Origin of the sequence: Sphingobacterium lactis (genome assembly GCF_011046555.1) — a bacterium.
GTDB lineage: Bacteria > Bacteroidota > Bacteroidia > Sphingobacteriales > Sphingobacteriaceae > Sphingobacterium > Sphingobacterium lactis.
Map to the genome: position 1 here is coordinate 3,804,453 of NZ_CP049246.1, position 115,343 is coordinate 3,919,795.

Sequence of the window (115,343 nt, forward strand, 5' to 3'; positions counted from 1 at the left end):
TTTCAAGCTATGGAATACTTCGGCACCCCAACGCAATGCTTCCGAGAAGGATTCAGCACCTACAGGCATGATCATGAATTCCTGGAAAGCGATCGGTGCATCCGAGTGTGCTCCACCATTGACGATGTTCATCATCGGCAAAGGCAATGTATTCGCATTAACACCACCGATATAACGGTACAATGGCTGACGGCTCTCCTGTGCTGCTGCTTTAGCTACCGCTAAAGATACACCCAAGATCGCGTTGGCACCCAACTTACCCTTGTTCTCGGAACCATCCAGATCAATCATCAATTTGTCGATTGCGTTCTGTTCAAAAACATCAACACCTTCCAATGCTTTCGCAATCTTGGTGTTCACATTTTCAACAGCCTTCAAAACACCCTTACCCAAGTATTTTTTCTTGTCTCCGTCGCGTAATTCTACAGCTTCGTGAGCACCCGTGGAAGCTCCTGAAGGAACAGCAGCACGGCCAACAAAGCCATTCTGTGTTGTTACATCAACTTCTATCGTAGGATTTCCGCGCGAATCCAATATCTGGCGCGCATGTACGTCAATAATCAAGCTCATTTTTATGTGGTTTATTTAAATGTCTTACTTAGTGTATTAAAGACACTAATATAATAAATATTCTTATCTAATCAAAAATATGAAAAAAACTATGTTATCGAACCCTTGACCATTGAATTTTTATTAAAAGCTGGAATAATCGATTTTATCCGGGTCTGCAGATGCCCTCCCTACCCTATTAACACAAAAAAGGCGACCAACATTGGTCGCCTTCTCTATTCCCAAGTGCTTACGCAGCTTGCTTGGACTAGCTTATTTTTTCCTATTAACCTTTTACCATGGCGATGAAGTCATCGAATAGGTAACGGGAGTCGTGCGGGCCAGGTGAAGATTCCGGGTGGTATTGTACCGAAAATGCTTTCTTACCCTTAACGCGGATACCTTCAATCGAGTTATCGTTCAGGTTGACATGGGTAATTTCCACTTTATCTGAATTTTCGATATCCTCAGCGACCACACCAAATCCATGGTTCTGGGAAGTAATCTCGCATTTATTGGCGATTATATTTTTTACCGGATGGTTGATACCGCGGTGTCCGTTGTGCATCTTTTTGGTTCTGATATCGTTTGCTAGGGCCAAGATCTGGTGGCCTAGACAGATACCGAACATCGGCTTGTCAGCAGCAAGGATTTCCTTTACGGTCTGGATGGCATAGTCCATTGCCGCCGGGTCGCCAGGACCATTGGAAATGAAGAATCCATCTGGATTCCATTCTTGCATTTCCGCAAATGTTGTTTTTGCTGGGAATACTTTAGCGTAGACCTGTCTGGCATCGAAATTACGCAAGATGTTCTTTTTGATTCCCAAATCAAGAACCGCAATGCGCGTAGGCGCACCTTCTTCGCCGTAGTAGTAAGGCTCTGTTGTGGAAACTTTTGAGGAAAGCTCCAGACCCGCCATGGAAGGAACCTTTGCCAATTCAGCTTTCAAGGATTCAGCATCCAAGTTCTCGGAGGAAATAATGGCATTCATCGCTCCCTTATCGCGGATATGGCGCACCAACGAACGTGTATCGATATCAGAGATACCAACTAAGTTCTCTTCTTCAAAATAGTTCTGGATGGACTGATCGGCCATCTTACGTGAATAATTAATGTTATAGTTCTTACAAACCAAACCTGCAATCTGGATCTTCCGGGATTCCTCATCCTCTTGGTCGATACCATAGTTACCAATATGGGCATTGGTCGTCACCATGATCTGCGCATAGTACGATGGATCGGTAAAGATCTCCTGATAACCGGTCGTACCTGTATTGAAACAGATCTCACCTGTTGTCGTACCGATCTTCCCTGCGGCTTTACCGTGGAAAACAGTGCCATCCTCAAGGACTAAAATTGCTGGCAATTTGCTGTAGTTGGTCATTCTTATATCAAGTTAAAACGTATGCAATGTCGTGCGATCAAAACCTGGACTACCGAACATAAAAAAAGCCCAAACGGGCTAACTTATCAATTAACATTGACTTGAAGTAGTAACTACTTTTTGTGATGCTATTGGGTAAAAGGTCTCTTTCATTTTATTGGGAGACAAAGGTACAAATAAAAATAATTCACTTAATAAAGTTTTTTAAATATTTACCACAGGGTCGCTCCAAAGAAATCCATCCGATGCATTTTGATCAAGGCAACAACCTGAATCACAATAGAGCATTGGACCTAAAAAAGAAAATTCCGATAGTGAACTATCGGAATTTTCCTTGTGCCTTACTGATAAAGCGGTTTATTTCGTAAGCTTGAAAATATCGTTTCCGAAGACAAAGATCATGAGTGCTACGATAATAAAGAAGCCTACCATCTGCGCACGCTCCAGGAATTTATCGCTCAATGGTTTCCCTTGGATCATTTCCACCAATAGGAAGATCACATGTCCACCGTCCAATGCTGGAATAGGCAGGATGTTCATGAACGCAAGGGCCATGGACAGCATACCCACCAGGTTCCAGAAACGGAACCAATCCACTTCCGTACCGAACATTTCGGCAATACCGATCGGACCGGACAAAGCTTTATCCGCACGTACCTCGCCTTTAAAGATCTTACCGAATCCCTTGATATTATCGGTGATTACACCGAAGGCGCGACCAGCACCGATAGGTAGGGATTCCATAAAACCGTATTGCTTCTGCACGAAAGGAATGTTCGCAAAACCGATCATGGAAGAGCTATCCGCGGGCGCTTTCAGCGCTACTGTATTTCCATTTCGGATAACATCCAATGTAATCTCTTTATTCTTGCTCGCTTCTACCTCAGCTTTAAAATCATCTAATTTCTGTACCGCTTTTCCATTGATGGATACAATGCTATCACCAACCGCTAAGCCCATCTTCTCTGCACGTGAATTCTTTTCAATCAGCGTGACAGGAAGCATCTTGAACATCGGTTGCACCAATTCGTTTCTTTTGTGGTCGGATACATCGTTCAGGATGTCCTTCGGCAATCGGATATCCAAGGTTTGTCCTGCACGTTCCACGGTAAGCACTGCATCGCCCATCAACACCTCAGAGGTCATCAGATCCTGGTAGAACAGATTTGCTTTCTTTCCGTTCACGGCAAGGATCTTATCGCCTTCCTGAATACCAACCTTTGTGCCGATGATACCCGGCTTCACGCCATACAGTTGGGTATTGTCCACATCTGAGCTTCCGTATTTGAAAGTCAGCATCCAGAACACCAGGATACCCACGATCACATTGACGATAATACCACCCAACATCACGATTAAGCGCTGCCAAGCTGGTTTAGAACGGAATTCCCAAGGCTGTGGCTCGCCTTTCATCTGTTCGGTATCCATCGACTCATCGATCATACCGGCGATCTTCACATAACCACCCAAAGGCAACCATCCGATACCGTATTCACATCCTTTGTAGTTGAACTTGAAAAGCTTAACGCCCCAAGCATCAAAGAAAAGGTAAAATTTTTCAACTTTGATTCCGAACGCGCGGGCCGCAAGGAAGTGACCCAGTTCGTGCAAGATGATTAATAAAGACAAGCCCAAAAGTACCTGTCCAACCATAATGACTATTCCCATCTATTTCTCTTTTATATTATTTGCTAATTATTTAACTATTCTGTCTATTAAACTCCGTGCCACTCTTCTACTTTCTTGGTCATAATGAAGATAATCCGGTAGGGAGAGGTTATTTTTAAATTCCAACTGACACAATGTCTCTTCGATAACGTCGCTCATCGCCAAAAAACCAACCTGATCATTCAGGAAGGCTTCCACCACCACTTCGTTTGCGGCATTTAACACACAGGGGCTGTTTCCACCAGCTTCCAGGGCTTGATAAGCCAACTTCAGGTTGCGGAACACCTCCATATCGGGTTTTTCAAAGGTCAGGGTTGGGTACTCCATGAAATCCAATCGCTTGAAATCATTCACAAAACGTCCGGGATAGCTTAAGGCATACTGAATCGGGAGTTTCATATCTGGAACGCCCATTTGCGCCTTGACGGACCCATCCTGGAACTGCACCATGGAATGCACCACGGATTGGGGATGGATGACCACGTCCACCTGCTTGGCATCCAGATCGAACAGCCATTTGGCCTCGATAACCTCCAGTCCCTTATTCATCAGGGTTGCGGAATCGATCGTAATTTTGGCGCCCATATTCCAATTGGGATGCTTGAGGGCCTGTGCTTTTCCTACGTTTTCCAGGTCATGACGGCCTTTTCCACGAAATGGACCACCCGAAGCGGTCAGGATAATCTTTTCAATAGGGTTTTGCTCCTCACCTACCAGGCATTGGAAGATGGCCGAATGCTCGGAATCTACAGGCAAGAGGCGCACCTGATGCTTTTCGATCAATTGGGTTATCAATTCACCGGCCACGACCAAGGTCTCTTTATTGGCCAGGGCAATGTCCTTACCGGTCTCGATGGCGGCAATGGTCGGGCGTAATCCAACGGATCCCACAACAGCGGTTAGGGCGATATCGATATCATCGCGCCGCATGCTCTCTACCAATGCATCATCGCCGTAGAGCACTTCGATGGATTTTCCCGAAAGGGCTTCCTTGACCTGACGATAGGCTTGCTCATCGGACAGAATGACGACTGCCGGCTCAAACTGCAGTGCCTGCTGGATCAGTAGTTGTGCATTCTTTCCTGCCGAAAGAACCGTAACCTTGAATTTCTCTGGAAATAGGGCAACGACCTCCAGCGCCTGTGTACCTACGCTGCCGGTCGAACCTAATATCGCTAATCTCTTAATACTCAAAATAATGATATGTTATAGAATATTGTCCATGACTGATGGATCTGCCCCACCCTTGTATGCTTTCATCATATCGATGTAGACAATGGACATCACCACGCCCACCAATGGGATCACAACAAACGAATTGATCAGGCTCAGGATCCTCGATACCAAGGAATAGCCCAGATATTCGGTCCCGACCTGTAGGATATGTGCCAATGCGACAATAAAGATAATAGTTAGTAATCTGAATACATTGCCCTTTGTCATCGCCAAACTGAATCGGTAGGACTTTAGGGTATTGAACCCATTTTCGATAATGAAAAAGGGAAAGAATGACGTACGGATCAGGATGAACAACATAATCACGCCGGTCAAAAAAGGATGGATTTCCGATTGAACGGTCACCATGTCAAATCCCAGGTACAGTAACGGGAACAACAGGACGTACATCAACAGATACACCACGAAAGCGATCAGGCTGTACAACAAGAGCCCCAGAACATAGAAGATAAACTGGGAAAGACTTGGCAGATAGCCCAGAAACCCGAGGTGTTTCTTTTCTTCCTTGGCCAGGTGCACGGCTTTCTTGAGCAGCACCAGCTGCAAGCTGAAATAGATCGTCACAAAGACCAGGAGCAACAGCACCTTAATGAAAAAATTGGTGGAGTCCAGGTACAGTGCCAGGAAGGAAGACAGGTTAGAGGTAATGAAAAGTAAAAAACACAGACCGGCCAGTGATACATAATTGCGCATCAAAATATCTATTGCTCTTAAAACAACGTCGTTAGCCTTGAATGTAATGTCCTTTAGAAAATCTAGCATGTCTAAACAATAATTGCAAAGATGATATTTTTTTTAGGTAGAAGCAATTTTTCGAACGCCCTATTTGCAACAAAAAAGGGCTAAGATTAATTATCGTAGCCCTTTTCTGCACTTTTTATTTCATGTTCTCCGGAATCGGTTTCTCCAATAGGTATTGGTAGTAGAAACGCGAGCGTTCCTTGAAGTCATACGCTTGCTTGGATCTGTTGAATCCGTGTCTGCTTCCCGGGTAGATCATCAGCTCGAAAGGCACGCTGCGCTCCGTCAGGGCATCCACCAATTGAATGGCATTCTGCATATGAACGTTGTCGTCCAAATCACCATGCATGATACGCAATCTTCCCTTGTACTGGTCTACATACGGAAGGATCGAACCATTCTTGTACCCTTCCGGGTTATCCTGTGGGGTATCCATCCAACGCTCCGTATAATGGGTGTCATACAGTTCCCAGCTGGTCACCGGCGCCCCTGCAATTCCGAAATCGAAATAGTCAGCTCCTTTGGTCAATGCCAAACAAGTCATGTATCCACCGTAACTGTGTCCAGTGATCAATAATTTATCCTTCGCCACGAAAGGTTTTGCCTTTAGCCATTTGGCGATGGTGATGTAATCGACAAGTTCCCAGTTTCCAAGGTTTCTGTGCATCCATGCAACACCTTGCTTACCGAAGTGTCCGGAAGCGCGGTGGTCACACTCGATCTGGATCACACCTTCCTGCGACCAGAACTCACCCGATGTACCTTTCCAGGTATTGCGAACCGTACCTGCATCTGGACCACCATAGATACTCATGATGACCGGGTATTGCTTAGTCTCATCGAAATCCGTCGGATAGGTAATGATTGCTGGCAGGTTGAATTTGCCATCCTCCGATGGAATGGTGATGTATTCGCGTTTTGCCACTTTATAGCTCGCAAAATCTGCGGATTTGCTATCGGCCAATTCTTTCACCACTTTACCCTTGTTATCCAGCAACGCTACTTTATTTGGTGTATGGATATTGGAATAGTTGGTCAGGAAATACTTGCCGTCTGGAGAAACCATCACGTTGTGGGTATAATCTCCAAATGTCAAGCGCTGAAAGTTCTTACCGTTGAAATCCACACGGTACAGGTCGCGAGTTGCGGAATTTTCTTTCCGTGCCGTAAAATAAAGCACCTTTCCTTTTTCGTCAATATGGGCAATGGATGTCACTTGCCAATCACCTGATGTGATCGGATTGATCAATTTCCCATCCAACGTGTATAGGTAGTAATGTGCCCAACCCGTCTTGTCAGATTTTAAGATATAATGCTTGTTGTCTGCCAAGTAGGTGATCCGCTCATCATGATCTAGATTGATCCATGTTGGCTGTTCTTCGTTATAGATATCTTTTTTCTGTCCGTTCTCCGGATTGACCGCATAGAATTTTAGGTTCGTCTGATCGCGGTTCATCCATTGCACCATAATGGATTTGCTATCGAAACTCCAGTACGGTTGACCAAAATATTGATCGTCCTTTTCGTTGAAGTCCGCCCAAACCACCGGTGAACCCGCTGCTTTCACAAATCCAACTTTTACTTCCGGATTCGGGTCACCAGCTTTTGGATACCGTGTTTCTTCCAAGTAGCCGTGCTGACCTTTGGAAACATAGATCGGGAACATAGGCACCTTGGTATCATCGAAGCGCATGAAAGCGATCTGCTTGCTGTCCGGGGACCACCAGAACGCTCTGTAGTTTGTCGGGCGACCTAAGATTTCCTCATAGTACACCCAAGATGACCAACCGTTATAGATCACATCGGTTCCGTCATTCGTGTAACGGATCTCTTTGCCTGTTTCCACCTCCAGTCCATAAAGATCGCTCTTTCTGGTAAAGGCTACATATTTTCCATCTGGAGAGAGCGTAGGATTTTGCTCATCTACTTCCGGCGAATTCGTTAATTTCTTTGCTTCCCCTGCTGGGTATTGTATAAATACATCCTTATCCTTTACAAAAACTTTGGTAGACGTGTTTGTGGGGTAGGTATAACTTTCTTTTTTTCCGGTTTTCACATTGACCTTGAACAACTGATTGTTGTCGCGTTGGATGTAGTGATTGGCATCCGCCCATCCTTCAAAACGACTGATGCTCTTGGTCAGGGAGGGACTGCTCCCCCAGGCTTGGTCAAAGGTAAGCTTCTTGGTTTGCGCCTCCACGGTTGCTGACGATGTAATCAGTAAAGCAACACAAGCAGCAGATAAAAATCTATTCATTTGCAATTTGTTTGTATTTTTTGGTTTCCGAAAATAGTAAAATATACACCTATTGGCTAAAGTTGCATGTAACATCTTTAACAATAAATATACTTTCCTATCAATTTTGGTTAATAATAGCTTGATGTTAGCCCAAAAATGGCGTTCAAGACCATGTATAAGAAAGCCACTAATTGCTTAGTGGCCCTTCAATAATGTATTTTAAACTAAATTAAAAAGAGTAATTGTCTTTTTGCACTAGCTCGCCGTTGTTCTCATAACCTTCGTCCTGATTCGGCTCATATCTTTTCTCTATAACCTCTTGGTTAGATTTGATGTATTCTACTACATCTTGCAAACCTTCCGCGAATTTCTCGAAGTCTTCTTTATAAAGGAAAATTTTATGCTTTATAAATTGTCCATCTTCAAACCGCTTCTTACTTTCCGTTATCGTCACGTAGTAGTCGTTGGAGCGGGTGGCTTTTACATCAAAAAAATAAGTACGTTTGCCCGCCCTCACCTTTTTTGAAAATACCTCTTCACGCTCTTTGTTATCAAAATCTCCCATTAGATTAATATAAAATTTAAGTTTAACCCTCTATTTTCAGTCATAAATATATAATAATTAATTTCAATCATCCAAATTTTATTTAAAAATTATTGTTATAATAATTAAATTATAAAGCGATATGACGGGTATTTAATTGCAGGACCCACGGGTATTTACCGAGGAATTTCAGTAGTTCACCGAAAAAAATACCCCGAAGACCTATTTGCTCTGTCGCGATGCTTATATTCGCTATACTTTTGAGGTAACGAAATCAAAAGCTAAAGAACTATGAACAATCAAACAACGAAACAAGACTTTCAGAAACCACCTCGGAAGAACAATTCCGCAAACCTAGTTGGTTTCATCATCGTGTTCCTCGGGGTCGCTATCCTCTTCAAGAACCTCAATATGGGCTCTATCTTCCCATCGTGGATCTTCGGTTGGGAAACCATCCTGATCATCATCGGTTTGGTGATCGGTATCAACTCCAAGTTTGAAAAGAAAGCATCCATTATCTTGATCCTGATCGGATCGGTGTTCCTATTAAAGAATGAGCTCGGCCTCAGCATCGGAAAATTCATTATCCCTGCCGGCGCGATCATCCTGGGGTTATACCTGATAAACCGCAACCGCAATACCCCACAATTGCCCCCTACGCCACCGCAAGATGACGAATACGATTGGGACAAGCGTGTAACAACGGACCTGCAGTCTGAGAACCCAGGAACAACCACTTCTTCGACAAATGACCCCTATGCTCAAGCTACACAAGCTGAGCATAGGATTTACAACAAAAAGTTTCAACCGGATTTTGAAAACTACCTGAAAGTGGACAACTTCTTCTCGGACACCAAAAAAGTGATGCTGAGCAAGAACTTTCTGGGTGGAAACATCACATCGGTATTCGGAAGCACATCGCTGAACTTTCTGCAGGCAGAATTGAAGCAACCCGTGGTCATCGATACCTTCCAATTGTTTGGCAGCACCAAGATTATAGTTCCGACAAACTGGCGCGTATATTCGAACGTATCTTCTATCTTTGGGGAAGTGGATGACCGACGCCCAATGATCGAGATCGAAACGGACGACAACAAGAAGATCTATATCACAGGAACCTCCATCTTTGGCGGTCTGACCATTAAAAACAGTTAATACGAGGCATGAGCAAACCCATCACCGAACAATCAAAACGATATGTGATCCATGCCTCTTCATGGATTATTTGCGTTTTATACCTGCTGATCATTTACCTGCTCTTGCGCTGGTCCAATATCGCCAAGGTTCCTGCAGCCTACGATGCTGTAATCGGTGCATTGACCATGACGGGAATTTCTTACCTCACCTATAGCACCCTGCAGTTCTACCTGCCCAATAACCGGAATTACTGGAAGCTTTTTTCCATGGCCGCTATTTTCTCGGCCATCTCGGTGACCATCACCCGATTTTTCATTCTTCAGTTCGTCCCTGACGAGAACCTCGTCTATCTGGACTTTAGCTTACCTTTTCGTTTCGTGATCAATTTCTTGATCATCACCTGTGTCATGACCGTCAATGTCTTCTGGAATATCCAGGAAGAATTGAATATCAATAAAAAGAGAAAGGATGAAAGCGAGCGCATGGTGCGCGATGCAGAACTCTACAATTTGAGGCAACAGTTGCAGCCGCACTTTCTCTTCAACAGCTTGAACTCCATCATTGCCCTGATCGGCAGCCAACCCAAGGAAGCCCGGAACATGACGTTCCAGCTGTCCGACTTCCTGCGCGGCACCATGCGCAAGGACGAAAAGCAATTCACGACCGTACAGGAGGAAATCAACCACCTCAGCCTTTACCTGGACATTGAAAAGGTCCGATTCGGTCATCGGCTGAGTACGTCCTTCACTTATGAGGAGGAAGTTCTTTCCGCCAGCATCCCCGTGATGATCCTGCAGCCCTTGGTGGAAAATGCCATCAAATTTGGACTGTACAATGTCACCGATGAGGTCCTGATAACGATTAATATCTTCAAAGAAAACAATATTTTGACCATCCAGATCAGCAACCCTTTTGAATCGGATCAACCGGAACAGAAAAAGGGAACCGGATTTGGCCTTTCGAGCATCCAACGCCGGATGTACCTGCTATTCGGCAGAACCGACCTGCTGCATACCGAGCGTGTCGAAAACACCTTTATTTCAACACTTAGAATCCCACAATTATGATCAAGACCATACTAATCGACGATGAACCCTTAGCACGGAGCATGGTGCTGGAATACCTACAAGACCACGCGGACATTCAGGTCGTAGCGGAATGCAATGATGGCTTCGAAGGCGTGAAAGCCATTCAGCAGCACCAACCCGACTTGGTATTCCTGGATATCCAAATGCCGAAACTTACGGGATTCGAGATGCTCGAACTACTGGATAAACAACCGCACATTATCTTTACGACAGCATTCGATGAATTCGCCTTAAAGGCTTTCGAGAAGAATGCTATCGACTACCTCTTGAAACCGATCCGTCCGGACCGCTTTGAACAGGCTATCGAGAAATTCAAGACGGCATTCCAATCGAAGGAAGCACCAAAGATCGACACCCAAAAACTGCAGGAATCCATGGAGGAAGAATCCCTGGAGCGGATTGTCGTGAAAACCGGAAACCAGATCAAGATCATCCCCGTTCAGCAGATCCTTTTCCTGGAGGCTTATGATGATTATGTCAAGATCCATACCCCGGATGGCCTATTCCTGAAGAACAAAACCATGAGCTCCTTTGAGAAGCAACTGGACCCGAAACAATATGTTCGGGTACACCGATCCTTTATCGTGAAAGTCGATCAGCTGCAAAAGATCGAGCCGATGGAAAAAGACAGTTACATTGCTACCCTCCTGACCGGCGAGAAAGTCAATATCAGCAAGTCGGGATATGCCCGCTTAAAGCAGGTAATCGGGTTATAAAGGAATTGCCTGTCCTTTTATCCTTAATAGGAATGAGGGACAGGCTCACCGCAAAAGCCTCAGCAAACTCCGTTGCGAACGTATGCAGTGGCAATTCCTTTCTGTATTCAAACAGCTGGTCAACCTCTCCTGTTAAATGCTTATTTTCCTAACCATTTACAAATTAAACTATTTGTTTTGTAGTTTTGAAGTATGAGAATTAATGGATTCTACCTATTCACCATCCTCGGCATCCTTATTGGATCCGGACTGCATGCGCAGACAAAGGATGAGAACAACAACCGGGCGGTATACAATCGAATTGAATATTTCTACAATGCGAATCAGTTGGATTCGATCTATAATCTAGCAAGCGATTCTTTCAAAGAGGAAATCAGTGCCGACAAGTTACTGGCCACCCTGAAAAGTGTGCAGACGCTTGGGAAGATTAAGAACGCCGAAAAGGTAGCATACAGCAATGGTGCTGTCAGGTACAGACTGGATCTTGAATCTGCAACCTTTGCGTTGAAACTTGCCGTCGATTCAAACATGCAATTCTATGGGTTTCTCATCGAGCCTTTTACTGATGAGATCAAGAAACCGGAAAATAAAACGGATGTTATTTCCAACGTGGAAGCAAAAAACCCCTTGGATCTGTTCGTAGATTCCATTGCACGCAGCTATGCCAAAGATGGCAGCGCACAGTCCTTGGCTGTTGCTGTCATCCACAAGAGCAAGATCAACACATTTTTCTACGGAGAGACCGATAAGGGTAACAACACCCTTCCAGATGCCAACACCCTGTATGAAATCGGGTCGATCACCAAGACATTTACGGCAAGCCTCTTGGCGGATATGGTCAACAAGGGACTGATCGGTTTGGACGATCCCATTACGAAAGTACTCCCCGACTCGTTGGCCCAGAACGCCGACCTACAACAAATAACTTTCAAGATGCTGGCCAACCATTCGTCTGGTTTACCACGTCTGCCGGATAATGTGGATAAAAACCCCAAGTTTACACAGGCAGATCCGTATGCAGCATACGATAGGAAAGCATTATTTTCCTATCTGAAAAACTTCAAGGCCACTAAGGAACCGGGCACGGAATACGAATACAGCAACCTGGGTTTCGGATTGTTGGGCGAGCTCCTGAGCATTGTCGGCAAGAAACCTTATTATCAATTGGTGAAGGAAAACATCCTGACACCTTTGGAAATGGTGAGCACGTTTGATAAGATCAACCCGAAAGCAAAAAATCTGGCCATACCCCATGACAGCAACGGCACATCCGTTCCGTTTTGGAACTTTCAGGCCATGTCCGGAGGAGGATCCTTAAAATCCTCACTGAATGATTTACTGCGTTACACCATTGCACAGCTTACCTATCCCGAAACTGAAATTCAAAAGGCCATGCACCTCACGAAACAGTTCACACTGTTCGTACCACCAAATTCCGACATCGGCTTGGGTTGGCACATGCGCATGATGGATGGCGTCATTGCATACGAACATACCGGAGCGACTGCCGGTTCCAATGCTTTTGTGGGCTTTGTCCCTGATGAAAAATCCGTGGTGATCATCCTCAGCAACTCCACTACGAAAATGGATAAAATGGGAAACGAGTTACTGCAGAAAGTCTTGCAGACGAAATAAAAAATGGGGAGCTTTTCTACTGAAAATGCTCCCCACGTGTTAAAGAGTAGTTCTGTTGTTGGCTGCCCAAGAGGATAACATCCACCGGCAACCTAAAACGGTCAAACCATCTTCACCCTTTTGGCATCCTGCGAAGCCAAATAACAGTAAATAATATTCCTGCCAATGCTTCCTCTACGATCGCCAATTGGGAATATACGGGTTTATTATGTGTGCTTACTCTTGGGAAGGCAGACCTAAACCTCCGCAATCAGGTCAACTTCCAATTTATAGTTCCAGGGCAGTTCTGTCACCGGCACCACGGTCCTCACCGGCTTATGCTTTCCGATGAAATCAGCGAATAGGGCATTGAACTGCGGGCTGTATTTAATATCGCTCAGGTATGCTGTCACTTTGACCACCTTCGAGAAGCTGCAGCTTGCAGCAGTTAATACCTGTTCGAGATTCTGGAAGAGAATGTTGAACTGCGTTTCGAAATCATCTTCATGGTGGTGACTTCCCTCTGCCGAGATGGGCAGCTGTCCGGACACGAACAGGAAATGATTGGATATGATTGCTGTACTGTAATGTCCCTGAGGTTTTGGCAGTCGACCTGCATTCATGATTCTCATATTAAACGCTTATTTTCTTAATCCTTCCACAAATTAAACTGATGCTTAATTCCCAAAATAGAACATAATTAGCCCATGATTTTCGGAAGGTGTTTTGGAATGTACCCGGTCATCTGTCTGAAATAGCGTGTGAAATGACTTTGGTCGCTGAAACCGCAGAGAAAAGCGATCTCAGTAAGCGAATACTTGTTTTCCTGCATCAATTCAATGGCGCGAATCATGCGGATTTTTCGCTGATAAATCATGACGGTACTTCCGACATATTTTGCGAAATTCTTTGAAATTGTTACACGATGCACGGAACACATCTCCGCCAATTGCTCCAGGGAAATTGGTTTGTTCCAATTTGTTAATATATGATTCTTAACAATCTCCACCCAAGCAGGGTGTTTGGTGAGTAACGGCTCTTCAATGGGTTCATGTTCAAAAGTCAGCAGTAGGGATTCTACGGCTGCGAATGAGGCTTCATCTCGATAACTTAATTCTTTATAAATATTTATCATATAATAATTGTGTTTCATGTGCAATTCGTCAGACTGCCGGGATGATGTGCCTTCACGAAAGTGAGGGACGGGCTCCCCAGAAACATGGCGCCCGCCAAGGCGAGCATCGATTACCAATTTTAGACAATAGCAGCCCAAAAATGGCCCCTGAAACATCCGTAATTCAACAAACCGTTTTTTTAATCCGGCTTACTAATCCTGAATAAATGTTTCAAATAACGGTCTAACGAGTGTAAATGTACACAATTATTTAAATTTTAACTATTATATTATTCTATTAAGATAATTATAGAACAAATAGGAAATTAGAATTTTCACAAAAACCCACGAATTAATTCGCTTTCTGTAGGTATTGGGCTATATTTTCAACCTTGCCTTCGCCATCAAATTGTTTAATTAATTGTAGCGAATCGGCTCTAAAAACCGCCGTAGAGGGAAAGTTTTTTGGGTTAAACATTAATATAAATTCTCCTTCCGGGTCATAAAGGAACTTTACCCGCTTATCTTTCGCTAATTGCGGGGCAAACATATTGACAAACCCATCGACCAGCGGTTTTTCTTGCATAGAAATAAAATAAAAATCAACTTCAGCTGCAAAAGTATCTAGCATCTTGGCGATCCCTTGTCCCAGTTCTTGGCAATGACCACATCCCGGATCATAAAATATGAGTACCTGTTGGTGGGATCGGTCCAGGGAATCGCGCGTAAAGGGAAGGCCCGTATCCTTATCATAGAACTTGCTGAACGCTGGCATCTCCATGCCTTCCTGCGCCCATGTCCTGCCATGCATCAGCACCAACACCAGGAATATGTATGCGATTTTTCTCATTATTTCTCGATTCATGAGGTGAAACATACTTAAATCTACCAAAAAAATGCGTCAAATACGGTGCAAACCGCCCCCGCTTTACAAAAAAACAGCTATATTTGGAGATTATTAAGGTATTAATTTATAATCTATTAAAACACTGTGAAAAAGCGTATTGCTATCTTTGCTTCAGGTTCTGGTTCGAATGCCCAAAAAATCATGGAGCATTTCAAATACTCAGACAGTGCTGAAGTCGCCCTCGTCCTCAGCAATAACCCCGAAGCATTTGTCCTCCAGCGGGCGGACAATTTCGAGATCCCTACGCATGTTTTCGACAAGCATGACTTCTATCAGACCGACGAGGTGGTCGAGCTGTTAAAACGCTTGGAAATTGACATGGTCGTCCTGGCAGGATTCCTATGGCTCGTTCCAGCGAATCTATTGAAAGCTTTCCCGAACAAGATCATCAATATCCATCCTGCCCTTTTGCCAAAATTTGGTGGCAAGGGTATGTATGGCGACCGCGTACATAAGGCAGTCCTGGAAGCCGGAGAGGAAGAACATGGCATTACCATTCACTTCGTGAACGAGAATTTTGATGAGGGAGAAATCATCCAACAAGCCAAGTTCCGCATTGAACCTGGAGATACCTTGGAAATCATCAAGTTCAACGGACAGCAACTGGAACACCTCCACTACCCAAAGGTGATCGAAAACCTGATCAAGAAATACAATTAATAGCATACTGCTTCAAAAAGAAAGCCCGTCAATTGATGATTGACGGGCTTTTATATGCTTTGGGTATTAACCCTACTCCTTTGGCTTATTGAAATAATTGCGGAACAAACTCGACCAGATATTGTCTCCAGTTGGACCAGGTATGGCCACCTTCCGATTCGTGATAGGTATATTTCAACCCAACAGCATCCAGGCGCTTGCGGAAATCCACTCCGGTCTGGTAAAGGAAATCCGTCTTGCCCATCCCTATCCAATACAATTTCAAACCATTGGCCTGCTGTTTTTTCAGATTGGCATCAAACTGATCGTAAACCTCACGCTTCACTTTATCATTGATACGGAAGGCTGCGGAGAATAGGCCAACATAGTCAAAGGTATCTGGGTTGAATGCAGAGATAAACAAGCTGTGGGAACCGCCCATGGAAAGTCCTGCTATTGCGCGATCGGCTTTCCCCTTTTTGACACGGTAATTCTTTTCGACAAACTGGACAATCTCCATGAAACTGGATTCCATATCGCCAGTCCCCACATCCGGGGTATAGAATTCGATGGGGTACTCTCCTTTTTCAGATGATCCCGGTGCGGCAACATTACTGGTATGTCCATTCGGCATCACGACGATCATGGGCTTTGCCTGCCCGGCGGCGATCAGGTTATCCATAATCTGCGCAACACGCCCCAATGTAGGCCATGCGTCCTCATCTCCACCCATTCCATGCAGTAAATAAAGTACGGGCAACTTCTCCTTGGAACTTTCATAACCCGGCGGGGTATACACGGTCATCCGGCGCTCAGCTTTATTCAAGGCCGAAGGATACCACTGCTTGATCATCGTGCCATGGGGAACCGATTGTGTTTTGTAGAGCTCCGCAACCCCGCCGTTGCCGATGAAATAATTGAACACATTGTTCACATCGCGCACCTGATAGACATTGCTGGGATCATTGATCCGGACGCCATCCACCGTATAGGTATATTGGTACAGGTCGCTACCGAGCTGCTGCTTATCCAATCGCCAGACCCCATCTTGCATTTTCTGCATGGCGATTCCAAGATCGGGCTTCTCCATCCAATTTCCATTCACGTAGACGACCTGTGCCTCAGGCGCATACAGCTGAAACTCGATGATATTGTCCTTGGAAACCTGTGGAGAGGTGATCTTGGGGCGTTCCTTTCCAATGTTCTCTTGCGCCAGCAGGATTGCAGGCACATGCAGTGCAGCGAGGATCAGGAGTAGGGATAGATTCTTCATACAATAGGTTTTACGTTTAAGGAAAGACAATATACTAATAATTGATATAAATCGAAATGAATCCATCCATAATATTATGACATTTTACCTCAAAATCCATTTTTAAGTGTTATCTTTGCGGCTCCAAACAAAACACAATGAATCATCCTGTTAAGATAAAAAATGCATTGGTTTCCGTTTACTACAAGGACAACCTAGCACCTCTAATCGAACTTCTAAACAAATATGGTGTAACCTTCTACTCCACTGGTGGCACGGAAGCCTTTATCCGTGATTTGGGAATCGGCGTGGAACGTGTTGAAGACCTGACGGGTTATCCATCCATCTTGGGTGGCCGCGTGAAGACCCTTCACCCAAATGTATTCGGTGGCATCCTTTCCCGTCGTCCATTGGAAGATGACAAGAAGCAATTGGAGCAGTACGAAATCCCGGAAATTGACCTGGTGATCGTCGATCTTTATCCATTTGAAGAAACGGTGGCATCCGGAGCTGCTGAGCAAGATATCATCGAAAAGATCGATATCGGAGGAATCTCCCTGATCCGTGCCGCTGCAAAGAACTTCAATGACGTGGTGATTATCTCCTCAAAAAATGATTACAAGGAACTGGAAGAAATCTTGGCTGCGCAAGAGGGAACAACAACGTTGGAACAACGTAAATCCTTCGCTAAGCGTGCGTTCAATACTTCTTCCCATTACGATACAGCAATTTTCAATTACTTTAACCAGGAAGAGCCTTTGTCGGTTTTCAAACAGTCCGAGCAAGCAGCACAGGTGTTGCGCTATGGCGAAAACCCACACCAAAAAGGAGTATTCTATGGAAACCTGGATGCGATGTTTGACAAGTTGAACGGTAAGGAACTATCCTACAACAACTTGGTCGATGTGGATGCGGCAGTAGCCATTATCGATGAATTCGAAGAACCTACATTCGCAATCCTGAAGCATACCAACGCCTGTGGTGTAGCATCCCGTCCGACCATTAAAGCGGCGTGGGAAGCAGCCTTGGCTTGCGATCCGGTTTCAGCATTCGGTGGTGTATTGATCACCAACGGTGAAGTGGACCAGGATACTGCAAACGAGATCAACAACCTATTCTTTGAGGTATTGATTGCACCTTCGTATACCGAAGAAGCATTAGCAATTTTAACAGCTAAGAAAAACAGAATTATCCTTCGTCGCAAGGACGTGCAACTTCCGACACAGCAGTTCAAGACGTTATTGAACGGGGTGATCATGCAGGACAAGGACAGCACCGTTGAAGGTCCTGATGCCATGACATCTGTAACGGACGTGAAACCTACGGCAGAGCAATTGAAGGATCTATACTTCGCCAATAAAATTGTTAAGCATACCAAATCGAATACCATTGTCTTTGCAAAAGACGGCACGTTGATCGCTTCCGGTGTGGGACAGACTTCACGTGTGGATGCCCTTAAACAAGCGATTGAAAAGGCGCAGTCTTTCGGATTCGAGATCAAAGGCAGTGTGATGGCATCCGATGCGTTCTTCCCATTCCCTGATTGTGTAGAGATCGCAGGAAATGCTGGCGTAACGGCAGTATTGCAACCCGGCGGTTCCATCAAGGACCAGTTGTCCATTGATATGGCGAACGAAAAGGGTGTCGCTATGGTGACCACCGGTGTTCGTCACTTTAAACACTAATGTTCATCAACATAAAAATACAGAGCCTGTCCATTTCGGACAGGCTTTTTTTATACATGTACCGCTGGATTGCGGTAAAATTATCGTCAAACTGCTGATTACCGTGCATGGAACACAATAATTAGTCATTGGAACTGTTTTTGTATTAGTAGGGTATAAATCAGAAACTATGGTAAAACTTGTGTTGGGCAATTGCCTATTGTTGCTATTATTAATGAGCTGCCAAAATGCAGAGACGAATAAAAACATGAACCAGGGGAATGCTGTATCTGATAGCAATATCATTGCACCGGATAGCAACCTCCGTCAACAGACTGATGGAGATACCCTCCAACGTATCCGCAGCAATTTCGAACGGGTAAATGCGATTACCGATTGGGACCGCATCGATTCGGCATATATCCACGAATCTACGGAAGGTGGACAGGCCAAGTATTACATCAAAAACGATAAGTTGGAGCTGATCAAAGTTAAGAATTATGGCGAAGGTGGCTATACGTTTCAGGATTACTATCCACTGAATAATGAGCTGTCTTTTGTGTACGAGGAAGTATTCCAGTACAACACCCATATCATAGATCCGAAGTTTGATATGGATAAAACCAAGAAGTCGGGCGAAGTCCGTTATTATTTCAAAGATGGGAAGTTATTCAAGGCCATTGCTACGGACAAGGAGATGGAAGCCTATATCAAGGACAGCGATGAAATGGAAAATGCGCTTTCCAGCATTTACAACAAGCTGATCAAGATCAAAGAAAACGGTTACAATCCAAAAGGTATTTCTGAATAAGGCCGCTGGGCAAACCGCGATAAAACTGTGTTCTGCGTACTGATGCTGTCCACAAGAACGGGCGCCAGCAACAGGAAGTGGAATTGGTTTTTGAAAGCTTCGAAATGGAATCCCCATCTGGAGGAAAAACTTTCGTAATAGTCGGTATGTTTGTTTATTTTTGCAGCACGATGTCAGATTTAAAATACAACCAACGAGGTGTATCCGCTGGAAAAGAGGATGTACACAACGCGATCAAAAACATTGATAAGGGCTTGTTCCCAAAAGCTTTCTGTAAGATCATTCCGGACATTTTAGGAGCGGATGAGGACTGGTGCAACATCATGCATGCCGACGGTGCGGGAACGAAATCATCCCTAGCGTATGTCTATTGGAAAGAAACTGGTGATGCATCTGTATGGCGTGGGATTGCACAGGATGCAATCATCATGAACCTGGATGATTTATTGTGCGTGGGTGCCACGGACAACATTATCCTTTCCTCCACGATCGGCAGAAACAAGAATGTCATTCCTGGAGAGGTGATCGCTGAGATCATCAACGGAACGGAAGAGATCCTTGCTGAACTTCGCGAATTGGGAATCGGCATCTATTCAACTGGTGGAGAGACTGCAGATGTGGGCGACCTGGTGCGCACCATCATTGTGGACAGCACGGTCACCTGCCGGATGAAACGTGAGGATGTGATCTCCAACCACAAGATCCAAGCAGGCAATGTGATCGTCGGTATGGCATCGTACGGTCAAGCTACATACGAAAAAGAATACAACGGTGGCATGGGCTCCAATGGATTAACCTCCGCCCGTCACGATGTGTTCAGTAAATATATCGCAGAGAAATACCCGGAAAGTTTTGACCCCGCAGTACCATACGAATTGGTATTTGCTGGAGGGAAAGCACTGACTGATAAGATTACGGTGGAAACAGGTGAAGAAATCACGGCAGGCAAATTGGTACTTTCCGCGACACGCACCTACGCCCCTGTCATCAAACAGATCTTGGACAAATACCGCCAGCAAATCGACGGCATGGTTCATTGTTCGGGAGGTGCGCAGACGAAAGTCCTGCACTTTGTGGATAATGTGCATGTAATCAAGGACAACCTCTTCCCTATTCCTGCTCTTTTCGAGCTCATCCAGAAAGAATCCAACACGGATTGGCAGGAAATGTACAAGGTTTTCAATATGGGGCACCGCATGGAACTGTATGTTCCCGAAGCTATCGCTGCGGACATCATTGCCATCTCGGAATCCTTTGGCATCCCGGCACAGATCATCGGTCGTGTAGAAGCTGCTGACAAGAAAAAAGTTACTGTACGCTCCACATATGGAGAGTTTACTTACGAATAAAAAATCCCTTTGATGGTAAAAGGTAAAAAGACCATTGGTAGAACAGAAGTGATCGACCTGCCGGAACTAGGCCTGTACAACATACATGCGAAGACCGACACAGGTGCGGAAACTTCTGTCCTGCATTGTGAGGATATGGAAATTATCAAGAAGGATGGGCACATGTACATCGTGGCCTACATCCGCCCCGAGGAGCATAAAGCGAAAACCCTCCGCTTTACCTTCCCCGTACATCGGGAAAGGACCGTAAAGAGCTCCTTCGGGCAATCTGAAATCCGTTATATCTTTTTGACAAAGATTCGCATGTTCAACGAGCTATATGACATCAAACTGTCGTTCAGAAATCGTTCTTCCATGTCCTATCCGATGTTATTGGGACGAAATTTTATAACAGGAAAGTTCCTCGTCGATGTTTCCAAGAAAAACCTGGCGACGAACCTCCTATAAAAACCATTAGAAACGTTATCTGTTTAACAAATAAAGAACTGTGAAAGTAGCCGTATTATCGACGAATAAGTCATTATATTCCACACGCCGCCTTGTCGAGGCCGCCATTGCCCGAGGTCATGAATGTGAAGTGATCGACCATGGCAAATGTTATGTTGGAATTCAGCAAGGTAGGCCATCCATCCATTATAAAGGTCAGGATATTGCAGGTGTAGACGCCATAATCCCGAGGATCGGATCCTCAGTGACGTTCTATGGTTCTGCCATTGTCCGTCAATTTGAGGTGATGGGTGTCATCTCTGCCAATCAGAGCCAAGCGATCACCCGAAGTCGGGATAAGCTGCGCTGTATGCAGATCCTTTCCGGCGCCGGCTTGGGATTACCCATTACTGGATTCGCCCGTACGGCATCGGATGTCGACGACCTGATCAGCATGGTAGGTGGAGCACCTTTGGTGATCAAACTGTTGGAAGGAACACAGGGAATCGGTGTTGTCTTGGCGGAAACCAAAAAGGCAGCATCCTCCGTTATCGAAGCGTTCTACGGCCTAGGCAATAATATTTTGATCCAGGAATACATCAAGGAAGCAAAAGGAACGGATATCCGTGCATTCGTGGTAGACGGCAAAGTTGTCGGCGCAATGAAGCGTACGGCGAAGGAAGGTGAATTCCGCTCGAATCTGCACCGTGGCGGTACGGCCGAGGTCGTGAAATTGACCCGTGCAGAAAGAGAAACCGCTGTAGCAGCAGCGCGTGCCATGGGACTTACCGTTGCCGGTGTGGACATGCTACCATCCGCACGCGGACCGTTGATCCTGGAAGTCAATTCTTCCCCTGGTCTCGAAGGTATCGAACAGGCTACCGGCAAGGATATCGCCGGTGAAATCATTAAATACCTCGAAAGACAGTACGAAGCCAAGCAATTGGCGAAACCAAGTACGATAAAAAGAAAGATCAAAAAGGAAAGTAATCTGTAAGGAGATGTGAGATTGGAGATGTGAGATTTGAGATATTAAAGCGGCTATAGGCCGCTTTTTTGGTTATAGGAATTTGGGGAATGTGGGCTTTGGTAGGAAAGATTCCTTATAACTAAAAAGAAGATGTCAGTGGTACCTTAGTTGGATTAGATGGGTACAATCGTAAAAATATTGGGATTATACGAAAAAAGGAGGTTTTACGACCTCCTTTTCTTATTGATTTCTTTATTGAATGACTTATTGAATTGCCTGACTGACTTCAATGGGCAGATCCGACTCTAAGACCGTAGCTCCATCGGCAAATACCGCTCTATATTTTTCGGCGCGGTCCTGCGCTGTGGGCAGTTTGTCGTAGGTCGGTGCGGTGGAAATCATGCACAGCACTCCTTTTTCCTTAAAGAAGGTGTACATATCTTGATTGGCCGCTTTGATTTCTGGACCTATATAGACAATCATGCGGTCGTAAGGCAATCCTGATTCTTTAAACGTCTCCAAATCCTTCGCAGTTTTGATGTGCATCGATAAGTATTGTTTTGGATTTTTATCCAGATAGAATCTAGCCTGGTCCACATTATGCACCGTAACCCATACCCACGCATAGGCATTATGCTTCCGGATTATTTCAGAAGTCATCTCCATGGGAAGATCCTTTTTATCCAGGTTGAGAATGGTCTTTCCCTTGGCCCATTTGATCATTTCCTCCAACGTGTTGATCTTATATTTCGTTACGTTTCCAGCATGGTCCTTCAGGTGTAATTTTTGCAACTCCTTCCAGGTTAAATCTGCTACTTTCCCATTTCCCGTTGTCGTTCTGTCCAATGTTGCGTCATGGACCATGACTGCAACGCCATCTTTCGTCAAACGCGGGTCAACCTCGAAAATAGCTGGTGTGGCCTTCAGTACAGCTTCCATCGCTGCAATTGAATTCTCCGGCAGGTTATTTTCCTGGGTTCCCCGATGCCCCGAGATAATCTTCTTCCCAGGTGCATATTGAAAGTAGGCATACATCTCCTCAACTGTTTTGAAGTTGAGCGTATGCAATCGCTGGGCTGCAGCCTCTTGGAAAGAAACCAATGCACAGAAAAGACAAAGGGTTAGGATAGATTTTTTCATAGTTCGTTTAGATGCCTAAAATTAGGCATTCAGTTTTAACAAATTAAAACCTTTATGTTTATCTAATGTTACCAAGGTAAGGGCGGAATTTTCCTGCACCAGGCGTCTGTAGTTCTTCAATGGCATACCTAATTGTTTGGCCATAAAAAATCGATTGATGCCGTTGTGGCCAACAACCAAGATGGTCTGCCCGTCAAACTTCTCCAACAGCTCGGTATAGAAACTGTCCAGGCGCGCAATGATCTCATCGCCCCGTTCGCCAGTATTACCTGCACGAAACTGTGTAGGATCGGCTAACCAATTCGTCCATGAATCCGGATCTTCAGCAATAAAGTCTTCAGAACGTTTCCCCTCCCATTGACCGAAATCAACTTCTATCAAACGGTCATCGGTCTGTACCTTGGTAGGGGTTCCCGATGCAATCTCTGCCGTAGTGCGTGCGCGCAGCAATGGCGAACAGAAAATCTGATCGAAATCATAATCCTTTAACAGGTTGTTCATGCGTCTGGCCTGCTCGATCCCCTTATCCGTTAATGGGATGTCCGTTCGTCCGCAATATTTATTTCCCTCGGCATTGTACGCCGTTTCCCCATGCCGCAATAGGCAAATTGTTATCATGCGATGTAGTTTAGGTTTTTCAATTTCAATTTAAAATTTTCATACTGGGAGGCGTAAGCTTCTTGTAATTCCCCATCGGGCTGCACTACTTTTTCAATCTGTGTCATGGCTTCTGCAGCCTCGATCAAACTGGAATAATAGGTATTGGATGCCGCCATAATAGCAGCACCAAATGCACCACTTGCTTCCTTGCATTTATAGATTGGCACCTGCAGCACCGACGCACGGATCTTCAGCCAAACATCGGAATTACTGCCGCCCCCTGCGGAATAAACAGCTTCCAGCTCTTCGCCGGAGAGTTCATGAATAATTTCATAGGCGAGCTTTTCGATAAATGCGACTCCCTCCATATTCGCTGCATATAATTTTTCACGCGTCAGATCCGAAGGTGCGAAACCTCGAGCCTGAGGCGCCATGATAGGATAGCGTTCTCCTTCTTGCACTAGTGGCCACGCCAATTCGCCGGTTGGGATCAACCCTTCGGCAGCTTGATTTAAAGCGTCCAGCCCATCAGCGAATCCAATGGAAATCCAATCTGCACCTGTATTGCTTGCCCCACCGGGCATCCAATATCCTTCCGGGTGGCGATGGCTATACAACCGTCCCAATGGATCCACTACGTTCTTCCGGGTGACCCCTTTGATGACCAAGGTTGTGCCGATCGTCGTGTTCCAGGTCCCTGGCTTCACCGCACCGGACGCCATCTGTGTCGCACAGCCATCGGTCATCCCCACTACCACGTCCAATTGCGGAATCCCCCAGGTGTCCGCGAGTACAGGATCCAGTTTACCGACCACGGTTCCCGATGGAACTACATCCTGCAGATGCGATCTGTCAATGCCGATTTCCGAGCTGATATAGTCTGGCCATGCCAATTGCTCCAAGTCATACCCCGATTTCAGTACATTGGTGTAATCCGTCGTGCGGTAATTTCCAGATAGCTTGCCCACCAAGTAATCCGATGCATGGATCCAAAGGGCGATATCCTTTGCTTTCTCTGGATAGGTTTCCTGGAACCAGCTCATCTTACTGATGCCACTGGACGCGTTGAATCCAGTATAACCATCTTTCACATGGCGACCAGCAATTTCCTTACAGCGCTTTCCCTGTTCCGCAGAACGGGCGTCGCTGTACATGATCGCCGCATGCAACGGCTTATTGTATGCATCTAAAGGAATTACCGTCCCGGATGTTGACGTCACGGAAATCGCCTTTATTTTCTTTTTATCTATATCGGAAGGAAGTTGCTGAATGAGTTGTTGCATCATTTCGGCACAGGCTTCCCACCAGATTTCCGGCGACTGCTCCTCCCGGAAAGTATCATCAAGTTTAAATTTTCTGTCGTCCGCAGCAATCAGGGTACCCTGTTGATCCACCAGCACCACCCTTGCCCCTTGCGTACCGACATCCAGTCCGAAAAAGTAGTTTCTCATTATTGACCGACTTGTTTAAAGGTTTTACGGGCATTCCGCCATTCCTGATACAATTTCTCGAATTCCTCATGATCCTGCGGGAAGATTTCTTCCAACAGTGCTGGAGTGGCATTCGACACCCCCAACGCATCATTACAGAGAAACACGCCCCCCAAAACCGATGCTTGACGGAAGGTATCACGGATCTTGATGCTCTTACCGAAGAGATTGGCTATAAACTGTCGTAATTTCCGGCTTTCCACTCCACCGCCGCATGCCCAGATATAGCTTTCGCTATGTGGAGATACATCGCAGAGAAATTTGTAGTTCTCGTAAATACTGCACGCAATATCCCACAGGATGGCAAAAACAAAGCTGCCCCGTGTCAATTGATGGGATACCGGCGCATTGAAAATAAAGCCGCCTTTGGTTAACGGCTCCTCCTCATCGGCAATCAATGAACCCAGCGAAGCAACACATTGCGAATAGGTGGCGTCCTCCAACTCCCTTTCGATGACATCATACCCTTCGTTGGGGTAAAATATTTCTTTCAGGCGCTGGTAGTTCAATCCTGTTACGCCGGCATTGGCTTCCAAGATGAAATTATCGGCATCGATATGCCTACTTGTCCAGGTGCGTTGCTCCGCATCTTTTTCATACGAACTGACAATCTTAATAATCGGTGTGGTCGTTCCTGATACAATGACCACGTCATTTGCCGACGGCTCCATACTGCGGATCGCCAATTGTGTATCGCCACCACCGACCACAACCACCGCCTCAGGATTGATACCTAAGGTATTGGCAACAGCAACTTGTATTGGACCAAGGATCGTTCCGGCATCCTTTAGGGGCGGCAGGATTTCTTCATCAATGGCAAATTGTGCCAACAGATCCTTGGACCATTGCTTGGTCTCCACATCGTACAAAAGAGTTTCGGAGGCTTGAGAATGCTCATAGCCGGCAATTCCGGAGAATTGAAACTGTATCCAATCGGAGATGCTCATAACAGATGCAATGTCCGCAAACAGTTCCGGATAAACCTCCCGAACGCCCACCAGTTTGAACGCCGAGAATAGGGACGTTGGGTATCTTCCGGAAAGGTTGTAAACCAAATCCTTATCCTGCAGATCCACTTCCCATTTACGGCCGCGATGGTCGATATTTGGCATACCCAACAGGGATTTTCCAGCCTGATCCACCACAACAATCCCTTCGCGCTGACTGGTTGCCGTGATGGCATTGACCTGTACCTCACCAGCTTCTGCTAAAGCAGCAGTAGAGAGCTTCAGGATCTGTTGCCATAAATCCTCTGGATTGAAGAAAATGGAATCTTCAAAATTTGGATCGGTTTCATAATGGACGTTTTCCCTTTTGATGCTCAATAATTCTCCATCAACGGTCGATACCGCAACACGGGCATTTCCCGTACCGATATCAACGATCAAATAGGCTTGTTTCTGTGCCATATTAACTAATAGTCGTGTTTTTCAAAACCGCTTTGTTCACCAGTTGCTTAATGGTATGATTGCCATTATGGAAGAACTCACGGAGGTTGTTGTTCATGATAAATGCATGGTGGTCTTCCACCTCATGGGTTGCACCTGCGATATGCGGTGTCGCCAATACCTGCTTGTTCGTGATCATCTTGTAATCGATCTCATCCGGTGGTTCATTGTAGAACACATCCAGAACTGCTCCACGGATCTTTCCGTTTTCGATGATATCCAAGAGGTCCTCGCGGTTGACAACCGTCGCGCGCGCTGTATTTACAAAAATAGCATCCTTATGGAGAAGCGACAGGTATTTTTTATCAATCATTCCTTTCGTTTCCTTGGTTACCGGCAAGTGGATACCCACGACATCACAGCTGGCAAACAATTCCTCCAATTCCACCTTTTTAAAATCCGTGTTCGGATCGGTATAATACGGATCAAAGTAATAGATCTCACATGGGAAATTGACCAACATACGGGCAATATGTTGCCCTACGGCACCAAAGCCAACCATACCCACCTTTTTGCCTGCCAGTTCATTTCCCTTGAACTGCAAATAGGAGGTGTGGGCCCCTTCGCCCCAATTTTTCCCTTCCAACCAGTTGATTCCCGGTATGGTATTGCGCATAAGGGTAATTACATTGGCGATAAACATTTCCGCCACTGCCTGCGCATTGCGCGCTGGTGTATTGAATACGGGAATACCCAATTCCGTAGCGACCTCCAAGTCGATATTGGATGGCGTTCCGCGACAGATGCCCACAAACTTCAGGTGTGGGTTTTTGCGAAGGACTTCCTCCGTAATTTCATCGTGTTCCGAAATCAAGGCATCCACTTCAGTCTCCTTCAGCAGGGCATCCAATTCTTCCGGATTATAGGCACGTCCATGTGGTTTCCATGAACGGTAAACAACTTCATCAAAAAGGCCTTTCAGCTCGTTCAACGCTTTTTCATTCTCATAAGGCGCGGTTAATAATACTTTCATACTGACTTGAATTTTTTCCTTTAAACTATTTTACAATTGATAGATCGGGTTCCTGTTCCGTTTCCCGTGCAGGAATCCCAATGAATTTGGTGAGCACGGCACTGCACAGGTACAGTCCTGCCAGCACCCACACAACACCCTCGCTGCCGATGGCCCCGATGAGCAAACCGACCAAGGCCGGGCCCACGAAAACCGGCAATCCGGCGCCAAGGTTTAAGATGGCCATGGCCGCCCCCTTGTCTTCCTTGACCAAAGAGGGCACCAAGGCGGAAAGCGGTACATAGCCCGCCAATAGCCCTCCCCAAGCTATACCTGCGGCCATGACTGCCCAATAGGATCCGTCCGACCACTGCGGTGCATAATAGAACAGCAGGGTTGCGATCGCGCAGCCTACACCCCCGAACCACATAATGGTTCGTTGCCAGCCCAACCGATCGCCGACAAAACCGAATATGAGGTTAAATGCGATGTTACTCGTGAAAATGGTCCCCCAGATCTGCAGCCACGACTTTGTATCGAAGCCATATTCTGCCATATAGATCGGCAGGAATACCGGAAAGGCAAATTGGGCCGTGGTATTGATCACGCGGATAATCCCCCCAATAAGCACCTTCGGCTCTTTTTGAACGATGGTAAGGCCATTGAGGAGTTCCTTCGATTTCGAACCTTGGGAGGCCTTGGTCTCAAATTTATCCCGGTTCAGGACCAGGGCGAAGAAAGCACCCACCAGCACCCAGATAATCGAAGACCACAGGGTATTCTCATAACCGATCCGTTCCAGAGCCCAACTGGAATAATAGGCACCCAAAACATTCAGCCCTCCCGTGAATACGAACCAGAACCAACCCACTGCACGACCCAACATGTGTTGAGGCGTCCGGTAGTTGATCCAAACCATAAAGGAATAGGCGAATAATGGATAACCGAACCCACGAATGGCATAGAACAGCAGCATTGCTTGATAATCCAGCTTGGCCATTCCCATGGATACAAAACCGATGGTTCCGATCAGGTACAATATCAATCCCATGAACATGGATTTCCGAGGACCATAGCTTTCTGCAAGGACACCGGAGAACCATGAGGATATGGCAATGGTAATACCGTAAACCGTAAAAAGACTTGCCGATTGTTCGATACTCATGCCATGTTCCAGCAGGTAGGGACTGAGCCAGCCCTGCTCCACGCCATCCCCCATCATGAAGATCAAGATACCCAGGTATCCCCATTTTAAATTGTTAGGGATCCCTAACCTATCGGTCGTTGTTTGCTGTGTCATTGCGTTTAATTAAGTTTATAATTGATTGTATTTTGAAATTATTATCAAATAAAAATAACAAAATAAAACATTATTAAACTTCATATGGCTAAAAAAAAGAACAAGATTAGCGTTGTTCTTTTTTTAGCATTATTTGACCGCACGCTAGGTGCAGTCCAGAAATTAGGTAGTTCGATAAGCTAAGTTTGTACGTACGAAATAATGATCGCTTGGAAGTTTTCCTCTGTAGCTATCCTTAATTATCTGGGAGGACAGGGCTTCCCAAGGCCCTTTCATAAAGATAAAATCAATCTTTTTTGATTTCTTCTTGCGTTCCGGGTCTTCACCTTTAAAGCCATGTGTCGTTCCTTCAGGTTTTTGCCCGGGGTATACCGCCGCATAACTGTCGACCCATCCAGCTTGAATAATATCCTGGTAAACCTTGGAATCGATTCCAACATTGAAGTCTCCGGTCAGCAGCTGTGGAAAATCCACTTGGTATTGCGCGGCCTCCTCGAGCACCACCCGGATCTGCCCTTCTTTTGCTTCATTGCTGACATGGTCCAGATGTAGGTTCGTCAAGCGCAATTCCCGTTTCGCTACTTTATCGTATAAACGTACATAGGAGGCATTCCTGGCACGCGCAGATCCCCAAGAAAGGCTACCTGCCTTTAACGGCGTTTCTGATAGCCAATATGCGCCGGCTGTCCGTAACTCAAAACGCTTTTTCGAAAAAAAGATCGGATTCTTGGCAATACCGTGATACCCTTCCTTGAATGCGTCCATCTCGGGACCGTCAAATCCAAAGGCCATGTAATCGGACAATTGCTCCTTCAGGTCCATGAACTGGCCCCGCAGCACCTCCTGAAATCCAATGATGTCCGCCTGTTGTTTCTTGATGACTGATAGGCAGGCCTCACGACGGTCCGCCCAGCCCAATCCCTTTGCAGCATCTTCTGGAAGATCCACCCGGATATTGCAGGTCAGAACTACCAATTGGCTTCTGTCCTTAACGGCATGGCCTGCATGGGCCTCCCATGTTCCCAATAAGGGCAATGCGGCCACCAATCCCAGATTTTTCAGGAATGTCCGACGGGGATTATGCTCGATTTTTTTCATGTCCCTCAACTGTAATTAAACGGTCGCTTCCAAGCCTTCTCCCAAATAGGCTCCTGCTTGAAGCAAATCTGCACGCAATTCTTCCACATTAACCTCACTCGGTGTTACACCCTTGCGAACGGCCAGCTTAGCCGCACGACCTGCCGCTTCACCCATCGCCATACATGGCGCCATAACACGGATCGCGGACATGGCCTCATGTGTTGTGGAGATGGAACGCCCAGCAACAAGGAGGTTCTTCACGGTTTTAGGCACCAAGGAACGGTATGGAATATCGTAACTATCACCACACCAGGTTAAGGTACAGCCTCCACCTTTAGGGTGGTGAATATCAAGTGGATAACTTGCTACAGCCACGGCATCGTCAAATCGACGGCAGCCCAGAATATCATCCGCAGTCATCACATAATTGCCTACGATTCGGCGAGTCTCCCGGATACCTAAGAAAGGTGCCATTTTCGTGAAATGGGAATGCTCAAAACCAGGGACATATTCCTGTAGATAGCGTTGGATTTCCTCTACCTGCCTGCGGCCTTCAATCTCACCAAAGGTTAAGCTTTCCGGATTGGTTCCATCCACGCCATTGATCCGGGACATGTTCACCCATACTTCACCCTCACGCAGACCGGTGATCAGGATCGTCCGCTCTACCGGTAGGTCATAGCCTGCTGCACGTGCTTTTTCCATGACGCTGCGCAAGCCTACCACGATAAATTGATGATTCTGCCCAAAATATTCCGCAGGTATAAAATCCGTCAGGTAGGTACGCGGCTCCTCCGCGATGGACATCCGCAATTTATCGGTATCCACGCCCGCCATACAGAACATCAAGGTCGGTGGCTGTGCACCTCCATCTTCATTGCCCTGTTCGCATTCCACACCAGCGCGGTAAGCAACATCGGCATCACCGGTACAGTCGATCACTGTTTTGGCCAAGATGACCTCACGCCCGGATTTGCTCTCGATAATCACTCCCTTCAGTTCATCTCCTTCCATCACCACACCTGCAGAGAACACATATAACAGTACCTTAACCCCTGCTTCTTCCAGAACCTTCAAGCCGACATTCTTAACGGCTTCCGGCTCCACAAGCGTTAAGCTCATGTGCAACGGACAGGGACGGTGCTCGGAAGCAGCATCCACTGCCTTCAAACGGTCGATAAACTGCTGCGGCAAGCCCTTGATGATCTGGTTACCTTTCTGGCCCAGGAAACCCAGTACCGGTAAACCAATGGTCATATTCCCGCCCACAAAACTGCGGTTATCGATCAATGCGACCTGTAATCCGTCCGATGCTGCAGCTTGTGCCGCAATAATCCCCGCCGGACCACCTCCAACAACAAGAACATCCACTTCCATACGTACCGGAGTCTCTCTTGCAGGCTCCTTAACGGTTTTAACTTGTGCCATATCTAATACTGCTTTAAACTATTTTTATCTATTAATTTTCTTCTATTGAAACTGCCTTGGGCTTTTCCTTTCGCACCATGGTCCACAAGATGAGCACCGCAATGGGATGCATAAAGGCCATGGCAATAAAAATGGTGCCTGCGCCAAGGGATCCCATCATCTGTCCCACAAAATAATTGAACAGGACGGCGCCCAACGCTCCGAAACCTCCTGCGATTCCCAGTACTGAAGCAACGTTCTGTACGGGAAAAGCCTCCGCGATAACCACCGAAATGGTAAACAGCCAGCTCAGGCAAGCCACGGCTACCAGGGCGAAAATGGCGATCGTCAGGTACGGATTGGTAACATAGGTCGTCAGGCAGCACAATGGCGCCAATACCGCAATGGCCGAAAGCATAATCTTGCGGGAAAGCAAGGGCTCTTTACCATTGCGCACCATTTTATCTGACCAGGCAGAAGTAGCGATGGCACCCAAATCAGCCACTAGAAACGGAATCCATCCGAACATACCGATCTGTGCCAATGTCAATCCGCTTTCTTCCTGCAGGTATCCCGGCAACCAGAACAGACAGAAATACCACACCGGGTCACTGACGAAACGGATCAGTAGGATTCCCCATAGGGATTTTGTACTCCACAGCTGGGACCAGGTAAAGGCCGGTTCATTCTCTTTGATTTCTCCCGCAGCAATGGCTTCCTCCCGTATTTCACGAGGAGGTTCCACATAAACCAAAAACCACATGAGGGCGATGATCAAACCCACTACCCCAGCAACGATGAAAACGGTATGAAAATTATACTGCATGGCTAACCAAGCGACCAAAGGCGGTGCAATAATGGCCCCAATGGAACTTCCCGCTACGCAGAGGCTATTCGCTGTTGCGCGCAGTTTGCCCGAGAACCAAACGGTGATCACTTTCAGCTGAGCCGGGAAATTGGTAGGTTCCGCAGCACCCAACATCCCCCTGAAAAAAAGAAAGGAGCCGAATGTGCGGGAAAGACCGCCTCCCAAACAGGCAACAGACCAACCCAAAATCCCTACTAGCATTACCTTGCGCTCACCGTAGCGATCCACCAACCAACCCGAAACAGGATACATTAAGGCATAGAATACCGTGAACACATTGATTACGAGCGCATATCCATCATCTCCCAGATCAAACTCATCCTTTAACATCGGCTTCAGGATGGACACAATCTGCCTATCGTAGTAATTGAATACGATCGCTAGAAAGATGACCACAATGATTAACCATCGTCTTTTTTGTGCAGGAATGGGCAATGTGAATGTTGACATAAGGTAGATTGGCTATGATTTCGTAATTGCTACGGAGTCAAATGTAAAAATAAAAGAATAGAAAAAAAACATTTTTAAATAAAAAAAAAGAATATCCCCAAACCGAAAAAGTCAATTATCTTTGTTTTGTATTAACTTATTAAATTGAATTATGATGAATATTACTGACAGGCACGAATTCATCCTAAAGAGCGTAAAAGAGAAAGGCAAAATTACGATCGACTGGCTCTGCGAGACCATGAAAGTATCGAGCGTAACCATCCGTAAAGACCTCAAAGTTCTGGAGGACAAGAACCTGCTTTTCCGCATCAAGGGCGGTGCCTCAAGCAGCAACCCCTACGCCATCGATCGACCGATCTTGGTGAAAGAATCCATCAATAGCGAAGAGAAACAACGCATTGCACAGGCAGCACTGAAACTGATCAAGGACAACGATTCCATTATGATCGGCTCGGGCACCACGGTATTCACCCTGGCCAAGAACATCGAGAGCAGCACAGCATTAACGGTGATCACACCTGCCTTGAAAGTCGGCCTTGAACTTAGCGGAAAGCCGAATATCGAGGTTTTACAGCTTGGCGGCCTCATCCGGAACAACTCATCTTCGGTGGCCGGACAATACGCCATCCGCATCCTGGAGGAGATCAGCTGCGGCATTTTATTCCTTGGCGCCGATGGCATCGACCTGGAATTCGGGATCTCCATCAGCAACCTGCCGGAAGCAACCCTGAACCAAAAGATGATCGAAACTTCCCAAAAGATCGCTATCCTGGCAGATAGCAGCAAATTTGGCAAGCGCGGACTCGGCAAGATCTGCGAACTCATCGACGTGAACTACATCATCACCGACAGCCGTGTCTCCCCAAACATCGTGAAATCCATCGAGGATCTGGGCATCAAAATGATCGTCGCCTAGACCTTTTCCTACCCTATTTTTGAAAAAAGATTTTTGAACCTTGGTGTTTAAAAATCTTTTTTTTATTTTCGAAACGCTTTTAAAGCGAATAACCTTTTGTTGTTTTTATCAAAAATCTAAATTTTTAAGCCTATTTTAGCGCCTGTTAACAATATCAAAACAGTGCGTTAACAATTACTTAACATTATAAATCTAATTTCGAAACAATTTTTAAGGTAATTAAAGAAAGTTTAAGACGCATCTTGAAAAACAAAACCTATTTAATATTAATACACATCATCTAATGAAAAAACAATTACACCTTATTTTTTTGTTATGTGTCCTTCCGTTCGGGATGTTATGGGCACAGCAGAAAAATATCTCGGGGAAAGTGACCACGGAGGACGGCGTGCCGATCCCTGGTGTCACGATCAGCATCAAGGGCCACCTGAACGCCCTCACGCAAACGGATGGCGAAGGTACCTACAGTGTCGAGGCCAATACGGGGGACATCCTACTCTTCGCGAGCATGGGCTATGCCAATGCCGAGCGAACCGTTGGCGACCAAAACACCATGAATGTGATGCTCCAGGACGACCAGACGAACCTCGACGAGGTTGTCGTTGTCGGTTATGGAACACAAAAAAAGGTGAACCTAACAGGAGCAGTTTCCACGGTGAGCGCCGAACAGCTCGAAAAGAGACCCGTGGTCTCCACGTCAAATGCCCTGCAGGGGATTGCACCCGGTGTAACGGTAACTTCGCAATCGGGAGCTCCCGGAGGTGACGCCGGACAGATCCGTATCCGTGGGATCAACTCCTTCGGCGGTTCGGATTCCCAGCCTTTGGTCATGATCGATGGGGTAGCCGGATCCATGGACAATGTCGATGCAAACCTGATCGAATCCATTTCCATCCTGAAGGATGCAGCCTCGGCAGCAATCTATGGCTCCAGAGCAGCAAACGGTGTCATCTTGATCACGACAAAGCGCGGTAAGGACCAATTCGGTGTAACCTATAGAGGATATACTGGTTGGCAGGAAGCGACCTTTATTCCTGAGGTAACCGATGGAAATACCTTCATGAAGGTGTTCAATGACGCCAACATGAACGATAATGGCTCCGTTATCTACAGTGAAAAAGATTTTGAAGACTTCAATAGATTATACGCGGAAAACCCGGACAATTTCGATTGGCAGAAAGCTATTCTGAATGGCTCCGGCTTTACGCACAACCATTTTATATCCATGAATGCCGGAGCGGGCAAAATCCGCGTTGCTCCTTCCTTGGGCTATGTATCGCAGGACGGATTGATCAACAATACCGGATTCAAGCGCTATACATTCCGCAACAACATGGATATCAACCCGAGTGATAAACTGAACATCCGTTTTGACCTCTCGGCCATCAACACCAATCGGTTACAGATTGCCAATGAAGGGACCGTATGGAATTACCTTGGCCGTATGCCGACCAATATCCCTATCCGTGTTGCGAATGGTCTTTGGTCTGAAGGTTGGGTAAAGAACAACCCTGTCGCCTTCATCGAGGACGGTGGAAATAGAAAAGTCAACAACCTGGAACTGATCGGAAACCTATCCATCAACTACAAACCATTCGATTGGCTATCCATTTCCGGTATGGCAGCACCACGCTACCGCACGCGCAACATCCATGACTTCTCCAAGGCGGTCATGACCTATTACGAAGATGGCAATGAAGCCGGCACAGCCGCTCCTTCCACAGAGCTGACGGAATCGGCCTACCGTTATTTCAATGGCAGTTACCTTTTCCAGACCACGGCACAGAAGTCTTTCAATGACCACAACCTGACGCTAATGGTCGGTGCTTCCCGCGAAACATACGACGAAAAATACCTGATGGGCTACCGTCGCGATTTCACGTACGATACGTATGAAGTCCTGAATGCCGGTGCCAATACAGAAACAAAAGACAATGCAGGCAACCAATTCCAGTGGTTATTGGTGTCGACATTTGGCCGTTTCAACTACGATTACAAAGGACGCTACCTTTTGGAGGCCAACTTACGCTACGATGGAAGCTCGCGCTTCAGCAAAGCCAACCGTTGGGCAGCATTCCCTTCCTTCTCTGCCGGATGGCGTATCTCCGAAGAGCCTTTCATGGAAAACCTTCGGTCACAGATCAACCAATTGAAGATCCGCGGATCATGGGGTAAATTGGGGAACCAGAATATCGGAACCACCTACCAGCCGTATATTGAGACCCTGGAATTGGACGGTATCTCCCTTGGTGGTGTCGTGAACCAGATGATCGGCCTGAACACCATGGCCAATCCAAACCTGTTGTGGGAAGAAACCACCATGTCCGGTTTGGGATTGGATGCAACACTTTTCAATCACTTTACCTTTACCTTCGATTGGTACAAGAAACATACGGACGGGATTCTATTGAAACTATATATCCCAGAACTACATGGTAAGGCAAAGCCATTCCAGAATGCGGCCAAAGTACAGAACCAAGGTTGGGAAGCCAGCTTACGGTACGACAACCAATTTGGCGACCTGAAATTAGGCATCGGCGCGAACATTTCCGATGTCAGGAACAAGATCCTTGACATGAACGGCATGGTCGATGGAACGCTTCTGAGACAACAGGAAGGTTATGCCATCAATTCCATATTCGGTTACCAATCCGATGGCCTATACCAATCCCAAGAGGAAATCGACAATGGCCCAACCCAGTTCGGTAATCTGAAGCCGGGCGACATCCGTTACAAGGATATTGCAGGTGATTTTGACGAAGCTGGCAATGCCATTCCTGACGGAAGGATTACCGATGCTGATAAAGTGATCATCGGCAGCACCATGCCACGCTACACGTATGGGTTCAACCTGGACCTTGGCTATAAAGGCGTTCGTTTGAGCGCATTCCTACAGGGTGTAGCAAAGGCTGATGGTTACCTGAACTCACACTATGTAATCCCAGCGGTAAGCTCATCGGCCATCAAGCCATGGCAATTGGATTACTGGACAGAGGAGAACCGGGATGCATCCCTTCCTCGGGTATCCATTACCTCCACGAACAACACCCAGAACTCCGACTTCTGGATGCGCAGTGCAGCGTACCTGCGTCTGAAGAACCTGCAATTGGGCTATGAAATCCCAAAAAGCTGGTTAGGCAACAGCAAGATCGGTGGAATATTCATCTATGCGAACGGACAGAACCTATTCACGAAGACCAATTTCTACGAGGGTTATGATCCGGAGATCAACTACAATGCGGGCGCAAATGACGGCGTAAGTTTAGGTGCCGGAAACTTCTACCCGCAGGTAAAAGTGTACACGTTTGGATTGGACTTTAAATTTTAACAACAATGATCAAGAAGACAAAATCTATCATAGGAATCAGCCTATTGTGCTCGGCACTGATGGCCTCATGCGATCTGGAGCGGTTACCGTTGGACGGTCCATCCTCCGAGACTTTCCCGAGCAATGAAAAAGAAGCTGAAATGGGGCTGTTGGCGGCCTATAAATCGCTGACCCTGCTGGATGCTTCCAGCACACCATTCTGGCACGTCACGGACAACGTAACGGACATTGGCTACGCCAGACCGGGCAACAACTATACCTCGCCCATCACGAGCTCCATCACGACCGACAATGCCCTGGCGACAAAACCTTGGGCGGCATATTTCAAAACCATTGGCCATGTGCACGATGTCCTGGATAGATTGCCGGACCTGAAAGCCTCCCTTTCGGACAGTGATTACAAAAAGATCGACGCCGAGCTACGCTTTATCCGTGCCTATGCATATTCACAACTGATCGAGTTTTATGGCGATGTGCCTCTTTTGAAACAATCCTTAAAACTGACGGATGAGTTGCCATCGCGCACGCCAAAAGCTGAAGTCGAGAAGTTTATCCTGGACGAACTCACGGCCATTGCGGACAACCTGCCCCAATCGCAGACCAATGTGAAGTTCTCCAGAGCATCCAGCATTGCCGCCTATATGCTAAAGGCACGCGTAGCGCTATACAGCAAGCAATACAACGTTGCGGCGGAAGCTGCAAAGAAAGCGCTGGACCTGTCCAATGGCGTACATGAACTCACGGCATTCGATAGCAGTGTGCAATTTGCCGGAAAGTCCCACGCGGAGGGCGAACCTGAGGTGGCGAATATTTTCGGCCACAAAGGATATGAAAGCAGCAAAGAATGGATCTGGACGGTTGAATACAACATGAACATCAAGGGAAATACCCACAACCAAGGCTACTACATGGCTTCCCGTTTGGGTAAAGGTGTTTGTTACTGGGGACCTACGCAGAACTTTATCGACTCCTTCCAGGATAGCGAAGGGAATTTCATCACGGAATCCAATGTGTATGACCCTTCGAAACCATTTGAGAATAGGGATCCACGATTGGATATGTATACGGTGCGTCCCAACTCTCGCTTCATGGGGTATCAGTTCGAACCAAACCCTTCCTTTTCCAAAGTGAACAATTATTGGCCAGTGATCAATGGAACGGCGACCAAACCAAGTACGTTGACCAATGCCGATGCAACAAATGCCTACCGTTCCTTCAGCGGTTACCTGTGGCGCAAGCACACGGATCTCGCCGAATTCAACACCACATCGGTTAGTGGATTCTCGGACCTGAACGTAGGTATCTTCCGTTACGCTGAACTTTTGTTGGTGTATGCCGAGGCCAAGATCGAAGGCAACAGCATCGATGCATCTGTTTTCGACGCGATCAACCAGATCCGCAAACGTGCCGGCATGCCGAACCTACCGGCTGGCTTGAACCAAGCACAATTGCGCCGGGCCCTGCGCTACGAGCGCAAGGTGGAACTCGCCAACGACGGTCTGCGCTGGTATGACCTGCGCCGATGGGGAATCGCCAACCAGGTTATGAACGGCCACCTGTACCTGAACAGAGCAGCAAATGCCTTTGGCAACGATTACCTGACGCGCATCGATGAAAATGCCAATCCGGTCTATGCCCACACGGCAGCTAAGAAATATTTCGGCACCCAGGAGGTCATCTATTCACCGAACAAGGATGAATTCTGGCCAATTTCCATTCAGGAAATGGATGCCAATGACAACCTCGAACAGAACCCAGGTTATTAATTCGCTTACAATTCATACCCATTTTAATTTCGCAAACGTGACCACCTTCGGTCACGTTTGTTTTAAAAGCCAACTGATGATCAGATTTCCAAAATGGATGGCAGCGACACTCCTACTCGTGCTATCCCTCCCAAAACTTTACGCACAGGATAAACAATCCTTCCAACAACCTACCCTTAGCGACTCCACATCGTGGACATTGGTGCTGTTGCCCGATATCCAGAACTATGTGAAATTCCAACGTAACCAGCCTATTCTCGATGTGATGATGAACTGGATCGTCCAGCACAGGGATCGCCTCAACATTGAGATGGTGATGTGTACCGGCGACCTTGTCGAGCATGACGATATCATTAATCCCGATCCGAAGAAAATGGACCAAACGGGAAAGCAACAGTGGGAAGCCGCGGCCCGTGCCTTTGCCAAATTGGATGGAAAGATTCCTTACATCACCGCGACTGGAAACCACGATTACAACATCTTTAGTTACACCCACAAACCAAAGACGACCCATTTCCCGCAATATTTCTATCCCGATAAGAACAGTGAAAATCAGAAGATTCTTCGCGAGGTGACGGAGAATGTGTATGGCAACCCTAGCTTGGAGAATGCCGCCTACCAATGGAAATCCCCACACGGTAAGCCTTTCCTATTCCTCTCGCTGGAATTTGCCCCTCGGGATACCGTCCTGCGTTGGGCGAACAAGATCGTGAATCAGCAAAAATATGCCGACCACAGCGTCGTTCTGCTGACTCATGCCTACCTGAACTACAAGAATGAACACATAGCGACCGCCAAATACGACCTTCAGGATGCGCACTACGGCACGGCGGTATTCGACCGCCTGGTTCGGCCGGCCAAGAATATCGAAATGGTATTCTCGGGCCACATCGGCGCACCAAATGACGTACGCAAGCATTTGGGGTTCCGCATCGATAACAACAGTGCCGGTAAGCGCGTAAGCCAGATGACGTTCAATGCGCAGGCGCTTGGCGGCGGGACCTACGGCAGTGGTGGCGACGGCTGGATCCGCATCCTGGAATTCCTCCCCGACGGAAAGACGGTAAAAGTCCGGACATTCTCCCCATTCTTTGCCCTTTCCAGCAGCACCCAGCACCTTGCCTGGCGAACGGAAGATTATGATGAATTTACCATCACCCTCAATTGATCGTTTTTTATTGAAATGTAAAGGGGAACCCAGTGGGTTCCCCTCTCTACTTTAGGTATAGGTAGATTACTCAGCTTCTATCTGTGGCCCGTACAGTAAAGCACCCGTGAAGGGCAATAAACCTGCTTTGTTTGCTATACGGTAAAAATGTCGAATCGGCTTAACATAGGTAAACGCAGCTTTATTTCCTCCTGCGTTTTTGATTCAATAGTTAAATATAGCTAATTCTATACAAGAAATGCAAATGCTAAAAAGAATTAGCTAATAATTCTGTTAAAAAAGACGGGATATTGTTATTAAGTAACGAATTAATTGAGGGGTTGATTTGTAGAATTGCAATTGTTGGGAATTTACATTGACAAGCGATTCAGCTAGCGTGTTTTAAAATAGTTATACCCCTGACGGGGTTATTTGGGTTACTCAATCCTGAGCTAAAATAGTTACACCCCTCCGGTGTTGGATGGCGTATTAAATTTCCAATATAAATAATTTTTGGGTGCCTACGGCATGTTTTTAGGCACAAGTCCGCCACCCCACAGCCCACTACAAAAGACGTGCGCCAGCGTGCGTTTTACTGCGTTTAAGTGAGATAGGGGGAGAAAAGGGAAGCGCTTCGCGCTTCCCTTTTCTCCCCCTATCTCACCCCCTTTCTAAGGCAAAACCCGCTGGCGCAAGAGTTGCGCGGTTGGCTTGCGATCTCTTGTGCCTTTGAATAAATAACCGGCATGCAACCCCGCTAGGGGTGTTCTAAAATTGTTTCACCCCTAAAGGGGTTATTTGGGTTACTCAATCCTGAGCTAAAATAGTTGCACCCCTCCGGGGTTGCATGGCGTATTAAAACAATAACGCAGACACAAGTCCGCCAGCACCCCCACCACCCCAAAAACAAAAGCCATCCTTTTGGGATGGCTTTTAAAGTACCTAACAAATTGACAGCGGGTTAAACTTTATTTTACTGCGTCTACAACTGCTTTGAAAGCATCTGGATTGTTTAAAGCTAAGTCAGCTAATACCTTACGGTTTAGGCCGATGTTTTTAGCGTTTAATTTACCGATCAATTGGGAATAAGAGATTCCGTGTTGACGTGCTCCAGCGTTGATACGTTGAATCCATAAAGCTCTGAACTCGCGTTTTTTGGTTTTACGGTCGCGGTAAGCGTACTGTAAACCTTTTTCTACTGTATTTTTAGCAATAGTATAAACTTTGCTACGGGATCCATAATAGCCTTTGGCTAATTTAAGGATTCTTTTTCTTCTTCTTCTCGAAGCTACTGCGTTAACCGAACGTGGCATAATTATTAAAATTTAATTTGGTAAGAGGCGTTGCGTATCTCAGCAAACTTACGACCTGTTACCCGGTCAAAAAATGTGTTATTAAAAAATAAAAACTTATTTACCGATAGCAAGCATACGTTTTACGTTGCCCATATCAGCGTCATTAACATAACTAGTTGTAGTTAAGTTACGTTTTTGTTTTGTCGTTTTCTTTGTCAAGATGTGGCTTTTGAAAGCGTTTTTTCTTGCAATTTTACCTGTTCCAGTCAATTTAAAGCGTTTTTTCGCGCTGGAATTGGTTTTAACTTTTGGCATAATACTTATATTTTATATCAATCTGTTAGATACTGTTTTACTTTTTCGCGGCAACCTTCGGCGCTAGGGTCAAGAACATACGCTTACCTTCCAATTTAGGTAGCAATTCCACTTTCCCGTAGTCTTCCAACGCCTGTGCAAAACGAAGCAACAAGATTTCCCCTTGCTCCTTGAATACGATTGCACGGCCTTTGAAATGCACGTAGGCACGAACTTTCTCACCGCTTTCCAAGAAACGCATCGCATGTTTCAATTTGAACTCGAAGTCATGCTCACTGGTATTCGGTCCGAAACGGATCTCCTTAATAACAGTTTGTTTCGCGTTTGCTTTGATTTCTTTTTGTTTCTTTTTCTGTTCGTAAACGAATTTACTGTAGTCGATAATCTTACAAACAGGAGGCGTAGCATTAGGAGAGATTTCAACCAAATCCAACTCCAAATCGTCAGCCATTGCTAGGGCTTGCCGCGTGGGGTAGATTCCTGTTTCAACGTTATCTCCAACCAAACGTACTTCTGGAACACGGATGTGCTCATTGATACGGTGTTCTGGTTCTTTCTTTCTAATCGGGCCTCTATTGCCGAAAGTGTTACTTTTTGCCAAATGTTTCCTTAATTAAATTAAACAGTTATTTCTTTTATTAATAAATCTTTAAACTCATCCGGACTGATGGACCCTAAGTCCACGCCGCCGTGTTTACGAACCGAGATTGTTCCGCTTTCCATCTCCTTCTCCCCTACAATCACCATGTAAGGCATTTTCTTGACTTCAGCATCGCGGATCTTACGGCCGACTTTCTCGTCACGTAAGTCAATCAGACCGCGAATATCGGAATTATTTAGCGATTCTAAAACTTTTTGAGCATATTCTTCATATTTTTCTGACACTGGCAAGACGATAAACTGCTCAGGAGCAAGCCATAACGGAAACTGACCGCCACAGTGCTCAATCAGAACTGCAACGAAACGCTCCAGTGATCCGAACGGTGCGCGGTGGATCATCACCGGACGATGTTTCTGGTTATCACTGCCTGTGTATTCCAGCTCAAAACGCTCAGGAAGGTTGTAATCCACTTGGATGGTACCCAACTGCCACTTCCGGCCCAATGCATCCTTCACCATAAAATCAAGTTTCGGACCATAGAATGCCGCTTCACCCAACTCAACAACGGTCGGTAGACCCTTTTCCGCTGCCGATTCGATGATCGCTGCCTCGGCCAATGCCCAGTTCTCATCCGAACCGATATATTTCGACTTGTTCTCCGGATCACGTAACGAAACCTGCGCCGTGAAATTATCAAAACCCAATGCCTTGAATACATAAAGTACCAAGTCGATCACTTTCTTGAACTCGTCCTTCACTTGGTCTGGACGACAGAACAAGTGCGCATCATCCTGCGTAAACCCACGTACACGTGTTAAACCATGCAACTCACCAGATTGTTCATAGCGGTATACCGTTCCGAATTCTGCAAAGCGAACCGGAAGGTCCTTATAGGAACGCGGCTTCACCTTATAGATTTCACAGTGATGCGGACAGTTCATCGGTTTCAACAAGAATTCCTCCCCATCCACCGGTGTTTTGATCGGCTGGAAAGAATCCGCACCGTATTTCTCGTAGTGTCCGGACGTAATGTACAGTTGCTTATGCCCGATATGTGGCGTCACTACTGGCTCGTAGCCTGCTTTGATCTGCGCACGTTGCAGGAAGTCCTGCAATTTCTGACGAAGAGCCGTACCTTTCGGCAACCATAACGGCAGCCCCATCCCTACCTTTTCGGAAAAGGCAAACAGCTCCAGCTCCTTACCCAATTTACGGTGGTCACGCTTCTTCGCTTCCTCGATGAACTTCAGGTATTCTGTCAGTTCGGAGGCTTTCGGGAAAGTCACGCCGTAGATACGGGTCAATTGCTTACGGGTTTCATCCCCGCGCCAATACGCACCAGCCACGTTGGTCAACTTAACCGCCTTGATAAAACTGGTGTTCGGAATATGTGGTCCGCGACACAAATCGGTGAAATTCCCTTGGGTGTAGAAGGTAATCTTACCATCTTCCAAGTCCTTGATCAAGTCCAATTTGTACTCGTCGCCCTTATCTTCAAAATATGCCAGCGCATCCGCTTTTGAAACCGCCTTGCGTTCAAAAACTTCCTTTTGCTTGGCCAATTCGATCATCTTGTCCTCGATCTGCTTGAAATCATCGGACGAGAATTCACGGTCGCCGAAATCTACATCGTAGTAGAATCCGGTTTCAATTGCTGGACCGATACCAAATTTGATACCCGGATACAGCGCCTCCAAAGCTTCGGCCAGCAAGTGGGCCGAGGAATGCCAGAAGGTATTCTTTCCTTTGTCGTCATTCCAGGTCAACAGTTTTACGGAAGCATCCGTCTCGATCGCGCGTGCGGAATCCCAAACTTCACCGTTCACTTCGGCTGCCAATACATTTCTGGCTAACCCTTCGGAAATCGACTGGGCAATCTGCATGGCAGTTGTCCCTTTTTCATACTGACGTACAGAACCGTCAGGGAGTGTAATGTTAATCATTTACAACATGATTTTTTGTTTGTCTAAAAATCGCAGCTTTTTGCAACATGTACAATTACATTGCGTATCAAAAACCACCTTAATTAATTCGATTACAAAATTAGCGAATTATTTATGCTTTACCTAACGAAAGGCGTTGGAAAAAACAGCAAATCCAGCAGATTAGCGCTAATTTTCACCACCCTTGCAAGCTTAGGTTTCCATGGCCATGAACACACCCTTGCTGAACGGTTCATTTCCTGAAATTCAGTTGACATACACATCTCCCATTTTTTTCGTAATTTTGCAGCTCAAATTACTTCACATGTCAAATCAAGTTCCAGCGGACGGCACATTCCTTCCATTAATGGAGGAGTTTTACACGATACAGGGCGAGGGATACCACACGGGCAAGGCGGCTTATTTCATCCGCTTGGGAGGCTGCGATGTGGGCTGCCATTGGTGTGACGTCAAGGAAAGCTGGGATGCCGCACTGCACCCACTGACCGCAGCGGAAGTCATTGTGGATAATGCCAAGAAACACCCCGCAAAAACGGTCGTGATCACAGGTGGAGAACCTCTACTCTACAACCTGACTTACCTGACGCAAAAGCTGAAGGAAGCCGGGATCAAAATTTTCCTGGAAACATCAGGCGCCTATCCCCTAACCGGGTATTGGGATTGGATCTGTCTATCGCCGAAAAAATTCAAGGGCCCTCGTGAAGATGTGTTGAGCGCCGCGGGTGAGCTGAAGGTGATTGTTTTCAACAAAAGTGATTTCCAATGGGCAGAGGAACATGCGAAATTCGTGAATGCGAACTGCAAACTGTACCTGCAACCGGAATGGTCCAAAGCAGCGGAGATGACACCGTTGATCATTGACTATGTCAAGGACAACCCGAAATGGGAAATTTCCCTGCAGACACATAAATACCTGAATATTCCCTAAGAACAGGTTTCCCGAAAGATTGGAAAGCCGGTTGGGCAAGGTAATTTTCTGTTAGATTGCACCCACATACATTGGTTTCCGTTTTTTTTCCTATATTTAATTCAGCATCAACCCTTTAACCGCTGACACTATGGAATTTCCATATTCGTAAAGCAACTCCTTATTCTTGCTATTTTTCGCAATTGGACCACGCTGTCGTGATATGATTTTTTCAATGTGCGATGATCCATGCTATTTTTTCCGTAATGCCTCATTTTTTGGAAAGTGCCTTGTGGGGTACCTGGACCTTGTTCGACATGCAAGCGTACTGTGGCCGTAGTTTAACCGTGGTGCAGACGTGCTATAGGCACGCTCTCACCACGCTCTCAGTACGCTCTCACCTCGGACGCATGTCAGACAAGGTCTAGATAGAAATAAGGTAAATTCGCAGAGAAAATTTAATCAACACACTGATTTAAAACATGTTGCGCGCGATTTTAACAATTTGATAAAATTGGGCTATAAACGTTTATTGTGCAGTTTAGGTAGGGGAATTGCTGTGACATGAAGTGCGCAAGAAACACGCCCCGGATTATCGGAACGGCGAGGCTATCTGTACGCAAATTGTGCGGAACATTTCGTTCGAAGAAGAGAATCTACTACATGTAGGAATCTCTCCTGCTTTCATCATCACTGAAATGGGAACAATGCGCTTTCCGTACGTGCTTCAGTCATAATTTTCTTGGCTTTTTCCACCAATTCCGGGTGTTTGTCGGCAATATTATGTTGCTCGTTGATATCGGTTGGCAGATGGTAGATGGCAATTGGTGCATCGGGGTTGTCCTTTGCTTTCAGGCGAATGGCTTTGTAATCCCCCATGCGGATACCCTGCTTGCCACCCTGTTCATGGAATTCCCAATAGAGATAATCATGGTTGCGCTGGTTTTCCTTTCCTTTTAGGGCTGGTAGAAAGCTGATGCCATCGGTCTTATCCAGCTTTTTCGCTCCGGCAATCTCCAACAGGGTCGGTGCGATATCCCAAAATGCGGACACATGCCTGGACTTGCTGCCCGCCTCGATAGACGCTGGCCATTGCACCAACATCGGCACGCGAACCCCGCCTTCGTAGACATCACGTTTATTTCCACGAAAAGGTCCCGAACTCTTAAAAAAGTCCGGATCCGCTCCACCTTCCAGGTGGGAGCCATTGTCACTGGTAAAGATAACCACGGTATTTTCGAGTACCCCCTCCTCCTCCAAGGCGTCCAGGATCTGGCCGACATGGATGTCCAATAGGGTCATCATGGCAGCAAAGGTCGCTCTCGGTTGCCGCTGCGAGGTATAACCCGGGCCGGCATTCGGGCCGTAATCACTACCCTTGAACGGTTTTTCCGGAAACTTACCCGCGAACATGGCCAACTCCTCGCCGGCAGGGACGATCAATTCGGCATGTGGCAGTACGGTGGGCACAAAAAGAAAATAGGGACCATCTTTATACGTATGGATGAAGGTTAGGGTTTTGGCCTGAATGGAGTCAGGGACATAGACCACCCGATTCGTCAGATCGTTCCCTTGCATAGGGATGCGTTTGTCATTATCCCAGAGATGGGTCGGGTAATACCGGTGGGACTGCCGTTGACAGTTATAGCCGTAGAATTCATCGAATCCCTTGTTCAGTGGGTCACCGGTGGTGCCCACCATGCCGAGTCCCCATTTCCCAAAGGCTCCCGTGCGATAACCTGCTTGCTGCAGCAATTGAGCAAAGGTCTGCACATCCGCCGCAAGCGGCTCCTGCCCTTCCGGTTGGATTTCCTTATTCCCGCGGATATAGGTATGGCCTGTATGTTGTCCTTGCAGCAGGGCTGCCCTGGATGGCGCACAAACGGGCGCCCCGGCGTAGAAATCCGTGAACAACATACCTTTCGCCGCTATGCGATCGATATTCGGCGTGCTGAATTTCTCCTGACCATAGGCACTAAGATCTCCATAGCCGAGATCATCCGCCAAGATTAAGATGATATTTGGCTTTTTGCTCTGGCCGAATGCATACACAGCCAGCAACAGCAGGCCAAATACAAAGCTTAATCTTTTCATACATTATAATTTTACGATATTCCCAGTCTTTACGGATTCGTCACAGGCAATGGCGATCTGTAAACTGTTCACAGCATCCTGCATGGATTTGGAAAGGTCCAGATCTTCTTGGATGGCCTGCATAAAGAAAGTCTGTTCGCGGTTGCACAGTTCCTGATGATCCGGTTCGTCGGCCAGGTCAATCCATTCATCCGCACGGGTAAAGTTATTCTCCCCATCGATATCCGCATAATGAACCTTTAACGATTCGGTCTTCGTATGCGCTTCAACAGAATCGGAATTACCGGCCTTAGCTGCTTCTTTTGCCACGATGGATACACAACCTTTCGGACCAATGACATCCTTCACAAAGAATGCCGTATCACTGATCATCGGTCCCCAGCCTGCTTCATACCAGCCCACACTGCCATCGTCAAAACGGATCTGCAGCTGCCCGTAGTTGTAGTTATCGCTGGGAATATCATCCGTCAGCCGCGCGCCGATGGCCGAAACCGTTATGGGCTTCGCGTCCGTCATCTGGCACATCACATCAATATAATGCACGCCACAGTCCACAATGGGGCTCAAACTCTTCATTAAATTGCGGTGCACATTCCACATGTACCCCTGCGATTGCTGGTTCAGGTTCATGCGCATCACCAAGGGATATCCCATGGTCTTGGCGACTTCTATAAAGCGGATCCAGGAAGGGTGATGGCGCAGGATATACCCCACCACAAGCTTCTTCCCTGCTTTATTTGCGGCCTCCACGACTTTCTGAGCACCAAGCACCGTATCCGCCAATGGTTTTTCAATGAAAACATGCGCACCGGCTTCGAACGCTTGGATGGCATATGCTTCATGGGTATCAGGGTAGGTGGAAATACAAACCGCATCGGGCTGGGTTGTTAACAAAGCGGTCTCGTAGTCGTCAAACAAAGGATAATCTGCACCTAACTTTGCATTTAATAGCTTCTTGCTCTCCCCCCGTGAAACCAAACCCACGATTTCAAATGCGGGCATATCATGGTAGGCTTGTGCATGGGACGCCCCCATATTACCGCAGCCTACCACCAAAATCTTTATCTTTTCTATCATCTAGTATGCACCAATAAGGATCAAATTGATTAAGTTGCCAAACCCGGTCTTGGAATCCGTGCTGTATCCAGTTCCATTTCCCAGGAATATCCGTCACTTGTTGGGCCATAGGTTTTCTCCGAATTCTGGATCTCTTCCAGGCTGATGATCTTGCCGGAGTATGCAGCCTCACGTGCCCAAATACCCAACAGGGTAGAATCGGCCATGAAATCACCGTCCATCAGTGTTTCCCCACTTTTGATCGCCGCGAACAACTCATCGTGTTGCGTTTGGTACATGTTATTCATCTTCCCGCTGAATTTCCAAGGGTTCTCGCCATGGATCTGGTAGCTGCTCAATAGGCTAACATTCAGGTTGCCTTTGGTTCCGATGGCCTCGACGGAGTTCCGCGGTTGGGTACCGTTCTGCTGTCTGCCGAAGTGGAAGCCCTTTACGCCATCGCCATAATCGAATTCGACCGCAAAATGGTCGAAAACATTGCCATATTTATCCCAAGGTTTGCTCTGCCGACCACCAGTTCCCGAAACAGTTTTCGGCAATCCCCGGTTCAGCATCCAGCTCATAAAGTCGATGCTGTGTATGGTCTGTTCCACGATGATATCTCCGGAATAACGTTGGTAATAGTACCAGTTCCGGAGTTGATAATCCAGATCCGACCAATTTGCCTGTTTTGGCTTTTCAGTCAGCTCGCCACCTAGGCGGAATGTGCTGATCGAGAATATATCGCCAATGCTACCTGCATGCACCTGCTTGGCCAGTTCCCTGTTTGGCGTGGAGTATCGGAAACAATATCCGGACACCAGGTTCAATTTCTTTTCCTTGGCCAATTTCACGGCTTCCCGGACGCGGTGCACACCCGGAATATCCACGGCCATCGGTTTTTCACAGAAAATGTGCTTTCCCTTTTTCACGGCTTCTTCCAAGTGATCCGGCCGAAATACTGGCGGTGCAGCCAACAGGACCACATCGACTTTGCCCCCTATTAATTTCTTGTAGGCATCAAAGCCGATATATTTTGTTTTTTCTGTCACCTTTACCCTATCCTTATGCGCTTCCTGCAGTGCGGATAGTGCTGTTTCAATCTGATCCGGAAAAATGTCCGCGAGTGCAACGATCTCCACATCGGGATCTGCATTCAACGCCTGAAAGGCAGCACCCGTTCCACGGCCACCACAGCCGATCAGACCAACCCGGATTTTCTTTTTTATTGTAAAATTATTGTGGGATAGGTCTAATGAAGTGGCGCCGAATAGTATACCACTGTTTTTAATAAAATTTCTACGGTCCATTTCGTCTGTTTTTGAACGATTCAGAATGATTTAAGCGATTGTAATTATGAATATTTCAATTATTAATTGAAATAATTAGCTATTTTCACAGCAAAATAACAATTATTACAGTTCTATGCAAATTACTGAAACCGAAACGATGCCACTCATCAGCAACACAACGGTGGTATTCGGATTATTGATGGCCATCCTTGGCTTCGTCTTTTATACGTCCAATTTACAGAACAAATTCATTAAGGGATTTTACAACATCATCCCCCCTTTATTGCTATGTTATTTTTTACCGGGTTTATTGAATTCATTTGGTGTGATCGATGGGGAGAATTCGCCATTGACGAGCATCGGCAGCCGGTATTTCCTACCGGCCTGTTTAATTCTATTCGTATTAAATCTGGATCTTCGGGAGATGTGGGCCTTACGGAAGCGTGCTGGATTGATGTTCATCACCGGAACCGTGGGGATTGTTCTCGGCGGTCCGATTGCGGTCTATTTAACGTCCCTGGTTGCTCCTCAAGTCGTTGGTGGCACCGGACCGGATGAGGTATGGCGCGGATTGGGTACCCTGGCAGGTTCCTGGATTGGCGGTTCCGCAAACCAAGTCGCACTGAAGGAAATTCTACAACCGTCAGCAAATCTATTTTCCTCCATCATTGCCGTGGATGCCTTCGTAGCCTATATATGGATGGCCTTCCTGCTGTACGGTGCGAGTAAATATAAACAGTTCGATAAGTTCTTTAAAGCAGATTCGCAGGACGTAGAAGAACTGAAGGCACGCATGGATGAAAAGGTGAAAACCCATAGCCGCACACCGGAAACCAAAGATATTATCTTGATGATCGCCCTCGCCTTTGGCGGAACAGGTTTGGCCACTCTTCTGGCAGAACCGCTTTCGACCTATATGGCCACCCACTATCCGGACATGGCGAAGTTTTCCCTGACAAATAGTTTCTTTTGGTTGATCTTCTTTTCGACCGTGATTGGTATTGCTCTATCATTCACACCGGCTAGAAAATTGGAATACGCAGGCGCTTCGAAATTGGCTTCGGTATTCCTGTACATCCTGATCACGACCATTGGTATGCAGATGAATATACTGGCCATCCTGGGTAACCCAGGGCTATTCGTTGTTGGCTTTATCTGGCTAGCATTCCACGCACTCCTACTGCTTATCGTGGGTAAAATATTCAAGGTACCCTTTTTCTATTTTGCCGTGGGCAGTATGGCCAATGTTGGCGGTGTCGCTTCTGCGTCGGTAACTTCAGCCGCGTTTCATCCGTCACTGATATCCGTTGGGGTTATCCTTTCGGTCTTCAGTTATGCCATAGGCACCTATGCGGGTTGGTTAACCGCCATATTGATGCAATTGGCCTCAGGACTTTAATCATAATTCGGGGAGGAATCCCTGTAATACTATACTCTTCGTAAGCAGTGAAACCTTTTCCGGTTACAGGGAAAAGGTTTCATTGCTTTTTTTGATTCCCAACGCCCCTGTCGCTACCTAATATATACCCATTCCTTAAAATCACCACCAAAATTACCGATTCAATATAAGTTTTTATTTATTTTTGGAAAATTATTAAAATATAACGTTACCGATTGACCTAAATAGTTAATTTTATAGCGTTAATTTATCAGGTAGGCTTTCAACACCTTCAACCAACAGTTAAGTATTAACTACAAGGAACACATGAAAAAAGAAAAAAACGGTGCAGGACCCTCAATCCAAGGTACTAAAGGACATCATATGTACACGGAACAATTCCTTTCCAGGAAATATTTTGCCCCTAGGGTCAATTTGGAAAAGGTGTCCTTAGAGAGTTCGATCGCCGCGGTATCCACCACCATCAAAGTGAAGGATCAATCCGGTCAGGAACCAAAGGTTAAAGACTGGAAGGAAGATAAAGATATCTCCTATGACCTGGACCTTTGATCAATCTGCAAACCATGGAAAAACGTATCCTATTCCTCATCCTCTTCTGCCTATCAAGCTTCCTTTCCTGTAAAAAAGAAAGTAAACTGAGCCAACCTGTTGGGAATAGCAAAATCACGTTTACCGTCTTCGGTCTCCAACCAAATAAGGTTGTTCATATTGAGCCTAAGTTATCGAAAGATAAGCAGCGCATGGCTAGCTCCCAGCCCATAGCTTATACCCGAATCATACCTGCCGGTGACTTGGAATATGAAGTCATCCTACAGGCTGAGACCGAGCATTCTGTTCTAGAAAAGCGAGCTTCTATTGGAAAGGCGAGCAAAAAAGGAGAAGCCAAACCGATGCAACAGGGTTTCAAATACAACATAGTCCTATACGAAACTGATCAGGAAGGGAAGGCAACAACATTTTTTGCGCAAGCGATGGGTGAGATTGGAAAACCATTGGAAATTGGTGCCTTCCGGAATAAGCGGTACAAATGGTTCGCTTATTCCTTCAACAACAATACAGATCTTCCAGCATTTAACGCATCAGATCCACAAATCGCCGTCCAGGCCACCAACAGCACCACTGGCAATGACTTTCTCTATGCGACGGGGTACATCCAGACAGCCCCTGACCTACAGGCTGAAAACAACATAGCAATTACCTTTGAACGGAAAACCGCAAATGTCAGGTTGTCCCTGAATACACGCGGCATTTTCTCGGCAATCAAAGGGGCTTCGCTAGCGATCGCCAGCGATGATGCCGGCCTCAGTGATGGCGCATTTTCCCTATTGGAAGATAAATTCGTCAACATCACGCCCGCACCCTTAATCAACAATCATGAGTGGCGGAGCCAGGTTGCCGACACGATCCCTAATGATTGGGTCAAATATGCTGATTTTGCCACCGTTACACCCAATAGACCAATTAAACTGAAAGTGTCCCTTCGGGATTTGGTCATTATCAGCCAACAGATCGATGGATCAACCCCTTACCAAATCTTTGAGATTGAACGGTTGATGCCCAATACTGCATTCGATCTCCCAGAATTTGTCCCCGAAACGGGCAAACAATATCGTTTGGATATTCGACTCCGGGAGTCACCGATCCTGATCAATCAAGTGCAGTGGGCGCGCGCCAACCTTTTTTATATGGCAACCTCAAAAGGAAATGCATATCGATTCAGGTATGACAACACCTATTTCAGGAACCAAGCTGGCGGTATTCAGCATATCAAAAATTCCGATTATTGGCATGGCGGACTGAAACCGGGCGACCCTCCATTTACCAATGCAGACCCTTGCCAGGAGGTCTATCCCAAAGGGCTCTGGCGATTACCGGGCTACATGGATTACCTCTTGCTGATTGCCAGCGCAGACAACCCGAATGAGCGCGTTAACCAACCCGGTAACGACGGCTGGTTCGTGAAATGGTCCAATACCGATGTTTCCGGCTCGCACCATTATCCAACGCCGGACCTCTTGTTTACCGCCCTTGGTTATCGCGACAGCAACCAAGTCATTCAGGGCTTCAACTATGAAGCTGGAAATACCAATATCGGTCTCAATGTCAAGTATGGCGACGAAGGGTACTATCGGACCAATGACCCAACCATGTACTTCACCATGAAATACCGATCCTCCATTATCGATCCATTTCTGCTGATTGCGTTGAATGAATTTACAGATGGCCGGGGAGCCTCAATTCGTTGCGTCAGGAAATAATAAACACCCTATAAACATAAAAAAGGCCCCTGTCCTTGGGGCCTTTCCTCTCGAATTGCTTATTATATTATTTTTATTTTTTTGCGTCGATCAGTTCCTGGAACTGCTGCCAATCGTAGTAATGGAATACCATGCCATTACTCATCGCGACCAACATGCCTTTCGGAAACTTGCTACCTATCGGCATGGAAATCGCATCAGCGCCATCACATTCGATTGCTGAAACCGGAACTTCGGCAATACGGGTGTATTGATGTGGATTACCGGCATCCCCTTCCCGCGGATAGATATTGAAGGAATTGTTCTGCTGGTTGGAGGCAACGATATAGCCCGTTGAATCACTGGTCTTATAGATCGCGATTCCTTCATGGTCTTCCTTGAAGTCCTTCTGTCCGAATACGGCAAGCTCTTCATTGCCCTTTGCCGGATCAGCATAGTACTTATGGATGCCATAACCTTCATCGGAATAATACACAAAGCCCAATTCGTTATCAACAGCAATAGCTTCGATTTCTTTACCACCCAGGAATTGTCCGAACGTCCGTACCTTTTCGCCAACAACAACACCATTGTTATCTTTCAGCTCATACTGGAAAAGGTAATTGTCCTTCCCTGCCGTCTTGCGACCGACGATGGCATAAATGGTATTCCCCGTGCTGTCGGATTTGGTATAGAGTGAAATCCCCATTGGTGATTTCTCGGTCTCCCCTTCAAATACCGGAATTCCACCGTTATCCAATGGCTTCAGATCCGGCATACTGAACACCCGGATTTTATCTGTTCCACGCTCGGTTACGACAGCGATATCCACTTTTTTACCGCCGATCTGCATGCCGTAGGCAATATCCACATTGTTCGGTCGGTCCAATGGAACGACCTTATTGATGATCTTGCCATCCATATCGTAGGCGTACAATCCACCGGTCTTCTCGTGCTTATCCGTTCCGATGACAATGACCTGCGTGCTGTCCGCCGGGTTTACCCAAATAGCGGGATCATCCGTATCGTTGGGAACAACTTCCGTTGTCACCATAGGTTTCAGTGCATGGTCAACAACAGGTGCCAATTTATCACCACAGGAAAACAACATGCCCGTGGCCAATCCGTATATCAAAAATTGTTTTTTCATGTTTCAAAGATTACAGGTCGTATTTAAGACCTAAGGTATAACGTGGTTTGTAGTATTCCAACTGTCTCATGTATTGCTTCTCCCCTTGGTAGTAGCGCAATGGTTGGTCTGTTAGGTTATTTGCTTCAGCAAAGATGCGGAATGACTTCGTGATTTTGTAGGAAGCATTGGCATCCAGGAAGAATTGTTTATCGTAGTACGCATCGGTGAATGCATTGTCGCCGATTTCATCCAAATAGGCTGCTGTAAAGTTTGCTGAAACACGTGCAGAGAACTTATTGTTCTCCCACGATAGGGAACCGTTCAACATATGTGGTGCTGTTCTTGGCAAGCCCAATCCTTCACGCAGAATACCATTTTCACCGGAAACACCCTTCGCTTTGGATTCCGTGAAGGTATAGTTTGCATAGACACCGAACCCTTTCAGGAATTTACCAGGAAGGAAATCCAATTGGCGCTGGAAGGCAACTTCAAATCCATACACATCCACTTTGTCGCCATTTCTAAATTGGGCGAAATCCCAAGTTTCTGTTCCTTGGATAGGATTTTTCAGGTCCGGGAAAGTTTCCTCAAAACGAGCCGAAGTAAAGCTCTGGTCACTATACTTGTAGATAAAGTTCTTTAAGTTTTTATAGAATACACCTCCGGAAACAATACCTACATTTTGGAAGTACTTCTCCACCATCAGGTCGTAGTTAACGGAATAAGTAGCCTTTAGATTTGGATTTCCCGCAGAAATTTCGCGGTTTTCCATCAGCGTATTAACATATGGTGCTAAAGCGTAGTAATTTGGTCTGGCCAAGGATGTCGTTACCGCAGCACGCAAGATGAAGTTCTCATCAAAATTATGTTTCAACGTTATACCCGGAAGAATGTTGGTGTAGTTATTCTTGTTACGGATCTCACCGGTTAATTCTTTTTCATCTACAACGTTGTTACCTGTATAGTCGATACGTGTATGTTCGATACGCGCACCCAAAATCAATGCGGTGTTTTCGGTAATGTTCTGATCCCAACGGATATATCCGGCATAGATATGTTCTTTGGCGTGGTAATTCACGGCTAGGTATTCACCTGGTACGGTCTCCTGTTCGAATTTCGATTTATCCGTCAAATCAAGACCACCCAGATAGTCCTTGCTCACAAAGGAACCCGGTGCATAACGCTCGCCCTGTTCCCAAGACCTCGCATCCCAAGTCTGCAATGGGTTGTCCGTCATAGCTTCCAATCCATCGATAGGTGCGTATTCAAAGAAATTGTTCTCTCTTTCCTTGGATTTCAGACGAAGGCGACCTCCGAAACGGAATCTACCTTTTTGTCCTTCGATCACGGAAAGTGGAAAACGGAAGTTCACTTTCATACCGACCTCATCCTCATGGGTATTATTTTCGTTTTCTGTCAACTCCTTCAATTCCAGTTTGGAAAGGTCTGTATTGTCATCTTTTACGAATGGCAAATACGGATCGCTGATATCGGTTCCGATCTTTGCTTTTTTCAATCGGTAGGACATGTAGCGTTCATTCGGTCTCCATTCAGATGCTCTGGAATAAGACGCTGCCCAATCCATATCCAATTTGGATGTCAAAAGGTGCTCACCATGTAAGGAAAAGTTCATTACCGTCTGGCGCTCCAAACGGCGTCCCTTGTTGCGGTTGTTATCAATACCGCCTTTGGTCTCACGACCCAAAGTAGCGATATAGGAGTTCTGCTTTTCGTCCCACTCAATATCCTTATAGGTAAGGGCAAAACGATTCTCGCGGTCATCACGCCAGTTGTACATGGCATTCAAGGCAATGCGGTTTCTGGAGTTGAAATCGTAATCCCAAGCTGCGGATACACTGCGACGAACACGAGCAACATCGTACTTGCGGACCTGCATCTCGTTCATGAATACTTTTCCTTCTTCATCTTTCCATTCCGCTTCAATGTTATTTGAACCGAAATCCTGCGCCTGCATGGTTCCACTCAATACCAAGCCCATTTTATTATCCATAAAACGGTTACCATAGATGAATGCACCATTGTAGACCGCTTTTTCGCGAACAGGCATATAACCTCCGCTCAATGTGGCCGAGATCCGTTGTTTATTCGGAACCGCACGGGTCACCAAGTTCACCGAACCACCAATGGCATCGGCATCCATATCTGGCGTCAAAGTTTTGTTCACTTCAATGGACGAAATCATGTCCGATGGGATCAAGTCCATCTGCACGTTTCTGTTGTCGCCTTCCGCTGATGGAATACGGTCACCATTCAATGTTACCGAGTTCAATTCCGGAGACAGACCGCGTACGATAATGTTACGCGCCTCCCCTTGGTCGTTCTGCATGGTAATCCCCGGTACGCGTTTCAACGCGTCTCCGATGTTCTGATCTGGAAAACGTCCGACCTGATCGGAAGAAATGATGTTAGTGATATTGGAATTGTTCTTTTGCTGGTTCAAGGCTTTGGCCTGTCCTTTGGCAATATCCCCCATCACCGTCACTTCATCGATGGAATTGCTTGCGGCTTCCAATAAAACCTGAAGTTGACCATTGGTCGAAGTAACCTGCACTTGCTGTGAAAAGTGGTCGTACCCTAAATAGTCAACAGTTAATTGATAAGTACCAACAGGAAGATCCAAGAATTCGAAATTCCCGTTCGCATCTGAAACCGTAAATCGGTTTCCTTCAGAAATTCTCAAGGTAGCACCAGGCAAGGAAAATTGATCCTTGCTGTCCATAACCTTACCCTTTAAGATACTGGTCTGGGCAAAGCCGCACACACATAAGAATTGGAAAAAAAGTAAAAGTGTTAATCTCATAAATTATTGATTTCCGGCAAAATTATCACCGACAATTTATCAAGAGATTAACCCAATGTTATTAAAATGTTAACCACTATGTGACAGATAGCTGGTTAAGGTCAAAAAATTATCCATACAGCATAATAGGTGAAGTTTTCTATTGATTTTCAAACCTTCAAAAAAAACACTTTTTTAACCAGAAATAAATATTTACTTTAGTATAGAACACGTGTTCATCACCATATTATAAACAATTGTAACTTCCGAAAGATTATGAAACACCTCTTGTCCCTGCTATTTTTTTGCGCCATGTTTCCTTTTTCTTCATCTGCACAAGAGAACGAATCCCAGTTCAAACAGCAGTTCATCTATGCGATGACATTTCAGATGGATAGCTTGGATAGCAAAAAGCAAACGGAAACCATGGAGCTATTAACAAACGGGAGCCACAGTGTTTTCCAATCACTGGAGAAGGGATTTCGGGATTCGGTGAATTTGGTGAAACGCAAGGAGAAGGCGGATTATGACGTCCGCAATGACGCTTCTTTTCGGGGCAAGTTAAAGCCGATCAATTCATTGTACAGTATTTTCAGGACCGACAACCATTTCCGGGTATTGGATGCGTTTTCGCTGGGCATGCGATCGGACAATTACCAATATTACGAGGAAGAGATCGTGCTTGACTGGAAACTCACCGGTAAGCAGGATAGCCTCTTGGGGCTTCCAGTACAGCAGGCAACAACTGAATTTGGCGGCCGGACGTGGGAAGCATGGTTCACACCGGAAATCCCTATCGGTGCAGGTCCTTACAAGTTCCACGGCCTACCCGGACTGATCGTAAAAATCAAGGATAGCCAGGATTTCTGGACATTCACCCTTACCGACATGAAACAAGATATCAATCGGCAGGTTGCTTTGCCCACTGGTTTACCGAAAACAGTCGCAAAGACCGATAAATTGGCATTTTTCAAAGGACGAAACGATTACTTCCTGAACAGGACGATCATTGATGAAGCTGCAGGCAATATTATCGTGGGCACACCGGAAGGCCGACAACAGTCCATCGATTGGGATAAGAAATATGCAAAGTCACAGAACAATTGGATCGAAAAATTCCAATAGCGACTTATGCGCATCTTCCTTGGCTTCTTGATCCTATTCTTCCTTTCCTTGCCTACCTTTGCACAGGTACAGGTTTCGGGGCGAATTTTGGACCTGGACCAGAAACCAATTTCCAATGTATCCATCTCCTATAAAAAGATTGGACAATCGGCCATCCTGGGTTATAGCAGGAGCGGTGCCGATGGAAGCTTCAGCTTGACCCTAGCAGCATCAGGAGTGGACTCCGTCATCCTGGACCTGAACCACCTGAGCTATAAACGGCGGACCCTAACCATCCCGAACCGCAGCGCAACGTATGCTTATATGCTCGAACCGGGGGATGAGCGCCTCAAGGAAATCGTGGTCACCAATAGGCCGATTAGCCAACGCAAGGATACGCTCATCTATCAGGTCGGCGCTTTCACCAATCGGCAGGACCGCGTGATCGCGGATATCATCCGGAAATTGCCGGGCATCGAAATGAATGGCAATCAAATTCTCTATCAGGGCAAGCCCATCCAGAAGTTTAAGGTCAACAACCTGGACCTGATGGAAGGCCGGTACAACATGATCACGAACAACCTGCCTGCGGACGCGGTAAAAAATGTGGAGGTCATCGAAAATGACCAACCCATTCGCATATTGGACAGCATCGAATTCTCCGACCGGGCGACCATCAACCTGGAGTTGAAGGAATTTACCACGACAGGAACTGGGAAAGTGGGCCTGGGCGCCAGCCATTTCCTATGGAACCTCAATCTGACGCCCATGACCTTCGGCAAGAAGATGCAGATGCTCAATTCCATACAGACCAATAACATCGGACATAATGTGGCGTCGGATCTCCAGCCATTCTACAGTGGATCCGGAATGGTCAGTAGAAATCCAGAATTTGGGGACGGCCCTGAATTCATCCATGTCCAGGAAGTCTCCACACCAGGTTTTGATGAGAAAAAATGGCTGAACAACAAAATTTTCCTCGCCAGCTCCAACATCCTCAGAAAATTCACGAATGAAGTGGAACTGAAAGCCAATCTATCGTATTACGACGATAGCCAACGGCAACAGGGCTATACCTCCACCTACCTCTACACCGCGGATGAGACGCTGCATCTGACCGAAGATGTGGATAACCGGTTCCGTATCAATGCTTTTGACGGGGGGCTCCTGGTGGAAAAAAATGCAAAGCAGATTTTTCTGCGGAACAGCCTGCGCTATAGGAAACACTGGAACAGCGATCGTGGGAACCTGATCTTCAATGCTGACCAAACAATACAACAGCAGAAAGCGCATACCGATGAGGCCCTCCAGAATGACCTGAACATTGCCCGATTGTTCGGCAAACAAATGGTCAACTTCAATTCCTCCATTCGTTATCAAAGGACTCCGCAGCGCTTGACCGTGACGCCAGGACAATTCGAGGACCTGATCAATAATGGAAATCCCTATGCAGGGCTCACCCAACGGGTTGATTACACCGGATTCCGCTGGAACAACGGCATTCAGCTCAGCCGTGCGGTAGGCTCCTGGCGATTTACTCCCGGCGTTGAAGTCAACTATGAAAAAAGCAGCCTGAACACGGACATAACCACCGCGACATCTACTGGAAACCAAGCGTTGGAGAAACCCTATATCAATGACATGGACAACAACAGGCTGCATGCTGTCGCCAACCTGGGCATCCAACGCAACTCCGACCGTTGGAAATTCTCCATGGCCCTGCCTTACAATTTCTATGCGTTTGACCTCCAGCAACAGGGAATGAACGTATTGGAAAAGGAAACCCAACACACGTTCAATCCATCGGTGAACCTTAATTTCCTGTTGAACAGCAACCATGATTTCGCGGCAACCGCATCACGAAAGACCAACTTCGCGGGATTCGACAATCTCTATTCTGGCTATCTGCTCACCCAATACCGCAACCTACAGCGGTATGACGCCCGTATTCTGCGTACGATAAACAATGCTTTCAACCTGCAATACAACGTTAAGAACCCACTGAAAGCACGATTTGCCTCCCTGGGTTATGCTTTTACGCTGGCAGAGCGGGACCACACCTTTGCCGCCCAATTGGATGCACTGGGAAGGTCGACCACGACCATCCTTAACCAAGATGGCCAAAACCTACGCCATCAGTTCCAGATTTATGGATCCACCTTTATACGACCACTGAAAACCATACTCAAGCTCTACGGTAACCTTGGCTGGGGCGTTGCAGATTATTACATCAATGGGGAGTACGCAAAATTCAGGGATCAATCCCAAGCAGGAACCTTTGAATTGGTCAGCACCTTCAGTTCAGCTGTGAACACCTCGTATAAGGCTACCGTCGGGAATATCCGCAACAGCATGGCCGGAGGTATGACAAACCATATCTTTTACCACAATCATTTCCTGCATTTGGCCTTCGCACCGGGCGAAACCCACATCTTCAGTATCAGTCCTAGTTTATATGACAACAATACCGAAAGCCAACGGAATCAATTCTTTTTGGATGCCAATTACAGGTATCGGATTAAAAAATGGAAAACGGATATTGACGTGAGTTTTCAGAATATCCTGAACAACAACAGCTACCTACGGCAATTCAATAGCACGTATGAGTTGATCCAATCTTCGTTTACCTTACGTCCGCGGCAGATCCTTATTTCCACGAGCTTTAAATTCTAATGGCCAAAGTTTATTATGGGATAGCACAGTCTATGTTTCATATTAAATTAAGGTAAATTTTAAGGAATTGAAGGCGTTCCCCTACCATTTTCCCCTGCAAATAGCTATTTTTAAATTATTCAAACGATATACACATGGAGAACACGATCTTTTACGAAGGCCAAGTTTTATAGTCACAGATAGATGCCAATGTACACTTGCGCCACTCCGCCTATGCGGATTTCTGTGCGCAGGCACGCAGTAATATGCTGAATAAAATGGGGCTTTCCCTAGAGGAATTCAATCGCCGCAAGATCGGTCCTATTCTGTTCCGGGAGGAGCTCAGCTATTTCCGTGAGATCGGATTGGATGAACGCATTACGGTGACGGTTCAGATCACGAAATTCAATACCGTGAATTCGCGGTTTTCCTTCCGTCATGAGATATTCAAGGAGAATGGTGTCCGTGCGGCATTGGTAACTGTAGATGGGGCTTGGATGAACATCGTGGAACGCAAGCTGACACCGATACCGGAGGAATGGAAAGATTATGTGGCCAAAATTCCAAAGGCTGAGGATTATATCGAAGTTTCGGAATAAGGCCGGTAGAGGTTCCGAATTTTCTTTGTTTTCAGGGATTTTTAAAACCGCATTATTCCCTATCTTTGAGCTATGTTATATATAGTCCCTACCCCTATCGGTAATTTGGAGGATATGACCTTTCGCGCCATCAATGTGCTGAAAGCTGTGGATATCATCCTAGCGGAGGATACCCGAACCAGTGCGCCGATGCTGAAGCACTTTGGCATCGACAAGAAGGTATTTGCCCACCATCAGCATAATGAGCACAAAGCGGTTCAGGAAATCATCCGTTTGCTGAAGGAAGGCAATGACATCGCCCTGATATCCGATGCAGGTACACCGGCCATATCCGACCCTGGATTCCTGTTGGTACGCGAAGCCATCAAAGAAGGGTTGGATGTACAGTGTTTACCTGGAGCGACAGCCTTTGTCCCGGCCTTGGTCAACTCAGGCCTTCCGAACGACAGGTTCTGTTTCGAGGGATTCCTGCCCGTCAAAAAAGGACGGCAGACCCGATTGAAATCACTCGCCGAGGAAAAAAGGACCATGATATTCTACGAATCGCCACACCGTCTGCTGAAATCACTGGAGGAATTCATTCAGGTTTTCGGAGCAGACAGGCAGGCTTCCGTATCGCGGGAGATCAGTAAGATGTTCGAAGAAACGGTGCGGGGCACCCTGGAAGAATTAAAACTGCACTTCGAAACCCACCCTATCAAGGGCGAGTTCGTGTGCTGCGTGGCCGGACAGCCATAATACACCATCAACTTTAAATCCGAATCAATGGAAAATTATCAAATCGACAAATACGTTCAAGATGGGCAGGATCCTAAAGTCGTGGAGAAGATCCACGGAAAGATCCTCGATATGATGACTCCCGGTGAGTCCGTGAATTATATCGCCGTGCAGAAAAAGCCGGCCGTAACCCTATTGCCGGACAGCATTACCGTCAGCAATAAACGCCTTTTTCTCTGTGAATTCACCAAACTGGGACTGGCTACCAATTTCGAGATCTTCAGTTGGCAGGACATCAAGGATATTGCCTTCAAGGAAGAGATCTTCGGTTCCAAGGTGACGGTTATCCCGTTCACCGGAGAAAACCTAACCATCGATTACATCCCTAAGATCCAGGCGCGCAAGCTTTATCAATTGATCAAGGCGGCCTTGGACAATTTGCAGAACCAGAAATCGGAAGCAAAAGAAAGCAAGATCGTCATCGAGAACAAGCCTGTATACAGCAATCCGGATCCGATCAAGGAGAAACCTATCGTGGAGGAAAAACGAGAAACTCCGGTTCAGGAAACGCCACGTTTTACGGAAAGACCAAGCCTGAACGACAGTTTTGCGCAGAACAATCCGAAGACTGAGGAGCCCAAACCGAGTATCTTCGGTACGCCTACATCTACACCATCATCGGAACCGAACAGGCCAAACCCTGCGCCTGTTCCAGCAACAAGTAAGGTGGAGGATGAGGATGAAATCACAGCGAAATTAAAGAAACTGAAAAGTCTTTACGACAAACAATTGATTACCCAGGCTGAATACGAAAGCAAGAAGGCGGAAGTCCTCAGCAAACTGTAAGTGCAATGAGAAATAATTACCTATTGGCAATAGGCAGCGCCGTACTGTTATGGCTTGCCTGGCCGCCAATACCCTATACAAGCGTCCTTTTATTCGTCGCTTTCGTCCCGCTATTGATTGCCGTGGAGCAGGTTATCCGTGGAGATTACAAAAACAAGGGGCGTAAGATCTTCGGGCTGGCCTTCCTGACGGGTGTCATCTGGAATACGGCATCCATCTATTGGGTATACAATTCCATGAATGCCGTCCTCAATGCATTTGCCTCCCTGATGATCGCGCTGATTCCTTTTACATTAGCGCCATTACTGATGGCCCTGGCATTCAGGGGCTATTACCAAATGCGCAAGCGCAACAACATCCTACTGAGTTTCATGGGTTTGATTTCCTTTTGGATAGCCTATGAGTTCCTGCACCAATCTTGGGAATTGGCTTTTCCATGGATGACCTTGGGGAACGGCTTCGCCAATTTCCACCAATTGATCCAGTGGTATAGCGTCACGGGCGTATATGGGGGTACGGTATGGATCTGGATTGCCAACGTACTGATCTTTCTTTGGTACTGGCAGAAAAGGGAAAAGATCCAAGTATACCGTCAATCCGTTCTGCTTGGCATTATTGCGGCATGGATCGTCCTACCGGCTGGTATTTCTATCCTGCAGTATCAATCCTATGAGGAGCATGTGAATCCTTCGGAAATCGTGACGGTGCAACCCAATATCGATCCTTACGGAAAGTGGGGAAGCATTACTCCGGAGCAGCAATTGAAGACCCTAACGGACCTATCCCAGAAGGTCGCCAAATTGAATACGGAGTTTTTTATCTGGCCAGAAACGGCCATATCAGGAAGCAACGGCATCAATGAGGAGGAATTCCGGGATTACCCACAGTATTATAAACTATTGGAATTTCTGGAGCCGTACCATAACGGCAATATCCTTTCAGGAATTGAGAGTTACGTCATCTACAATGATCAGCGGACTACCACTGCACGGGAGGTCGGCAATATGTTCTACGACAGTTTCAATGCTGCTGTATTGGTTGACGGAAGTAGCAAGCTGCAGTTCTACCACAAATCCAAATTGGTTCCGGGCGTGGAAAAGCTGCCTTTCGGGGAAGCCCTTGCTGTGATGAAACCGCTGTTCCAGCATTTCGGAGGCACGACCGGTGGCTACGGAAGTCAGGATGAAGCCTCTGTTTTCTACTCGGCGAGTGGCATAGGTGCCGCACCGGTGATCTGCTACGAATCGATCTGGGGGAATTATGTTGCGTCCTACATCCGTAAAGGTGCGCAGTTCATTGCCGTGATTACCAATGATGGCTGGTGGGGAAATACTTCCGGAAAGGACCAGCACCTGATGTACGCGAAATTACGGGCTATTGAGAATCGCCGTTGGGTGGTTCGTTCGGCCAATACCGGTATATCGGCCTTTATCAACCAAAAAGGTGATATCGTGCAAAAAAGCAGTTGGTGGGTGCCAACAGCGCTGTCGCAGGAAATCAATCTGAACGAAAACCTTACTTTCTATACAAAATATAGTGATTTAATCGTCTATTTAAGCTTCGTAACAAGTTTACTTTCAATCGGTTTGATCGTGGTCAGAAAAAAGAAAATTAGTAAGATTTCTCCTACTGATTAATTATATTTGCCGCCATGCAAGTTTATTTTGATAATGCCGCCACCACCGCCTTGGATAAGGAAGTTATCGAGGTTATGGTGAAGATGTTGAACGAGAATTTTGGAAATCCCTCGTCCATCCACGCCCACGGGCGTGAAATGAAGACCATCGTTGAGAAAGCGAGACGGTCTGTTGCCAAGTTATTGAACGCTTCCCCATCCGAGATTTTCTTTACTTCAGGTGGTACGGAAGCCGATAATATGGCTATTGTACGCGCCATCGAGGCCTATAACATTACACATGCGATCAGTTCACCTTTGGAGCATCACGCTGTCCTTCATACGTTGGAGGAGTTGGAAAAAGCGGGTAAGATCCATCTGGACCTTCTTCGTGTGGATGCCAAAGGAAATGTCGATATGGCGCATTTGGAAGAATTGCTTTCCAAGAACCCGAAGACTTTTGTTTCCCTGATGCATGCCAACAACGAGCTGGGCAACCTGACCGACATCAAGAAAGTCAGCGAGCTTTGTGAGCAATATGGTGGTGTTTTCCATTCGGACACGGTACAGACCATGGGACACTATGCCCATGACCTGAGTGACCTGAAGATCGACTTCATCACGGGTGCTGCGCACAAATTCCATGGCCCTAAAGGCGTTGGATTCCTGTACATCAACAGCCGGAACAAGATCAAACCTTTGATCTATGGCGGTGCGCAGGAACGCAATATGCGCGGAGGTACAGAAAACGTATATGGCATCGTCGGTTTGGCGAAAGCGTTGGAAATCGCTTACGAAGAAATGAAAGAGCACCAGGAGTACATCCAATCGCTTAAAGATTACATGAAGGAGCAATTGACGCTAAACATCCCTGATGTGAAGTTTAACGGTGAGGTAGATGCGGACAAAGCCCTTTACACGGTCTTGAATGTGTCCCTGCCATGTACCCAAATGGGCGATATGTTGTTGTTCAACCTGGACATCAAAGGCGTATCGGCGTCCGGAGGTAGTGCGTGTAGCTCAGGTTCTGACATCGGCTCCCATGTCCTGGCCGGAATCGGTGCTGACCCTTCCCGTCCATCGGTGCGTTTCTCGTTCTGTAAACACAATACAAAAGAAGAAATTGACTTTGTTGTTGCGACCCTAAAAGAGATCTGCAACCATAAATAAGCTAAAATGAAAACATAAAATAAGGGAGATCGCTAATAGCAGTCTCCCTTTTTATTATACTATGAAATTAATGGATTACCTTCTGAGCTTGATATCGATAAACTCTCCATTGGAGTCGTAACGGATATGCAGGTTATCATCCGTTAAATTTAAGATCTGAAAGCCGACCTCATAATTGGTATCCTCATCCTCGGTCAAATAGAGCATACCATTGGCTGCATCCAACCGATAAGGCAATTCTTCCTTATCCACGCCTCCATCCGTATCTGTCCTAGCTGTACATTCATTATCATACGTGGTGGCCTTAAAATAATCCTTGGTTTCCAGAATCACCTTATCGCTCACACGGAATTCAAGCTTGAAGTGGTCCAATCGTTGTTCGAATTGCTCCATCTTCGTTGAACAGCTTCCACTTCTGGATTCATACTTCAACAGCACCCCAATCTGATTCACTCCCGAGAAATCCTTCGGATTGCTCACACCTTCCTGATAGAAATCATTGCTGTAATATTCATACGCATTCCATTTCCCTAAAATCTGTACCTCTGCACGCTTTTCATCGTACTCTCCCTCCGCTTCTTCAATCAGGTCATCCAATAAACCTGAACAACTTCCGGCAAACAATAGCATGATCGGAAGTAGCATTAATAATAATTTCGTTTTCATCGTTAATATTTTTGGTTTATACCAAAATTACCCAGGATGGGTAACGTATGAAATACCTTGATGTAGGTATATTGGTTTCAGATTTGAGTATTGAGATGTGAGATATGAGATAGAAAGGGGGTTACCTATATGGTAGGATGGAGTGCAAAAATAGAGCAAAGATTTTGTTGCGTGTAAAAATTCTTGATTGCATCTTTTTCATTTCACCAAATCTTATGAGTTTCCGCTAAAGTTAAAGAGTATTAAAAATAAAAAGCGATCATTCGTCGCTTAATATCTCAAATCTCACATCTCACATCTCTACTTTATTTTCACCAACACATATTTCTCTGCGAGATCACCGGTGATTTCCTTGCCGGAGAGATCCAATTGGTTGAGCTGGTTTTTATTGATTTTAAAGGTATAATCAACATTTTCCAGGCTCAGGATGTCTTTGTCTACTTTCCATTTGCCTTTGTGCTCGAAAACTTCTTCGCTCTTGCCGACATATTCGTAGCGCATGAGGTAATTCTTGTTGTTGTCAAGGCTCAGAACTGTGGTAATATTAGTACAATCTGCGCAGGGCAATTTGCCTTCATATGTTCCGATTACGGAAACTCCTTTTAGGGCGTTATCCTCCGCCGCAACCAATTGGTTGACGTTGGACTTGTTATTTATACAGCTAAACCCAACGATAAGGACGATAAACCCTATTAAAGACAATATGACTACCCTTCTGATTCTCATTACATTTAAGAAAAAACAAAAAGAGTACCATAAATTAGTTTTCTAAAAAAATTTAACGTTATTCATCTTCATCGAGAAGCCCATTAGCCATGAGGATGGCATTCTTCAGCTCACCCATGGCATGGAAATTCCGCTTGGATTGGGCTATGGACACGCCTTTTTCATAAACTTCCAGTGCGCGTTCCTTCTCCCCTGCAGCCTCTAAAAATTTTCCGAAATGGTAATAGGTGCCCACATAATCTTCATGATTCAACAGCAGGTCTTCAAAACCTTTACGAGCTTCTATCGCGTTGTTCAGCTTGACGTATTCCATTGTCAGTGCGTATTTTAAGAATGGGTCCGACGGACTCTCAGCTAAAAACCCCTGCAATTGCGCTAATCTACTTTCCATTTCCAAAGATACTTATATTTTGAGTTTCCCAAAACCGCAACTAATGGATAGAAAAAATACTATGCTAGCATACAAAATGACATTTCAATGACTATTGGGTTTTTATAGCAATCATTGAATAATTCATATAATTTTTCAATAAACAAACCTTTGAAATAAGTATTTATTAGTAAAAGGATGTTTTTGTTAACTATTTTATAATTTAAAAATCAAACTTAAGCTTTGAAAAATGGAATTTACCGACTTTGAAATGCTTTCGAATTAATGTAGGTTTGTGTAAAACGCTAAGAATTATGAGAATATTAGTATGTATAAGTAATGTCCCAGACACGACATCAAAAATAACCTTCACTAACGATAACACCGTATTTAACAGCACCGGTATCCAGTACATCATCAATCCATACGATGAGATCGCCCTATCCAAGGCGGTAGAGCTGGCTGAAGGTGGAAAAGGCACCGTTACGGTCATCAATGTTGGTGATGCGAGCACGGAGCCGACGATCCGCAAAGCTTTGGCAATTGGCGCAGATGATGCCGTTCGCATCAATGCCCAGCCACGTGATGCATGGTTCGTAGCAAACCAGATCGCAAATTATGCAAAAGATCAGAACTTCGATTTGATCCTTACGGGACGCGAATCGATCGACTATAACGGTGCGCAGGTAGCTGCCCTTTTGGGTGAGCTATTGAACCTGCCATCAGTTTCCATTGCGAAGAAATTGGATATCCAGGGCAGTGATGCAACCATTGACCGCGAGATCGAAGGTGGTAAGGAAGTATTGAGCGTATCGCTTCCGATCGTTGTCGGTACAGCGGAAGGTGTTGCCGAGCCGAAGATCCCGAATATGCGCGGTATCATGGGTGCACGGACGAAACCGCTTCAGGTGGTAGAACCGATCGAGGTCAAGGAACTATCAACGATTGCAAAATTCGAGACACCAGCCCCACGTAGCGCCGTGAAATTGGTAGAAGATGTGGATCAATTGGTTCAATTGTTACGCAGCGAAGCAAAAGTTATCTAATCATTAATCACTCAAGAATTTAATATGGCTATTTTAGTATATATAGAGAATACAGACGGTACCTTAAAGAAATCAGCTTTCGAAGCAGCATCGTATGCGAAAGCGATCGCTGATCAGTTAGGCGATACAGTAACCGCCCTATCCATTGGCAATGTGGAAAAAGCAGAGCTTGAAAAATTAGGGAAATATGGCGTTACGAAAGTATTGAATGCCGATCAGGATAAATTGAAGAGCTTCGTGAACAAAGCGTATGCATCCATCATCGCTTCGGCAGCGAAGCAAGAAGGCGCAAAAGTGGTCGTGCTTTCGAATTCCTTCAGCGGTAAAGGCTTAGGCCCACGCGTGGCAGCTAAATTGGATGCCGGTTTTGCGGATGGTGCCATCAGCCTACCAACGTTCAATGGAGACACCATGGAAGTGAAGAAAACAGCATTTTCCAACAAAGCCTTCGCTACAGAGACGATCAATTCTGCAGTTAAGGTCATTGCGGTCAATCCGAATGCATTTGATGCGACGGACGTTGGCGGATCAGCGGAGATCGTTGATTTCACACCGGAATTGCAGGATCAGGACTTCAATGTACTGGTAAAGGAAATCGTCCGTGCAACGGATAAAATCTCCTTGCCGGAGGCCGAGATCGTTGTTTCAGCGGGTCGCGGAATGAAGGGACCTGAGAACTGGGGCATGATCGAAGACCTAGCCGCGGTATTGGGTGCAGCAACAGCTTGCTCAAAACCAGTTTCTGACGCGGGATGGAGACCACACTCGGAGCACGTAGGGCAGACAGGTATCGTGGTAAGTCCAAACCTTTACATTGCCATTGGTATCTCCGGTGCGATCCAGCACTTGGCGGGCGTAAGCTCATCCAAGACCATCGTCGTGATCAATAAGGATCCGGAGGCACCTTTCTTCAAGGTTGCCGATTACGGAATCGTAGGCGATGCGTTTGACATCGTTCCTAAATTGACCGAAGCGATCAAAAACATCAAGAACAATTAGGGAAAACTAAACAATGAACGAGTGGCCTTGCCTAAAAAATGCAGGGTCACTTTTTTTTTGCTTTTAATATTACCTATCTTTGTAATCACGTTAACGCGTTATCAATGAAGAAAATCAAGTTAGACATTGTTGGGTTATCCTATAGTCAGACGCAGTCCGGTGCCTATGCATTGGTGTTAGGAGAGGTTGGTGGGAACCGTCGTCTGCCCGTGATCATCGGTGGTTTCGAAGCGCAGTCCATCGCCGTGGAAATCGAAAAAATGACCCCCAGCAGGCCGCTAACGCATGATCTCTTCAAAACATTCGCCGAAACATTCGCCATCAAACTGGAAGAAGTACTGATCTACAACTTGGTAGATGGTATTTTTTTCGCCAAATTATTGTGCAGCAATGGGGAAAAGACCGTCGAGATCGACGCCCGGACCTCCGATGCCGTAGCACTTGCCGTACGCTTCGAATGCCCGATCTACACATACGATTTCATCATGAATACCGCGGGTATTGTAATCGAAGGCAACGATTTCGCCTTCCTGGAGAACATCGAAAACGTCGGCAGTTACAAAAATGAGCCGGCGGAAGAAAAAGCGCCGGAACCCGCAGAAAAGGACAGCATCAAGAACAAACCATCTCCTTATGCATCCTTGTCCCTGGAACAACTTGAAAAAACCTTGGAAAAAGCCATCGAAAACGAACAGTACGAAACGGCAGCCAAGATCCGGGACGAAATAGAAAAACGCAAATCATAATTATTTCTACCTCCTCAACATAATAGTACTCAGATTATGTCTATTAAACTTAGGTTAACAATCATGAATTTCTTCCAATTCTTTGTTTGGGGAGCATGGTTGATTACAATTGCAAACTATTGGTTTGGGACGAAAAATTGGGGTGGTACCGAATTCGGCGCCATTTTCTCCACCATGGGTATTGCATCACTTTTTATGCCCACATTGATGGGTATCATCGCCGACCGGTGGGTCAATGCAGAAAAACTCTACATCGGATTGCACTTCCTGTACGCCGGCTGTATGCTCTACTTGGCGCAGGTGGATGATCCCGGTTCCTTTTTTACGGTGATGCTGTTGAGTATGTGCTGCTACATGCCGACCCTTGCTCTTTCCAATTCCATTGCCTATACAGCACTGAATCAAGGAAATTACGACCTCATTAAGGCATTCCCGCCGATCCGGGTCTGGGGTACTGTCGGTTTCATCGCAGCCATGTGGACGACCAACCTGACTGGTAGCAAAGCCACCGAAGGACAGTTCTACATCGCCGCCGCAGGATCCATTCTGCTGGGGCTGTATTCCATCGTTTATCTTCCGAAATGTCCGCCACAGCGCCATATCCAGGAAGGTTCCAAATGGTCCCAACTCTTGGGCCTGGAAGCGTTCAAGCTGTTCGGAAACTTCAAGATGGCGATGTTCTTTGTGTTCTCCATGTTCCTGGGCGCCGCCCTGCAACTGACGAACGCTTATGGCGATGTCTTCCTCGATGAATTTAAGTACTTCCCAAAATATGTGGACTCCTTCGTGATCGAATATTCGACCATCATCATGTCCATATCGCAGATTTCCGAAACCCTCTTTATCCTGGCCATTCCGTTTTTCCTGAAGCGTTTTGGCATCAAACAGGTGATGTTGATCGCTATGGTGGCGTGGGTGCTCCGTTTCGGCCTATTTGCCTATGGCAACCCGACTTCCGGACTGTGGATGATTATCCTATCCTGTATCGTGTACGGTATGGCGTTCGACTTCTTCAATATCTCAGGATCCCTTTTCGTGGAAACCAATACCAATAACAAAATCCGATCCTCTGCACAGGGATTGTTCATGATGATGACCAACGGATTTGGAGCCGTTCTGGGCTCTTGGGTTTCCGGATGGGTCATTGACAAGTATTACACTCTTTCCTTCACGGACAGCGCCTCTCTGGCCCAATTCCTGCAAACTACACCCGACAATGAAACCCTACAGGGCTTTATCGGTTCCCGAGGTGTGCAGGTTGTGAATGGCATCTTTGATCAGGCCATACAGTTGAAGGACTGGCACCATATCTGGATCGCATTCGCGGCATATACGCTGGTCATTGCTGTTTTGTTTGCGGTGCTGTTCAGGCATAAGCATGATCGTCAGGAAACAAATGGACCGGTTGGTCACTAAAAAGATAAAAATTTAAAAACAAGAAGCGCCTGTTATCATTCAGGCGCTTCTTGTTTTTATAAAGCATGAGGACAGGAATTAATTCAATTTAGCTTGCCAAACACCAAGTGATTTTGGCAGTCGCTCCGGCACATTGAAATGACCATATTTTCAACTTCTATCAAACGAGAATATATGGATTAAAATCCCTACAATTTGTTTATAAGCTATACGATATGGTTGAGTTAGAAAAAGATTGACCATCCTCTATTTCGTAACATTTCCATTCTAACCGCTATAGTTATTAAATAGAACTTCTCCATGGGTTAAAAGATAAAGAGAAATGATCTGCTATCCACGACATAAAAAAGGGAGTAGAATTTACTTCTACTCCCTTCTATATTGGATTAAATAGTTTTTAGAAAGTATAACTATAGCCTACTGTAAAAGTAGTTCCTGGAGCTCTGTATAAGAATTCTTTATTCGATGAACCGTAGGACTCATAATAACTCTTACGCTCTGCGCCCAAGATATTTTCCGCACTTACACGAACAACATTGCGCTGCGATTGGCCTAATTTCTTCGTCATATTGAAGTTAAGGCTATGGAATGGCTGTACAAATACATCAGAGTTCTTACCAAAACCTACAACTTCTAAGGTTTTACCCTGAACATTGTAGAAAAGACCACCTTCTAAGCCGATAGCTGTGTTATTGTAATTGAAACCGGCATTCACTAAGTATGGAGATTGTCCCTGAAGAACACGAGTATCCTCGATTGTTTCACCTTCTCTTGCAAATTGCAATCTGGACTCATATTCGCCACCTTCAATTTTGCTCATTTCAATTTTTGATTTGATGATGGATACATTGACATTTAAGCTTAATCCTTCCAAATCTTCAGAAATGAAACCAAAGTTCTTTCTACCTTCGAATTCCAATCCGTAAACTTCAGCACTCGGTGCATTACGTGGTGTAAAGTTCTCAGGAGCTTGGTACGAATAAGCTACCAACTCAATTGGATCCTTGAATTTTTTGTAGAATGCACTCACGGCAAACATTTGCGCTGCATTACCGAACATTTCATAACGCAAATCCAAGTTATTGATATAGGTTGGTACCAAGTCGATGTTACCCAAGAAAATAACTCCGGTTAACAAATCAGGAATCTGAACCACGGATAATTCCTTGAAGGAAGGGCGAGCGGTAGTACGTGAGTATGAGAAACGCAAATTCTGGCTTTCCTTCAATCCATAGATTAAGTTTACGGAAGGGAAAAAGTCTAATTTGTCAAGGGTTTTCTTGTTGTCGTATTCTTCACTTGCAATACTGTTGGTACCTGTGAAAAAAGTCATATACTTTTCACCACGAAGTCCGACAATAGCTCTCAATTTATCGAATGGTTTAAATTCAGAAGACACATAAGCGGCAATGGTGTGTTGCGTAGATTCAAACTCATTTTGTGGTTGAGAACGACCGCTGAAATAGTAACCTGAATTTGATTCCACAGTCCAGATATTTTCCGGGGTCAAGATCTGATTGGGATCACCGTTCAAATCTCTTGTATTCACATTCAAACTCATGATCTGGTAAGTTGGGATGCTGTAGTCCCTTGTCTTGAAGCTATACAGACCACCAAATTTCAATTGTGCTGGATTGTCGAATAACTGATGTTTCTTCGTGAAATCAAGTTTATTTACCAAGTTGATTTCCTTCAGGTTTCTCCAGATTCGGTTAGGAAGACCTGCATCCGTATTGATGGTCAAGGATCCATCTGAGTTTCTTACGAAAGTGGTCGAACGAATATCCTTATCGTTGACTTGGGAAAGGGTTGGTGAAACCTTCCACTCCGTAACGAAACTTGCATCTTCATTACTGTGCTTTCCGCTCAACAACAAGTTGGTCACATTCCGCTGCGTATATTCCAAGTTATTTTTGTAAGTATTGATTACATTGGAAATACGTGTTTCCTGATCGAAAATAGCAGCGCTAGATTGACCATTCGTGATGCTCAATAGATTCAAGGAGTATTTTGAGCGATCTGTTTTATAGGTTAGACCTAACAAACCGGAAAGAAGCACATTGTTGGAACCTAATCGACCGAATTGTGTTCTATCGGGTAAGATTTCCATTTCGTTTCTTTCCTGTGGTTTTTGATAGATACCATTTCGGAAGTTCTTATAATATTCCGTAGTGTTACGGTAATCAATGGATGCAATAACACCCAATTTGTTATCCCCTACCTGAAATTGATTTCCGTAGTTAAAACCTAGGGAGAAGTTTGGCAAGCTCGTTGTTGTACGCGGTGCCATCACGGGATTGAAGGACTTGGTGATGCTCTCAATACCGCTATTATCTGCAGATGTAGGTCTTGGCAGGTCCACGTTAGGATCGATATTCAATTTTCTATTTCCGTCATCGAAACCTAAGAAATCAGTTTTACCACCGTCATAAGTTAGGTAGTCATTATTAAAGGACATGGCCGGATTAGCACCCAAGGAGAAGCTGACCCCCATCTGTTTTTGGGACGGGAAATCTTTCGTTACGATATCCACGACACCACCTGTAAAATCCGCGGGCAAATCTGCTGAAGCAGATTTAACGACGATTACATTTTCTAATATATTGGTTGGGAATATATCCATCTGAACCGTGTTCTTATCCGGATCCAATCCTGGAATATCCACACCGTTCAATATAGACTTGGAATACCTATCCCCTAAGCCTCTGACAAAAACATATTTCCCGTCTTGTACAGAAACGCCCGGCACAGCTTTAACGGCCGCCGCAATATCGGAAGATCCGCTTCGCTTAATGGATTGCGCGGATAGCCCATCCATCAGGACTCCGGCATTTTTCTGCATGTTTAAGATCGAGGATTCCGTATTTTTCCTTGCGGATACGGTTACTACCACTTCACTTATGGTATTTGACTCATTTGACAAGGTCACATCCACCTGGACGGTCTGTCCGGTTTTCACGACAACATCTTTAATTTCCTTAGGGGCATAACCTACATAACGAACCGTGAGGGTATGGTTACCTGCGGGAAGATCCAGTGAATAATCACCTTCGAAATCTGAATTTGTTGAAGACAGGTTTGACACGGAAACTGTAGCGTTTGCTAATGGTGCATTTCCTGCGTCGTCTCGTATTGTTCCGCTTACTTTTCCAGATTGTGCATTTGCTGCAGACCAAGATCCGAAAATAAAAAATGACAGTAAAAAAGTAAGTTTGATAACTTTAAGCATTTGTTTAATGAAAAAAGATTTTTTTGAAAAAAATCCGCTTTCAGAGTTGAAAGCGGATCTGTATTTTAAATTCTAATTATTAGAAAGCTTTTTTAGATTTTGCGTAAGTCCAACCGAACGCTGTTAGGTCTGCTCCAACTTTAGCGTCAGCAGCAGCAGTGATCGCTTTAGCATTGGAGATGAATTTTGCTTCTTCACCTTTAGCATCTACGATGAATGTATTCAATGAACCTCCTGTTGGCAATAATACTTCCCAGTTTGCGAAAGTAATTCTTCCGTTTTTCAATTCAGCTTGAGAATCAGGACCGTTTACTTTAATAACGGCTTCTGGAGTCAAGTTGTAAGCAAAAATGTTTTTCAAGTTCGCCAATACACCATCTCTCAAGTCAGCAACCAACGATTTGTTGTTGTTATTGTTGATGGTGATATTTTCCATGGTGAAGCTCTTTTCAGTAGCTTTAGAACCTTCAGGACCATCCAATTCCAATGCTGCACCAGAATCGTCTCCTTTGATTACCAAAGCATTCTTGATAGTACCTGAGTATGCTTGGTCAACATCTAAACCGTCATCACCAGCAGCCCAAGTAAGTAAATTCGTTGCATTTACAGAACCACCGAACCATTCGATACCATCATCTTGGTTACCTACGATCTCGATGTTATCAATTGTTGTTCCTGAACCAACACCACCAAGTGTCAAACCGTTGATCTCGTTATCCTGACCAATGGTGATACCACCGTGACGGATAGAAACATATTTTAATGAACCAGAGTTATCAGCAGCATTTGTACCACCGTATTGACCATAAGGAGCGTTTGCAGGGATACCTTCGATATTCGCTGTTTTCGCATCACCAGCAACGGAGATAGGCGCGTTACCTAAAACGATCACACCACCCCAAAGACCTACGTTTGCTTGTGAAAGATTAGTACCTGATTTTTCACCTACTTTGATGTTATCATCAATGGAAGTAAAGATAATTGGCTTGTCAGCAGTACCGTTAGCAATTAATTTTGCGCCTTGATCCACGATTAATGCAGATGCATTTACATCGGAACCTTTATCACCTTTGATGATTGTACCCGGCTCAATAGTCAACGTTTTACCTTCAGGGACGATAACTTTACCTTTCAAGATGTAAACATTACCAGCAGTCCAAGTTTCGTTGTCCTTAAGCTCACCTGTTTTTTCCATTTCTTTTCCTTCTTCAGGATTTACCGGATTTACAGGATCATTGTCTGAACAGCTGAATGTAAAACCTAAGGATGCAATTGCCAGTGCAAAAAATAATTTCTTTTTCATTATCTCAAAATTTTTGTTTTTTGTTGAGGCAAATATTGAGACATAATATTACTACCGAGTTAAGTATATATTATGTTATTGTAAACACATCTAAAACAGCTGTAAAAAGGGCCGTATACGATAAAAAATTGTTAAAAATATATTACAACCACCCATTGTTAAAAACGAAACATCACTAAACTTGCGTTAATATTAATTCGCTAAAACCAGCAAATAGTGGTATTTTGCAACAAAGAAACATTATGAGCGATTTTGTACTGAAGACCTCCAATCTCACATACCAGTATCCCAAAGGCTCCGCATTGGCCTTCCGGGATCTCCAACTGGAAAAACAACAGCACACCTTGGTCCTAGGAGACTCCGGCTCAGGGAAATCAACCCTGCTCAATTTAATTGCTGGATTTTCACAACCGACCACGGGAAATGTAACAATCAATGGACAGGATCTCTATTCACTTTCCGGCAGTCAACTGGATAGCTTCCGTGCCAAGCACTTGGGATTCATCTTCCAGGAAGCCCATCTGCTGAAGAACCTGACCGTTGCCGAAAACATCAAGTTGGCACAGAGCCTGGCGGGACTGCCTGTTTCAGAAAAGGACGTACAATCTCTTCTGGAGAAATTGCAGTTGGGTGAGTTTTCGGATCGCAAGCCCAATGCGCTCAGTCGCGGACAGGTACAGCGCGTCGCCATAGCACGCGCGCTCATCAACAAACCGGCGCTCCTGATCGCCGATGAGCCTACGGCATCACTGGATGACAGGAACACCTTCCTGGTGATCGAACTGATCAAAGCCATGGCCAACGAACAGGGCAGCACTTTATTGATATCGACGCATGACAAGCGTCTGAAAGACGAATTCAGCAACAACTATATATTAACAGCACAATAAGATGAATACACTACAGCTCGTTTGGAAAAACATTTCCCAACAATGGGGTTCTACCTTATTAAGTATTATCCTGACCGCATTCGGTGTGGCCATACTCGTTAGTATATACATTACGAGCGATACTTTTGAGAAGCAGCTCGACAGCAATAGTAAACAGGTTGACCTGGTGGTGGGTGCCAAAGGCAGTCCACTGCAATTGATCCTGAGTGCACTGTACCATGTCGACAACCCGACAGGGAACATCAAATTGGCGGAAGCGGAAAAACTGATGGAGAATCCTTTCATCGAGAAAGCGGTTCCAATTTCCCTGGGCGATAACTTTAAGGGCCACCGCATCGTCGGTACCGACACCAGCTTTATCGGACTGTACGAATTACAGTTGGCGGAAGGAAGGCTTTGGAACAAGAGCTATGAGGTGGTATTGGGCAGCGAGACCGCAAGGAAGAACAAACTCAAGATCGGCGACCAGATCCACGGTGCACATGGGCTGGCGGAAAATGCGCATGTCCACGACGAACATCCCTTTACCATCGTCGGCATCCTGAAACCTAACGGATCCATTGTCGACAACCTGTTGTTGAGCAACCTGGAAAGTGTATGGGATATCCATGGCATCCATCATGAAGATCATGATCATGAACATGCCGAAGGTGATGGACATGACCACGGTAGCCATGCAGATCACGACCATGATCATGCCGGAGGGACTGCAGCCAAACATGCTGCACATGACCATGACCACGACCACGATCATGCCGGAGAGACTGCAGCCGAACATGCTGCACATAACCATGACCACGACCACGACCATGCCGGAGAGACAGCGGCCGAACATGCTGCACATGACCACGATCATGGCCAAGCAAATACCAATACAGATACCGTTGTCGAGGAAATTGTTTCGGAAAGACCAAGGAACGATGTTTTCGTCAAGAGCATCGCAGAGGATATCACCCAGGATAAAGGATTGGAAATCACGGCCATGTTGGTGAAATACAGTTCACCTGCCGCGATCGGCGTCATCCCTAAACTGATCAACCAATCCACTAGTATGCAGGCGGCATCGCCGGCGCTGGAAACCGCACGATTATTCTCCCTGATGGGGGTTGGTATCGATTCCCTGGAAATCCTCGCGTATGTCATCATGATCATTGCGGGATTGAGTGTCTTTATCAGCCTGTACAATGCCTTGAAGGATCGAAAATATGACCTAGCCATCATGCGGACCTTGGGTGCCAGTAAGATTAAACTATTCACTTTATTGATCGTCGAAGGGTTGGTGATCACCTTTATTGGTGGAATCATCGGTTTACTGATCGGGCATATCGGGCTGTATTTTATCAGTACGCAAACCAGTCAGAGTGCAGACTTTATCCAAGCTTTCCACATTTATGGGAAAGAATGGTTAATTTTGCTTATCGCAAGTTTAATCGGTGTCATAGCTTCCATCCTACCAGCGATCAAAGCTTACAACACCAATATTTCAACGATATTAGGAAACAAATAAAATGAAGAAAATATTATTTACACTTTTTATCCTGGCATTGGGCATCAACCTTTCCAAGGCACAGATCGGGAATTACAACGAGAACCAAATTCCCGACCATACGCCTATGATGAACAGCACCTGGGAGGCCATCGATAAGATGATGTACAAAGTGTCAACTGTCGGGAATAAGAAGGTCTATACCCCTTCCTACCCACCACCCCTCAAGAAATTGGAAAACAAGCTCGTGGAATTGCCCGGCTATATGGTTCCGTTGAAGAGTGGCAGGAACCACAACACCTACATGCTATCGGTACTTCCGATCACGCAATGTCAATTCTGTGGAACCAACGGTATCCCGCCGATGGTGGAGATTTTCATGAAAAGTGGGACAGTAAAATATACGGACGAGCCCATCAAGATCAAGGGCAAAATGGTGTTTAATCCAGAACCTTTAAAAGGAAATGCGGAAATTCAGATTGTTGACGCGGTATTGATCAACTAGCGGTTCAACAGGGCAATTTCTGTACAAGCATACAGCGCGGCCGTTTCTGTGCGGAGTCTGGCTTCCCCAAGGGAAATCGGAACAAATCCTGCAGAAATGGCCTTTTCTATTTCTACGGGGGAAAAGTCACCTTCCGGTCCGATCAGGATCAGGTATCGCTGGCCGGGCTTGAACTCCTGGTTCAGGTATTTCTTCTCCGCATCCTCCTCACAATGTGCAATCGCCTTCTGCAAGCCGTCCTGCTCAGCAATATGCTGTAAGAAGCGATCAAAGGCTATAGCCTCATTCAGCACGGGCATATAGGCTTTCAGCGACTGTTTCATGGCCGAAACGATCACTTTGTTCAGGCGCTCAGTCTTTACGTCCTTACGCTCCGAATGCTCGCTGATCAATGGGGTAATTTCCTGGATACCGATTTCCGTTGCCTTCTCCAAGAACCACTCGATGCGATCGATGTTCTTGGTCGGCCCAACGGCGATATGCAGGTGGTAGGAAGGTTTCTGAAATTCCGGTGTATAGGAAATGACGGAAAGAAGCGTTCTCTTCGGATGTGCATCCTGGATCTCTGACTCGAAGAATCCACCGACACCATCGATCAATTGAACCCTGTCCCCTACGCCCAGTCGAAGTACACGAACGGCATGTTTGCTCTCTTCTTCTGAAAGTTGATATTGGGATTGATCGGGCTGTATGTCTGCGGTGTAAAATAAATGCACGGCAATGGGGATTTATTCTTCGTCCTCGTCGTTTGCAGTTTCGATAAGGTCGAGTTTAACAAACTCAATATTCTGTTGGGTCTTCTTGATGACCGTGAAGCGATAGCCCAATTCCTCCGTGCTATCCCCCACATCAGGGATCTTCTCGAATAGGTGTGACACCAAACCTGCTACGGTATCATAGTCGGAGCTCTCCGGCAATTCCAGTGGCAGGTAGCCATTGGCATCGTGCACCGAAGCACCAGCATCCACCATGAACTCCGTTTCGGAAATTTGCTCCACAACCGGTGTTTCCTCATCGTACTCATCCTGGATCTCACCGACCAATTCCTCCACGATATCTTCCAATGTAACCATCCCTGCTGTTCCACCGAATTCATCCAGGACAAATGCGATCTGGATACGCTTCAATTGGAACTCCGTCATCAGGTCATTGATCTTCTTGGTTTCCGGGATAAAGTATGGCTTCCGCATGATATTCTTCAGCACCACTTCTTTACCTTTCACGATCAACGGTAGGATATCCTTGGTATGGACAACCCCAATGATCTGGTCGATATTGTCATCATAGATCGGAATGCGGGAGTATCCTTCTTCCGTTACGGTATTGATAAAATCTTCGGCAGAGTCGTTCTGGTCCACGGCTACGATCTTGGTACGGGGCACCATGATATTCTTCACGATACGCTCGTTAAAATCGAACACATTCTTGATCAGCTCGTGCTCCGCATTGTTCAGGGCACCGCTTTCCTTCCCTTTTTCCAAGAGGTACTGCAATTCCTCGGATGAATGGCTGGCTTCATGGGCGCTGACCTGGATACCGACCAAGCGCAACAAGAAGTTTGCAAACCCATTCAGACACCAGATGATGGGTCGGAAGATGTAATAGAAGAACTGCAATGGAATGGCCACTTTCATGGTCGTTGCCACTGGTTTCTGGATAGCGATACTCTTCGGTGCCAATTCACCGAAAACAATATGTAAAAAGGTAATGATGGCAAAGGCCAGGACATGGCCCAAGTTTGTTGCCAATTTACCGGTAAGTTCAACATTGAAGAACCCGAAGATCTGTTGCACGATCTGGGTCATAACGGCTTCACCGACCCAACCCAAGGCCAGGGAGGCTAGGGTAATACCCAATTGGGTAGCGGCCAGGTAACCGTCCAGGTGTTCCGTGATGCTCTTGGCAATCTGCGCAACCTTACTGCCGGACTTTGCCTGCAGCTCTATCTGGGAGGCCCGAACTTTAACAATAGCGAATTCCGCAGCAACGAAAAAACCATTTGCCAGCACTAAAAAGATAGTCCAAAAAATATCAATTGCCATGATTTAGGTTTTTATTAGCGAATTCTTTCTTATACAGGTCCAAGCTCTCTAATATAATTTTTTGTGCGACCTCGCGACCGCTTACATTTTCAATAATAACTTTTTTTCCTTCAAGATTCTTATATTCTTGAAAGAATTGAACAATTTCTTTCATGGTATGCGGAGGTAACTCCGAAATATCATTGATATGGTTCACGGCCATATCGTTCTTCGACACGGCGATTACCTTATCATCCTGATCGCCGGAATCCGTCATACGCATCACGCCGATCACTTTTGCATCCACCAGGGATGCAGGAACAAGATCCACTGAACTGATCACGAGGATGTCCAGTGGATCCCGGTCTCCACAGTAACTTTGCGGTATAAACCCATAATTTGTAGGGTACACCATAGAGGAATGTAACACCCTATCGAGCTTAATCATCCCGGAAGCTTTATCTATTTCATATTTTGCGCGGGAACCTCGGGGAATTTCCACAACAGCCGTAACGGTGCGCGGCGCATCCTTACCCGGGGATACCTGATGCCATGGGTGTTTTGTCTGCTGCTGTCCTGCAGGAGCAGAAAAGACCATAAACAGCGCTAATAAAATAGAAAAGTTCATTAAAGTGTTGGTCTAATCTCTTTATTATAAAGTTCCACACTTTCCATGATGATGTTCTGCGCATAGGTACGGCCATATAGGTTCTCGATGGTCACGTTCTTACCTTCTAGCGCTTTGTAATCTTGGAAAAAGCGAACGATTTCTTTCATGGTATGCGGAGGCAATTCCGATAGGTCGTTGATGTAGTTTACAGACATATCGTGCTTCGCAACGGCAATAATCTTGTCGTCTTGTTCACCATTGTCGATCATGTGCATCACACCGACAACTTTCGCTTCGATCATACACATCGGGTAAACATCAACTGAGCATAAAACTAAAATATCCAAAGGATCTTTATCGTCACAGTAGGTCTGTGGAATAAAACCATAGTTTGCTGGATACATTACCGAGGAGAACAATACACGGTCAAGTTTGATCAAACCGCTATCTTTGTCGATTTCGTATTTCGCTTTCGAACCTTTAGGAATTTCGATAATGGCATTTACGGAGTTAGGCAAGTCCTCACCAGGAGATACTTGATGCCAAGGATGTTGTGTACTCATTAAATAATTACTGTTTGTTTATTTCGTCTTTCGTTTTTCTGTTCTTTAACCATTTCTTCAGCAGGGCAATGACAATAGGTAGGAAAGCTATCACGATCAGTGCTACGATGATGTATTCAACATATTCGATGATCCATGGGAATTTAACCCCCAAATAATAGCCTGTCAAAGTTAACAGGGACACCCAGAGAAGTGCTCCCAGTACATTATAGATGACGAACTTCCTGAAATTCAGTTGCACTACACCTGCAAAGATGGGTGCAAATGTACGAATTATGGGTACAAATCGACCAATAATTAATGCAGTACCCCCATATTTCTGGAAAAACTCTTCTGCCATGATCACGTACTTCCGCTTGAAAAGTATCGTATCCTTTCGTTTAAACAGCATGGGCCCCGTTCGATGGCCAAACCAGTAGCCCGTAAAGTTCCCCAATATACCGGCCCCCAAAATCCCGAAATAAAGTGTAACAATATCCACATCGATCTTATTCAGGGCACAGAAAAGACCCGCCAGGAACAGTAAATAGTCCCCCGGCAAAAAGAATCCAAAAAATAATCCGGTTTCTGCAAAAACAATTAGGCATACGATGTAAAAACCACCGTGACTTAAAAGATATTCAGCATCTAACAGTTGTTGAAAGGACAACAAGTATTCTTGCATAGTATTTTATATTACCTTATATAAACTCGAACTTACGTGAAATGTTTGAATCTATGATTAAGGATTTGTTATTGTTGAAATCGCATCCCTGATTTGCTCGGCAATCTGCACCATGGTTTCCTCAGGTAGGCTTAACTTCGGTTTACTAAAGTTCATGTCCTGAACGTTGTTCAACGGAATCAGGTGAATGTGTGCATGTGCAACTTCCAGACCGATTACCGCAACACCAACTTTCTTGCACGGGAATGCTTTCTTGATACCCTGAGCGACAATCTTCGCAAAAACCCACATACCCATGTATTCATCGTCGCCGATGTCAAAGATATAGTCAGTTTCTTTTTTGGGAATTACAAGGACATGCCCTTCAGTTAGTGGATTAACGTCTAAAAACGCTAAGAAATCATTACTTTCAGCAACTTTATGTGCAGGAATTTCACCCGCAACAATCTTTGAGAATATAGTAGACATAAACTAATGTTCAATCGTTTGAAACAAAGATAATAATTTTGGGAAGATATGGATAGGAATTTGAGAAGCAATCCCCAATTCAGCCAAAAAACAGCTCATTTTGACAAACTTTTTACTCCAAGATATTTTAAATAACAAAGGAGTGAAAAATCAAATTTTCCACTCAAAATATACCTTCTGTAAAAAGAACAAATTATATAATTTCGTAGATACTAGAAAAATAGAGCGCATTCATTTTTTTGTGCATATTGTTTGGACTTGTAATATTAAATTTTAATCCATTCATGATCTTTTTATAAAGCAATCCAAAGTTGGTGTTTCTAAACTGTGTATTTTTGCCAGTTGTAAATGAAACCCCCAAAATTTGTCCATCCGCATTACACCTAAAATGTGCAATTATATATTCACCACGCCCAACGACTTGATTCCAATCAGCTAATTCTTTTACAAAAGGTTTCCAATCATTTAAATTTTGTACTTTAATTAAATCTAACACCATCTCAATAGGATAACCATCAATAGTTTGCGGTTCTATCAAAAAATTTATTTGTTCTTCAGCATCAATTGAAAAATATTTATGATGCCTTGTTACTGAGAATTTTACCTCTTCATATTTAAATTCACCTACCTTCATATTAGTTTGGGCAGATAAAGAAAAAAGCTGCAATAAAAATAATACAACAATTAGATATTTAATTTTTTTCATAATGAGCTTAAAATTTCTCTACAAACATTGGATCGACACGCTATGTATTTTTGTAAAAACAACAAATCATTCAATATCATAGATGATAGAAAAATTGATTTGATTCATTTTTTTATGCATATCGTTTGGACTTGTAAATTTTAAATTGGATTTATCCATGATCATCTTATAGAGCATCCCGATGCTAATGTTTCTAAACTTAGTGCTTTTATCAGTCGAAAATGCAAGGCTCAAAATTTCTCCATTTCCATTACACCTAAAATGTGCAATTATAGATTCTCCACGTCCAACAACTTGATTCCAATCCGACAATTCTTTTACATAAGACTTCCAATCAGTAGAACCGTCAATCTTTATTAATTCCCTCACCCGCTCAGTAGGATAATCATCTATAGTTTCTGGGTTTGCCAAGATATTTGTTGATTCTGCCGGTCGAATTAAATAAAAACTTTCATGGCTTGTTACTATGAATTTTATATCGTCATACTCAAACTCCCCTACAGTCATATTTGTTTGGGCGGATAAAGAAAAAAGCTGCAATAAAAATAATACAGCGATTAAATATTTAATTTTTCTCATAATGAGTTTAAATTTTCTTTACAAGCATTGGTTAGATACGCTATGTATTTTTGTAAAACAACAAATCATTCAATATCATAGATGCTAGAAAAATGGATTTGATTCATTTTTTTGTGCATATTGTTTGGACTTGTAAATTTTAATTTGGACTTAACCATGATCTTCTTATAGAGTAACCCAAAGCTAGTGTTTTTAAACTTTGTATTTTTACCGGTTGAAAATGAAAGATGCAAAATTTCCCCATTACCATTACATATAAAATGTGTAATAATATATTCACCACGCCCAACGACTAAATCCCAATCCGACAATTCTTTTACATAAGACTTCCAATCACTAGAACCGTCATTCTTTATTAATTCCATCACCAGCTCAAGAGGATAACCATCAATAGTTTCTGGGTTTGATAAGATATTTGTTGTTTCTACCGGTCGAATTAAAAAAAAACTTTCATGGCGTGTTACCTTGAATTTTATATCGTCATATTCAAACTCCCCTACAGTCATATTTGTCTGGGCGGATAAAGAAAAAAGCTGCAATAAAAATAATACAGCAATTAAATATTTAATTTTCCTCATAATGAGTTTAAATTTTTCATTTTATTAGGTAAGTAAGCAACAAGATGGATTATATATAGCTTATAACCAAAAGATTGATAACAAATTGTTCAAACTTATTATTAAATCATTAGATTCTGATATTATTAAATTTTAAACTATTTGTTAATCCTAAACTTTGAGTACAGATGATTTACCTCTTTGGTTAAGTTTATATTTAGGTTTGTGAAATACACACGAGGAAGTTTAATAAGGGTGATCTACGAAATGAACTGCATCTTTTTACCTTAAATAGATTTTTTTAGATAGAGATGTCAATTTAATCAATGGAATGATAGTCACACGTCTTTTTAAATATTTGAGTTTACACACATTAGCAATGCCATATAAATTGAATTAAATTATACCCTTATCTATAATAGTTTCTGCAACTATTGGAAATAAAAAAATCCCTTTTAAATTTCTTTAAAAGGGATTTTTAATAGTTTATTGAGGTTTTGGCGGTTATGGCATACCGCACATAACCTTATAATCTTATCGGGAAATCTCTAAAACTTCCAATTCCATCTGACCTGCAGGCACTTCCACCTTGGCGATATCGCCAACCTGAAGACCCAAAAGCCCTTGTGCAATCGGCGATTTCACGGAAATCTTACCCGCTTTCAAATCAGCCTCCGTTTCGGACACCAATTGATAGGACATCACTGCCCCAGTTTTCTTATTCTTGATCTTTACAAAAGATAAGGCCAATACCTTGGATGTATCCAGGTTGGACTCGTCGATAATGCGTGCTGAAGCCAATACCTCTTCCAATTTGGCAATCTTTGCCTCGTGAAGACCCTGTGCTTCTTTTGCAGCATCGTATTCTGCATTTTCTGAAAGGTCACCCTTGTCCCTTGCTTCCGCAATGGCTTTGGCTATGTTCGCACGCCCCTCAGTTTTAAGGTACTGCAATTCTTCTTTTAACTTGGTTAAACCTTCTTCTGTGTAATAAGTTACTTCTGCCATAATATAAACTTTTTACTATCGCTAACTTTAGCTGTTATTAATAATTAAACAAAAAAAAAGACAAGACCACACTATCCTCTGACGGGACAACATGGTCTTGCTCTTCTGACGAAGATAAATAATTAATTTTAATAAAACAAATTACTCAGCTTCTTCTTCCGTATCTTCCTGAATGAATCTGTAACCTAAGCCACGAACGGTCTGTAGGTAATGTGGTTTATCTGGATTTGTCTCAATTTTCTTGCGCAGGCGCACCACGTGCATATCCAATGTACGCGTATTCACATTGGAGCTGTACCCCCAAACGACTTCCATCAGCTCTTCACGCGTGATATCACGGCCTTTGTTCTGCAGGAAGTGCAAGAGGATCCGGTTCTCCAAAATGGTCAACTCGATTTTCTTGCCATCGCGGATCAGGGAATGTACATTCGGGTGATGCTCCGTATCGCCGAAGTAATAGACCTCATTCTGGGTCTTCGGCACAAAGAAACGCACTTTATTCTCGATCATGGCCACCAGCACATCCATATTGAACGGCTTGGTGATATAATCCGTAACACCGTAGCTGTAGGCATCGATCTTATCGATATCCTGGGATTTCGCCGTCATCATGATAATGATGTTCTCAAAGCCACCCTTACGAAGCGACTCACAGACTTCAATACCCTCCTTGCCCGGCAACATCCAATCCAATAATACGATATCTGGTTTCTGTTCCAAGATCACCTTCTCCGCATCTAGACCATCACTGGACTGAATCACCTGAAAGTTCTCCGTTTGCAGGCGATGGCTAACCAGAAACCTCAGGTTATCATCATCCTCTACTACTGCAATTGTTATATCTTTATTCATAGTAATCTTTGAATTATTTCGGAAAAACCAATGTGAAGGTCGTCCCTTCACCCTCAATACTCTGAACTTTGATCTCCCCGCCCATAAATTCAGTAATTTCTTTACAAAATGCTAAGCCTAGTCCAACACTACCGCCTTGATTGAATTGATTCTTGACGCGGTAGAACTTCTTGAAGATATTCTTCAGCTCGTTCTTGTTGATACCAATACCCTGATCGCTGAATTTCATTACAAAATTCTTCTTCGATTGCTCCACACTAATATCTATAAATTTTCTCGAAACTTCTGAATATTTATAAGCATTATCAATTAAATTCTGAAACACCGAGTGTAATAATACTGGATCTGTGTACATCTTGCTATCCACATCGATATTCGATGTCAGTGTCAGATCCGGGTATTTTATTCGATTGGCTTCAAATACTTCCTCGCAAAAACTGTTCAAATCCACATACTCGCCCTTGAATTTCAAACTTCTATTTTCTATCTGCGTGAAAGACAGGAGCTTATTCATCAAATTATTTAATTTATCAGCTTCCTGATCCAAGATCTTGCCGTACATCCCACGCTCCTGATCGGACAGTTTCTCGGCACTTCGGATATTATTCCCCGCAATTTTGATCACACTCACCGGAGTCTTGAACTCATGCGTCAGGTTATTGATGAAATCATACTGCAACTGGAACAGCCTGCTGTTGATCGAAATATTTCTGTATATCAGGTAAACGATCAATAACAGAATAACGTATAGTAACGATACCCCCAGCACCACCGGGAAGAAACGCCGGTTGATCTCACCCAACAGGAATTTCTCTGATGAATCAAACTGCAATTTGTATTCCGAAAATGCACCTGGCAACGGCATATCCGTTGAAAGGTATGCCTTTTCTTCCAGTACATTCGGATCGGCAATAGCTTTGATACGGATATTTTCATACAGCCGTGGCTGATTGTTCTCGATTTTGATCTTTAGCGGATTCACCTTGTACACGAACAGATCCTGATCAAAGGCCACCGGCAAGGATGCTGCCGTGGTATCCTCCATGAGGGTCTTGTACGCCCGAAGCGCATTGATACGCGGGATGTTCAGGTAGGTAATCTTTCCCGGCACGGTATTGTAGAAAATCCGATAGATATCGTTCTCCGTAAGGGAGGTGGAATCATCCAGGACATCCAGGAAATTCACCATCTTAATGGCCATGTTGTTGAAATCATCCGATGTCGGGCGGTTCTCGGAGGCCGAAATACGCCCCCTGATCAGTTTATTCTCCTCATCCAAACGGAAGGAGGAAATGGTACGTGGATAGATCAATAGATTCTGGAAGCGGACCCCACGCCCGGCCATATTCTGATTGGTAAAGAGGACATCGTAGAAGACCACTTCCTCCACAAAAGGATTCTTCCGTAGGATTTTCTCCGAATAGCTCAGGGCATGGACGGAATCCAGGTAACCCTGATAATTGGATACTTCCGAGATATCGTTGTTAAAAAAGCTGTTGAACGGTTTAAGGGTGGCATCGAAGACATCTACCTTCCGGTTGGAAAACTCCGATTCCACGAAATTCGACATCATGCTCCGCGCCAAGAACACCGAAATGATGTACAGCACGGTCAAAAAGGCCACAAAGGCTATCAAGAGACCAATGTTCTTCCTGTATTTACTTGCCTTTTTTATCATTAATCTTTATTTCAGGTATTCACCAAGGAAATTCTCGATCTCCATATAGTATTCCACGATATTCTCTTCATTCTTGAACCGCTTGCCTTCATCCTTCTTGAAGAAATAACGGACAGGTATACCATTCCCTTTCAATTTCCCAACGAATTGGTTGGCATCCGTTACGGAACTGTACTTATCCAGTCCGCCCTGAAAGAACAGCACCGGTATACGGACCTTATCTGCATGGAAAATTGGCGAAATCGACTGGAATAGCTCCGACTCGGATTCCGGATTGCCAATGATCCGATAGAACAGTTGCACATAATGCTTCAGGTGCGGCGGTATTTCCCTAAAATACGTAAATAAATTGCTATAACCGGAAGAGGAGATGGCGCATTTGTACAGGGATGGGTTGAATGCGGCAGCATACAATGCAGAATACCCTCCAAAACCAGTTCCCATGATGGCAATCCGGTTTTTATCGGCAATCCCCTGATGGATCAACCAGGCGACCCCATCGGTAATATCACTCTGAATCTTTCCACCCCACTCCTTGAATCCTGCAGACCAAAAATCTTTGCCATAGCCAATGGAACCGCGGTAGTTCACCTGAAACACCGCATATCCCCGATTGGCCAAGAATTGCACTTCGGGATCGAAACCCCATTCCGCTCGACGATTCGGACCATCATGCACCAATACAACGACCGGTATATTCTTCTTTTGCCCTTTTGGGTAGGTGATATAGGCGTGAATGTTCTTGTTGTCCCGGGAAAGGAATTCCACTTCCTCCATCGGGTTGAATGGAATGTTCTTTAATTTCGGATTCTCCTCATTCAGCAGATCCAACACTTTCGTCCTGCGGTTGTAATAATAGGTCTCCCCTGCATGGATATCGCTGAACACTCGCACGACAAATCCTTCCTGCTGTTTATCCACATCCAGGAAACTGATTTCGGAGTCTTTGAATTTCTTTTTCAGTTCCTGGTACACTTCCCGGTAGGATGCATTGAATACTTCCTTTTGGTATTTATCGGCAAAGGAACTTACATAAACCATTTCCTGCAGGTTATGGGAATATCCCTCAATACTGAGGTCCCCCCGCTTATTCTCGTGGATATTCCGCAGTTCCTGACCCGTTGAAGCATCAAACTCCACCAACGCCATACGGTCGCGGTTCCTGTTGGAAAAAGCGTAAATATGATCCGTGGATCCCTTCACAAAACCGATGGGATAAAAAAGCGTTTCGAAATCATTGACCATAACCTCCTTGAATGGATCTCTTTCGGTACGACGGTACAGCAGGGTTTCCTGCACGCTATCGCTGGTCAGGGCGATACGGACGACCCCATCCGGTGATCCGATCCAGTTCATGACATTCCCCGGGTTCTTCGCGACCAGTTCTTTGGGACGTCCATCCAGGAAAACACGGTACAAGTCGAACAGTGAGGAATCCCGTGAGTTCATGCCCACCAGTAGACTGCCGTTATGGGCTTTAATGGGCCCAACCCAGCGCAACTTCGCCTTTTCGGGCTTTAAGAGGGCTTGCCGTTTTTCTGTCTTGATGTCAATATGGAAGAGTCGCAGACTATCTGCGGACGATTGGGTATTCGAGAAGATGATCCGTTGTTCATCCAGCCAAAAGAAATGCTGGACATTGAGGTTAACCTGATAGGTAAGCTGCTTCGAGGAATCCGGCTCTTGGAGGTCCAGGATGAAAATATTCTTGCAATGGTCATGCTCCCCCAGATAAGCGATCTTGCTGCCGTCCGGCGATAGCTTAAAGGAAGTCCTTTCTGGTTTTACAAAAAAGTCCTCGATGGGCACAATTTTCTGATTGCTCTGTTTCTCCTCACACGATACCAACACCAGTAAACAACTCAAAACAGAGAACAATATTCTTAAATTCATACTATTTTGTTAGCCTCTCGTCAAATATTATAAAAAAATGGCGTAAAGTTCAATTTGCAACCTTAATTTTACAGCTTCAATCATTTTTAAAAGCATGTTCCTATACAACGTTTCCCTCATTATTGAAGACAGTATACACCTTGAATTGCTGGATTACACAAAGAAAGTTCTGCAGCAACACCCTGATTCAACGTTGAAATTATTGAAAATGTTGCATTCGCCACATGAAGGGCAGACCTATTGCCTACAGGCGGTCGTCAATTCAGAGGTAGATATCGAAGGATTAAGAGAACTGGTGATCCGTAAGATCCAAGAGCAGATCAATGCACGGCATCCGGAAAAGGCATTCCTGTTCGAGAGCATCATGCAGTATATTCCGCACGATTAACCCTTCACCTTCGCTTCCTCTTCCCGTTCTCCATAAAGCCGGGGATCAAAGGTTACTTTCGGGGAAAGGAAGTGCAGCAGGACCAATCGGGAGTACCGAAGGTTGAACGGTGCAAAGATGACGATCGCCGCAAACAGCACACCGATATACAACCATGGCGATTCGCTCTTGGTGATCAGCGCGGTCACCAAGGCCAGCGTCAAGACCTGAGCTACCGAAAAAGCATAGCTCACATACATAGCTGCATAGAAGTAACCCGGTTCAATTTCGAACTTGAACCCACAGTGCGGGCAATATTCGTGCATCTTCTGCCTCCGGAATCCATAAACCGGCCCGGTGAACATCTTGCCTGTCCGACACTTCGGACATTTACTCGCTGCTACTGCTTGAATTTTTGAAATCATCCTTTATTCTTCCGTGGATTTAGCAATCGACAAGGTATTGGGATTCGAGGAAGTCCTGAATTTCTTGTACCAAAGGAAGCCGACACCAGCGGCAATCAGGAACGGCATCGCTAAGAGGAACAGAATTCCGTCGTTTAACCCCTTACCCTGGGTATTGCCTTCCTTGGTGCTGTTTTCTGCGTTCAATGTACACATGGCACACTGCGCCGAACTGGCTTGCGGAACAGCCATGAATGTCATGCTCAATACGAATACCAGCACAGCATTGCGAATTAATTGCTTGAAAGTCATAGGGCAAAGATACGGTTTAATATCCAAAAATCTTAGAAATCTCCCTTCAGAAGTACATTGAATTTCTCCCAGAATCCGTCTTCGGGCAGGGAGGCTTTTATGGTCATCTCCTCTTCTTTGATGGGATGGGTAAAGGTAAGCGACCTGGAGTGCAAACAGATGGTTCTGCGGTGGCTGCCCCGTTGGTATCCATATTTATTGTCTCCCACGATCGGGCATCCCATAAACGACAGTTGACTGCGGATCTGGTGCGTCCGACCTGTTAGCGGATTGATCTTCAACAGGTAATACCCTTCCAAGGTACCTACCACCTCATAGGTCAGTTCGGCATAGCTGCCGTTCTTGACTTCCCGGTCATAAGCTTTGGTAATCATCTTCTTGCGGTCCCGCAACAGCCAATTCTTCAGGGTACCCTTCTTTTGGGGAGGCATCTCCCGAACGACGGCCAGATAGGTTTTGGTAACCTTCCGGTCGTGAAAGAGTCGATTCATCCGATCCAAGCCCTTGCTGGTCTTGGCGAACAGGATCATACCGCTGACCGGGCGATCCAATCGATGGATAACACCCAGGAATGCCCCATTGGGTTTATTGTATTTTTTTGCCAGATAGTCCTTCACCATATCCTCCATCGACGCATCCCCGGAGACATCTACCTGCACAATATCCCCACCCCGCTTATTGATCGCGATCAGGTGGTTATCTTCATAGAGGACATCTTGATCTGTAATTGCCATACTACGCAAATCCCTTCTTAATTACCAATGGCTTTTATTTCGTGGTATCTTGAGCAGCAGCCTCTTCTTTGGCTTTTTTCTTGAAAAACCCGCGCAGTAGGAAGTTGCTCTGCAAAGCTTCCATGTTCTCATCCAATTTCTCGGTACTGGTATTCAGGTTTCTCAGGATCTGCTTGATTTCATTCGCTGCTTCTGGATCATTGGTCAACACTCCGATTGCATTATCCTTATCGTTCAGGCGTGCCGTTGTTTGATTCAGGTTGGCCATCAGCGCATTGGCAGTCTGCGTAACACCTTGCAACTGCGCTGCCGATTCCCGTAAGCTCGCAAATACCGCAGTATCGGTACTCAGCTCATGGATAAGACCCGAATTGTTGTTCAATTTCTTCGTCAGGACAACCAAATTGTTAACAGCTTGATTGGCCTGGCCCATGGTGCCATTCAGTGTGGTGATGGATTGCTTCAAGTTAGCAGCAATAGTTTCATCGGTCATCATGGCGCCAACCGCCCCTTTGCCTTCTACCAAATTCTGCGAAAGTGCCGCAAAGTTCTTCGTGATCTCCACCAAGTTCTCGTTGTTCACCTGCAGCGTGGCCAACATAGCGTCCATACCGCCGGAAACACCGGACTTGATCTCGTCGTTGTTCTCGATTGCCGGAACATTTTCCGAACCACCGACCAAACTGATGATCGCATTACCGATCAAACCATCGGAGCTCAGCGTTGCGATGACATCCTTACGGATAAACTTACTTGATTTTTCTTCTACATTCATCACGACCTTCACGTTTTCAACACTCTGAAAACTGATTTCCTTGATGATACCGACCTTCACACCCGAGAACCATACGTTATTCCCAACTTTCAAGCCCTTCACATCTTTAAAGTATGTCGTGACAGTCAAGTTCTTACTGAACTTATTCTGTTGCGTTCCTAGGACCAAAATCCCGGCTATTAAAATGATTAATCCAATGAAGGTAAATAAACCTACTATGATCGATCGTTTTCTTTCTGATGCTGCCATATATTCTTTTATACAATAAAATTATAATCATAGAAAGGCTTAACCCTTTCATCTTCTGTGTCAAAAATTTCGGAAAACTTGCCCACGCGTTCAAATTTCCCATCCAAAAGCATTGCTACCCGATCACCTACCATCTTGGCACAGGCCAAATCGTGGGTAATGATGATCGAAGAAGTTTTATAACGTTCCTGAACCTCATTGATCAGGCTGTTGATGTCCAAACAGGTGATGGGATCCAAACCGGCTGTCGGTTCATCGTACATCATGATGTCCGGACGCAGGATCAGGGTCCGCGCAATACCGATCCGCTTGCGCTGTCCACCGGATAGCTCCGAAGGCATCTGGTTGATGGTACGCAAAAGGCCTACCCCATCCAGTACATCCTCCACCTCACGGTTGATTTCTGCACGTGTCAGGTTCCGCTTATTCCGGACCAACGGGAATTCCAAGTTCTCCCGAACCGTCATACTGTCGTACAGTGCACTGTTCTGGAAAGAAAAACCGATGCGCAGGCGCAAAGCGCGCAATTCTTTCTCATTCAGGTCATTCACAACCTCCCCCAGGACATTGATCTGCCCGGAGTCGGGCATCAACAATCCGGAGATCAGTTTGATCAATACGGACTTACCCGTACCGGAACGACCCAAGACCACCAAGTTCTCGCCATTATATAATTTCAGGTCGACATTCCGCAACACGTGCAGATCCCCGAAGGATTTGCTCACATTGTCAACATGAATGACGACATCGTTATAATCTATATGTACTGGTTTCTTCTGTTCCATGTCAATTATCCCATTAAAGCCAAAATCTGAACGATCAACAGTTCCTCGATAAATACGATGAACATTGACGCCACAACGGCTGCATTCGCTGCCTTACCAACACCCTCGGTTCCTTTGGACGAATAATATCCTACATAGGTACTCACAAAACCGATGGTAAATCCAAACACAATCGCCCGGAAGACCATTGCAAAGATGTCCTTGGCCGCAATGGACTCGAACACCTGCGTGATGTAACTCAATATACTCAGTTCATCCTTGGAGATGATACTCAAATAACCACCCGCTAGACCGATCGCTGCCACATAGAAACATAGCACGGGAATCATAAAAGTTGTAGCCACAATCCTACTGACGATAAGGTATTTGAACGGGTTAGTACCCGATACTTCCATCGCATCGATCTGCTCGGTCACGTTCATGGAACTCAATTCCGCACCGATCTGTGAACCTACCTTACCCGAAGCAATCAACGCGGTCACCAACGGAGCCAATGCCCGAACGATCGCAATGGAGATCAACGCCGGCAGCCAAGAACTTGCACCGAACTCTTCCAAGGAAGGGCGGGACTGCTTGGTAAAGACAAAACCGACGATAAATCCTGTTAAACTGATCAATGGAAAGGATTTCCAGCCCACTTCATAGCACTGGCGGATAATCTCCTTAAACTCATATGGGGGACTTACTGCTTCCCGGAAAAAACGCATCAGGAACCGATGGATCTTCGCGAATTCCAGCAGTAAGGTCTCAATTTTTTTAGCCATTAATTATTTGTATTAACGTAAATGCACCTAATCACTTCCGGCAATATTTCGAGGCAAATGTACAAATCTTTTGTTTTATACCACATTCCTCCAATCAATATTAGCTAAAACCTGCAGTACTGCAAAAAAGTTTGACAAAATAATTATACAATTAAACCTTTGGCGAAAAATGACTGTCATACCCACAAAATTGATGAACACTTTAACTCGTTGATATATGAAAAATTTAAGGACATCCGCATGGTTAGCAGCCATCTTAATAATGCTTGCAGGAGTATTCTCCAGCAACAGCGCCGCTGCCCAAGGGTATGACGACGTTGAATATGATGACTTCTACAATGAATTAGAACCCTATGGGGACTGGGATAATGACCCAGAATATGGTAGCGTTTGGTATCCCAACGAGGGATCTGATTTCAGGCCTTACGGAACCAACGGATACTGGACCATGACCGAATACGGCAACACCTGGGTTTCCAACTATTCCTGGGGATGGGCACCCTTCCACTATGGACGTTGGGTTCACAGAGGACACCGTGGATGGGCTTGGATTCCCGGATACGAATGGGGACCAGCTTGGGTAAACTGGCGCTCAGGTGGTGGTTATTACGGATGGGCACCGATGAGCCCTGGTGTGAGCATCAATGTGAACATCGGTCTGCCGATTGATCTGTGGGTATTCTTACCGACACGTCACATCTATGATCGCCACATCCCTAGATACTGGTCTTATGGTCACCGCAATGTGTACAACAGAACCACGATTATCAATAATACCTACATCGTGAACAACAACCGTTACTACGGTGGTCCTGCGCGCCGCGATATCGAAAGATCAATCGGTCGCCGGGTAGATGTACGCAACGTACGTTTTGATGGTCGCCGCGGAGCAAGCCGTGTGGATGGCCGCAATGTATCCATCTACCGCCCAGATCGCAATTCGAACAGATCTGCTACGATGCGCAATGGTCGCGGAAACAGCACCGACTCCAGAAGTGGTCGTGTGGAAGCGAACCGCAATGCACGGACAGAAAGAGGAAATGTTTCCCGTTCGGAATCCAGCAGAAACAATGGCCGTAACAACCGGGACTATACCATTTCCAGAAATGCAAATGGTCAACGCGAAATGCATATCGGGAACTCCAACAACAGATCCAACCGATCCGAAAGAGCAACCGGTAACACGAACCGCACCCCAAGTTCACGTGTACAACGTGAGCGCGGCAACAGCAACAACCGTGTGGAACGCCAGAACAGAAGTGCCGAGATCAACAGATCACAGCGCACACAGCGTCAAACGGTTGAACGCAATCGCCAACCGGAATCCAAAGGCCGCGTGTCCATGGATCGTCCCCAGCGGAACGAAACCATGAACCGCAGTTCAAGACCAACGCGTAACGAGTCCATGAACCGTAGTTCAAGACCAACGCGTAACGAGTCGATGAACCGCAGCCAACAACGTTCATCCCAACCTAGCCAGCGTCAACAACAGCAACGCCAGCCTAGGATGGAGCAACAGTCGAGATCGCAGAACCGCGTTTTCCAAACCCGGAGCAGCGGTGCTGAGCGCCAAAGCCGCCCGGCGGTACAGCGCAGCCAGCAATCTAGACCGAGCGCAAGACCACAGTCCAACCAACGCTCTTCAGGTGGTTCGGAAAGAAGTCACGGACGTTCCAATAGAGGATAATACCATACATATAGTTGAAACAATTTGTAGAAGCGGGTCGAATAAAATTCGACCCGTTTTGTTTTGTAGCCCAGAAAAGCTCATTTTTGTCCCAGCTTTTTGTTAACTTCATGTAAACACTAGCACGATATACAAGACGAATGGCAAAATTGACATCGATTTTAGATAATGATTTTTACAAGTTTACCATGCAGTACGCGGTGGTGAAACTTTTTCCGAAGGCCAAAGCCCGCTACCAGTTCATCAACCGTGGAAAACATCAGTTCCCTGAGGGATTCGATGGGAAACTGCGCGAGGCCGTCGACGAGATGGCGAACCTGAAGCTGAGCAAAGCCGAGAAGAAGTTCTTTTCCAAGACTTGCCCTTATATCGATCCGACCTATTTCGACTTTCTCCAAGGATATCAGTATGATCCGGAAGAAGTCACGATCACCCAGCAGGGACACGATCTAACGGTAACGATCGAAGGGTACTGGTACCGCACCATCCTATGGGAAGTTCCGCTGATGGCCTTGATCTGCGAACTGTACTACGAGGAAACCGGACAGCAGCGTGTTGACGATGCCGAAGTCATGAGCATCGTGGAGAAGAAAATGGATAAGTACGACAAGCTCAATATTACCATTGCTGATTTTGGTACCCGCCGCCGACACTCCCATGCCGTGCACGACCTGGTCATCAAGGCATTGAAGGAACACCCGTCGAAAACTTTCATCGGCACCAGCAATGTCCACTTCGCCATGAAATACCAAACCAAACCGATCGGCACACATGCGCACGAATGGTTCATGTTCCATGCCGCCAAATATGGCTATAAGATGGCAAACCTACTCGGTCTGGAAAACTGGTCGGATGTGTACCGCGGTGACTTGGGTATCGCCCTTTCGGACACCTATACCACGGAAGTATTCTTCAAACAATTCGATAAGAAACTGAGCAAACTCTTTGATGGGGTACGCCATGATTCCGGTGATCCGGTCGAATTTGCGAAAATGACCATTGACCATTATAAGAGCAAAGGCATCAACCCGCTCAACAAGACCATCATTTTCTCCGACGGCTTGGACTACGAAAAAGTGGTGAAGATCGTGAAATATTGCGAGGGCAAGATCGGCTACTCGTTTGGTATCGGCACCGATTTTACGAACGATGTCGGCTTGAGCCGCATGAACATTGTGATCAAGATGACCGAAGCCTTTCCTGACGAGGGCGAATGGACCCCGGTGATCAAGCTGTCCGACGAACCGAACAAACATACCGGCGACCCTGAAGAGATCAAGATGGCTAAACGCTTCCTAAATATCCCGAACCATGAATAGAGATGTGTACGGGGAGGCTTTGTACGACTTTCATGAGCTTGGTCAGTTAGCCGAGCCCCTGTTGCTGCACAGCAGCTATGGCGATATCGAGGAGATGCCCGTGGAAGTATTCTACCGTCAGGAAGAAGATATTCCCGAGCTTGAGTTCATAGCCCTGTCCCTCTGCGACGGAAAAGTATTGGATGTGGGTGCGGGTGTAGGTGTGCATGCGCTGTACCTGCAGGAAAAAGGGTTCGAGGTGGATGCCTTGGAAATTTCGGAAATTGCCTGCAACATCATGCGGAAACGTGGCGTACAACATGTCATCCATGCGGATTTCTTCAAACTGGAAGGACTACGCTACGACACCCTCCTCTTTCTCATGAACGGCATTGGCATTGCCGGCACCATTGATGGCTTCAAAAAGCTGTTGGAACATGCCAAAACCCTGATGACCGATCGAGGCCAACTGATCTTCGACAGTTCGGACATCTCCTACCTATACGATGAATACCGCATCAACCGCCCTGAACATTATTTCGGTGAGATTAACTTCCAATACGAGTATAAGGGCCAGATGGGCCAACCATTTAAATGGCTATATATCGACCAACAGACCCTGATCAAGATTGCCCATGAATTGGGTTGGGTCGTGCAGATCCTCTATGAGGATGATAACGACCAGTACCTGGTCCGCATGGAAACCAAGAAGGAAGATCACGAATTAGCTGGTCCTATAGATGATCAAACTGAAATGGATAGTTAATCCTAAAAATTTCAGCAACACAACCTTTGATAATACACGGGTCCACCATCACCAATTGAACTGTTATGCTTTAGTTCAGTTTGCTGGTGGACCTCTCCCATTTTATGGCATTATTCTCCACGGTATTTTAAATGCTTATATCCCAAGGAATGGCCAGGGGATTTCGTATATTTATTCCAGTAATTCTCCAAATCGCCCTTTTTCGGCCAAATTTCATCATCCGTAATTATTTCTGAATAAGTTTAGTAATGTCATACCGTGACCACGCTGTCGCTATGCGCATTTCGCAAATGGTGTACGCCTTACATTGCCCTTTTTATAAAACACCTTTTCTGGTAGAACCGCATGTATAGTACCTGGACCTTGTCTGAGGTGTATCCGAGGTGCGTGCGGGATGTAGTCGAGGTGAGAGCGTGCTAAGGACACGCTCTCACCTCGCTCTCAGTACGCTCTCACCACGGACGCATGTCAGACAAGGTCCGAGTAGGTTTTGAGGCGATTTTCAATTGAATTTTTATTATATAACTGAAAATCAACAGTATAACAATTTTTTAAAGCAAAAAGCAAAGTTTGAAATAAGCGTTTATATTGATATCTAGCTTCAGTGATTACCGCAAACGACGGAAAAGTAGGAAAAGGAGGTTTAATAGAGCATTGCCGGCTTTTTGAGGAGGGCGTTTAAGTGAGGTAGGTGGAGAACAGGGAAGCGCTTCGCGCTTCCCTGTTCTCCACCTACCTCACCAATTTTTTCCAATCCAAAACCCGCTGGCGCAAGAGTTGTGCGGAAGGCCTGTGCGGTGGATCTCTTGTGCCTATGGCATAAATAGTTAGGACACCCCTCTGGGGTTGGATAGCGTGTTAGCTAATTTTCTAAAATAGCTACACCTTTTCGAGGTTGTATGGGTTAAAAGACGTCTTGCTTAGCCATGCATGAAGCTATTTTAAGATAGCCATGCAACCCCGCAAGGGGTGTTCCTAAAATAGTGACACCCCGATGGGGTTGGATAACGTGTTACATATCCAATTAAAATGATTCCGCTGCCGGCATTTTTTTGCCAAAAGTCCGCCACCGCGCAGCCCATTACAAATGCCTGTCCCTAAAGTTTTCTCCTTTGGACAGATTTTCAACGTTCAACTTTTAGACAAATTTCCACCATGCAACCCCAGAGGGGTTGAACTATTTTAGCATAGCCAAATAACACGCCATGCAACCCCGCAAGGGGTGTAACTATAAATGCCATGTTTTATAACATCCTTATTTTCCAAATATAGACGTAGATATGCACCGTTTTAGGCACAAGTCCGCCACCGCGCAGCCCATCACAAAAGACGTGCGCCAGCACACCCACCAAACTGTTTCTTGAAACCGAAAACCACGCTAGCGCAAGAGTTGTGCGGAAGGCCCGTGCGGTGGATATCTTGTGCTCAAAACATGCCAAGCACACCCACTACACTGTTTCTTGAAACCGAAAACCACGCTAGCGCAAGAGTTGTGCGGAAGGCCCGTGCGGTGGATATCTTGTGCTCAAAACATGCCAAGCACACCCACTACACTGTTTCTTGAAACCGAAAACCACGCTAGCGCAAGAGTTGTGCGGAAGGCCCGTGCGGTGGATATCTTGTGCTCAAAAATCCGTCCCACACCATCATCAAACACCCTAAAACAAAAAATCCCGGAACAGTGTTCCGGGATCTCCTATATCAAAAACGATTAGTCAATATATTCAAAACCTACATACGGCACCAGAACATCAGGGATCTTGATACCTTTTTCCGTTTGGTTGTTTTCCAATAGCGTAGCGACGATGCGCGGCAATGCCAATGCAGAACCATTAAGGGTATGTGCTAATTGTGTTTTTCCGTCCTCACCTTTGAAACGTACCTTTAAGCGGTTCGCTTGGTAGGTCTCGAAGTTAGAGACAGAAGATACCTCCAACCAACGTTGCTGTGCAGCACTGTAAGTCTCCATATCATAAGTCATTGCAGAGGTGAAGCTCATATCCCCACCACAAAGGCGTAGGACACGGTAGGGCAATCCCAGTTTTTGCAACAGGGACTGTACGTAGGTGCTCATCTCTTCCAGCGTCTCGTAGGATTTCTCCGGATTGACGATCTGTACCAATTCCACTTTATCAAATTGGTGCAAGCGGTTCAAGCCACGCACATGGGCACCATAGGAACCGGCTTCACGGCGGAAACACGGTGTATAGCCACAATGCTTGATCGGGAAGTCATCGCTCTTTACGATGGTATCGCGATAGATGTTCGTAATGGGCACCTCAGCCGTTGGAATCATATAGAATTCATCCACCGTCACGTGGTACATCTGCCCTTCCTTATCCGGAAGCTGACCGGTCGCATAAGCAGAATCGGCATTCACCAAAATCGGCACCTGCACTTCGCCATAGCCCTGCTTGGTTGCTTCATCCAGGAAGAAGTTGATCAATCCACGTTGTAGGCGTGCACCCCTACCTTTATATACCGGGAAACCAGCACCTGTAATCTTGGTTCCCAATTCGAAGTCGATGATTCCGTATTTGGCAGCCAATTCCCAGTGCGGCAATGCACCTTCCGGCAATTGCGGTGCGGTTCCGTTTTCCAGAACGACCTCATTTTCTTCCGGTGTCAACCCTTTTGGCACTTGCGTATGGGGCAAGTTGGGCAATTGCAGGAGCTTATCCTGTAATTCCTGCTCCACTTGGGCAAGGTTGTCTGTCAATTCCTTGATTTGCTCTTTATATGTTGCGGATCGCGATTTGATTGCTTCAGCTTCTTCTTTCTTACCTTGACGCATCAGATCTCCAATTTGCTTAGCGGACGAGTTTGCCTCTGCTGCAATAGAGTCTGACTGATTTTGGATCTTGCGTCGCTGCTCATCTAAAGCAATGATCTGATCGACCATTTCGACGTCATTGAAGTTCTTTACGGCAAGACGTTCAATAACATGGTCCCGATTCTCTCGGATGTAATTTAATTGCAACATAAAATGCTATTTTTAATTTATTAACGTGACAAAGATAAGAAGTCATCCCCAATTAATGAACTTCAATTTAAGGAGCGTGATTTTTAGAATGGAGGCAATTTTGTATCATTGCATCATGAAAAACAGATGGATTCTTTATTTATGCCTGAGTATCTTATACTTTTTACCACATGTGGGTACTGCTCAGCAAACCGGCATCAAGGATTTTACCGTCAAAGAAAACCTTTCCCAGAACGGGAAGCTGGCGATCATTGCCGTGGATTCCATCGAAAAAACGGATAATATGGTGAATGGGGACTATAATTTTACCATCAATGGTTTTCAACAGACCTTAAAGTTTACGGATGGAGTCGCCGTTACAAGCAATCCCATTGAATCCTCTACTTTCGTTTACTTCAAGCACAAACGCGCCGATAAAGATCTGGGGAAGGTTTATTTCCTACGCGTTACAGAGAAGGGCATCAACCCTTACAAAATCAGCGGTATGCTATTGATCGCGATTCCGCTATTGATCCTCCTGATCGCCTATATGTTCAAGCGTTTCCTGGTGACTTTTCTGGTACTCGCCGTCGTATATTTATACCTCAGCTACAGCAAAGGACTGGATGTAAAGGAATTGCTCGAAAGTGTGTTCCTGGGGATAAAAGATTTGATCTAGAACGGCATTCCCACACCGAAATTATACTGGATAAAGTTGTATCGATCGGGCCAATGCGTTTCGTAGTAAGTCCGTTTAAAATCCTTCGCATTGAAGAGGTGACGGATCACCCATTGGTCAGAACCTCGGAACTGTGGATCCTTCAGCTTTAACCCGGCATCAAAGCGGATAATGAAATAATCCAGGTCCACCCGCAGGCCAAAACCTGTTCCCAAAGCGATCTGTGACAAAAATTTACTGCCATCGAACTCGCCATCCAGGTTGATCTCATTCTTGCGCATCCGCCAGATATTTCCGGCATCCAGGAATGTGGCGCCATTTAATTTAGCGCCAAAGAAATTGTTCAGCATCCGGAAACGGTATTCTGCGTTGGCTTCGATCTTGATCTCACCCAGCTGATCCAAATTCCGCAGATTCAGGCGGATATCCTGCTCGGTAGTCTCCCTGTTGTAACCTCCAGGACCCAATGTTCGCGCCTGCCAGGCACGGATGCCATTCATACCGCCCGCAAAGAAGCTCTTCTCAAAAATCAACAACTCCTTGTTGTTCCCATAGGGAACAGCGACACCGGAATTCAATCGGAAAACTAACTGTCGGTTCCCACCGAGGAATCTATACCAACGGTAATCCACCTCCCCTTTCACATATTGCAGATACGGCACACCGAACAACAGTTTTTCGCCATTATCATTTTCTTTGAACTGCAGTACGTTGCTTAGCAAGCCCAACATATTCCCGCTCATATCCACAGCACCACGGAAATAACTGAAATTATCTTTCGTGGTCAGTTTAGGAGCATTGTAGGTAAAGGCATACTGTGCACCCAATCCGAAATATTGCCTATCGTTACTGCGTACATAGAGTGCATATCCCCGATCGATCAAACTCTGCCGAAATTCGTTGTTCAAACGTCCATCACGGTATTCGATCACCACGGGGGTCAGGCTGTGCATTTTATTCGGTGCCTCATACCAGAGGTAATTCAAGCTATTGATCCAGTAGCGATTGGCATAGGTCTGGTCCTGAAAGAAGAGCTGCAGACTGGAGGAGAAGGTTGTTCTGGGCAAACCATAGCGGCCCACACTGCGGACAGGGAACGGCGTAAGCAACCTCGGAAAGGAAACATTCACACCGATCTGAAAATCGTTGTTGAAGATCTTATCGCTCAAACTTCCCGGCAAACGGGAGTCGAACAGCACCCCATAGCGTGCTCGAACCTCAATGGTCTCCGAACCACCGAAAACATTGCGGTGGGAAAACGTGTTCCCCACATTGAACCCACTCATTCCCGAGCTGAATGTAAATTCACCTTCGATCTGGTTGCTCATCGCAGCGCGCGGCACCAGTGCATAGTGTACATCCAGCTTCGCGGAATCCTTCTTCTCATAATTGATCTTTACGGAACGGAAACCGTTCATTTCATAAAGCCTATCGTAGGACAATTCTTCATTCTTGATATTGAAGCGCTGCCCGGAACGCAGAAAGGCATACCGCGCCAAGGGGCGTAGTTTAAACTTTCCCGTTTCGTCGGTATAATAAATCTTGGCCTGCTCACTAAATCTGGAGCTGGTTGATTTCTTGAGGGATGGATCGGCAGCTTCTACGGTGAGGTAGACACTATCGATGGTATAGATCTGGTGTTTACTGGAATCGGATGGGTTGGCGACCTGAATTTTCAGATCAGTTTGGTTTCCCTGGCCTAATGTATCGATGCCGACACGCATATATTGCCTTAAATAATCATAATAGCCTTCTTCACGCATTTTTGCGTACATACTTTCCCGTTCGGCATATAGATCGGCAGCGTCGTAGCGCTTACCGCTTTTTATGGTTGATTTTGGTACGACTTGGCCCAGATAGATGACCTCTACCGCTGGATCATCCACAGTTCTGTCGATGTCCTGGATCAGGTATGGATCACCGAGTTCGGCCTGAAACTCAATGCGGGCCTTTTTCTTCTTGAAGGTGACATGCGGAGATACTTTTGCATTAAAGTATCCTTTGGTCTGCAGGAATCGCTCAATCTGCACTGCAGAAAGCTCGACGACCGCAGAATCCAGAATGCGGGGTGGTTCACCTACGTTTTTGATGTTATCTTTTTTATATTGACCATCCCGCGTATTGAAGAGGTTATAGATGGTCAGGTAGAGGGGTGAATTTGGACGGATTTCATTGGCCACATATAGCCCTGCTGATTCCTTCAATTCGGGGGTAACACCGGAAAGATCAACGTCCGTCACCAAGTACTGCTGATCCTCCAGGTACTTTGCCGATCGGCAGGACGCAGAAAATAGCGACAAAAACGTTATACTTGCAAAAAATAATAAACTTCTTTTTTTTACTTTCATCCTATGTTGTCAAAAGCCCAAATCAGTCTTATCACGTCATTGCAGCATAAAAAGTTCCGCAGCCAGCATCATCTCTTCGTTGTAGAGGGCATCAAATCTGTCCTGGAATTCATGGAATCCGCCTACAAGATAGAAAAAATATATGCGACGGTTGAGGCCGTTGCAAAATTGGGGAAAATCCCCGAAAATATAAAACTTGAAGAGGTTAGTGCGCAGGAGTTTGGAAAAATAAGTTCGCTGAAAAGTCCACAGGGTGCTCTAGCACTGGTGGAGCTACCGCAATGGGATGAATTAACCCAAAAGGATCTCCAGGGAAAACACAGTTTGTTATTGGACGACGTACAGGATCCTGGCAATCTGGGAACTATTATCCGCACGGCAGAATGGTTCGGTATAGCACACATCATCTGTTCGATCGGTACGGTGGATGCCTTCAATCCGAAAGTGGTACAGGCCACCATGGGCTCCCTCTCACGAATCAAGCTGCATTATGTTGATATTGAAGCCTTCATGGCCAGCAACAGCTTGCCGATTTTTGGCGCCTTACTGGAAGGGACATCCATCTATGCCCATGATTTTGGCAAGGAAGGTCTGATTATGATGGGAAATGAGGGCAACGGCATTCGCAAGAGCCTCATTCCACAGGTGACCCAAGCCGTAACCATCCCACGTATCGGAGCCGCCGAATCCTTAAATGTCGCTGTCGCCACGACCATTTTCTGTTCCGAACTGGCAAGACAGCAATTAGCGAAATCTGAATGAACCTGGTCGATAACGAAGAACAACAACAGCCTTTATATACCCTGCAATTCGGTTTATTGTGCTTAAGCTCGCTGCTGTTTTCAGCAAGCTTCAACATGATCATCCCTGAATTGCCCAATTATCTATCTTCCCTGGGTGGAGCAGCACACAAGGGGTTAATCATTGCCCTATTTACCTTGACAGCGGGTATTTCCCGTCCTTTCAGTGGGAAGTTGACGGATAAATGGGGACGTGTGCCGGTTATGGCAATCGGCTCCTCGGTCTGTGTACTCTGTGGATTTCTGTATCCCATTCTCAGTTCCGTTGCCGGATTTTTCCTATTGCGGCTGATCCATGGTTTCTCCACGGGATTTAAACCCACAGCTACCTCAGCATACATTGCCGATATCATCCCTTCCTCGCGCTGGGGTGAAGCGCTGGGCATGCATGGCTTGTGTTTCAGCATCGGGGGTGCCGTTGGTCCAGCAGTAGGCAGTTATATTGCGTTGGACTATGGCCTCAATGCCATGTTCTACAGTTCATCCGCATTTGCCTTCCTCTCCATTATCATTGTATTCAACATGAAGGAGACCCTGAAGGACCGCAACCGGTTTACCAGTAGCATGTTGCGGATATCCAGAACGGACATCATCGAATTACGCGTCATTCCCGCTGCCGTTGTTACGCTCCTATCCTATACAGCGTATGGCGTAATCCTGACGCTGATCCCCGATTGGAGTGAACATTTGGGTATCACCAACAAGGGACTTTTCTTTACGGCCTATACCGTAGCCTCCATTGGCATACGATTTGTTTCGGGAAAAGTAGCCGATCGGTATGGTCGGATTTCGGTCATGAAGGTCGGTTTGGTCATCATTGCGATTTCCTTGCTCTTTCTAGGTTTCGGCGATAGTATCGCCCTGCTGGTGGTCGGTGCATGTATCTATGGAATCGGTACAGGAATCTTCTCCCCTGCGGTGAATGCCTGGACGATTGACCTTTCCCTTCCGCAATACCGCGGAAAGGCGATGGCGACTATGTACATTGCCCTGGAAGCGGGAATCGGTGGAGGAGCACTGGTTGCCGGCTATATCTACCACGATGTCATCCTGCGGGTGCCTTATATTTTTTATGGTAACGCCATTGTGATCGTATTGGCATTTTTATATATCTTATATTGGAATTCGAAACAAAAGAAAAAAATAACTGTTAAAGGATAATTATGGAAAACAAACAAACCAAAAGGCCCTATTCCTTTGAATTAGCTTCAACACTACTGGCATTGGTCCTGATCATTGCGCTGATGTACTTCACGCAAAGTGTCCTACTGCCGCTTATATTCTCGATCCTGATTTCCATTTCCCTTTTCCCTTTAGCACGTTTTCTGGAAAAATTACGCCTTGGCAAAGCCTTTTCAGCCATTCTGGCCGTTATTTTTGCCATCGCAATTATCTCGGGGATCTCTTGGTTTATTGTGTATGAGAGTATCATCATCGGGAAGGATGCCTCTTCCATTACGGACAAGGTACTTTCGGTGTTGGAGAGTGGGCAGAAATGGCTGGAAACACAGTTTGGTATAGGCCGAACAGAGGTATTGGAAAAACTGCGTGAGCAGGGCGAAAAATCATTGGAGAATGCAGGAAGTATGCTCGGTAGTACCTTTGGGTCAATTGGTAATACATTAGCATCCGCCATCTTGGTGCCCCTGTTCAGTTTCTTCCTTTTATATTACCGCGATTTCTTCCGTGAGTTTTTCTTCAAAGCATTCAAGACCACCGCACAGCATAAAGTCAATGAAGTACTTAACAAGATCTACGATGTCGTGCAGAGCTACTTGGTTGGTTTGGTGACCGTAATGGGTATCGTGGCGGTATTGAATACCGTAGGATTGATGCTGATGGGCATTGAATATGCATGGTTCTTTGGATCCTTGGCGTCCCTGTTGATGCTCTTGCCGTATATCGGTATTGCCATCGGCTCGATTTTGCCTGCCTTATTCGCACTTGCGGTAAAGGACAGCGCTTGGTATGCAGTCGGTGTTGTTGCTTGGTTCCAAGTGGTGCAATTCCTGGAAGGGAATATCATTACGCCAAATATCGTGGGCAGTAAGGTCAGCATCAACCCGCTGATGGCCATCATTGCCATCTTATTGGGTGGTATGCTCTTTGGCCTTTCCGGATTAATCATCGCCCTTCCTTTCGTGGCGACCCTGAAAGTAATCTTCGATTCCATCCCGAGTATGGAAGCCTTCGGGTTCCTGATCGGCGAACCGGAAAAAGAACACCTCAAGCGCAATTCGACGCAGGAGCTGCTGATGAAATGGGGAATCGTGCGCACGCCAAAGAACAAGAAGAAAATCAAAATGGATGTGGATGTGCATATCGATGAGAAAGCGAACGAGCCAAAGACGGAAGTGTCCTATAAGGAAATCAATGAATCCGAGGAGCTGCCCTACAAAGATCTGAAGCAGGATAAACCGGAGGATAAGGGTAATACGGATAATACGAATAATAAAACCGAATAAGGTTCAACCTATAAACGGAATATGCAGCGTCATTTACCGCTGAAAACACCGATTCGATCCCGAGTGCCAATTGGTCCTCGGGATCTTTTTTGAAGACCATGGTGCAGGTCGCCCTACAGATCTTCATGCAGTCTGAAGCCCAGTTTCCGCATACTGAGTACCTCCACACTGTACACGCCAAATTCTTCCATGATACGACCATGCAGCTCATAGAACCCGGCTCCCTGGAAAGGGTACTGCCGAAGGACAGGCGGAAAGTGGACCGTATCCAGCCAATCGCCATCGGCATCCAGAAAAGTTCCAAAGCACATCCGCTCGCCCTTGATGGTGCGGGTCTCCTTCAGGGTCACCATACGCCCGACCATCTTGACCTGCTGCCCCAGGCATTGCTCCATATCCCGGACATATTTCGTTCCCACCAAGTATCGCTTGTCCAACAGTTCGTAAAAGTCGCCTACAACGAAGCCCAACAGATCCAATTCATCCTTCAGGTCCTCCAATCGGTTCTCCTCGAAGACAGGCAGTGAAAACTTAACCTCCTCGGTTTGGAATAGCGTGACGGGCAACTCCTTCTCGGTACGCTTGTTTCGGAAGTTGGCCTCCCAGAGTAATGTTTTCTTGTCCAGCCCCGTGAAGCGTAGGGCGCCGATACGGATCAGGATATTCAACTGTTCCGGCGCAGGGTGCAAACGCTGCAGCACATCGTTCAGGCTGAGGTACGGCCCGTTCCGCTCGCGCTCATCCACAATCGCCTGTCCAAATTCCTGCTCTAGCCCCTGCAAGTGGATAAACCCCACATACACCCGGTCGCCATGGATATTCGTCAGGTAGTCGCTATAATTTAGGCAGGGCAGCTCCACGGTTCCCCCGTTGCGGCGCAACTCGTGAAAGTAAAATTCCGTCCGGTAGAAACCTCCAAAGTTATTGATCACCGCAACATAGAATTCGCAGGGATAATAGGTCTTCAGGTACAAGCTCTGGTAACTCTCCACCGCAAAGGATGCCGAATGTCCCTTGGCAAAGGAATAGCCACCGAAGCTTTCCATCTGTCGCCAGACCTCCGCGGTAATTTCCTCCGGATAGCCCATCTCGCGGCAGTTCGAAAAGAACTTCTCCCGCATCAGCTCAAACTTGTTCTCCGAACGGTACTTTCCACTCATCGCCCGACGCAGGATATCCGCTTCCTCCAGGGAAATCCCTCCAAAATGATGCGCCACCTTGATCACATCCTCTTGGTAGACCATGACACCAAAGGTTTCCTCCAGCAACTCCTTCATCTTGGGGTGCAGGTACTCCACCTTATCGCGGTCGTGATACCGCTCGATATATTGCTTCATCATGCCCGACTGCGCAACACCGGGACGAATAATGGAACTCGCAGCAACCAGTGTCAGGTAATCCGAACATTTCAGCTTCCCCAGCAATTGCCGCATCGCCGGACTCTCGATATAAAAACAGCCGATCGTATCCGCCTTCCGGATCATCTCCGCCAACTTCGGGTCGTCCAGCAACTTATCCACCTGATGGATATCGATATGCTTGCCGCGGTTTTGCCGCACCAGCTCCAGCGCATCCTTGATATGCCCGAGTCCACGCTGGCTCAGGATATCAAACTTGAACAGCCCCACCCGATCCGCCTCGAACATATCCATATGCAGCGTACGGAACCCCTTGGGCGGCAATTCCAGCACGCCGTATTGATTCAGGGGCTCCTCGCTGATCAGAACACCGCCGGCATGCACACTGATATTCCCCGGGAAGTTCAACAGCAGTGCACCATATTTCTGAATCCATCGTTGGATCTTATCCTCGGCATTCCACTCCCGCTTGCGCACCAGCTCATCGATCTCCTCCTTCGGCAATCCGAATACCTTCCCCAACTCCCGAACAATGGCACGCCGTTGAAAGGTGCTGTACATCCCCAAAAGGGAAACATGCTGGTGGCCATAACGCATAAAGAGGTATTCGAAGATCGCATCGCGATCTTTCCAGCTGAAGTCAATATCAAAATCGGGCGGTGAGGTCCGGTTGGGATTTAGGAACCGCTCGAAATAGAGATCCAGTTTAATGGGGTCGACGTCGGTAATCCGTAAACAATAGGCGACCACCGAATTGGCACCGCTGCCCCGACCGACATGGTAAAAACCCTGCTCATTGGCATACCGCAACATATCCCAGACGATAAGGAAATAAGCGTTGAAACCGGATTGTGCAATGATCGCCAATTCCTTCTCCACCCTTTCCATGGCCTGCCGGTTCTTCACGCCATAACGGATCTTACAGCCTTCGACCGCCAGCTTATGCAGCAACTCCCGATCTCCTTCCACACTGTGGCTGAAATATTTCCTGTTCTTATCGGCGTGGAACTCCATCTCGATCGAACAACTATCCAAGACCTCCAATGTCTTGCTGATAACGGACGGAAACCGAGCGAATGCCGATACCAACAATTCCTCTTCCACAAATACCTCCTGCTCTCCGGCATAATCCTCTTTGGTCAATTTGGACAACAGGGTGTTCTTCGCAATCGCACGTAGGATACGGTGGAGATCGTAATTGGTCTTGTCCTGATAGGTCACCGGTTGCAGGATCACCCAGCAGTTCGCCTGTAGGGCTTCCCGCCAACTCAATTTATTCAGGTCTTCCTGTTTCAGGCCAATCAGTTCGCCTGACTGCAGGCTATCCAGAGCGGGATGGTCCTTGAAAACATAGATCACCCAGATATCATCCAATGGAAAGGGCGGCCGTTCCGGAAAGGGCATCTTCCGCTGCTTGTATTCCGAAAGGAAACGGTGAATCAGCAACAGACCGGCGTTGTTCTTCGCCAATAGAATATAGCACAGTTGATTTTCATTGCGCACCTCCACACCGAGGATAGGCTTGATGCCCACCTCCCGACACTTCAGGACAAAATCCCAACAGTCTGCAGTGCTGTTGATATTCGTCAAAGCCATCGCCTTCACCCCCAACTGCTGCGCACGCTCCACCAGATCCTTTGTAGGATAGGTCCCATAGTGAAAACTAAACCAGGTCTTGCAATTCAAAAACATATTGCAAGATTAGGAATTATTTGGCTATTTTGCTAATATTTTTAGTATTTAACAACGAGTAATAAATGTATTTTTCTAATAAACAAAGAGTTAACAACAATTCGTAGTGAACAGTTTTATGCTAAATAAAAATCATTACTCTTCCCAGATCCATTCGAATTGCATGGAAACAGCCAAATGATCGGAAAGTGCATAACCATCGGCATTGCGGAAATAATCCAACTCGACCTGATAGTCGATAGGGTTGAACTTCAGTTTGTCGCCATTTCTGAAAAAGATCTTATCGAGACTTTCGGTATCGTTGTTTAAGCTCAACATGTGCTGGGCGAGGAACTTTGGAATGACTTCCGGGAAAACGCCTTTGCGGTAGTATTGCACCCACCCGTCGGTCAAGCCGGTGGTCACCAGGAATTCATGAAGATTATCTTTCTTGAAGGCGTAATGGGCATTGAAATCCCCCATGACGATTAACGGTCTATTTTCGGAATGTTCCAGGATGTAGTTTGCCAATTGGCGGATATTCTCCCGTCTTGCGCGGGCGGCGCGACCATTGTCGCTGGAATTGGCATGTACATTATAGACATCCACAACCACCTTATTGGCCAGTTGGATCTGCGAATAGGTAAACCCTTTCACCGTCCAACAATCCGGACCGGAACAGTGCCGCCAGGGAATGCGCTTATAGGAAATAATGGGAAATTTAGACAGGGTATTGAGGCCATCGCCAACGGGGATCTTGCCCTTGGTATCCGTCCGGTATGGATGTTCATTTTTGGAATAGAACGAGGTGTTGTAATTGAAATCCTCCTGTACATTCACGATATCAAAGCGATGTACCTTTTCGCCAATTTCGGCGATACTCACTTTTCGGGGCATCTTTGCAGCGGATATCCCTTGGGGAAGTCCCGCAATATTGTAGGTGAGAATGGAAATCTTTCCCTGAAGCAGGTTGTCCTCGGTCTGTTCCTCATTCGGAAAGTCTACAGCAATTAATTTATTTTTCATGCCCTTGAAAATAAATAGCAAAACAATAATTAACGCTGCAAGAATTAAAAGTATGGTCATTGATGAATTTAAATAATAAACTACATTAAATCGGTTGGTTCATTGCTGGTTCAAACTTAAGGCGTGGCCCCTTCAATTTCCTCTGCACTGTCGAGCAGCTCCCATTTCATGGTCAGTGAAATGGCGCAATGATCGGATAAAGGCTGCCCCTTTTCATTGGAGAACATCGCCTGTTCCACTTGGTATGTTTCGGGATGCATGATCAATGCATCGGTATTTCGGAAGAAAATCTTATCGATGCTTTCGCAATCGTTATGGACCTCCAGCGCATGGGAAGCAACAAAGTTGGCCTGATGGTCGGGAAGTTTTCCCTGGTTGCGCAGCACGACCCAAGAATCGGAAAGGCCAAGTTCCGCTTGAAAATCACGTACATTATCTTCTGCAAAAGCATAATGGGCATTGAAATCCCCCATGATGAGAACGGCCCTGTCCTTAGATTTTTCGTGAATATAGGCTGCTATCTGCTGTAAGTTCTTCTTCCTTGCCGCTACCGCACTGCTGTTGTTTTGCGCAGTAGCGTGGATGTTGTACACATCTAAAGTTACTGATTTCGTCAATTGAATCCGCGAGAGACTGAATCCCTTGGGCGTGAGGCAATCGCTCCCACTGCAATCCTTCCAGGCCACACGGTCCGTAAAGAGAATCGGGTATTTCGAAAGCGTGCTCAAGCCATCCCCGAAAGGAACACCACCCATACTCTCCGTACGGAAAGGATGCGTATTCATGGCGTAAAATTCCGCGTTATAATTGAAATCTTCCTGTGCATTGACAATATCAAATCCGCTTACCTGCTCCCCAATCCGTTCGATGCTCGAGGAACGCTCGGTCTCGGCACTTGAGATAATGGCCGGAAGACCCGCGATATTATAGGTCAGCAGCGACAATTCGCCCGAGGTGGCATCTGTCAGCTCCATATAGGCTGCAGGATGATTCGACCGCGAACCCTGACTGCGCTTAAAACTGAATAACAAAAGGACCAAAATAAAGAGGGACAAACCGCCGATAAATCTGAAATTCCAGGCTTTACTTTTTTGAGGATAAGGAAGGTTGATTAACATATCTCGTTCATTGCACCTATAGCAAAAATAAGTTTCCGCCTTTAACCCAATTTTTAATTATCATTAAAGGTTTGTTGAGTTAATGTGTAGGAGATATTAACAGTTTACGGATAGTAAACAGTTCTATCATAAATACTTAACATTAAGTTATCAATTACTACATATCGGAAATCTAATTTTAGCAATTAGACAAATTGCTGATAGAATGAAAAAAGTCGCTTTTTTTTCGGAGATCCTTATAGAGGACTTCGATGGAGCATCTAGAACCATGTTTCAGATTATAAACCGGATAGACAGCAGCTCTTTTTCCTACCTCTTTATTCACGGAAAAGGTCCCGATAAGGTCCAATCACACCAAAGCTATCAAGTTCCTACCCTACGGATTCCCATCAATGAGGATTACAGTTTTGCGGTACCACAATTGACAAAGGCCAAGCTGGAAGCGGCCCTCGATGAGTTCCAACCGGATGTGATCCATATCGCGACCCCCTCTCTGCTCGGGTTCTTCGCCTTAAAATATGCGAAGCGTAAAAACATACCGGTCATAAGTATCTACCATACGCATTTCATCTCCTATATCGCCTACTACCTCCGGAATCTCAGCACGCTGATCCGTCCGGTGGAATATTGGATGCGCAAGGCCATGCTCCGCTTTTACAACAGCTGCCAGAAGATCTATGTTCCGGCCCATAACATTATGGAAGAGCTGAAAGAGATCGGCATACATGGGGACCGCCTGGCGCTATGGCAGCGCGGGATCGACCTCAACCTGTTCAACCCCGCGAAAAGAAATCCAGCCTATATACAGTCCATCACCCATAACCAAAAACCCAATATCCTGTTTGCGAGCAGGTTGGTATGGGAGAAGAACGTACAGACGTTGATTGCGATCTATCAGCAGTTGAAAAGGTCCGGTGTGGATTGCAATTTTATCGTTGCTGGCGATGGCTCGGCTTATGAGGATGCACGGCAGCAGATGCCAGAAGCATTTTTCCTGGGCAAACTCAACCACGGTGAGCTTTCCAAGCTGTATGCCTCCTCCGACGTATTTGTCTTCACCTCCACTTCGGAGACCTATGGGAATGTGGTCATCGAAGCCATGGCATCGGGACTTCCCTGTGTCATTGCCAATGGTGGCGGAAGTGCCAGCCTAGTGGAGCACGACCTTAACGGGTTCAAGTGTACCCCGAACAATCCGTTGGAATATGTGTACTACATCGACAAGATCCTGAAGGATGAGCGCGTGAAGAACCGCCTGCAACACGAAGGTCTTGCCTATGTGCAGCAATTGGATTGGACAAGTTTGGCCAATACCTATTTCGCGGATATCTGTGCACTGTCGCGTGCCCCAATGAATACCCTGAACTGGGCCAGCAACGCATCATGAGCAAGAAAACCCTGAAGGTCGTCCTTGTCCTGATCATTGTTGGCAGCATTGCTGTTTTCCTTTACAACACGGATCTACAGGCTACAAAGCAGGAGCTTCATACCATTGGGGGCAAGTTCTTCTACCTGCTGGGCATTACCTTTCTGGCGTATGTCTTCGGGACCCTATCGTGGTATGCCTGTTTGGGCGAAGGCCGGAAAAAGATCGGTATCCTGCAGCTCTTTGCCGTTCGTCAGGTGGGCGAAACAGTTGGGCAGTTCAACCCGACCAGTGTGGTCGGTGGGGACCTCTATAAAGCAGAGCTCCTGAAGCCTTATGGCATGAGGAAGGAGCTGGCGCTGCAATCCGTTGCCACCGCCCGGATCACGATCGTCCTATCCCAGATATTGCTGTTGCTGTTTGCCTGCGGTTGGCTGTTGGGGACTGATGCTGCAACGAACCTGCCTCCATCCATGAAGTGGGGAGCCTATGGCATTGTAGGCGTATTGATGGGCATCAAACTTTCCTTTCTCTATTGGTTGATGTTCAGCAAAAAGAATCCAGCGCCTGCGGCTGAACACCCCAGCTCGCTGTTCGGCAGGTTGCGCTATCAGCTACAGAAACTGTTGGCCGATATCCGCACAGCCTATCGCCAGAGTCCGAAGCAGTTCTGGCTCTCGTATCTGCTCGCGGCCATCCATTGGATCATCG

100 protein-coding genes (2 of these 100 cut by a window edge) are annotated in these 115,343 nt (G+C 45.8%); 42 read left to right on the plus strand and 58 right to left on the minus strand.

Going from position 1 to position 115,343, the window contains the following annotated elements; all coding sequences use genetic code 11:
* From eno to G6N79_RS16600, 7 genes are all read right to left on the minus strand, one after another.
* Positions 1–570: the 5' end (the start) of a phosphopyruvate hydratase gene (gene eno / locus G6N79_RS16570; protein ID WP_103905723.1), read on the minus strand. The gene continues 729 nt to the left of window position 1, outside the view; the window shows 570 of its 1,299 coding nt (coding positions 1–570); its start codon is at positions 568–570; its stop codon lies beyond the left edge, outside the window.
* 265 nt (positions 571–835) lie between these two features.
* A complete protein-coding gene (carA, locus tag G6N79_RS16575) occupies positions 836–1,936 on the minus strand; it encodes a glutamine-hydrolyzing carbamoyl-phosphate synthase small subunit (protein WP_103905724.1) in 1,101 nt (366 codons plus the stop codon).
* Between the two features lie 357 nt (positions 1,937–2,293).
* Positions 2,294–3,604 carry an RIP metalloprotease RseP gene (rseP, locus tag G6N79_RS16580; RefSeq protein WP_103905726.1) on the minus strand — a complete coding sequence of 437 codons (1,311 nt, stop codon included), beginning with the start codon at positions 3,602–3,604 and terminating at the stop codon, positions 2,294–2,296.
* Positions 3,605–3,631: 27 nt separating this feature from the next.
* Complete coding sequence (locus tag G6N79_RS16585; RefSeq protein WP_200818769.1) at positions 3,632–4,792, minus strand: 1-deoxy-D-xylulose-5-phosphate reductoisomerase; 1,161 nt, start codon at positions 4,790–4,792, stop codon at positions 3,632–3,634.
* 18 nt (positions 4,793–4,810) lie between these two features.
* On the minus strand, positions 4,811–5,602 hold the full coding sequence (locus G6N79_RS16590; protein WP_103905728.1) for a hypothetical protein: 792 nt from the start codon (positions 5,600–5,602) through the stop codon (positions 4,811–4,813).
* Positions 5,603–5,717: 115 nt separating this feature from the next.
* A complete protein-coding gene (locus tag G6N79_RS16595; protein WP_103905729.1) occupies positions 5,718–7,838 on the minus strand; it encodes a S9 family peptidase in 2,121 nt (706 codons plus the stop codon).
* A 211-nt stretch (positions 7,839–8,049) separates the two neighbouring features.
* A complete protein-coding gene (locus G6N79_RS16600) occupies positions 8,050–8,385 on the minus strand; it encodes a DUF3276 family protein (RefSeq protein ID WP_103905730.1) in 336 nt (111 codons plus the stop codon).
* Positions 8,386–8,655: 270 nt separating this feature from the next.
* Between G6N79_RS16600 and G6N79_RS16605 the strand changes: the two genes are divergently transcribed.
* The 4 genes from G6N79_RS16605 (at position 8,656) to G6N79_RS16620 (ending at position 12,940) form a co-directional block, all read left to right on the plus strand.
* Positions 8,656–9,519 carry a LiaF transmembrane domain-containing protein gene (locus tag G6N79_RS16605; protein WP_103905731.1) on the plus strand — a complete coding sequence of 288 codons (864 nt, stop codon included), beginning with the start codon at positions 8,656–8,658 and terminating at the stop codon, positions 9,517–9,519.
* A gap of 8 nt (positions 9,520–9,527) precedes the next feature.
* Entirely contained in the window at positions 9,528–10,568 is a 1,041-nt protein-coding gene (locus G6N79_RS16610; protein ID WP_103905732.1) for a sensor histidine kinase, read from the plus strand.
* On the plus strand, positions 10,565–11,305 hold the full coding sequence (locus tag G6N79_RS16615; RefSeq protein ID WP_103905733.1) for a LytR/AlgR family response regulator transcription factor: 741 nt from the start codon (positions 10,565–10,567) through the stop codon (positions 11,303–11,305). Before G6N79_RS16610 ends, G6N79_RS16615 begins: the two co-directional genes overlap by 4 nt.
* 192 nt (positions 11,306–11,497) lie before the next feature.
* A complete protein-coding gene (locus G6N79_RS16620) occupies positions 11,498–12,940 on the plus strand; it encodes a serine hydrolase (RefSeq protein WP_103905734.1) in 1,443 nt (480 codons plus the stop codon).
* Positions 12,941–13,176: 236 nt separating this feature from the next.
* On the opposite strand, the gene G6N79_RS16625 is transcribed toward G6N79_RS16620, so the two are convergent.
* The 3 genes from G6N79_RS16625 to G6N79_RS16635 all read right to left on the minus strand — a co-directional run bounded on the left by G6N79_RS16625 (position 13,177) and on the right by G6N79_RS16635 (position 14,883).
* A complete protein-coding gene (locus G6N79_RS16625) occupies positions 13,177–13,551 on the minus strand; it encodes a RidA family protein (RefSeq protein WP_103905735.1) in 375 nt (124 codons plus the stop codon).
* A 68-nt stretch (positions 13,552–13,619) separates the two neighbouring features.
* Positions 13,620–14,054 carry a helix-turn-helix transcriptional regulator gene (locus G6N79_RS16630; RefSeq protein WP_160003673.1) on the minus strand — a complete coding sequence of 145 codons (435 nt, stop codon included), beginning with the start codon at positions 14,052–14,054 and terminating at the stop codon, positions 13,620–13,622.
* Between the two features lie 331 nt (positions 14,055–14,385).
* Positions 14,386–14,883 (minus strand): TlpA family protein disulfide reductase, encoded by a 498-nt coding sequence (locus tag G6N79_RS16635; RefSeq protein WP_146060593.1) that lies wholly within the window; start codon positions 14,881–14,883, stop codon positions 14,386–14,388.
* A gap of 141 nt (positions 14,884–15,024) precedes the next feature.
* On the opposite strand from G6N79_RS16635, the gene purN reads away from it, so the two are divergent.
* Positions 15,025–15,600: a phosphoribosylglycinamide formyltransferase gene (gene purN / locus G6N79_RS16640; protein WP_103905738.1), complete on the plus strand. Its 576-nt coding sequence runs from the start codon at positions 15,025–15,027 to the stop codon at positions 15,598–15,600.
* An 85-nt stretch (positions 15,601–15,685) separates the two neighbouring features.
* Here the strand turns inward: purN and G6N79_RS16645 are convergent, their stop codons facing one another.
* Entirely contained in the window at positions 15,686–16,852 is a 1,167-nt protein-coding gene (locus tag G6N79_RS16645; protein WP_103905739.1) for an esterase, read from the minus strand.
* A 137-nt stretch (positions 16,853–16,989) separates the two neighbouring features.
* On the opposite strand from G6N79_RS16645, the gene purH reads away from it, so the two are divergent.
* From purH to rimK, 5 genes are all read left to right on the plus strand, one after another.
* A complete protein-coding gene (gene purH / locus G6N79_RS16650) occupies positions 16,990–18,516 on the plus strand; it encodes a bifunctional phosphoribosylaminoimidazolecarboxamide formyltransferase/IMP cyclohydrolase (RefSeq protein WP_103905740.1) in 1,527 nt (508 codons plus the stop codon).
* Positions 18,517–18,685: 169 nt separating this feature from the next.
* Entirely contained in the window at positions 18,686–19,306 is a 621-nt protein-coding gene (locus G6N79_RS16655; RefSeq protein ID WP_103905741.1) for a hypothetical protein, read from the plus strand.
* 170 nt (positions 19,307–19,476) lie between these two features.
* A complete protein-coding gene (locus G6N79_RS16660) occupies positions 19,477–20,655 on the plus strand; it encodes an AIR synthase related protein (RefSeq protein ID WP_103905742.1) in 1,179 nt (392 codons plus the stop codon).
* A gap of 12 nt (positions 20,656–20,667) precedes the next feature.
* Complete coding sequence (locus tag G6N79_RS16665; protein WP_103905743.1) at positions 20,668–21,102, plus strand: ATP-dependent zinc protease family protein; 435 nt, start codon at positions 20,668–20,670, stop codon at positions 21,100–21,102.
* 40 nt (positions 21,103–21,142) lie between these two features.
* Positions 21,143–22,078 (plus strand): 30S ribosomal protein S6--L-glutamate ligase, encoded by a 936-nt coding sequence (rimK, locus tag G6N79_RS16670; protein ID WP_103905744.1) that lies wholly within the window; start codon positions 21,143–21,145, stop codon positions 22,076–22,078.
* Positions 22,079–22,315: 237 nt separating this feature from the next.
* On the opposite strand, the gene G6N79_RS16675 is transcribed toward rimK, so the two are convergent.
* The 9 genes from G6N79_RS16675 to G6N79_RS16715 form a co-directional block, all read right to left on the minus strand.
* Positions 22,316–23,191: a glycerophosphodiester phosphodiesterase family protein gene (locus G6N79_RS16675; protein ID WP_103905745.1), complete on the minus strand. Its 876-nt coding sequence runs from the start codon at positions 23,189–23,191 to the stop codon at positions 22,316–22,318.
* A 21-nt stretch (positions 23,192–23,212) separates the two neighbouring features.
* Complete coding sequence (locus G6N79_RS16680; RefSeq protein WP_103905746.1) at positions 23,213–23,809, minus strand: histidine phosphatase family protein; 597 nt, start codon at positions 23,807–23,809, stop codon at positions 23,213–23,215.
* A complete protein-coding gene (locus G6N79_RS16685; protein WP_103905747.1) occupies positions 23,806–25,242 on the minus strand; it encodes an FGGY-family carbohydrate kinase in 1,437 nt (478 codons plus the stop codon). The genes G6N79_RS16680 and G6N79_RS16685 overlap by 4 nt, the downstream gene beginning before the upstream one ends.
* Positions 25,242–26,690, minus strand: coding sequence for an FGGY-family carbohydrate kinase (locus G6N79_RS16690; protein WP_103905748.1), 1,449 nt, complete (start codon positions 26,688–26,690; stop codon positions 25,242–25,244). Before G6N79_RS16690 ends, G6N79_RS16685 begins: the two co-directional genes overlap by 1 nt.
* A 1-nt stretch (position 26,691) precedes the next feature.
* Entirely contained in the window at positions 26,692–27,702 is a 1,011-nt protein-coding gene (locus tag G6N79_RS16695; protein WP_103905749.1) for an NAD(P)-dependent oxidoreductase, read from the minus strand.
* Positions 27,703–27,727: 25 nt separating this feature from the next.
* On the minus strand, positions 27,728–28,981 hold the full coding sequence (locus tag G6N79_RS16700) for an MFS transporter (RefSeq protein ID WP_200818765.1): 1,254 nt from the start codon (positions 28,979–28,981) through the stop codon (positions 27,728–27,730).
* 162 nt (positions 28,982–29,143) lie between these two features.
* Positions 29,144–30,079, minus strand: coding sequence for an endonuclease/exonuclease/phosphatase family protein (locus G6N79_RS16705; protein ID WP_103905750.1), 936 nt, complete (start codon positions 30,077–30,079; stop codon positions 29,144–29,146).
* A gap of 15 nt (positions 30,080–30,094) precedes the next feature.
* Positions 30,095–31,489 (minus strand): FAD-dependent oxidoreductase, encoded by a 1,395-nt coding sequence (locus G6N79_RS16710; protein WP_103905751.1) that lies wholly within the window; start codon positions 31,487–31,489, stop codon positions 30,095–30,097.
* A gap of 31 nt (positions 31,490–31,520) precedes the next feature.
* Positions 31,521–32,786 carry an MFS transporter gene (locus G6N79_RS16715; protein WP_103905752.1) on the minus strand — a complete coding sequence of 422 codons (1,266 nt, stop codon included), beginning with the start codon at positions 32,784–32,786 and terminating at the stop codon, positions 31,521–31,523.
* Between the two features lie 151 nt (positions 32,787–32,937).
* Between G6N79_RS16715 and G6N79_RS16720 the strand changes: the two genes are divergently transcribed.
* The 4 genes from G6N79_RS16720 to G6N79_RS16735 all read left to right on the plus strand — a co-directional run bounded on the left by G6N79_RS16720 (position 32,938) and on the right by G6N79_RS16735 (position 39,964).
* Positions 32,938–33,702, plus strand: a complete 765-nt coding sequence (locus G6N79_RS16720) for a DeoR/GlpR family DNA-binding transcription regulator (protein WP_200818766.1) — start codon at positions 32,938–32,940, stop codon at positions 33,700–33,702.
* 283 nt (positions 33,703–33,985) lie between these two features.
* Entirely contained in the window at positions 33,986–37,030 is a 3,045-nt protein-coding gene (locus G6N79_RS16725; RefSeq protein ID WP_103905753.1) for a SusC/RagA family TonB-linked outer membrane protein, read from the plus strand.
* A gap of 5 nt (positions 37,031–37,035) precedes the next feature.
* A complete protein-coding gene (locus G6N79_RS16730; RefSeq protein ID WP_103905754.1) occupies positions 37,036–38,796 on the plus strand; it encodes a RagB/SusD family nutrient uptake outer membrane protein in 1,761 nt (586 codons plus the stop codon).
* 76 nt (positions 38,797–38,872) lie between these two features.
* On the plus strand, positions 38,873–39,964 hold the full coding sequence (locus tag G6N79_RS16735; RefSeq protein ID WP_103905755.1) for a metallophosphoesterase: 1,092 nt from the start codon (positions 38,873–38,875) through the stop codon (positions 39,962–39,964).
* A 947-nt stretch (positions 39,965–40,911) separates the two neighbouring features.
* Here G6N79_RS16735 and rplT read toward each other — a convergent pair.
* From rplT to thrS, 4 genes are all read right to left on the minus strand, one after another.
* Positions 40,912–41,256, minus strand: a complete 345-nt coding sequence (gene rplT, locus G6N79_RS16740) for a 50S ribosomal protein L20 (protein WP_093098929.1) — start codon at positions 41,254–41,256, stop codon at positions 40,912–40,914.
* Between the two features lie 96 nt (positions 41,257–41,352).
* Complete coding sequence (gene rpmI, locus G6N79_RS16745) at positions 41,353–41,553, minus strand: 50S ribosomal protein L35 (RefSeq protein WP_094255093.1); 201 nt, start codon at positions 41,551–41,553, stop codon at positions 41,353–41,355.
* Positions 41,554–41,590: 37 nt separating this feature from the next.
* Positions 41,591–42,154, minus strand: a complete 564-nt coding sequence (infC, locus tag G6N79_RS16750) for a translation initiation factor IF-3 (protein ID WP_234993171.1) — start codon at positions 42,152–42,154, stop codon at positions 41,591–41,593.
* Between the two features lie 17 nt (positions 42,155–42,171).
* On the minus strand, positions 42,172–44,097 hold the full coding sequence (gene thrS, locus G6N79_RS16755) for a threonine--tRNA ligase (protein ID WP_103905756.1): 1,926 nt from the start codon (positions 44,095–44,097) through the stop codon (positions 42,172–42,174).
* Positions 44,098–44,401: 304 nt separating this feature from the next.
* Here thrS and G6N79_RS16760 point away from each other — a divergent pair, with 304 nt between their 5' ends.
* Positions 44,402–45,025 carry a 7-carboxy-7-deazaguanine synthase QueE gene (locus G6N79_RS16760; protein ID WP_103905920.1) on the plus strand — a complete coding sequence of 208 codons (624 nt, stop codon included), beginning with the start codon at positions 44,402–44,404 and terminating at the stop codon, positions 45,023–45,025.
* Positions 45,026–45,694: 669 nt separating this feature from the next.
* Here the strand turns inward: G6N79_RS16760 and G6N79_RS16765 are convergent.
* From G6N79_RS16765 to G6N79_RS16775, 3 genes are read right to left on the minus strand one after another with little or no spacing between them, the layout of a single operon-like run.
* A complete protein-coding gene (locus G6N79_RS16765) occupies positions 45,695–47,098 on the minus strand; it encodes an arylsulfatase (protein WP_103905757.1) in 1,404 nt (467 codons plus the stop codon).
* Between the two features lie 3 nt (positions 47,099–47,101).
* Positions 47,102–48,175 carry a Gfo/Idh/MocA family protein gene (locus G6N79_RS16770; protein ID WP_103905758.1) on the minus strand — a complete coding sequence of 358 codons (1,074 nt, stop codon included), beginning with the start codon at positions 48,173–48,175 and terminating at the stop codon, positions 47,102–47,104.
* A 29-nt stretch (positions 48,176–48,204) separates the two neighbouring features.
* Entirely contained in the window at positions 48,205–49,464 is a 1,260-nt protein-coding gene (locus G6N79_RS16775) for a Gfo/Idh/MocA family protein (RefSeq protein ID WP_103905759.1), read from the minus strand.
* Positions 49,465–49,579: 115 nt separating this feature from the next.
* Between G6N79_RS16775 and G6N79_RS16780 the strand changes: the two genes are divergently transcribed.
* The 3 genes from G6N79_RS16780 to G6N79_RS16790 all read left to right on the plus strand — a co-directional run bounded on the left by G6N79_RS16780 (position 49,580) and on the right by G6N79_RS16790 (position 53,103).
* On the plus strand, positions 49,580–50,845 hold the full coding sequence (locus G6N79_RS16780) for a DUF819 family protein (RefSeq protein ID WP_103905760.1): 1,266 nt from the start codon (positions 49,580–49,582) through the stop codon (positions 50,843–50,845).
* 306 nt (positions 50,846–51,151) lie between these two features.
* Positions 51,152–51,394 carry a hypothetical protein gene (locus G6N79_RS16785; RefSeq protein WP_103905761.1) on the plus strand — a complete coding sequence of 81 codons (243 nt, stop codon included), beginning with the start codon at positions 51,152–51,154 and terminating at the stop codon, positions 51,392–51,394.
* Positions 51,395–51,408: 14 nt separating this feature from the next.
* A complete protein-coding gene (locus tag G6N79_RS16790; RefSeq protein ID WP_103905762.1) occupies positions 51,409–53,103 on the plus strand; it encodes a hypothetical protein in 1,695 nt (564 codons plus the stop codon).
* 73 nt (positions 53,104–53,176) lie between these two features.
* Here the strand turns inward: G6N79_RS16790 and G6N79_RS16795 are convergent, their stop codons facing one another.
* Both G6N79_RS16795 and G6N79_RS16800 read right to left on the minus strand, forming a co-directional pair.
* The gene (locus tag G6N79_RS16795) at positions 53,177–54,232 is read right to left on the minus strand and encodes a phytase (RefSeq protein WP_103905763.1); all 1,056 of its coding nucleotides are present in this window, start codon (positions 54,230–54,232) and stop codon (positions 53,177–53,179) included.
* Between the two features lie 10 nt (positions 54,233–54,242).
* Positions 54,243–57,035, minus strand: a complete 2,793-nt coding sequence (locus G6N79_RS16800) for a TonB-dependent receptor (RefSeq protein WP_103905764.1) — start codon at positions 57,033–57,035, stop codon at positions 54,243–54,245.
* 291 nt (positions 57,036–57,326) lie between these two features.
* On the opposite strand from G6N79_RS16800, the gene G6N79_RS16805 reads away from it, so the two are divergent.
* The 7 genes from G6N79_RS16805 (at position 57,327) to G6N79_RS16835 (ending at position 65,717) form a co-directional block, all read left to right on the plus strand.
* Positions 57,327–58,139, plus strand: a complete 813-nt coding sequence (locus G6N79_RS16805) for a GLPGLI family protein (protein WP_160003675.1) — start codon at positions 57,327–57,329, stop codon at positions 58,137–58,139.
* A 6-nt stretch (positions 58,140–58,145) separates the two neighbouring features.
* The gene (locus tag G6N79_RS16810) at positions 58,146–60,791 is read left to right on the plus strand and encodes a TonB-dependent receptor (protein ID WP_103905766.1); all 2,646 of its coding nucleotides are present in this window, start codon (positions 58,146–58,148) and stop codon (positions 60,789–60,791) included.
* Between the two features lie 179 nt (positions 60,792–60,970).
* Entirely contained in the window at positions 60,971–61,369 is a 399-nt protein-coding gene (locus G6N79_RS16815) for an acyl-CoA thioesterase (protein WP_103905767.1), read from the plus strand.
* A gap of 72 nt (positions 61,370–61,441) precedes the next feature.
* Complete coding sequence (rsmI, locus tag G6N79_RS16820) at positions 61,442–62,107, plus strand: 16S rRNA (cytidine(1402)-2'-O)-methyltransferase (RefSeq protein ID WP_103905768.1); 666 nt, start codon at positions 61,442–61,444, stop codon at positions 62,105–62,107.
* A gap of 27 nt (positions 62,108–62,134) precedes the next feature.
* Entirely contained in the window at positions 62,135–62,932 is a 798-nt protein-coding gene (locus tag G6N79_RS16825; protein ID WP_103905769.1) for a PH domain-containing protein, read from the plus strand.
* Between the two features lie 5 nt (positions 62,933–62,937).
* Positions 62,938–64,569, plus strand: a complete 1,632-nt coding sequence (lnt, locus tag G6N79_RS16830; RefSeq protein WP_103905770.1) for an apolipoprotein N-acyltransferase — start codon at positions 62,938–62,940, stop codon at positions 64,567–64,569.
* A 14-nt stretch (positions 64,570–64,583) separates the two neighbouring features.
* Positions 64,584–65,717 carry a cysteine desulfurase family protein gene (locus G6N79_RS16835; protein ID WP_103905771.1) on the plus strand — a complete coding sequence of 378 codons (1,134 nt, stop codon included), beginning with the start codon at positions 64,584–64,586 and terminating at the stop codon, positions 65,715–65,717.
* A 75-nt stretch (positions 65,718–65,792) separates the two neighbouring features.
* Here the strand turns inward: G6N79_RS16835 and G6N79_RS16840 are convergent, their stop codons facing one another.
* The 3 genes from G6N79_RS16840 to G6N79_RS16850 form a co-directional block, all read right to left on the minus strand.
* Positions 65,793–66,383 (minus strand): hypothetical protein, encoded by a 591-nt coding sequence (locus G6N79_RS16840; RefSeq protein WP_103905772.1) that lies wholly within the window; start codon positions 66,381–66,383, stop codon positions 65,793–65,795.
* A 300-nt stretch (positions 66,384–66,683) separates the two neighbouring features.
* On the minus strand, positions 66,684–67,109 hold the full coding sequence (locus G6N79_RS16845; protein ID WP_103905773.1) for a copper resistance protein NlpE: 426 nt from the start codon (positions 67,107–67,109) through the stop codon (positions 66,684–66,686).
* Positions 67,110–67,167: 58 nt separating this feature from the next.
* Positions 67,168–67,500, minus strand: coding sequence for a tetratricopeptide repeat protein (locus G6N79_RS16850; RefSeq protein ID WP_103905774.1), 333 nt, complete (start codon positions 67,498–67,500; stop codon positions 67,168–67,170).
* 293 nt (positions 67,501–67,793) lie between these two features.
* Between G6N79_RS16850 and G6N79_RS16855 the strand changes: the two genes are divergently transcribed.
* From G6N79_RS16855 to G6N79_RS16870, 4 genes are all read left to right on the plus strand, one after another.
* A complete protein-coding gene (locus G6N79_RS16855) occupies positions 67,794–68,525 on the plus strand; it encodes an electron transfer flavoprotein subunit beta/FixA family protein (RefSeq protein WP_103905775.1) in 732 nt (243 codons plus the stop codon).
* A 24-nt stretch (positions 68,526–68,549) separates the two neighbouring features.
* Positions 68,550–69,524 (plus strand): electron transfer flavoprotein subunit alpha/FixB family protein, encoded by a 975-nt coding sequence (locus G6N79_RS16860; RefSeq protein ID WP_103905776.1) that lies wholly within the window; start codon positions 68,550–68,552, stop codon positions 69,522–69,524.
* Between the two features lie 104 nt (positions 69,525–69,628).
* On the plus strand, positions 69,629–70,270 hold the full coding sequence (locus G6N79_RS16865; protein WP_103905777.1) for a bifunctional nuclease family protein: 642 nt from the start codon (positions 69,629–69,631) through the stop codon (positions 70,268–70,270).
* 36 nt (positions 70,271–70,306) lie between these two features.
* The gene (locus G6N79_RS16870) at positions 70,307–71,686 is read left to right on the plus strand and encodes a nucleoside permease (protein WP_103905778.1); all 1,380 of its coding nucleotides are present in this window, start codon (positions 70,307–70,309) and stop codon (positions 71,684–71,686) included.
* Positions 71,687–72,083: 397 nt separating this feature from the next.
* On the opposite strand, the gene G6N79_RS16875 is transcribed toward G6N79_RS16870, so the two are convergent.
* The gene (locus G6N79_RS16875) at positions 72,084–74,915 is read right to left on the minus strand and encodes a TonB-dependent receptor (RefSeq protein ID WP_103905779.1); all 2,832 of its coding nucleotides are present in this window, start codon (positions 74,913–74,915) and stop codon (positions 72,084–72,086) included.
* A 79-nt stretch (positions 74,916–74,994) separates the two neighbouring features.
* Positions 74,995–76,218, minus strand: a complete 1,224-nt coding sequence (locus G6N79_RS16880; RefSeq protein WP_103905780.1) for a hypothetical protein — start codon at positions 76,216–76,218, stop codon at positions 74,995–74,997.
* A gap of 242 nt (positions 76,219–76,460) precedes the next feature.
* Here G6N79_RS16880 and G6N79_RS16885 point away from each other — a divergent pair, with 242 nt between their 5' ends.
* From G6N79_RS16885 to G6N79_RS16900, 3 genes are read left to right on the plus strand one after another with little or no spacing between them, the layout of a single operon-like run.
* The gene (locus G6N79_RS16885) at positions 76,461–77,108 is read left to right on the plus strand and encodes an ABC transporter ATP-binding protein (protein ID WP_103905781.1); all 648 of its coding nucleotides are present in this window, start codon (positions 76,461–76,463) and stop codon (positions 77,106–77,108) included.
* A 1-nt stretch (position 77,109) separates the two neighbouring features.
* Positions 77,110–78,615: an ABC transporter permease gene (locus tag G6N79_RS17660; protein ID WP_234993172.1), complete on the plus strand. Its 1,506-nt coding sequence runs from the start codon at positions 77,110–77,112 to the stop codon at positions 78,613–78,615.
* Position 78,616: 1 nt separating this feature from the next.
* On the plus strand, positions 78,617–79,099 hold the full coding sequence (locus G6N79_RS16900; RefSeq protein WP_103905782.1) for a hypothetical protein: 483 nt from the start codon (positions 78,617–78,619) through the stop codon (positions 79,097–79,099).
* Here G6N79_RS16900 and G6N79_RS16905 read toward each other — a convergent pair.
* The 13 genes from G6N79_RS16905 to G6N79_RS16965 all read right to left on the minus strand — a co-directional run bounded on the left by G6N79_RS16905 (position 79,096) and on the right by G6N79_RS16965 (position 90,698).
* Positions 79,096–79,815 (minus strand): 16S rRNA (uracil(1498)-N(3))-methyltransferase, encoded by a 720-nt coding sequence (locus G6N79_RS16905; RefSeq protein WP_103905783.1) that lies wholly within the window; start codon positions 79,813–79,815, stop codon positions 79,096–79,098. The two genes, G6N79_RS16900 and G6N79_RS16905, sit on opposite strands and share 4 nt — an antisense overlap.
* A gap of 12 nt (positions 79,816–79,827) precedes the next feature.
* Entirely contained in the window at positions 79,828–81,141 is a 1,314-nt protein-coding gene (locus tag G6N79_RS16910; RefSeq protein ID WP_103905784.1) for a hemolysin family protein, read from the minus strand.
* Complete coding sequence (locus tag G6N79_RS16915) at positions 81,131–81,718, minus strand: inorganic diphosphatase (protein ID WP_103905922.1); 588 nt, start codon at positions 81,716–81,718, stop codon at positions 81,131–81,133. Before G6N79_RS16915 ends, G6N79_RS16910 begins: the two co-directional genes overlap by 11 nt.
* A gap of 29 nt (positions 81,719–81,747) precedes the next feature.
* A complete protein-coding gene (locus tag G6N79_RS16920) occupies positions 81,748–82,293 on the minus strand; it encodes an inorganic diphosphatase (protein WP_103905785.1) in 546 nt (181 codons plus the stop codon).
* 7 nt (positions 82,294–82,300) lie between these two features.
* Entirely contained in the window at positions 82,301–82,957 is a 657-nt protein-coding gene (locus tag G6N79_RS16925) for a DedA family protein (RefSeq protein ID WP_103905786.1), read from the minus strand.
* A gap of 57 nt (positions 82,958–83,014) precedes the next feature.
* Positions 83,015–83,425, minus strand: coding sequence for an HIT family protein (locus G6N79_RS16930; RefSeq protein ID WP_103905787.1), 411 nt, complete (start codon positions 83,423–83,425; stop codon positions 83,015–83,017).
* 193 nt (positions 83,426–83,618) lie between these two features.
* The gene (locus G6N79_RS16935) at positions 83,619–84,131 is read right to left on the minus strand and encodes a hypothetical protein (RefSeq protein WP_103905788.1); all 513 of its coding nucleotides are present in this window, start codon (positions 84,129–84,131) and stop codon (positions 83,619–83,621) included.
* A 66-nt stretch (positions 84,132–84,197) separates the two neighbouring features.
* A complete protein-coding gene (locus G6N79_RS16940; RefSeq protein ID WP_146060594.1) occupies positions 84,198–84,710 on the minus strand; it encodes a hypothetical protein in 513 nt (170 codons plus the stop codon).
* Between the two features lie 65 nt (positions 84,711–84,775).
* Positions 84,776–85,288, minus strand: coding sequence for a hypothetical protein (locus G6N79_RS16945; RefSeq protein ID WP_146060595.1), 513 nt, complete (start codon positions 85,286–85,288; stop codon positions 84,776–84,778).
* Between the two features lie 513 nt (positions 85,289–85,801).
* On the minus strand, positions 85,802–86,275 hold the full coding sequence (gene greA / locus G6N79_RS16950; protein ID WP_103905791.1) for a transcription elongation factor GreA: 474 nt from the start codon (positions 86,273–86,275) through the stop codon (positions 85,802–85,804).
* Between the two features lie 141 nt (positions 86,276–86,416).
* Positions 86,417–87,127 carry a response regulator transcription factor gene (locus G6N79_RS16955; protein ID WP_103905792.1) on the minus strand — a complete coding sequence of 237 codons (711 nt, stop codon included), beginning with the start codon at positions 87,125–87,127 and terminating at the stop codon, positions 86,417–86,419.
* 13 nt (positions 87,128–87,140) lie between these two features.
* A complete protein-coding gene (locus G6N79_RS16960) occupies positions 87,141–88,805 on the minus strand; it encodes a sensor histidine kinase (RefSeq protein WP_103905793.1) in 1,665 nt (554 codons plus the stop codon).
* A gap of 6 nt (positions 88,806–88,811) precedes the next feature.
* Positions 88,812–90,698 (minus strand): S9 family peptidase, encoded by a 1,887-nt coding sequence (locus G6N79_RS16965; protein ID WP_103905794.1) that lies wholly within the window; start codon positions 90,696–90,698, stop codon positions 88,812–88,814.
* A 94-nt stretch (positions 90,699–90,792) separates the two neighbouring features.
* On the opposite strand from G6N79_RS16965, the gene G6N79_RS16970 reads away from it, so the two are divergent.
* Positions 90,793–91,086: a DUF4286 family protein gene (locus G6N79_RS16970; RefSeq protein WP_103905795.1), complete on the plus strand. Its 294-nt coding sequence runs from the start codon at positions 90,793–90,795 to the stop codon at positions 91,084–91,086.
* On the opposite strand, the gene G6N79_RS16975 is transcribed toward G6N79_RS16970, so the two are convergent.
* The 6 genes from G6N79_RS16975 to G6N79_RS17000 are packed head-to-tail and all read right to left on the minus strand — an operon-like array spanning position 91,083 to position 95,088.
* Positions 91,083–91,490 (minus strand): DUF983 domain-containing protein, encoded by a 408-nt coding sequence (locus G6N79_RS16975; RefSeq protein ID WP_103905796.1) that lies wholly within the window; start codon positions 91,488–91,490, stop codon positions 91,083–91,085. The genes G6N79_RS16970 and G6N79_RS16975 overlap by 4 nt on opposite strands.
* Positions 91,491–91,493: 3 nt before the next feature.
* Positions 91,494–91,781, minus strand: coding sequence for a hypothetical protein (locus tag G6N79_RS16980; protein WP_103905797.1), 288 nt, complete (start codon positions 91,779–91,781; stop codon positions 91,494–91,496).
* Positions 91,782–91,813: 32 nt separating this feature from the next.
* Positions 91,814–92,515 (minus strand): RluA family pseudouridine synthase, encoded by a 702-nt coding sequence (locus G6N79_RS16985; protein ID WP_103905798.1) that lies wholly within the window; start codon positions 92,513–92,515, stop codon positions 91,814–91,816.
* A 34-nt stretch (positions 92,516–92,549) separates the two neighbouring features.
* Positions 92,550–93,539, minus strand: coding sequence for an MlaD family protein (locus G6N79_RS16990; RefSeq protein WP_103905799.1), 990 nt, complete (start codon positions 93,537–93,539; stop codon positions 92,550–92,552).
* A gap of 8 nt (positions 93,540–93,547) precedes the next feature.
* Positions 93,548–94,324: an ABC transporter ATP-binding protein gene (locus G6N79_RS16995; protein WP_103905800.1), complete on the minus strand. Its 777-nt coding sequence runs from the start codon at positions 94,322–94,324 to the stop codon at positions 93,548–93,550.
* Positions 94,325–94,329: 5 nt separating this feature from the next.
* Positions 94,330–95,088 (minus strand): MlaE family ABC transporter permease, encoded by a 759-nt coding sequence (locus G6N79_RS17000; protein ID WP_103905801.1) that lies wholly within the window; start codon positions 95,086–95,088, stop codon positions 94,330–94,332.
* 217 nt (positions 95,089–95,305) lie between these two features.
* On the opposite strand from G6N79_RS17000, the gene G6N79_RS17005 reads away from it, so the two are divergent.
* From G6N79_RS17005 to G6N79_RS17015, 3 genes are all read left to right on the plus strand, one after another.
* Positions 95,306–96,775 (plus strand): DUF6600 domain-containing protein, encoded by a 1,470-nt coding sequence (locus G6N79_RS17005; RefSeq protein ID WP_146060596.1) that lies wholly within the window; start codon positions 95,306–95,308, stop codon positions 96,773–96,775.
* A 140-nt stretch (positions 96,776–96,915) separates the two neighbouring features.
* Positions 96,916–98,094: a nicotinate phosphoribosyltransferase gene (pncB, locus tag G6N79_RS17010; RefSeq protein WP_103905804.1), complete on the plus strand. Its 1,179-nt coding sequence runs from the start codon at positions 96,916–96,918 to the stop codon at positions 98,092–98,094.
* Positions 98,087–98,839 carry a class I SAM-dependent methyltransferase gene (locus tag G6N79_RS17015; protein WP_103905805.1) on the plus strand — a complete coding sequence of 251 codons (753 nt, stop codon included), beginning with the start codon at positions 98,087–98,089 and terminating at the stop codon, positions 98,837–98,839. Before pncB ends, G6N79_RS17015 begins: the two co-directional genes overlap by 8 nt.
* A 1,711-nt stretch (positions 98,840–100,550) precedes the next feature.
* Here the strand turns inward: G6N79_RS17015 and serS are convergent.
* Entirely contained in the window at positions 100,551–101,822 is a 1,272-nt protein-coding gene (serS, locus tag G6N79_RS17020) for a serine--tRNA ligase (protein ID WP_103905806.1), read from the minus strand.
* A 115-nt stretch (positions 101,823–101,937) separates the two neighbouring features.
* Here serS and G6N79_RS17025 point away from each other — a divergent pair, with 115 nt between their 5' ends.
* Complete coding sequence (locus G6N79_RS17025) at positions 101,938–102,480, plus strand: hypothetical protein (RefSeq protein ID WP_103905923.1); 543 nt, start codon at positions 101,938–101,940, stop codon at positions 102,478–102,480.
* Here the strand turns inward: G6N79_RS17025 and tamL are convergent.
* Positions 102,477–104,780, minus strand: coding sequence for a translocation and assembly module lipoprotein TamL (tamL, locus tag G6N79_RS17030; RefSeq protein ID WP_234993173.1), 2,304 nt, complete (start codon positions 104,778–104,780; stop codon positions 102,477–102,479). The two genes, G6N79_RS17025 and tamL, sit on opposite strands and share 4 nt — an antisense overlap.
* A 51-nt stretch (positions 104,781–104,831) precedes the next feature.
* Here tamL and G6N79_RS17035 point away from each other — a divergent pair, with 51 nt between their 5' ends.
* Genes G6N79_RS17035 through G6N79_RS17045 form a run of 3 tightly spaced genes read left to right on the plus strand, consistent with a single transcriptional unit; the run spans position 104,832 to position 108,093 of the window.
* On the plus strand, positions 104,832–105,590 hold the full coding sequence (locus G6N79_RS17035; protein ID WP_103905808.1) for a TrmH family RNA methyltransferase: 759 nt from the start codon (positions 104,832–104,834) through the stop codon (positions 105,588–105,590).
* A complete protein-coding gene (locus G6N79_RS17040) occupies positions 105,587–106,789 on the plus strand; it encodes an MFS transporter (protein WP_103905809.1) in 1,203 nt (400 codons plus the stop codon). The genes G6N79_RS17035 and G6N79_RS17040 overlap by 4 nt, the downstream gene beginning before the upstream one ends.
* Positions 106,790–106,791: 2 nt before the next feature.
* Positions 106,792–108,093, plus strand: a complete 1,302-nt coding sequence (locus tag G6N79_RS17045; protein ID WP_103905810.1) for an AI-2E family transporter — start codon at positions 106,792–106,794, stop codon at positions 108,091–108,093.
* A 113-nt stretch (positions 108,094–108,206) separates the two neighbouring features.
* Here G6N79_RS17045 and G6N79_RS17050 read toward each other — a convergent pair whose 3' ends face one another.
* The 3 genes from G6N79_RS17050 to G6N79_RS17060 form a co-directional block, all read right to left on the minus strand.
* Entirely contained in the window at positions 108,207–111,143 is a 2,937-nt protein-coding gene (locus tag G6N79_RS17050) for a DNA polymerase III subunit alpha (protein ID WP_103905811.1), read from the minus strand.
* 135 nt (positions 111,144–111,278) lie between these two features.
* Positions 111,279–112,148: an endonuclease/exonuclease/phosphatase family protein gene (locus G6N79_RS17055; protein ID WP_160003679.1), complete on the minus strand. Its 870-nt coding sequence runs from the start codon at positions 112,146–112,148 to the stop codon at positions 111,279–111,281.
* Positions 112,149–112,264: 116 nt separating this feature from the next.
* Positions 112,265–113,266 (minus strand): endonuclease/exonuclease/phosphatase family protein, encoded by a 1,002-nt coding sequence (locus G6N79_RS17060; protein ID WP_103905813.1) that lies wholly within the window; start codon positions 113,264–113,266, stop codon positions 112,265–112,267.
* A 205-nt stretch (positions 113,267–113,471) separates the two neighbouring features.
* Between G6N79_RS17060 and G6N79_RS17065 the strand changes: the two genes are divergently transcribed.
* Both G6N79_RS17065 and G6N79_RS17070 read left to right on the plus strand, forming a co-directional pair.
* Positions 113,472–114,653, plus strand: a complete 1,182-nt coding sequence (locus G6N79_RS17065; RefSeq protein WP_103905814.1) for a glycosyltransferase family 4 protein — start codon at positions 113,472–113,474, stop codon at positions 114,651–114,653.
* Positions 114,650–115,343: the 5' portion of a lysylphosphatidylglycerol synthase transmembrane domain-containing protein gene (locus G6N79_RS17070; RefSeq protein WP_103905815.1), read on the plus strand. It continues 320 nt past the right edge of the window; 694 of the gene's 1,014 nt are visible here — the first part of the coding sequence; its start codon is at positions 114,650–114,652; the stop codon falls past the right edge of the window. The genes G6N79_RS17065 and G6N79_RS17070 overlap by 4 nt, the downstream gene beginning before the upstream one ends.

Excerpts from the sequence above, each read along its gene's own strand:
- G6N79_RS16685 (WP_103905747.1), bottom strand. The coding sequence starts at position 25,242 with ATGAGAAACTACTTTTTCGGACTGGATGTCGGTACGCAAGGGGCAAGG.
- G6N79_RS16930 (WP_103905787.1), bottom strand. The coding sequence starts at position 83,425 with ATGTCTACTATATTCTCAAAGATTGTTGCGGGTGAAATTCCTGCACAT.
- G6N79_RS16720 (WP_200818766.1), top strand. The coding sequence starts at position 32,938 with ATGATGAATATTACTGACAGGCACGAATTCATCCTAAAGAGCGTAAAA.
- G6N79_RS16910 (WP_103905784.1), bottom strand. The coding sequence starts at position 81,141 with ATGGCAATTGATATTTTTTGGACTATCTTTTTAGTGCTGGCAAATGGT.
- G6N79_RS16610 (WP_103905732.1), top strand. The coding sequence starts at position 9,528 with ATGAGCAAACCCATCACCGAACAATCAAAACGATATGTGATCCATGCC.
- G6N79_RS16795 (WP_103905763.1), bottom strand. The coding sequence starts at position 54,232 with ATGAAAAAACAATTTTTGATATACGGATTGGCCACGGGCATGTTGTTT.
- G6N79_RS16645 (WP_103905739.1), bottom strand. The coding sequence starts at position 16,852 with ATGAAGAATCTATCCCTACTCCTGATCCTCGCTGCACTGCATGTGCCT.
- G6N79_RS16850 (WP_103905774.1), bottom strand. The coding sequence starts at position 67,500 with ATGGAAAGTAGATTAGCGCAATTGCAGGGGTTTTTAGCTGAGAGTCCG.
- G6N79_RS16860 (WP_103905776.1), top strand. The coding sequence starts at position 68,550 with ATGGCTATTTTAGTATATATAGAGAATACAGACGGTACCTTAAAGAAA.
- G6N79_RS16885 (WP_103905781.1), top strand. The coding sequence starts at position 76,461 with ATGAGCGATTTTGTACTGAAGACCTCCAATCTCACATACCAGTATCCC.
- G6N79_RS16785 (WP_103905761.1), top strand. The coding sequence starts at position 51,152 with ATGAAAAAAGAAAAAAACGGTGCAGGACCCTCAATCCAAGGTACTAAA.
- G6N79_RS16660 (WP_103905742.1), top strand. The coding sequence starts at position 19,477 with ATGTCAGATTTAAAATACAACCAACGAGGTGTATCCGCTGGAAAAGAG.
- G6N79_RS16925 (WP_103905786.1), bottom strand. The coding sequence starts at position 82,957 with ATGCAAGAATACTTGTTGTCCTTTCAACAACTGTTAGATGCTGAATAT.
- G6N79_RS16855 (WP_103905775.1), top strand. The coding sequence starts at position 67,794 with ATGAGAATATTAGTATGTATAAGTAATGTCCCAGACACGACATCAAAA.
- G6N79_RS17060 (WP_103905813.1), bottom strand. The coding sequence starts at position 113,266 with ATGTTAATCAACCTTCCTTATCCTCAAAAAAGTAAAGCCTGGAATTTC.
- lnt (WP_103905770.1), top strand. The coding sequence starts at position 62,938 with ATGAGAAATAATTACCTATTGGCAATAGGCAGCGCCGTACTGTTATGG.
- G6N79_RS16945 (WP_146060595.1), bottom strand. The coding sequence starts at position 85,288 with ATGAGGAAAATTAAATATTTAATTGCTGTATTATTTTTATTGCAGCTT.
- G6N79_RS16955 (WP_103905792.1), bottom strand. The coding sequence starts at position 87,127 with ATGAATAAAGATATAACAATTGCAGTAGTAGAGGATGATGATAACCTG.
- G6N79_RS16960 (WP_103905793.1), bottom strand. The coding sequence starts at position 88,805 with ATGATAAAAAAGGCAAGTAAATACAGGAAGAACATTGGTCTCTTGATA.
- G6N79_RS16865 (WP_103905777.1), top strand. The coding sequence starts at position 69,629 with ATGAAGAAAATCAAGTTAGACATTGTTGGGTTATCCTATAGTCAGACG.
- G6N79_RS16970 (WP_103905795.1), top strand. The coding sequence starts at position 90,793 with ATGTTCCTATACAACGTTTCCCTCATTATTGAAGACAGTATACACCTT.
- G6N79_RS16880 (WP_103905780.1), bottom strand. The coding sequence starts at position 76,218 with ATGAAAAAGAAATTATTTTTTGCACTGGCAATTGCATCCTTAGGTTTT.
- G6N79_RS16985 (WP_103905798.1), bottom strand. The coding sequence starts at position 92,515 with ATGGCAATTACAGATCAAGATGTCCTCTATGAAGATAACCACCTGATC.
- pncB (WP_103905804.1), top strand. The coding sequence starts at position 96,916 with ATGGCAAAATTGACATCGATTTTAGATAATGATTTTTACAAGTTTACC.
- G6N79_RS16690 (WP_103905748.1), bottom strand. The coding sequence starts at position 26,690 with ATGGCACAGAAACAAGCCTATTTGATCGTTGATATCGGTACGGGAAAT.
- G6N79_RS16995 (WP_103905800.1), bottom strand. The coding sequence starts at position 94,324 with ATGGAACAGAAGAAACCAGTACATATAGATTATAACGATGTCGTCATT.
- G6N79_RS16765 (WP_103905757.1), bottom strand. The coding sequence starts at position 47,098 with ATGAAAAGATTAAGCTTTGTATTTGGCCTGCTGTTGCTGGCTGTGTAT.
- G6N79_RS17045 (WP_103905810.1), top strand. The coding sequence starts at position 106,792 with ATGGAAAACAAACAAACCAAAAGGCCCTATTCCTTTGAATTAGCTTCA.
- G6N79_RS16715 (WP_103905752.1), bottom strand. The coding sequence starts at position 32,786 with ATGTCAACATTCACATTGCCCATTCCTGCACAAAAAAGACGATGGTTA.
- G6N79_RS16705 (WP_103905750.1), bottom strand. The coding sequence starts at position 30,079 with ATGAAAAAAATCGAGCATAATCCCCGTCGGACATTCCTGAAAAATCTG.
- G6N79_RS17065 (WP_103905814.1), top strand. The coding sequence starts at position 113,472 with ATGAAAAAAGTCGCTTTTTTTTCGGAGATCCTTATAGAGGACTTCGAT.
- greA (WP_103905791.1), bottom strand. The coding sequence starts at position 86,275 with ATGGCAGAAGTAACTTATTACACAGAAGAAGGTTTAACCAAGTTAAAA.
- G6N79_RS16655 (WP_103905741.1), top strand. The coding sequence starts at position 18,686 with ATGGTAAAACTTGTGTTGGGCAATTGCCTATTGTTGCTATTATTAATG.
- G6N79_RS16725 (WP_103905753.1), top strand. The coding sequence starts at position 33,986 with ATGAAAAAACAATTACACCTTATTTTTTTGTTATGTGTCCTTCCGTTC.
- G6N79_RS16900 (WP_103905782.1), top strand. The coding sequence starts at position 78,617 with ATGAAGAAAATATTATTTACACTTTTTATCCTGGCATTGGGCATCAAC.
- G6N79_RS17055 (WP_160003679.1), bottom strand. The coding sequence starts at position 112,148 with ATGAAAAATAAATTAATTGCTGTAGACTTTCCGAATGAGGAACAGACC.
- G6N79_RS17000 (WP_103905801.1), bottom strand. The coding sequence starts at position 95,088 with ATGGCTAAAAAAATTGAGACCTTACTGCTGGAATTCGCGAAGATCCAT.
- G6N79_RS16840 (WP_103905772.1), bottom strand. The coding sequence starts at position 66,383 with ATGAAAACGAAATTATTATTAATGCTACTTCCGATCATGCTATTGTTT.
- G6N79_RS16770 (WP_103905758.1), bottom strand. The coding sequence starts at position 48,175 with ATGATAGAAAAGATAAAGATTTTGGTGGTAGGCTGCGGTAATATGGGG.
- G6N79_RS16775 (WP_103905759.1), bottom strand. The coding sequence starts at position 49,464 with ATGGACCGTAGAAATTTTATTAAAAACAGTGGTATACTATTCGGCGCC.
- G6N79_RS16590 (WP_103905728.1), bottom strand. The coding sequence starts at position 5,602 with ATGCTAGATTTTCTAAAGGACATTACATTCAAGGCTAACGACGTTGTT.
- G6N79_RS16845 (WP_103905773.1), bottom strand. The coding sequence starts at position 67,109 with ATGAGAATCAGAAGGGTAGTCATATTGTCTTTAATAGGGTTTATCGTC.
- G6N79_RS16825 (WP_103905769.1), top strand. The coding sequence starts at position 62,135 with ATGGAAAATTATCAAATCGACAAATACGTTCAAGATGGGCAGGATCCT.
- rplT (WP_093098929.1), bottom strand. The coding sequence starts at position 41,256 with ATGCCACGTTCGGTTAACGCAGTAGCTTCGAGAAGAAGAAGAAAAAGA.
- G6N79_RS16835 (WP_103905771.1), top strand. The coding sequence starts at position 64,584 with ATGCAAGTTTATTTTGATAATGCCGCCACCACCGCCTTGGATAAGGAA.
- G6N79_RS16665 (WP_103905743.1), top strand. The coding sequence starts at position 20,668 with ATGGTAAAAGGTAAAAAGACCATTGGTAGAACAGAAGTGATCGACCTG.
- G6N79_RS17015 (WP_103905805.1), top strand. The coding sequence starts at position 98,087 with ATGAATAGAGATGTGTACGGGGAGGCTTTGTACGACTTTCATGAGCTT.
- thrS (WP_103905756.1), bottom strand. The coding sequence starts at position 44,097 with ATGATTAACATTACACTCCCTGACGGTTCTGTACGTCAGTATGAAAAA.
- G6N79_RS16760 (WP_103905920.1), top strand. The coding sequence starts at position 44,402 with ATGTCAAATCAAGTTCCAGCGGACGGCACATTCCTTCCATTAATGGAG.
- G6N79_RS16790 (WP_103905762.1), top strand. The coding sequence starts at position 51,409 with ATGGAAAAACGTATCCTATTCCTCATCCTCTTCTGCCTATCAAGCTTC.
- G6N79_RS16920 (WP_103905785.1), bottom strand. The coding sequence starts at position 82,293 with ATGAGTACACAACATCCTTGGCATCAAGTATCTCCTGGTGAGGACTTG.
- G6N79_RS17660 (WP_234993172.1), top strand. The coding sequence starts at position 77,110 with ATGAATACACTACAGCTCGTTTGGAAAAACATTTCCCAACAATGGGGT.
- G6N79_RS16675 (WP_103905745.1), bottom strand. The coding sequence starts at position 23,191 with ATGAAAAAATCTATCCTAACCCTTTGTCTTTTCTGTGCATTGGTTTCT.
- G6N79_RS16735 (WP_103905755.1), top strand. The coding sequence starts at position 38,873 with ATGATCAGATTTCCAAAATGGATGGCAGCGACACTCCTACTCGTGCTA.
- purH (WP_103905740.1), top strand. The coding sequence starts at position 16,990 with ATGAATCATCCTGTTAAGATAAAAAATGCATTGGTTTCCGTTTACTAC.
- G6N79_RS16870 (WP_103905778.1), top strand. The coding sequence starts at position 70,307 with ATGTCTATTAAACTTAGGTTAACAATCATGAATTTCTTCCAATTCTTT.
- rseP (WP_103905726.1), bottom strand. The coding sequence starts at position 3,604 with ATGGGAATAGTCATTATGGTTGGACAGGTACTTTTGGGCTTGTCTTTA.
- G6N79_RS16680 (WP_103905746.1), bottom strand. The coding sequence starts at position 23,809 with ATGATAACAATTTGCCTATTGCGGCATGGGGAAACGGCGTACAATGCC.
- G6N79_RS16600 (WP_103905730.1), bottom strand. The coding sequence starts at position 8,385 with ATGGGAGATTTTGATAACAAAGAGCGTGAAGAGGTATTTTCAAAAAAG.
- G6N79_RS16780 (WP_103905760.1), top strand. The coding sequence starts at position 49,580 with ATGCAAATTACTGAAACCGAAACGATGCCACTCATCAGCAACACAACG.
- G6N79_RS16965 (WP_103905794.1), bottom strand. The coding sequence starts at position 90,698 with ATGAATTTAAGAATATTGTTCTCTGTTTTGAGTTGTTTACTGGTGTTG.
- G6N79_RS16980 (WP_103905797.1), bottom strand. The coding sequence starts at position 91,781 with ATGACTTTCAAGCAATTAATTCGCAATGCTGTGCTGGTATTCGTATTG.
- G6N79_RS16635 (WP_146060593.1), bottom strand. The coding sequence starts at position 14,883 with ATGAGAAAAATCGCATACATATTCCTGGTGTTGGTGCTGATGCATGGC.
- G6N79_RS16730 (WP_103905754.1), top strand. The coding sequence starts at position 37,036 with ATGATCAAGAAGACAAAATCTATCATAGGAATCAGCCTATTGTGCTCG.
- G6N79_RS17050 (WP_103905811.1), bottom strand. The coding sequence starts at position 111,143 with ATGTTTTTGAATTGCAAGACCTGGTTTAGTTTTCACTATGGGACCTAT.
- rsmI (WP_103905768.1), top strand. The coding sequence starts at position 61,442 with ATGTTATATATAGTCCCTACCCCTATCGGTAATTTGGAGGATATGACC.
- G6N79_RS16940 (WP_146060594.1), bottom strand. The coding sequence starts at position 84,710 with ATGAGAAAAATTAAATATTTAATCGCTGTATTATTTTTATTGCAGCTT.
- G6N79_RS16915 (WP_103905922.1), bottom strand. The coding sequence starts at position 81,718 with ATGGTCTTTTCTGCTCCTGCAGGACAGCAGCAGACAAAACACCCATGG.
- G6N79_RS16810 (WP_103905766.1), top strand. The coding sequence starts at position 58,146 with ATGCGCATCTTCCTTGGCTTCTTGATCCTATTCTTCCTTTCCTTGCCT.
- G6N79_RS16975 (WP_103905796.1), bottom strand. The coding sequence starts at position 91,490 with ATGATTTCAAAAATTCAAGCAGTAGCAGCGAGTAAATGTCCGAAGTGT.
- G6N79_RS17005 (WP_146060596.1), top strand. The coding sequence starts at position 95,306 with ATGAAAAATTTAAGGACATCCGCATGGTTAGCAGCCATCTTAATAATG.
- G6N79_RS16805 (WP_160003675.1), top strand. The coding sequence starts at position 57,327 with ATGTTTCCTTTTTCTTCATCTGCACAAGAGAACGAATCCCAGTTCAAA.
- serS (WP_103905806.1), bottom strand. The coding sequence starts at position 101,822 with ATGTTGCAATTAAATTACATCCGAGAGAATCGGGACCATGTTATTGAA.
- G6N79_RS16605 (WP_103905731.1), top strand. The coding sequence starts at position 8,656 with ATGAACAATCAAACAACGAAACAAGACTTTCAGAAACCACCTCGGAAG.
- G6N79_RS16625 (WP_103905735.1), bottom strand. The coding sequence starts at position 13,551 with ATGAGAATCATGAATGCAGGTCGACTGCCAAAACCTCAGGGACATTAC.
- G6N79_RS16710 (WP_103905751.1), bottom strand. The coding sequence starts at position 31,489 with ATGGCACAAGTTAAAACCGTTAAGGAGCCTGCAAGAGAGACTCCGGTA.
- G6N79_RS16935 (WP_103905788.1), bottom strand. The coding sequence starts at position 84,131 with ATGAAAAAAATTAAATATCTAATTGTTGTATTATTTTTATTGCAGCTT.
- G6N79_RS17040 (WP_103905809.1), top strand. The coding sequence starts at position 105,587 with ATGAACCTGGTCGATAACGAAGAACAACAACAGCCTTTATATACCCTG.
- G6N79_RS16800 (WP_103905764.1), bottom strand. The coding sequence starts at position 57,035 with ATGAGATTAACACTTTTACTTTTTTTCCAATTCTTATGTGTGTGCGGC.
- G6N79_RS16630 (WP_160003673.1), bottom strand. The coding sequence starts at position 14,054 with ATGATAAATATTTATAAAGAATTAAGTTATCGAGATGAAGCCTCATTC.
- G6N79_RS16620 (WP_103905734.1), top strand. The coding sequence starts at position 11,498 with ATGAGAATTAATGGATTCTACCTATTCACCATCCTCGGCATCCTTATT.
- G6N79_RS17025 (WP_103905923.1), top strand. The coding sequence starts at position 101,938 with ATGAAAAACAGATGGATTCTTTATTTATGCCTGAGTATCTTATACTTT.
- G6N79_RS16875 (WP_103905779.1), bottom strand. The coding sequence starts at position 74,915 with ATGCTTAAAGTTATCAAACTTACTTTTTTACTGTCATTTTTTATTTTC.
- G6N79_RS16615 (WP_103905733.1), top strand. The coding sequence starts at position 10,565 with ATGATCAAGACCATACTAATCGACGATGAACCCTTAGCACGGAGCATG.
- rpmI (WP_094255093.1), bottom strand. The coding sequence starts at position 41,553 with ATGCCAAAAGTTAAAACCAATTCCAGCGCGAAAAAACGCTTTAAATTG.
- G6N79_RS16990 (WP_103905799.1), bottom strand. The coding sequence starts at position 93,539 with ATGGCAGCATCAGAAAGAAAACGATCGATCATAGTAGGTTTATTTACC.
- G6N79_RS16700 (WP_200818765.1), bottom strand. The coding sequence starts at position 28,981 with ATGACACAGCAAACAACGACCGATAGGTTAGGGATCCCTAACAATTTA.
- G6N79_RS17035 (WP_103905808.1), top strand. The coding sequence starts at position 104,832 with ATGTTGTCAAAAGCCCAAATCAGTCTTATCACGTCATTGCAGCATAAA.
- carA (WP_103905724.1), bottom strand. The coding sequence starts at position 1,936 with ATGACCAACTACAGCAAATTGCCAGCAATTTTAGTCCTTGAGGATGGC.
- G6N79_RS16695 (WP_103905749.1), bottom strand. The coding sequence starts at position 27,702 with ATGAAAGTATTATTAACCGCGCCTTATGAGAATGAAAAAGCGTTGAAC.
- G6N79_RS16595 (WP_103905729.1), bottom strand. The coding sequence starts at position 7,838 with ATGAATAGATTTTTATCTGCTGCTTGTGTTGCTTTACTGATTACATCG.